General features: G+C 69.8%; 97 protein-coding genes, 1 tRNA gene and 2 pseudogenes (1 of these 100 running past the window's edge). 55 read left to right on the top strand and 45 right to left on the bottom strand.

What is annotated here, in order from left to right; all coding sequences use genetic code 11:
* Positions 1–800 (top strand): annotated as a pseudogene (locus RIC11_RS05785) (tyrosine-type recombinase/integrase) (its annotated part extends 256 nt beyond the left edge of the window); the annotation flags it as partial.
* Between the two features lie 178 nt (positions 801–978).
* On the opposite strand, the gene RIC11_RS05780 reads toward RIC11_RS05785, so the two are convergent.
* The 9 genes from RIC11_RS05780 to pheA form a co-directional block, all read right to left on the bottom strand.
* Positions 979–1,051 (bottom strand) — tRNA-Asn (locus RIC11_RS05780).
* 113 nt (positions 1,052–1,164) lie between these two features.
* Positions 1,165–1,716 carry a flavoprotein gene (locus tag RIC11_RS05775; RefSeq protein ID WP_350209246.1) on the bottom strand — a complete coding sequence of 184 codons (552 nt, stop codon included), beginning with the start codon at positions 1,714–1,716 and terminating at the stop codon, positions 1,165–1,167.
* Positions 1,717–1,793: 77 nt separating this feature from the next.
* On the bottom strand, positions 1,794–2,051 hold the full coding sequence (locus RIC11_RS05770; RefSeq protein WP_350209243.1) for a DNA-directed RNA polymerase subunit omega: 258 nt from the start codon (positions 2,049–2,051) through the stop codon (positions 1,794–1,796).
* A gap of 148 nt (positions 2,052–2,199) precedes the next feature.
* Complete coding sequence (gmk, locus tag RIC11_RS05765) at positions 2,200–2,838, bottom strand: guanylate kinase (protein ID WP_350209242.1); 639 nt, start codon at positions 2,836–2,838, stop codon at positions 2,200–2,202.
* Between the two features lie 50 nt (positions 2,839–2,888).
* On the bottom strand, positions 2,889–3,782 hold the full coding sequence (locus RIC11_RS05760; protein ID WP_350209240.1) for a YicC/YloC family endoribonuclease: 894 nt from the start codon (positions 3,780–3,782) through the stop codon (positions 2,889–2,891).
* 67 nt (positions 3,783–3,849) lie between these two features.
* Positions 3,850–4,260, bottom strand: coding sequence for a preprotein translocase subunit SecG (gene secG, locus RIC11_RS05755; RefSeq protein WP_350209238.1), 411 nt, complete (start codon positions 4,258–4,260; stop codon positions 3,850–3,852).
* A gap of 51 nt (positions 4,261–4,311) precedes the next feature.
* Positions 4,312–5,064 (bottom strand): triose-phosphate isomerase, encoded by a 753-nt coding sequence (gene tpiA, locus RIC11_RS05750; RefSeq protein WP_350209236.1) that lies wholly within the window; start codon positions 5,062–5,064, stop codon positions 4,312–4,314.
* 106 nt (positions 5,065–5,170) lie between these two features.
* Entirely contained in the window at positions 5,171–6,196 is a 1,026-nt protein-coding gene (gene aroF, locus RIC11_RS05745) for a 3-deoxy-7-phosphoheptulonate synthase (protein ID WP_350209234.1), read from the bottom strand.
* A gap of 127 nt (positions 6,197–6,323) precedes the next feature.
* Positions 6,324–7,421, bottom strand: coding sequence for a prephenate dehydratase (gene pheA, locus RIC11_RS05740; RefSeq protein WP_350209232.1), 1,098 nt, complete (start codon positions 7,419–7,421; stop codon positions 6,324–6,326).
* 339 nt (positions 7,422–7,760) lie between these two features.
* Here pheA and dnaK point away from each other — a divergent pair.
* Both dnaK and tnpA read left to right on the top strand, forming a co-directional pair.
* Positions 7,761–9,677, top strand: a pseudogene (gene dnaK, locus RIC11_RS05735) (molecular chaperone DnaK).
* Between the two features lie 352 nt (positions 9,678–10,029).
* Positions 10,030–10,494 carry an IS200/IS605 family transposase gene (gene tnpA / locus RIC11_RS05730; RefSeq protein WP_350209230.1) on the top strand — a complete coding sequence of 155 codons (465 nt, stop codon included), beginning with the start codon at positions 10,030–10,032 and terminating at the stop codon, positions 10,492–10,494.
* A 267-nt stretch (positions 10,495–10,761) separates the two neighbouring features.
* Here tnpA and trpA read toward each other — a convergent pair whose 3' ends face one another.
* Complete coding sequence (trpA, locus tag RIC11_RS05725; protein WP_350209228.1) at positions 10,762–11,571, bottom strand: tryptophan synthase subunit alpha; 810 nt, start codon at positions 11,569–11,571, stop codon at positions 10,762–10,764.
* A gap of 193 nt (positions 11,572–11,764) precedes the next feature.
* Positions 11,765–13,585, bottom strand: coding sequence for a PEP-CTERM sorting domain-containing protein (locus RIC11_RS05720; RefSeq protein WP_350209227.1), 1,821 nt, complete (start codon positions 13,583–13,585; stop codon positions 11,765–11,767).
* A gap of 865 nt (positions 13,586–14,450) precedes the next feature.
* Between RIC11_RS05720 and RIC11_RS05715 the strand changes: the two genes are divergently transcribed.
* The 4 genes from RIC11_RS05715 (at position 14,451) to RIC11_RS05700 (ending at position 19,318) form a co-directional block, all read left to right on the top strand.
* Positions 14,451–15,626: a DUF1559 family PulG-like putative transporter gene (locus RIC11_RS05715; RefSeq protein WP_350209225.1), complete on the top strand. Its 1,176-nt coding sequence runs from the start codon at positions 14,451–14,453 to the stop codon at positions 15,624–15,626.
* Positions 15,627–15,727: 101 nt separating this feature from the next.
* On the top strand, positions 15,728–17,386 hold the full coding sequence (locus tag RIC11_RS05710; RefSeq protein WP_350209223.1) for a hypothetical protein: 1,659 nt from the start codon (positions 15,728–15,730) through the stop codon (positions 17,384–17,386).
* Positions 17,387–17,685: 299 nt separating this feature from the next.
* Entirely contained in the window at positions 17,686–18,222 is a 537-nt protein-coding gene (infC, locus tag RIC11_RS05705) for a translation initiation factor IF-3 (protein ID WP_350209221.1), read from the top strand.
* 55 nt (positions 18,223–18,277) lie between these two features.
* Positions 18,278–19,318 (top strand): site-2 protease family protein, encoded by a 1,041-nt coding sequence (locus RIC11_RS05700; RefSeq protein WP_350209219.1) that lies wholly within the window; start codon positions 18,278–18,280, stop codon positions 19,316–19,318.
* Between the two features lie 46 nt (positions 19,319–19,364).
* Here RIC11_RS05700 and RIC11_RS05695 read toward each other — a convergent pair whose 3' ends face one another.
* Genes RIC11_RS05695 through RIC11_RS05685 form a run of 3 tightly spaced genes read right to left on the bottom strand, consistent with a single transcriptional unit; the run spans position 19,365 to position 22,065 of the window.
* Positions 19,365–21,044 (bottom strand): FAD-dependent oxidoreductase, encoded by a 1,680-nt coding sequence (locus RIC11_RS05695; protein ID WP_350209217.1) that lies wholly within the window; start codon positions 21,042–21,044, stop codon positions 19,365–19,367.
* Positions 21,045–21,096: 52 nt separating this feature from the next.
* Entirely contained in the window at positions 21,097–21,684 is a 588-nt protein-coding gene (locus tag RIC11_RS05690; RefSeq protein ID WP_350209215.1) for a rhodanese-like domain-containing protein, read from the bottom strand.
* 27 nt (positions 21,685–21,711) lie between these two features.
* Complete coding sequence (locus tag RIC11_RS05685; RefSeq protein ID WP_350209213.1) at positions 21,712–22,065, bottom strand: ArsR/SmtB family transcription factor; 354 nt, start codon at positions 22,063–22,065, stop codon at positions 21,712–21,714.
* 187 nt (positions 22,066–22,252) lie between these two features.
* On the opposite strand from RIC11_RS05685, the gene RIC11_RS05680 reads away from it, so the two are divergent.
* Together RIC11_RS05680 and RIC11_RS05675 are read left to right on the top strand one after the other, a co-directional pair.
* Positions 22,253–23,248 (top strand): ROK family protein, encoded by a 996-nt coding sequence (locus RIC11_RS05680; RefSeq protein ID WP_350209211.1) that lies wholly within the window; start codon positions 22,253–22,255, stop codon positions 23,246–23,248.
* Between the two features lie 98 nt (positions 23,249–23,346).
* Positions 23,347–24,402, top strand: a complete 1,056-nt coding sequence (locus RIC11_RS05675; RefSeq protein ID WP_350209209.1) for a transaldolase family protein — start codon at positions 23,347–23,349, stop codon at positions 24,400–24,402.
* Positions 24,403–24,417: 15 nt separating this feature from the next.
* On the opposite strand, the gene RIC11_RS05670 is transcribed toward RIC11_RS05675, so the two are convergent.
* Positions 24,418–25,101 carry a Uma2 family endonuclease gene (locus tag RIC11_RS05670; protein WP_350209207.1) on the bottom strand — a complete coding sequence of 228 codons (684 nt, stop codon included), beginning with the start codon at positions 25,099–25,101 and terminating at the stop codon, positions 24,418–24,420.
* A 37-nt stretch (positions 25,102–25,138) separates the two neighbouring features.
* The gene (metG, locus tag RIC11_RS05665; protein WP_350209206.1) at positions 25,139–27,238 is read right to left on the bottom strand and encodes a methionine--tRNA ligase; all 2,100 of its coding nucleotides are present in this window, start codon (positions 27,236–27,238) and stop codon (positions 25,139–25,141) included.
* Positions 27,239–27,698: 460 nt separating this feature from the next.
* Here metG and RIC11_RS05660 point away from each other — a divergent pair, with 460 nt between their 5' ends.
* Both RIC11_RS05660 and RIC11_RS05655 read left to right on the top strand, forming a co-directional pair.
* Entirely contained in the window at positions 27,699–29,066 is a 1,368-nt protein-coding gene (locus tag RIC11_RS05660) for a trypsin-like peptidase domain-containing protein (RefSeq protein ID WP_350209204.1), read from the top strand.
* 144 nt (positions 29,067–29,210) lie between these two features.
* On the top strand, positions 29,211–30,416 hold the full coding sequence (locus RIC11_RS05655; protein WP_350209202.1) for a hypothetical protein: 1,206 nt from the start codon (positions 29,211–29,213) through the stop codon (positions 30,414–30,416).
* 11 nt (positions 30,417–30,427) lie between these two features.
* On the opposite strand, the gene RIC11_RS05650 is transcribed toward RIC11_RS05655, so the two are convergent.
* On the bottom strand, positions 30,428–30,892 hold the full coding sequence (locus RIC11_RS05650) for a RidA family protein (protein ID WP_350209200.1): 465 nt from the start codon (positions 30,890–30,892) through the stop codon (positions 30,428–30,430).
* 69 nt (positions 30,893–30,961) lie between these two features.
* Positions 30,962–31,360 (bottom strand): phosphoribosyl-AMP cyclohydrolase, encoded by a 399-nt coding sequence (gene hisI, locus RIC11_RS05645; protein WP_350209198.1) that lies wholly within the window; start codon positions 31,358–31,360, stop codon positions 30,962–30,964.
* A gap of 224 nt (positions 31,361–31,584) precedes the next feature.
* Here hisI and RIC11_RS05640 point away from each other — a divergent pair, with 224 nt between their 5' ends.
* From RIC11_RS05640 to RIC11_RS05605, 8 genes are all read left to right on the top strand, one after another.
* Positions 31,585–32,232 carry a glycosyltransferase family 2 protein gene (locus RIC11_RS05640; RefSeq protein ID WP_350209196.1) on the top strand — a complete coding sequence of 216 codons (648 nt, stop codon included), beginning with the start codon at positions 31,585–31,587 and terminating at the stop codon, positions 32,230–32,232.
* Positions 32,233–32,630: 398 nt separating this feature from the next.
* On the top strand, positions 32,631–33,926 hold the full coding sequence (locus RIC11_RS05635) for a sulfatase-like hydrolase/transferase (RefSeq protein WP_350209194.1): 1,296 nt from the start codon (positions 32,631–32,633) through the stop codon (positions 33,924–33,926).
* Between the two features lie 173 nt (positions 33,927–34,099).
* Positions 34,100–36,199: a glycoside hydrolase family 172 protein gene (locus tag RIC11_RS05630; RefSeq protein ID WP_350209192.1), complete on the top strand. Its 2,100-nt coding sequence runs from the start codon at positions 34,100–34,102 to the stop codon at positions 36,197–36,199.
* Positions 36,200–36,512: 313 nt separating this feature from the next.
* A complete protein-coding gene (locus RIC11_RS05625; RefSeq protein WP_350209190.1) occupies positions 36,513–37,685 on the top strand; it encodes a helix-turn-helix domain-containing protein in 1,173 nt (390 codons plus the stop codon).
* 306 nt (positions 37,686–37,991) lie between these two features.
* Complete coding sequence (gene dnaN, locus RIC11_RS05620) at positions 37,992–39,116, top strand: DNA polymerase III subunit beta (protein ID WP_350209188.1); 1,125 nt, start codon at positions 37,992–37,994, stop codon at positions 39,114–39,116.
* An 11-nt stretch (positions 39,117–39,127) separates the two neighbouring features.
* Entirely contained in the window at positions 39,128–39,514 is a 387-nt protein-coding gene (locus tag RIC11_RS05615) for a DciA family protein (protein ID WP_350209186.1), read from the top strand.
* 48 nt (positions 39,515–39,562) lie between these two features.
* Complete coding sequence (locus RIC11_RS05610) at positions 39,563–42,049, top strand: DNA gyrase subunit B (RefSeq protein ID WP_350209184.1); 2,487 nt, start codon at positions 39,563–39,565, stop codon at positions 42,047–42,049.
* Positions 42,050–42,425: 376 nt separating this feature from the next.
* A complete protein-coding gene (locus RIC11_RS05605; RefSeq protein WP_350209182.1) occupies positions 42,426–43,280 on the top strand; it encodes a PAS domain-containing protein in 855 nt (284 codons plus the stop codon).
* A gap of 4 nt (positions 43,281–43,284) precedes the next feature.
* Here RIC11_RS05605 and RIC11_RS05600 read toward each other — a convergent pair whose 3' ends face one another.
* From RIC11_RS05600 to RIC11_RS05590, 3 genes are all read right to left on the bottom strand, one after another.
* Positions 43,285–43,428, bottom strand: coding sequence for a hypothetical protein (locus RIC11_RS05600; RefSeq protein WP_350209180.1), 144 nt, complete (start codon positions 43,426–43,428; stop codon positions 43,285–43,287).
* 232 nt (positions 43,429–43,660) lie between these two features.
* Complete coding sequence (locus RIC11_RS05595) at positions 43,661–45,295, bottom strand: phytoene desaturase family protein (protein ID WP_350209178.1); 1,635 nt, start codon at positions 45,293–45,295, stop codon at positions 43,661–43,663.
* Between the two features lie 168 nt (positions 45,296–45,463).
* On the bottom strand, positions 45,464–45,679 hold the full coding sequence (locus RIC11_RS05590; RefSeq protein WP_350209176.1) for a hypothetical protein: 216 nt from the start codon (positions 45,677–45,679) through the stop codon (positions 45,464–45,466).
* A 169-nt stretch (positions 45,680–45,848) separates the two neighbouring features.
* Here RIC11_RS05590 and RIC11_RS05585 point away from each other — a divergent pair, with 169 nt between their 5' ends.
* Positions 45,849–48,032: a prolyl oligopeptidase family serine peptidase gene (locus RIC11_RS05585; protein WP_350209174.1), complete on the top strand. Its 2,184-nt coding sequence runs from the start codon at positions 45,849–45,851 to the stop codon at positions 48,030–48,032.
* 67 nt (positions 48,033–48,099) lie between these two features.
* Here the strand turns inward: RIC11_RS05585 and RIC11_RS05580 are convergent, their stop codons facing one another.
* From RIC11_RS05580 to RIC11_RS05565, 4 genes are all read right to left on the bottom strand, one after another.
* On the bottom strand, positions 48,100–48,432 hold the full coding sequence (locus RIC11_RS05580) for a DUF5615 family PIN-like protein (protein ID WP_350209172.1): 333 nt from the start codon (positions 48,430–48,432) through the stop codon (positions 48,100–48,102).
* Positions 48,404–48,745: a DUF433 domain-containing protein gene (locus tag RIC11_RS05575; RefSeq protein ID WP_350209170.1), complete on the bottom strand. Its 342-nt coding sequence runs from the start codon at positions 48,743–48,745 to the stop codon at positions 48,404–48,406. Before RIC11_RS05575 ends, RIC11_RS05580 begins: the two co-directional genes overlap by 29 nt.
* Positions 48,746–48,865: 120 nt before the next feature.
* Positions 48,866–49,954: a lactonase family protein gene (locus RIC11_RS05570; protein WP_350209168.1), complete on the bottom strand. Its 1,089-nt coding sequence runs from the start codon at positions 49,952–49,954 to the stop codon at positions 48,866–48,868.
* Positions 49,955–50,170: 216 nt separating this feature from the next.
* On the bottom strand, positions 50,171–51,643 hold the full coding sequence (locus RIC11_RS05565) for an aldehyde dehydrogenase family protein (protein ID WP_350209166.1): 1,473 nt from the start codon (positions 51,641–51,643) through the stop codon (positions 50,171–50,173).
* A 293-nt stretch (positions 51,644–51,936) separates the two neighbouring features.
* On the opposite strand from RIC11_RS05565, the gene RIC11_RS05560 reads away from it, so the two are divergent.
* From RIC11_RS05560 to RIC11_RS05550, 3 genes are all read left to right on the top strand, one after another.
* Positions 51,937–53,037, top strand: coding sequence for a KpsF/GutQ family sugar-phosphate isomerase (locus RIC11_RS05560; RefSeq protein WP_350209164.1), 1,101 nt, complete (start codon positions 51,937–51,939; stop codon positions 53,035–53,037).
* Positions 53,038–53,083: 46 nt separating this feature from the next.
* On the top strand, positions 53,084–53,581 hold the full coding sequence (locus tag RIC11_RS05555; protein ID WP_350209163.1) for a KdsC family phosphatase: 498 nt from the start codon (positions 53,084–53,086) through the stop codon (positions 53,579–53,581).
* Between the two features lie 468 nt (positions 53,582–54,049).
* Complete coding sequence (locus tag RIC11_RS05550; RefSeq protein WP_350209161.1) at positions 54,050–57,160, top strand: hypothetical protein; 3,111 nt, start codon at positions 54,050–54,052, stop codon at positions 57,158–57,160.
* Positions 57,161–57,163: 3 nt separating this feature from the next.
* Here the strand turns inward: RIC11_RS05550 and RIC11_RS05545 are convergent, their stop codons facing one another.
* Positions 57,164–57,973 carry a heavy-metal-associated domain-containing protein gene (locus RIC11_RS05545; RefSeq protein ID WP_350209159.1) on the bottom strand — a complete coding sequence of 270 codons (810 nt, stop codon included), beginning with the start codon at positions 57,971–57,973 and terminating at the stop codon, positions 57,164–57,166.
* A gap of 139 nt (positions 57,974–58,112) precedes the next feature.
* Positions 58,113–58,487, bottom strand: a complete 375-nt coding sequence (locus RIC11_RS05540) for an Hcp family type VI secretion system effector (protein ID WP_350209157.1) — start codon at positions 58,485–58,487, stop codon at positions 58,113–58,115.
* A gap of 193 nt (positions 58,488–58,680) precedes the next feature.
* Here RIC11_RS05540 and RIC11_RS05535 point away from each other — a divergent pair, with 193 nt between their 5' ends.
* From RIC11_RS05535 to RIC11_RS05525, 3 genes are read left to right on the top strand one after another with little or no spacing between them, the layout of a single operon-like run.
* Positions 58,681–59,604, top strand: coding sequence for a histone deacetylase family protein (locus RIC11_RS05535; RefSeq protein ID WP_350209155.1), 924 nt, complete (start codon positions 58,681–58,683; stop codon positions 59,602–59,604).
* A 35-nt stretch (positions 59,605–59,639) separates the two neighbouring features.
* Positions 59,640–59,861, top strand: a complete 222-nt coding sequence (locus RIC11_RS05530) for a type II toxin-antitoxin system HicA family toxin (protein WP_350209721.1) — start codon at positions 59,640–59,642, stop codon at positions 59,859–59,861.
* Positions 59,858–60,079: a hypothetical protein gene (locus tag RIC11_RS05525; protein ID WP_350209153.1), complete on the top strand. Its 222-nt coding sequence runs from the start codon at positions 59,858–59,860 to the stop codon at positions 60,077–60,079. The genes RIC11_RS05530 and RIC11_RS05525 overlap by 4 nt, the downstream gene beginning before the upstream one ends.
* 126 nt (positions 60,080–60,205) lie before the next feature.
* Here RIC11_RS05525 and RIC11_RS05520 read toward each other — a convergent pair whose 3' ends face one another.
* The 6 genes from RIC11_RS05520 to RIC11_RS05495 form a co-directional block, all read right to left on the bottom strand.
* Positions 60,206–61,492: a cytochrome-c peroxidase gene (locus tag RIC11_RS05520; protein WP_350209152.1), complete on the bottom strand. Its 1,287-nt coding sequence runs from the start codon at positions 61,490–61,492 to the stop codon at positions 60,206–60,208.
* 16 nt (positions 61,493–61,508) lie between these two features.
* Positions 61,509–62,030 (bottom strand): thiol peroxidase, encoded by a 522-nt coding sequence (tpx, locus tag RIC11_RS05515; protein ID WP_350209150.1) that lies wholly within the window; start codon positions 62,028–62,030, stop codon positions 61,509–61,511.
* Positions 62,031–62,130: 100 nt separating this feature from the next.
* Positions 62,131–62,700: a hypothetical protein gene (locus RIC11_RS05510; RefSeq protein ID WP_350209148.1), complete on the bottom strand. Its 570-nt coding sequence runs from the start codon at positions 62,698–62,700 to the stop codon at positions 62,131–62,133.
* A gap of 61 nt (positions 62,701–62,761) precedes the next feature.
* Positions 62,762–65,080 (bottom strand): tetratricopeptide repeat protein, encoded by a 2,319-nt coding sequence (locus tag RIC11_RS05505; protein WP_350209146.1) that lies wholly within the window; start codon positions 65,078–65,080, stop codon positions 62,762–62,764.
* A 281-nt stretch (positions 65,081–65,361) separates the two neighbouring features.
* Entirely contained in the window at positions 65,362–68,511 is a 3,150-nt protein-coding gene (locus RIC11_RS05500; protein WP_350209144.1) for a hypothetical protein, read from the bottom strand.
* Positions 68,512–69,159: 648 nt separating this feature from the next.
* Positions 69,160–69,753, bottom strand: a complete 594-nt coding sequence (locus tag RIC11_RS05495) for an anthranilate synthase component II (protein ID WP_350209143.1) — start codon at positions 69,751–69,753, stop codon at positions 69,160–69,162.
* A 236-nt stretch (positions 69,754–69,989) separates the two neighbouring features.
* On the opposite strand from RIC11_RS05495, the gene RIC11_RS05490 reads away from it, so the two are divergent.
* The 10 genes from RIC11_RS05490 to RIC11_RS05445 all read left to right on the top strand — a co-directional run bounded on the left by RIC11_RS05490 (position 69,990) and on the right by RIC11_RS05445 (position 80,058).
* Positions 69,990–70,928, top strand: coding sequence for an SPFH domain-containing protein (locus RIC11_RS05490; RefSeq protein WP_350209141.1), 939 nt, complete (start codon positions 69,990–69,992; stop codon positions 70,926–70,928).
* Between the two features lie 25 nt (positions 70,929–70,953).
* Entirely contained in the window at positions 70,954–71,136 is a 183-nt protein-coding gene (locus RIC11_RS05485; RefSeq protein WP_350209139.1) for a type II toxin-antitoxin system antitoxin, read from the top strand.
* Positions 71,133–72,305 (top strand): M20/M25/M40 family metallo-hydrolase, encoded by a 1,173-nt coding sequence (locus RIC11_RS05480; RefSeq protein ID WP_350209138.1) that lies wholly within the window; start codon positions 71,133–71,135, stop codon positions 72,303–72,305. Before RIC11_RS05485 ends, RIC11_RS05480 begins: the two co-directional genes overlap by 4 nt.
* Positions 72,306–72,364: 59 nt before the next feature.
* On the top strand, positions 72,365–72,643 hold the full coding sequence (locus tag RIC11_RS05475; RefSeq protein WP_350209136.1) for a (2Fe-2S)-binding protein: 279 nt from the start codon (positions 72,365–72,367) through the stop codon (positions 72,641–72,643).
* 164 nt (positions 72,644–72,807) lie between these two features.
* Positions 72,808–73,425, top strand: a complete 618-nt coding sequence (locus RIC11_RS05470) for a DUF4254 domain-containing protein (RefSeq protein ID WP_350209134.1) — start codon at positions 72,808–72,810, stop codon at positions 73,423–73,425.
* A 146-nt stretch (positions 73,426–73,571) separates the two neighbouring features.
* Positions 73,572–74,774 carry a glycosyltransferase family 4 protein gene (locus RIC11_RS05465; RefSeq protein ID WP_350209132.1) on the top strand — a complete coding sequence of 401 codons (1,203 nt, stop codon included), beginning with the start codon at positions 73,572–73,574 and terminating at the stop codon, positions 74,772–74,774.
* A gap of 77 nt (positions 74,775–74,851) precedes the next feature.
* On the top strand, positions 74,852–75,994 hold the full coding sequence (wecB, locus tag RIC11_RS05460) for a non-hydrolyzing UDP-N-acetylglucosamine 2-epimerase (RefSeq protein WP_350209130.1): 1,143 nt from the start codon (positions 74,852–74,854) through the stop codon (positions 75,992–75,994).
* A gap of 109 nt (positions 75,995–76,103) precedes the next feature.
* On the top strand, positions 76,104–77,033 hold the full coding sequence (locus RIC11_RS05455; RefSeq protein ID WP_502879373.1) for a DUF1559 family PulG-like putative transporter: 930 nt from the start codon (positions 76,104–76,106) through the stop codon (positions 77,031–77,033).
* A 209-nt stretch (positions 77,034–77,242) separates the two neighbouring features.
* Positions 77,243–78,094 (top strand): patatin-like phospholipase family protein, encoded by an 852-nt coding sequence (locus tag RIC11_RS05450; RefSeq protein WP_350209128.1) that lies wholly within the window; start codon positions 77,243–77,245, stop codon positions 78,092–78,094.
* Positions 78,095–78,129: 35 nt separating this feature from the next.
* The gene (locus RIC11_RS05445) at positions 78,130–80,058 is read left to right on the top strand and encodes a pyrroloquinoline quinone-dependent dehydrogenase (protein WP_350209126.1); all 1,929 of its coding nucleotides are present in this window, start codon (positions 78,130–78,132) and stop codon (positions 80,056–80,058) included.
* Positions 80,059–80,175: 117 nt separating this feature from the next.
* On the opposite strand, the gene RIC11_RS05440 is transcribed toward RIC11_RS05445, so the two are convergent.
* Together RIC11_RS05440 and bamJ are read right to left on the bottom strand one after the other, a co-directional pair.
* Positions 80,176–81,798 carry a hypothetical protein gene (locus RIC11_RS05440; RefSeq protein ID WP_350209125.1) on the bottom strand — a complete coding sequence of 541 codons (1,623 nt, stop codon included), beginning with the start codon at positions 81,796–81,798 and terminating at the stop codon, positions 80,176–80,178.
* A 425-nt stretch (positions 81,799–82,223) separates the two neighbouring features.
* Complete coding sequence (bamJ, locus tag RIC11_RS05435) at positions 82,224–82,925, bottom strand: BamJ family beta-barrel-assembly machinery protein (protein WP_350209123.1); 702 nt, start codon at positions 82,923–82,925, stop codon at positions 82,224–82,226.
* A 265-nt stretch (positions 82,926–83,190) separates the two neighbouring features.
* Here bamJ and RIC11_RS05430 point away from each other — a divergent pair, with 265 nt between their 5' ends.
* From RIC11_RS05430 to cysN, 5 genes are all read left to right on the top strand, one after another.
* Positions 83,191–84,327, top strand: coding sequence for a DUF1559 family PulG-like putative transporter (locus RIC11_RS05430; RefSeq protein WP_350209121.1), 1,137 nt, complete (start codon positions 83,191–83,193; stop codon positions 84,325–84,327).
* On the top strand, positions 84,324–84,704 hold the full coding sequence (locus tag RIC11_RS05425; RefSeq protein WP_350209119.1) for a hypothetical protein: 381 nt from the start codon (positions 84,324–84,326) through the stop codon (positions 84,702–84,704). The genes RIC11_RS05430 and RIC11_RS05425 overlap by 4 nt, the downstream gene beginning before the upstream one ends.
* 269 nt (positions 84,705–84,973) lie before the next feature.
* Positions 84,974–85,882 (top strand): sulfate adenylyltransferase subunit CysD, encoded by a 909-nt coding sequence (cysD, locus tag RIC11_RS05420; RefSeq protein WP_350209118.1) that lies wholly within the window; start codon positions 84,974–84,976, stop codon positions 85,880–85,882.
* A 43-nt stretch (positions 85,883–85,925) separates the two neighbouring features.
* Complete coding sequence (locus tag RIC11_RS05415) at positions 85,926–86,255, top strand: four helix bundle protein (RefSeq protein ID WP_350209116.1); 330 nt, start codon at positions 85,926–85,928, stop codon at positions 86,253–86,255.
* 71 nt (positions 86,256–86,326) lie between these two features.
* Positions 86,327–88,261, top strand: coding sequence for a sulfate adenylyltransferase subunit CysN (gene cysN, locus RIC11_RS05410; RefSeq protein ID WP_350209115.1), 1,935 nt, complete (start codon positions 86,327–86,329; stop codon positions 88,259–88,261).
* A gap of 52 nt (positions 88,262–88,313) precedes the next feature.
* Here cysN and RIC11_RS05405 read toward each other — a convergent pair whose 3' ends face one another.
* Both RIC11_RS05405 and RIC11_RS05400 read right to left on the bottom strand, forming a co-directional pair.
* Positions 88,314–88,532: a hypothetical protein gene (locus RIC11_RS05405; RefSeq protein ID WP_350209113.1), complete on the bottom strand. Its 219-nt coding sequence runs from the start codon at positions 88,530–88,532 to the stop codon at positions 88,314–88,316.
* Positions 88,533–88,548: 16 nt separating this feature from the next.
* Positions 88,549–89,391, bottom strand: coding sequence for a hypothetical protein (locus tag RIC11_RS05400; protein ID WP_350209111.1), 843 nt, complete (start codon positions 89,389–89,391; stop codon positions 88,549–88,551).
* 166 nt (positions 89,392–89,557) lie between these two features.
* Between RIC11_RS05400 and RIC11_RS05395 the strand changes: the two genes are divergently transcribed.
* Positions 89,558–89,833, top strand: a complete 276-nt coding sequence (locus RIC11_RS05395; protein ID WP_350209109.1) for a DUF202 domain-containing protein — start codon at positions 89,558–89,560, stop codon at positions 89,831–89,833.
* Between the two features lie 45 nt (positions 89,834–89,878).
* Here the strand turns inward: RIC11_RS05395 and egtD are convergent, their stop codons facing one another.
* The 5 genes from egtD to ilvN form a co-directional block, all read right to left on the bottom strand.
* Positions 89,879–90,844, bottom strand: a complete 966-nt coding sequence (gene egtD / locus RIC11_RS05390) for an L-histidine N(alpha)-methyltransferase (RefSeq protein WP_350209107.1) — start codon at positions 90,842–90,844, stop codon at positions 89,879–89,881.
* Between the two features lie 187 nt (positions 90,845–91,031).
* Positions 91,032–92,540 (bottom strand): 3-keto-alpha-glucoside-1,2-lyase-like domain-containing protein, encoded by a 1,509-nt coding sequence (locus tag RIC11_RS05385; RefSeq protein ID WP_350209105.1) that lies wholly within the window; start codon positions 92,538–92,540, stop codon positions 91,032–91,034.
* Complete coding sequence (locus RIC11_RS05380; protein ID WP_350209103.1) at positions 92,537–93,145, bottom strand: Uma2 family endonuclease; 609 nt, start codon at positions 93,143–93,145, stop codon at positions 92,537–92,539. Before RIC11_RS05380 ends, RIC11_RS05385 begins: the two co-directional genes overlap by 4 nt.
* A 43-nt stretch (positions 93,146–93,188) precedes the next feature.
* Positions 93,189–94,220 (bottom strand): ketol-acid reductoisomerase, encoded by a 1,032-nt coding sequence (gene ilvC, locus RIC11_RS05375; protein ID WP_350209101.1) that lies wholly within the window; start codon positions 94,218–94,220, stop codon positions 93,189–93,191.
* 99 nt (positions 94,221–94,319) lie between these two features.
* A complete protein-coding gene (gene ilvN, locus RIC11_RS05370) occupies positions 94,320–94,844 on the bottom strand; it encodes an acetolactate synthase small subunit (RefSeq protein ID WP_350209099.1) in 525 nt (174 codons plus the stop codon).
* 379 nt (positions 94,845–95,223) lie between these two features.
* Between ilvN and rpsB the strand changes: the two genes are divergently transcribed.
* From rpsB to RIC11_RS05320, 10 genes are all read left to right on the top strand, one after another.
* On the top strand, positions 95,224–96,030 hold the full coding sequence (rpsB, locus tag RIC11_RS05365; RefSeq protein ID WP_350209097.1) for a 30S ribosomal protein S2: 807 nt from the start codon (positions 95,224–95,226) through the stop codon (positions 96,028–96,030).
* Between the two features lie 140 nt (positions 96,031–96,170).
* Positions 96,171–97,019 carry a translation elongation factor Ts gene (gene tsf, locus RIC11_RS05360; RefSeq protein WP_350209095.1) on the top strand — a complete coding sequence of 283 codons (849 nt, stop codon included), beginning with the start codon at positions 96,171–96,173 and terminating at the stop codon, positions 97,017–97,019.
* Positions 97,020–97,522: 503 nt separating this feature from the next.
* Complete coding sequence (pyrH, locus tag RIC11_RS05355; protein WP_350209093.1) at positions 97,523–98,266, top strand: UMP kinase; 744 nt, start codon at positions 97,523–97,525, stop codon at positions 98,264–98,266.
* Between the two features lie 91 nt (positions 98,267–98,357).
* A complete protein-coding gene (gene frr, locus RIC11_RS05350) occupies positions 98,358–98,918 on the top strand; it encodes a ribosome recycling factor (RefSeq protein WP_350209091.1) in 561 nt (186 codons plus the stop codon).
* Between the two features lie 272 nt (positions 98,919–99,190).
* Positions 99,191–101,098, top strand: a complete 1,908-nt coding sequence (locus RIC11_RS05345; protein ID WP_350209089.1) for a peptidylprolyl isomerase — start codon at positions 99,191–99,193, stop codon at positions 101,096–101,098.
* Between the two features lie 437 nt (positions 101,099–101,535).
* Complete coding sequence (locus RIC11_RS05340; RefSeq protein ID WP_350209087.1) at positions 101,536–102,795, top strand: aminotransferase class I/II-fold pyridoxal phosphate-dependent enzyme; 1,260 nt, start codon at positions 101,536–101,538, stop codon at positions 102,793–102,795.
* A gap of 28 nt (positions 102,796–102,823) precedes the next feature.
* Complete coding sequence (locus RIC11_RS05335) at positions 102,824–103,114, top strand: DUF2442 domain-containing protein (protein ID WP_350209085.1); 291 nt, start codon at positions 102,824–102,826, stop codon at positions 103,112–103,114.
* Between the two features lie 983 nt (positions 103,115–104,097).
* The gene (locus RIC11_RS05330; protein ID WP_350209083.1) at positions 104,098–104,562 is read left to right on the top strand and encodes a GntR family transcriptional regulator; all 465 of its coding nucleotides are present in this window, start codon (positions 104,098–104,100) and stop codon (positions 104,560–104,562) included.
* Complete coding sequence (locus RIC11_RS05325; RefSeq protein ID WP_350209081.1) at positions 104,559–105,482, top strand: ABC transporter ATP-binding protein; 924 nt, start codon at positions 104,559–104,561, stop codon at positions 105,480–105,482. The genes RIC11_RS05330 and RIC11_RS05325 overlap by 4 nt, the downstream gene beginning before the upstream one ends.
* A 63-nt stretch (positions 105,483–105,545) precedes the next feature.
* The gene (locus tag RIC11_RS05320) at positions 105,546–107,114 is read left to right on the top strand and encodes a hypothetical protein (RefSeq protein ID WP_350209080.1); all 1,569 of its coding nucleotides are present in this window, start codon (positions 105,546–105,548) and stop codon (positions 107,112–107,114) included.
* A gap of 6 nt (positions 107,115–107,120) precedes the next feature.
* Here RIC11_RS05320 and RIC11_RS05315 read toward each other — a convergent pair whose 3' ends face one another.
* Positions 107,121–107,906, bottom strand: coding sequence for a hypothetical protein (locus RIC11_RS05315; protein WP_350209078.1), 786 nt, complete (start codon positions 107,904–107,906; stop codon positions 107,121–107,123).
* Positions 107,907–108,089: 183 nt separating this feature from the next.
* Here RIC11_RS05315 and RIC11_RS05310 point away from each other — a divergent pair, with 183 nt between their 5' ends.
* Both RIC11_RS05310 and bioD read left to right on the top strand, forming a co-directional pair.
* Positions 108,090–108,959: a shikimate dehydrogenase family protein gene (locus RIC11_RS05310; RefSeq protein WP_350209076.1), complete on the top strand. Its 870-nt coding sequence runs from the start codon at positions 108,090–108,092 to the stop codon at positions 108,957–108,959.
* Between the two features lie 160 nt (positions 108,960–109,119).
* Entirely contained in the window at positions 109,120–109,893 is a 774-nt protein-coding gene (gene bioD / locus RIC11_RS05305; RefSeq protein WP_350209074.1) for a dethiobiotin synthase, read from the top strand.
* Positions 109,894–109,931: 38 nt separating this feature from the next.
* On the opposite strand, the gene RIC11_RS05300 is transcribed toward bioD, so the two are convergent.
* Positions 109,932–111,698 carry a serine/threonine-protein kinase gene (locus RIC11_RS05300; protein WP_350209072.1) on the bottom strand — a complete coding sequence of 589 codons (1,767 nt, stop codon included), beginning with the start codon at positions 111,696–111,698 and terminating at the stop codon, positions 109,932–109,934.
* Positions 111,646–112,296 carry an ECF-type sigma factor gene (locus tag RIC11_RS05295; RefSeq protein ID WP_350209070.1) on the bottom strand — a complete coding sequence of 217 codons (651 nt, stop codon included), beginning with the start codon at positions 112,294–112,296 and terminating at the stop codon, positions 111,646–111,648. The genes RIC11_RS05300 and RIC11_RS05295 overlap by 53 nt, the downstream gene beginning before the upstream one ends.
* A gap of 390 nt (positions 112,297–112,686) precedes the next feature.
* Between RIC11_RS05295 and RIC11_RS05290 the strand changes: the two genes are divergently transcribed.
* Positions 112,687–113,409: a PEP-CTERM sorting domain-containing protein gene (locus RIC11_RS05290; protein WP_350209068.1), complete on the top strand. Its 723-nt coding sequence runs from the start codon at positions 112,687–112,689 to the stop codon at positions 113,407–113,409.
* Positions 113,410–113,982 lie beyond the last annotated feature (573 nt).

Here is a 113,982-nt window from a genome sequence, read left to right as displayed (position 1 = left end):
ACGAACGCAAAGCGGCGACGCTGAGCGGATGGGTCGGCGGGTTCATTGTGTCGCGAGAGTCGAAAGTCACCGAGAGCACCGCTATCAACTGGCGGACCACGCGGGACCGGCTGTGCGAGCAACTAGGCGAGCACCGCGACCTGCGGACGATTACCCCCGCCGAAGCTGCGGCGTGGCAAGAGAAGCTGCTAGAGAGCTACGCTCCGGCGACGGTCGCCGGGATGACAAAGAAGGCGAAGCAGTTCTTCGCGGCGGCTGTCGAGGCCGGCGTGCTCGATGCGTCACCGTTCGCGAAGCTGACCGCCGGCTCGATGGCGAACGAAGACCGCAACCAGTACGTGCCAGCCGCCGACGTTCTGCGGGTTATCGACTACGCACCGAACGCCGAATGGCGGCTGCTTATCGCTCTGGCTCGGTTCGGCGGTCTGCGGACCCCTAGCGAAGCTCTGCTGCTGCGATGGGCCGACGTAGACTTCGAGCGAAACACGCTGCGGGTGACGAGTCCGAAAACGAAGCGATACGGCAAAGGCTCGCGAGCGGTCCCGCTCTTTACCGAGCTGCGGCCGTACCTGGAGGACGCCTTCGACCCGACCGAAGAGCGTTGCATACCGAGCTACAGTGGCCGAGGCTGCAACCTACGCACCTCGCTCGTGAAGCTGATTCGCAAAGCCGGACTAGAGCCGTGGCCGCGACCCTGGCACAACCTGCGGGCCAGCCGCGAGAGCGACCTCACCGCACGCTACCCGCTGCACACCGTCACCGCCTGGCTAGGGAACACGCCGAGCGTGGCGGCTGAACACTATCTGTCGGTCCTGCCGGAGCACGTGGCGTCGGCGGTCACGGGACCGGCTGAGGGTGGCACAGGGGGTGGCACAGTACCCCCCGGAAACGGGCGGAAAGCTGTGCCACATGCTGTGCCACCCGGACGAAAAAACCCCGGGAAACTCGCCGTTTCCCGGGGTCCAGACGTGCGTTTAGCTCCCCCGGCTGGACTCGAACCAGCGACAAAGCGGTTAACAGCCGCTCGCTCTACCAACTGAGCTACAGGGGATCACTGAGAGACCGATTATTGCCTCGGCGCCGGGACGCGTCCAGGGTTTAAGGAATCGCCGGGCGCGGCTAGGTTCGCGGAGCCGATCGAATCGCGCGGATTGGTGGGGTTGCTCAGCCGGGCGCCCCTGGCGAGGCGAGTACCTCGTGGATAACCCGCGCGATCTCCTCCGGCTCGGCCATCCGCCCTGGGCCCGATTCGCGGCAGCTCAGCCACCCCTCGCCCGGCGCGGCGATCACGGCGCCGTCTTCTCGCAGCTGGGCCAGGTTCCGCTGGGTAGCCGGCTTCGCCCACATTTGCGAGTTCATCGCCGGCGCGTAGACGACCGGCCCCTCAAACGCCAGCAGCAGCGTGCTCAGCAGGTCGTCCGCCAGGCCGTTGGCCGCCTTGGCCATCGCATCGGCCGTCGCGGGGACGACCGCCAGCAGGTCGGCCCGCCGCGCGAGCTCGATGTGCGGTCCCAGCGGGTGCGACGACAGGTCGAACGAATCGGCGTGCACCGGGCGGCCGGTCAACGCAGAGAACGTCGCCGCGCCGATGAACTTCTCGGCCGCCGGCGTCATGACGACGCTCACCCCGTGCCCCGCCTGCGCAAGCCGGCTCGCCAGGTAGGCCGACTTGTAAGCGGCCACGCCGCCACAGACGCCGAGGAGGATTTCGGGCATGGGAGGGGGTGAGGCTTGAGGTTTGAGGCTTGAGTGGGTCGCTGGAACCCACGCCTCACGGCTCACGCCTCACTCCGTCAGAGGCTGTCGAAGTCGAAATCGGGCGGGGAATCGTCCGAGCCGGGGGCGGTGCGGACTTCGCTGGCCGCGTCGAGGTAGATCTTGTCCTGCAGGATCTCCTGCACAACGATCTCCATCTTGTCCTTCGTATCCAGGTCCACCAGCGGCCGCGCGCCGCCGTTGAGGGCTACCAGGCGCTTCTGGATCAGGGTGGACAGCTTGAAGCGGCCACCCACCTTGTTGACGATCTCTTCTTCTTTGAGCGCTTCGATCATGGGAGGCTGTAGGCTGTAGGCCGGAGACTGGAGGGTACGCAGGGGATGCCGCTGCGGTACGGCGGACCGTTTCCGTTGGTGGGAGCTTGGCCGAGGGCGGAAGGCCTCGGGCCAACTGCCGATCGGGGACTCGCGAGCACGCGGTGCATCAAATCCGACCCGTCGGCAGGCCGGCGTCGGTCAAGATGCGGTAAACCTCGTCGACCGCGTCGTCGAGCCCCTCGTTGACAACGATGTGTTGGTACTGGTCGGCCCGGTCGAGTTCGTGTTTGGCTACCTCGAGCCGCCGGGCGATGGAGGCGGCGTCCTCGGTGCCGCGGGCCTGGAGCCGCTGGCGGAGCACGCCGAGGGCCTGGTCTGGCGCCGCCGCCGCAGTGATGAACACGCTGATCGCTGCGGGGTAGGCCGCGAGGGCGCGGGCCGCTCCGTCGACATCAATCTCTAAGAGTACCCACTGCCCGGCCGCCAGGCGAGGGGTTACTTCTGCTAGCAGCGTGCCGTACCAGTGGCCGCGGCCGAACACCTCGACGCACTCCAGGAACTCCCCGGCCGCCCGCCGCAGGGCGAATTCGTCGTGCGTCAGGAAGTGGTACTCGCGTCCGTCGGCCTCGCCGGGGCGGGGCGGGCGCGTGGTCGCCGACACGCTCAGTCGCACGCGGTCGCCCGTCCGCTGCAGCAGCTTGCGGACGATCGTGCTCTTGCCGACGCCCGACGGGCCCGACAACACCACCAGGCGGCCTTCGGCCGGGGCTGTCGGCTGTCGGCTGTCGGCTGTCGGCTTTTCCATGGGGGTGCTCCCGCCGACGGCCGGTAGCCGACAGCCGGCAGCCTTTCGCCTCACTCCACGTTTTGGACCTGCTCGCGAATCCGCTCGAGGGCCGTTTTCATCTCGACCACGCGGACCGAGATCTCCGAGTCGTTCGCCTTGGAGCCGATGGTGTTGACCTCACGCCCCATCTCTTGGGCGATGAACTCCAGCTTGCGGCCGACCCCTTCTTGCCGCTCGGGGCCGCTCATCGCCGTGATGGTCGCGTCGAACTGCTCAAGGTGGCTGCGGAGCCGAACGGTCTCTTCGGAGATGTCGCTGCGGTCGACAAACAGGGCCACCTCGCGCGCCAGGTCGGACGGCTCGAGCGACACGCCGAGCTTGTCCAGCGCCGAACCCACCCGCTCCGCCAAACGCTCGCGGTACGCCTCGGCGACCGCCGGGGCCCGTTGTTCGACGCCCGCCAGCTCGGCCGTGACCACGCCCGCCTGGGCGCGGAGGTCCTTGGCGAGGGCCTCGCCCTCGCGGACCCGCATCGCGTTGAGCGCTTCGACAGCGCCGGCGAGCGCCGCTTCGATCGCCGGCCAATCCCCCTCGGGGTCGGCGGCCGACGCGTCGGGCGTGGTGATCACGCCGGGCAGGGTGAGCAGCTTGTCGATCGTCGGCTGGGAGTGGACTCCGCCGAGCTGGGTGAGCTGCTCCTGGTAGCCGAGCAGCACGTCGTGGTCGATCCGGTAGTCGCTCGCCCGGTTGCGGCGCTCCACGCGGACGTTCACCTGCACGGTGCCACGGCGAACCGTTTGCCGCACGAGCGCTTCGACTCGCGGCTCGAGGCCGTGGTAGCCGTCGCTGGAGCGGTAGCTGATCTTCAGGTGCCGGTTGTTGATGCTCCGGACCTCGGCGACGACCGACACGGCGTCGGTCTGCGAGCGCCCCTCGCCGAAACCGGTCATGCTCAGCAGCATGGGGCCGCGCCTCCCGGGAGGGTCGTCGAAACGGAGACTGTCGACACGGAGACTAAGGGGCGGCGGGTCACTCGGTCGGTTCCGAGGGCTCGCTGTCGGCCGGGGCGCTCTCGGCCGGGGCGCCGTCGCCGGTGGCCGGCTCGCCAGCGGGGGTTTCGTCCGTCGCGGGGGCTTCGTCGGCCGGGGCGGTCACGACGCCGGCGCCTTCGCCCAGCAGCGGGGCGTCGCCGCTGCCGAACGCGTCGCCGCGGTTGGCGGCCCACAGCGACGCGGCCAGGCAGAACGCGATCCAGACGGTCGCCGCGATGATCGTGATCCGCGTGAAGGTGTCGCCCGCTTTGGCGCCGAAGGCGCTCGAGCCCCCCGGCCCGCCGAGCGCGCCGGCCAGGCCGCCGCCGCGCCCGCGCTGCACGAGCACCAGCAGGATGATGAACACGGCCATCACGGCCATCACGAGTTGGATCAGCGTTTGGATCATGGCGTTGGGGTGGGGGTGTGGCCCGGCGGTGCGCGATGGCGACCGGGGGGGTCAGCCCGCTTTGGCGATAGCCAGGAAGTCGTCGGCCTTCAAGCTGGCGCCGCCGATGAGGCCGCCGTCGACGTTCGGTTGCGACAGCAGCTCCGCCGCGTTGCCCGGCTTCATGCTCCCCCCGTAGAGGATCCGCACCGCGCCGGCGATCTCGCCAGTGTAGCGTTCGGCCAGCAAGCGGCGAAGATCGGCATGGACCTCCTCGGCTTGCTCGGGCGTGGCGACCTTGCCGGTGCCGATCGCCCAGACCGGCTCGTAGGCGATGACCACGCTGGGGATGTCGGCCTCGGTGACGCCGTCCAGCGAGCCCACGAACTGGCTCTTGATGACCTCGCCGGTTCGGCCCGCTTCCCGCTCCTCGAGCAGCTCGCCCACGCAGACGATCGGCGCGATGCCGAGCTCCAGCGCCTTGCGGGCCTTCTTCGACACGTCCGAATCGGTCTCGCCGAGGACGTGCCGCCGCTCGCTGTGGCCGAGGATCACGTACTCCGCGCCGATGTCGGCGAGCATCGCCATCGAGGTCTCGCCGGTGTAGGCGCCGTTGTCCTCGAAGTAGGCGTTCTGGGCGCCGAGCGCCACCGCGCTGCCGGCCAGGGCCTCGCCGACCACCGACAGGTAGACCGCCGGCGGGCAGACTAACAGGTCCACGCCGTCCAGCTCGCCCGCCCCCGCCGCGACGCCCTTGGCGAGGGCGACCGCGTCGGCGCGGTTGGTGTTCATCTTCCAGTTGCCGGCGATGAGTGGCTTACGCATGGTTTGTTCTTCGTCGGTTGTCCGTGGTCAGTTGTTTGGCGTCAGCGACCCGAGTCGGTTCGCAGAAATCAATCCCCACGACTGACAACGGACCACCGACGACTGACTAAGCCGTCTTGCCGAGCGCCGCGGCGACCTTCTTGATCTGGGACGCGAGCTCCGCGTACTGGTCGGGCAGCAGCGCCTGGGCGCCGTCGGACATCGCGTCCTCGGGCTTGTTGTGGACCTCGATGTGCACGCCGTCCGCGCCGGCGGCCACGCCGGCCAGCGCGCAGGCGGGGATCAGCTCGGGGCGGCCGGTCGCGTGGCTGGGGTCGACGATGATCGGCAGGTGCGAGCACTCGTGCACCTGCGGCACCGCGGCCACGTCGAACATGTTGCGCGTGGCGTTGTCGAAGCCCTTCACGCCGCGCTCGCACAGCACCACGTTCGGGTTGCCCTGCGAGAGCACGTACTCGGCCGACATCATCATGTCCTTCACCGTGGCTGCCATCCCGCGCTTCAGCAGGACCGGCTTGTCGGTCTTGCCGACCTCGGTCAGCAGCACGAAGTTCTGCATGTTCCGCGCGCCGAGCTGGATCATGTCGGCCCACTCGGCGACCAACTCCACGTGCCGCGGGTCGATCGCTTCGGTGACGACCGGGAGGCCGTGCTTGTCGCCCACCTCGCGGAGGATCCTCAGACCCTCCTCGCCGAGGCCCTGGAACGAGTACGGCGAGGTCCTCGGCTTGTAGGCGCCGCCGCGGAGCACCGTGGCGCCGGCCTGCTTGATCGCGCCGGCGATCTCGTCGAGCCGCTCGGCCGACTCGACCGCGCAGGGACCGGCGATCATGCCCACGTGGCCGCCGCCGAACTTGGCGGCGTTCTCTCCCTTGCCCACCGACACGATCGACGCCTCGGGGTGCGCCGCGCGGCTCGCCAGCTTGAACGCGGGCTGCACCTCGACCACCTCGGCCACCCCGGGGATCGCCGCGAGCGGCGCGGTGCGGATCTTCTCCTCGTCGCCGATGACGCCGATCACGGTGCGGTACGTCCCCTTGCTCAAGTGGGCCTTCAGCTCGAGCGACTCGACCCGCTCCACCACGTGAGCGATCTGCGCGTCGGTCGCCGATTCACGCAGGATGATGAGCATGGGGGGAGGCTGTAGGCTACAGGCTGGAGGCCGTAGGACGCGCCAGCGCGGCGCTTGCCGGCGCCTCAACGGCGCCGGGCCCGGAGCGGCTTGCCGTTTCGCGTCCCGTTTTGGCAAGCCCGGCAGTTTAGCCGAGCACTTTGGCCCGTGCATAGGAGCCCAGCACCCGCAATCTCACGCACTTTTTCTCGAGCGACTCGATCGCCCGGCGGACCCGGAGGTCGCTCGCGTGGCCGATCAGCTCGACAAAGAACAGGTACCGCCCGCCCGACAGGTCCTCGGTGCGGCTGCCGGGGATCGGGAACGACTCGATCCAGGTTAGATTCAGCTTCTGCCGCTTGAAAATAGCCATCCCGTCGGCCAGCGAGCCCGGCTCGTGGGCCAGCTCGAACATCAGGGCCGTCTTGTCGTCGCCGGTCTTGGCGCCCGGCTCGGGGCCGATCACGGCGAACCGCGTGACGTTGTCCTTCTGGTCCTCGATCCGCCGCGCCAGCACCTCCAAGCCGTGGCGGCGGGCGGCTTGCTCGCTGGCGATCGCCGCCGTGCTGGGGTCGTCAGCCGCCAGGCGGGCCGCGTCGCTGGTGCTGGCGGCCGGCACGGCCTCAACGCCCGGCAGGTGCTCGGCGAGCCAGTGGCTGCACTGCGAGAGCGCCTGCGGCTTGCTGGCCACGCGCCGCACCGCCGAGCGGGGGCCACGCCCGAGCAGGTTGTGATGGATCCGCATCGGGGCTTCGCCACAGATAGCGACGCTCGTCGCGGCGAACGCTTCGAGCGTGTCGGTCACGCGGCCGTGGGTCGAGTTCTCAAGCGGGACGACGCCCAGCTGGCTCGCCCCGGTGGCGACCTCTTCGAAGACCGCGTGGATCGTGCCAACGGGAACCAGGTCGGACGCGTCGCCGAACCGCTCGATCGCGGCCAGGTGGCTGTAAGAGTCGGCTGGGCCCAGGTACGCGACGCGGCGTCGGTCGACCGCCGCGCAGCTAGCAGCGACCAGCTCCCGGAACACCGCCTGCACCGCCGCGGCCGGCGCGGCGCCGACGGGCCCTTCGACGGCGGTCGCCCAGGCGTCGGGCGAGTTTGCCGAGCGGACCTCCGCCAGCTGCCCGACGAGCTCCGCCCGCCGGCCGATTGCTTCGGCGACCTGCCGATCTAGCGCGGCGATCTCGGCCCGCAGGCTCCGAGCCTTAGTAGCGGGTGTCGGATTCGCCGGCTTCTTCTTGGCCATGGATCGGATTGTAAGGCTTTGAGCGGCAAGCACTTCGGCCAGCCGGTGCGATCGCCGTCTGCCAAGTTGGCGCCGGCAACCGAAGTGGCCAACCGTCGCGGCAGGGCGGCCGTGACAAACTGGCAGCCGGCTCGTTCCGACGGCCCCCTTCGCTCGCGACGCAACTCTTGCTCTCGCAGCACGTTAAGTCAAGCCGGCCGCGCAGACTCTTGCTGGCATGGCCTTTGCCACATGAGCGATCACCGCAACCAATCCATCGCGCCCCTCGCAGTCGCCCAGAGCGGCCCAGGGGGCATAAATCGACCAAGAGCGTATTCCCCCACCAGGAGCTGTAGAACCATGGCTGCCGGAGAAAAAATCATCGGCATCGACCTCGGCACCACCAACAGCGTGGTCGCCGTCATGGAAGGTGGCGAGGCCAAAGTCATCCCGAACACCGAGGGCAACCGGACCACGCCGTCGGTGGTCGCGTTCACCGACAAGGGCGAGACCCTGGTTGGCGAGCCCGCGCGCCGCCAAGCCGTGACCAACCCAAAGAAGACGATCTACTCGATCAAGCGCTTCATGGGCCGGCGGCACAACGAGGTCGCGAGCGAAGAAAAGATGGTGCCCTACGAGATCGTCGGCGGCGCCGAGGACTACGTGAAGGTCAAGGCGGGCGACCAAGAGATGACCCCGCCGGAGGTCTCCGCCAAGACGCTCCGCAAGCTCAAGGAGTCGGCCGAGGCCTAGCTGGGCCAAAAGGTCAACAAGGCCGTCGGGACCGTGCCGGCCTACTTCAACGACGCGCAGCGCCAGGCCACCAAGGACGCCGGCGAGATCGCCGGGCTTGAGGTCGCGCGGATCATCAACGAGCCGACCGCCGCGAGCCTCGCCTACGGCCTCGACAAGAAGGGCCAAGAGACGATCTGCGTGTTCGACCTCGGCGGCGGCACGTTCGACGTGTCGATCCTCGAGGTGGCCGACGGCGTGTTCCGCGTCATCAGCACCAACGGCGACACCCACCTGGGCGGCGACGACTTCGACGAGGAGCTGATCAACCACGTCGCCGACCAGTTCAAGAAAGAACAGGGCATCGACCTCCGCAACGACACGATGGCGCTGCAGCGCCTGCAAGAGGCCTGCGAGAAGGCCAAGAAGGAGCTGTCGAGCGCCCAGAGCACCGACATCAACCTGCCGTTCATCACGGCCGACGCGTCGGGCCCGAAGCACCTGCAGATGTCGATCTCGCGGGTCGACTTCGAGAAGCTCGTCGACGGCCTCGTGGAGCGCTGCCGCGGGCCCGTCATGAAGGCCATGGACGACGCGAAGATGAAGCCGTCGGACATCGACGAGGTCGTCCTGGTCGGCGGCTCGACCCGCATCCCCAAGGTCCGCGAGCTGGTCAAGGGCATCTTCGGCAAGGACCCGCACCAGGGCGTGAACCCGGACGAGGTCGTCGCGATCGGCGCGGCGATCCAGGGGGGCGTGCTCGCCGGCGACGTGCAAGACATCCTGCTGCTGGACGTCACCCCGCTGTCGTTGGGCATCGAGACCCTCGGCGGCGTGATGACCAAGCTCGTCGAGCGCAACACCACCGTGCCGGCCGAGCGGAAGCAGGTCTTCAGCACGGCCGACGACAACCAGACGGCGGTCACCGTGCGCGTCTTCCAGGGCGAGCGCGAGATGTGCGCCGACAACCGCTTGCTCGGCCAGTTCAACCTGGAGGGCATCCCCCCCGCGCCGCGGGGCGTGCCGCAGATCGAGGTCAAGTTCGACATCGACGCCAACGGCATCCTGTCGGTCGCGGCCAAGGACCTCGGCACGGGCAAGGAGCAAACCGTCACGATCGAGCAGTCGAGCGGCCTGTCCGACGACGAGATCGAGCGCATGAAGAAGGACGGCGAGGCCCACGCGGCGGAGGACAAGAAGAAGCGCGAGCTGGTCGAGGCCCGCAACGCGGCCGAGGCGCTCGCCTACTCCACCGAGAAGACGCTCAAGGAGCAGGGCGACAAGATGTCCGAAGCGGACAAGAAGCCGATCGAGGACGCGATCGCCAAGGTCCGCGAGGCCGCCAAGGGGGACGACGCCGGACGCATCAAGAGCGCGACCGAAGCCCTCCAGCAAGCCACCCACGCGATGAGCGAGGCCATGTACAAGTCGGCCGCCGCCGGCGCCGCCGGAGCGTCCGGCGCCGCCCCCGGCGGCGACACGTCCGCCAGCGAGTCGACCGAAGACGACGCGATCGACGCGGAGTTCGAGGTCAAGGAGGGCTGAGGCCCTCGCCGCGATGACATAGCCCCGCGAGGGGCGCAACCGAAGAGCCAGGGGCGAGAGCCCCTGGCTCTTTGTGTTTGGCGCTGACTTAAGAGATATGCCGCACCAACCCAGAAGCCCCGCCAGGGGCGGCAGCGCGTAGCCAGGGGCGCGAGCCCCTGGTCATCGGTGCGACAAGAACGAATAGCCCCGCCAGGGGCGACAGTGGTTCCGCGAAACAGAGCGCTGTCGCCCCTCCGGGGCTTTCTGTGATTAGGCTGGCTCGCCGACCGGGGGCTTGCGCCCCCGGCTACGCGCTGTCGCCCCTGGCGGGGCTGCTCTCGGTTTGCGGCTTATGACCGTGGCGGTTTCGATGCCCTCGACGTACTCCTGCTTGTCGTACCACATCGTGTTTACGACCAAGCGCCGCGCGCGTTACTTGTCGCCGGAGATCCGGCCGCGCGTGTATGAGTACCTGGGCGGCGTGGTGCGCGCCGAAGGCGGCTCGCTCACCGAGATCGGCGGCGTTGAGGACCATGTTCATTTGCTGGTGAAGCTCAAGCCAACCCAGTCGCTCGCCGACTTCGTCCGCACGCTCAAGGCGAACAGCTCGAAGTGGATCAACGAGAACCGTTTGGTCTCGTCGCGGTTCGAGTGGCAAGAAGGCTACGGGGCGTTCACGGTCAGCGAGTCGCAAACCAGCGCGGTAAGCCGCTACCTGCAGCGCCAGGCGGAGCACCACGCGCGGACCACGTTCGCCGAGGAAGTGAGTCGGTTGTGCGAGCGTCACGGCGTTACGCCGCCGACAGAAAGCCCCGGCAGGGGCGGCAGCGCGTAGCCGGGGGCGTGAGCCCCTGGACGGCCGTCGGCCTCGAACGCCGAGCCCCGGAGGGGCGACAGCGCGTCTCGCTACCCAGCCTCGCTGCCGCCCCTCCGGGGCTCTGTGGATGCCGCGACCGGGAGCTAGGGATTGCGGCCCCGGCTACGCGCTGTAGCCCCTCCGGGGCTCCTCAATTGCGGAGCCCCATCCGTGTGCATCCGCGTCCATCCGCGGGCATCCGCGGTTCCCCCCGGCGCGACGCAAGCGTTCGCCAGCAACCGGCGGTCACCCGGCCGCGGGCATCGCCGCGAGCAGCTCGGCCACGTAGTCGCCGACCTCGCGGAGCACCTCGTCGCGCGGGCGGTCGGCCGCTTGGGCCACGCGCTTCACGATCGCCGAGCCGACAATCAAGCCATCGGCGACCGGCGCGAGGAGCCGCACGTGCTCGGGCTTGTTCACGCCGAAGCCGATGCAGATCGGCAGGTCGGTCTTCGTGCGGAGCCAGCCCACGTTGTCGACCAGGTCGCTGGGGAGCTCGGTCCGCTCGCCGGTGATCCCCGCTACCGACACGTAGTACACGAACCCGCTGGAGGTCTCGCAGATCCGCAGCGCGCGGTCGCGCGGTGTGGTCGGCGTGACGAGCTGGATCAGCGACAGGCCCTGCTCGCCCGCCAGCTTCGCCAGCGCGGGCGACTCGTCGACCGGCAGGTCCGGCACGATCAGCCCGGCGACGCCCCGCGCGGCGACCTCCTCGCAGTAGCGCTCCGGCCCGTGGCGGTAGATGATCGCGTAGCTGACCATCGTCACGACCGGCGCGCCGAGGCCCGGGCACACGCCGCCGAGCGTTTCGAGGATCTCGGCCAGCTTGATCTTCTTGCCCAGCGCGCGGGTGTACGAGGCTTGGATCACCGGGCCATCGGCGATCGGGTCGGAGTAGGGCACGCCGACCTCGCACAACGCGGCGCCGCGGCCGACGACCTCGCGCAGCACCTGGGCGGTGAACGCCAGGTCCGGGTCGCCCGCCGTGACGAACGGCATCAGGGCCTTGCGCTTCTCGGCGCGGAGCTTTTCGAAGAGCTGCGGGATCGCGGTCATCGGGCGCTGCGGGTGGGGTGTCGGGCCAGCGGGCGAGTGTAACCGCGCGCGGCGCCCGCGAGCAGCGGGCCCGCGCGGATGGCTCTTGGGAGGCAGCTTTGCCGGCGGGCGGCCGAGGTAGCACGCGGAAAAGAAAACGGGGCGGCGCCCTTGGACGCCGCCCCGTTTCGACGATCGATCTACGACGGGGCGCCTAGCCCCGCACGCGCTGCGAGCGGCGCCGGAGCAGCGCCGCCGCGCCGAGCAGAGCCAGGCCCGCCGTGGCCGGCTCGGGCACGCCCGCGGCCGTGGCGGCGGTGGCGCCGTAGTTCTCGGCCCAGAGGTCGTAGCCGGCTTGGCTGCTGTCGGGCGAGTCGCCGTCGCGCCACACGGTGTAGTCGGCCGCGTCGACGACGCCGTCGCTGTTGTAGTCGCCGGCGAGCGGGGTGTCGTCGCCGAGGAAGAAGTAGTCGGCCACGTCGCCGAAGCTGTCGCCGAAGAACAGCGAGATGCTCTCGTCGACGTTCAGCAGATTGGTGGTCAAGCCCGTCGCGACGTCGAGCACCATGATGTCGGCCTGGAAGGGGGCGGTCCCGCTGCCGCCGCTCGGGTTGAGGAAGTAGACCTTGTCTTCCTCGCTGTTGTAGGCGGCCCAGTGGCCCCGCTCGAGGAACTGGCCGCCGCCGCTCATGTTGTCGCTCGGCTCCTTGACCGGGGTGGTGATCTTCTTCTCGCTCCAAGCGCCGAACTGGATGCGGCCCTCGCCGTTGTCGTAGGTGAGCACCTCGCGGCGGATCACGGCCGGCTCGTGGTCGGCGTCGGAGATGCCGTCGGCCGCGTCGCCGAAGCCCGATTCAACGATGATCAGGTCGCCGGTGTCGGCGTCGACGAAGATGTGCTCGGCCTTGCCGTCGTTGCTGGTGGGGTCGGACAGCGGGTCGTTGTCTAGCGCGAACGAGGTCGGGTAGTCGGGCCCGCCGCCGACCTGCTGCTGGCGGTACGCGCCGGCGAGGATGTCGTAGAACGCGACGTCGTCGCCGCCGCCGTCGGACTCGGTGACCCAGAAGCCGGACGTGCCGGTCACGGGGTCGGAGTAGTAGGCGATCGACTCCGGCTCGCTGTGCCCGGTGGGGACGCCGCCCGCGAAGTCCTGGTTCACCAGGCCGATGACCCGCGAGTTCCACGACTCGGTCGTGCCGTTGTTGAAGCCGCCGTCGAGGTAGTCGGCGCTGGAGTCGTTGGCCAGGCCGGGCGTGGTGGCGACCCGCTCGATCAAGCGGAACGCGTGGTCGTTCGAGGCCATCTCCTCGGCGCCGGCGGCGGAGTCGTTGTCGAGCAGCAGCAGCGTGCTGTCGTTGATGAACTCCAGGGCGAACGGGAAGAAGCCGGCGCCGTTGTTCCGCTTCACCTCGGCGATCTTCTCGATCGAGCCGGGCAGCGAGAACGTGTTGCTGTGCGCGCGGTTCAGGTCGTCGAAGTTCAGGCCGGCGCCGACCTGCGGCAGCGAGCTGTAGGTGATGTAATCATCGAAGCCGCCCGCCGGCGCGCCCGCCGGGATGAACGGCGCCGCGCCGCCGACGCCGGGCGTGGAGCCGGCGGTGACCGTCGTGCCCTGGAAGTTGCTGGCCCAGTGGTCGTAGACCGTGGCGAAGTCGATGCGGTAGATGTCGAGGTCGCCGTCGGAGTCGGCCGGCGAGAACTCGCCGCCCGTCTCGACGGAGCCGACGTCGCCGCTGTCGAACGCCGCGACGTAGACGTCGCCCGTGAACGGGTCGGCCGCGATGGCGCTGACCTCTTCGAAGTTGTACGACCCGGGGCCGATGATCTCGCCGGGCACGTGCACCGAGAACAACGGGCTGGCTGCGCCGGAGTTCAGGTCGTCGGCGCTGTAGAACGTGACCGACCTGCGCGAGTCGCTGTTGTTCTGCTGTTGGTTCAGGTGAACGAAGAAACCACCGGTCGGCTGCGCCGAAGCGGCGGCCGACACGGCCCACGCGGCCAACAGGCCAAGGCGTGTGATTCGCTGCGTCTTCATCGAGGGGAACTCCGAGGTGTTGGAAGTCGACGGTGGTCGGGCCGCGCCGGCGGCCGCGCTCGCTCGAGCCGTGGTGGCCAAGCGGACCGGGTCGGGGTGGGGGGTCAGGAGAGAATCACAGGAAGCGGCAGCGCCGGACCGATCTCTGGATAGCGGGCCACGCTGGGGGGCAGGGCGCCGCGGGGCCGATCGGCTCGGATTCAGCATGTCCGCCGTCCGCAGCCGGGCGCTCCTCTCAGAGCAGAGGAACGAATCTAAGCTGCTCGGGCCGCGGCGCTTCGGATGGGGCGGGTCGGTGGGGGTCGACGAAGGAGCTGTCTCTGGCGGTCGGCGCCACGCTCCGACGACTCGGTGAGCTTGTGGAGCCTGTTCGCGAGCGATCCATCACGCCTCGACGCTCGCCGGACAACGGCAGGCAGCTCCACACGAAGCCGTAAAGGTACTTGTCTATCCGCCGCGCTGGGAACCGCTTTTCATCGAAACTTAACAAAACGCCCCCCGCGCTTTTTCTGCCGTAGCGTGCGATCGCGCACGGCGGCTGCGGTGGGGCGCACGGAACAATCGACCAATTGTCCTGCAGCGAAACCGCGACTAAGTTCTTCGCAGCGCGAACGACTTTAGCTGCCACGCGTAATTGCGGCCGAGCGTAGATTGCTGTCTTCCTGCCACCAAGGGCCGGCCCGCTGCGAGCGCTTCTCGCGAGCCGGTTCCCGAAGCAACTCGCCGCCGCGATCACCGGCCGGCCCCCACCCTCTCCGCGCCCGCCGGTCGGCACGACCCCGCTCCGAAGGGCCCAACTCCCCGCCCAAGCCCTTGGCCGCCGCCGGCGCCAAGCCTCTCACCCTTCCCTAGGCGCCGTAAGCAAATGCCTACCCCGCCCCGCTCGAAAGCCGCCTTTACCCTCGTCGAGCTGCTGGTGGTGATCGCCATCATCGGGATCCTCGTGGCGCTGCTGCTGCCCGCCGTGCAAGCCGCCCGCGAAGCGGCCCGGCGCACCCAGTGCGTCAACCAGGTGAAGCAGATGGGCCTCGCGACGCTCAACTACGAGAGCGCAAACAAGCGGCTCCCCGCCGGCCGCCCCTTCCCGGACCGCTTCCGCCCCGAGGACGGGCTCATCCTGTCTAGCTACACGAACTACCAGTCGAGCCCGCCCGGCGCGGTGACCAACAACTCGTCGGTCCACGTGCGGGTGCTGCAGTACCTCGAAGAGGGGACGATCTACGACCTGATCGACTTCGAGGCGGGCGTCAGCGGCCCGATGGTCAACGGCGCCGGCGACCCGGTCAACCCGAGCTACGCCGCCTTCGCCAAGGCGGGCAACCTGTTCCTCTGCCCGTCCGAGCCGAACCAAGACCGTGTCGTTTCGGCGAACAACTACTTCGTCAACTTCGGCGGCTCGACCCCCTACGCGGGCACGCTCTCGTCGGGCGACATGGGGCGCCGCCAAGACAGGAACAAGCAAGACGCCAACGGCCTCGACTCCAACGGCAACGGCGCCTTCAACATGGGCGACGGCCTGCCGGTCGGTAAGTTCACCGACGGGACCTCGAACACCGCGATGTGGGCGGAACGGCTGCGGGGCTCGCAGCCCAACGGCCAAGACCGCACCAGCGACGGCCAAGCGACGCCGAGCGACTTCCTCTTCATGAGCGGCATCAGCGAGCCGACGGTCGACGCGTATGTCGACAAGTGCATCAACGAGACCAACGCGCAGTACTCGCCGGGCAGGACCGACTACTTCGCGTCGGCCGGCTCGTGGGCGACCGGGAGCCTGTGGTCCAACGGGTGGCCTTTCGCCGGCTACGCCTGCACGCAGTACAACCACACCGTGCCGCCGAACTGGAAGTACATCAGCTGCGGGATCCAAACGCCGATCGCCGACACGCCCGCCGAGGGGGCGGTGATGTCGGCCCTCAGCGCCCACCCGGGCGGGGTCAACGTCTGCTTCGTCGACGGCCACGTCGATTTCGTGGCGGACGACATCGACCTGGCGACTTGGCGGGCGATGGGCTCGCGCAACGGCGAAGAGAGCGTGCAGTAGGGCGAGTCGTAGGTCGCGAGCGGGCGCTGGTGTACAAACAAACCGGCAATCCGCTACAACAGCTGGCGTAGGACACGCTCCGCCTCCGACCGCCGCCCCGCATGCCGCACGAAGCCCAGCACGCCTTCCCGTTCGCACCGCGCCCGCCGCGCGAAGCCGACCCCGACGCGGCCAACGCCGACGACACCGCCCTGGACGACGGCTCGTACGGCTGGAGCCCGGGCGAGGCGCCCCCCTTCGTGCGGCTGGAGCTCGACGTCCGCGACCCGGCCGTCGTAGCGGCCCTCTCGGCCCTGCCCGCCGGGCGAGAACGCGACGCGTTCGCTGTCGACGCGCTGCGGATCGGCGTGGCCGCCCTGAGGCACGCCGCGAGCCAGGCGGGCGCCGAGCATGTGAAGGCCGCCGGCGACCAGCTCGTGGGCCGCCTCGCCGCGGCCCTCGACGCGCACGCCCGCAGCTCGCAGGAACGCACCGCCGCGGTGCTGAAGGAATACTTCGACCCGCAGAGCGGCCGGCTGGCCGAGCGGGTGCAGCGCCTGGTGAGCGACGACGGCGAGCTCGCCACGCTGCTGCGGAACCAGCTGCACGGCGACGGCTCGCCGCTAGCGCAGCTGCTCTCGACGCAGCTCGGGCGCGACAGCCCGCTGATGCGTCAGCTCGACCCCGAGCAGTCGAGCGGCCTGTTCGCGCGGCTGCAGCGGACCGTCGACGAGCAGCTCGCCCGCCAGCGGGAGCACGTGCTGCGCGAGTTCTCCCTGGATGTGCCCGACAGCGCGCTGCGGCGGCTGGTCGACGAGCTCTCCGGCAAGCACGGCGACTTGCAAAAGGGGCTCGGCCAGAAGATCGACGAGGTCGTTAAGGAGTTCTCGCTCGACGAAGAGAACTCCGCCCTCAGCCGGCTGGTGCGCAACGTGGACCGCGCGCAGCGGACGATCACCAGCGAGTTCTCGCTCGACAACGACCACTCCGGCCTGTCGCGGCTGAAGCGCGAGCTGATGACCATCCTCGAAGCGCAGGTCAAGGCCACGGCCGAGTTCCAGAACGAGGTCAACGAGAAGCTGGCGACCCTGGTGCAGAAACGCGCGTCGGCGGCCGCCAGCCCCGAGCACGGCGCCGATTTCGAGGACGCGGTCTGTGCGTTCCTGACCGACCAGGCGCAGCAACGGGGCGACCTCTGCGAGGCGAGCGGCGCCACGACCGGCCTGGTCCGCAACTGCAAGGTCGGCGACGCCGTGCTGCGCCTCGGCCCGGAGACCCCCGCGCCGGGGGCGACCATCGTGTTCGAGGCCAAGGAAGCCCGCGGCTACAGCCTGACCCGCGCGATCGACGAGCTCGAGACCGCCCGCAAGAACCGCTCGGCGGAGTTCGGCGTGTTCGTGTGGTCGCGGTCCTTCGCCCCGCCGGGGGTCAAGCCTCTGGCGCGCTACGGGCAGGACCTGATCGTCGTGTGGGACGCCGAGGACCCGGCGACCGACCCCTACCTCTTGGCGGCTATCGAGATCGCCCGCGCGTGTGTGGTCGAGCGCCACCGGGGCGACTCCGCCGAAGAAGTCGACCTCGAGTCGATCGACCGGGCGATCAACGAGATCGAAAAGCGGGCCGCCGGGCTGGAGCGGATCCGAACGCCGGCCGAAACCATCAAGAGTTCTTCCGAAAGAATCCTCGAACGGGTCCGGATCGACCAGCAGGCGCTGGAGCGGCAGGTGGTGATCCTGCGGAGCAAGCTAGCGGCTCTGCACGAGGGCGCGAAAGAAGGCTAGACGGACGGGTTGAGCCCTTTTAGCCCCGGCAGCGCGAGGGGATCGCCCGGCCGGCTCGCGCGGCGCGCGTTTTGCACACCATGGCGAGCGGCCGCGCCTGCCCTGTCAAGCGGGCGGGGCGGGCCGCGGGGGACGCGGCCGCAGAACCTGCCGATCTGGCCGAGCCGGCACGGCCGGTTCTGTTGACGCAGCCCCTCTGCGTGACCAATACTTTCGAGGCTGGTTTCACTAGGGGGACTGGCCGCCGCTTCGCGCGGCCGGCCCGTCGCCACTTCCCTTTCCTTGTTGCAGGCACCGATTTGTCCCGTTTCCGCGTCGTCGATCGCAACGCCGATCGCAAAGACACCCAACGTATCAACGAGTCGATCCGCATCACGCCGGTTCGTGTGGTCTCGGCCGAGGGCGAACAGCTCGGCGTGATCCCAACCGAAGAGGCCCTGCAGAAGGCGCGCGACGCCGGCCTCGACCTGGTCGAGGTGGCGCCCAACGAGCGCCCGCCGGTCTGCCGGATCATGGACTACGGAAAGTTCAAGTACCAGCAGAAGAAGCGGCACAACAAGGGGCACGTCCACCAGAGCCAGAACAAAGAGATCCGGCTCCGCCCGAAGATTGGCGACCACGACCTGATGACCAAGGTCCAACGGGCCAGGGGCTTCTTGGAGAAGAAGGACAAGGTCGTCTTCTCGGTGATCTTCCGCGGGCGGGAGAACGCGCACACCGATGAGGGGTTCAAGCTCGTGCAGCGGGTCGTCACGGAGCTGGCGGAGATCTCGAAGGTCGAGCAGGGCCCCTCGATGCAAGGGCGCCGTGTGATCGTCACGCTCGCCCCCAAGTGACGCCGCCCGGGCGGCCGGGTTCCGCCGCCGCCGGGCCGGCCCTACGATCGGGCGCATGAGCGAACCTATCCCGCCGCATCCCCCGATGCGCTCCGCCGCGGCTAGGGCTGCGTCGAGCGAGTCGCCGGGGGCTTTCCACGCCGAGATTGGGGCGGGGCGCGAACTCCGCGCGAGCGACCTGCGCTCGAACTCCGCCGCGGGCCACGTGCCGCGCCGCCGCGTGCGGCTGCCGGTATTGCTCTTCCTGGCCACCTGCGCGAGCACGCTGTGGGTCGGCGCGGCGGACTGGCGGCCGCTGGAGCGGATGGAGAGCTGGCCGGAGATGTTCGCCACGCTGCGGGCCGGTTGGGGCCAGGGCGTGGAGTACATGCTCGCGGTGCTGGCGATCCTCCTGTCGCACGAGATGGGGCACTTCGTGCTCACGCTGCGCCACCGCATCCCGGCCAGCTACCCGCTCTGTATCCCCGTGCCCTTCAACCCGATCGGCACGATGGGCGCGGTGATCGGCATGGACGGGCTGCGGGCGAACCGGCGCGAGATCTTTGACATCGGCATCGCCGGGCCGCTCGCCGGCTTGGTCGTGGCCCTGCCGATCCTGTGGATCGGCGTCGGCCGGCTCGACCTGACCGCTCCCGCTGAGGTCAGCGCCGTCGAGGTGCAGCTCAACAGCCCCCTGATCGTCAAGTGGATGATCCAGGCGCAGCACGGGGCGGGCGTGCAGGGCGGGGGGGAGTGGATCGGCGTGTCGCAGGTGAACGCGCTGTTCATGGCGGGCTGGGTCGGCATGCTGATCACCGGCCTCAACATGCTGCCGATCAGCCAGCTCGACGGCGGCCACACGATCTACGGCATCTTCGGCAAAGAAGCCCACACCCTCGCGCGGGCGTTCATCGTGGTCGCGATCACCTACGTGGTTATCAACCTCGACCAAGCGGCCGTTTGGACGCCGATGCTGATCCTGGTGATCCTGATGGGCGTCGACCACCCGCCCACGTCGGACGACTCGGTCGAGCTCGACACCTGGCGGTGGCTGCTGGGCGTGGCGTCGCTGGCGATCCCGGTGCTGTGCTTCCCGCTGCTGGGGCTGCGGCAGTGACCGAGCGCACTCCCACGACGCCTTCCCAGACAACCCAACGCTTCCCTCAAGAAGCTGTTGCTGCAATGGCCCTGGCCAACCCGCGCGCCTGGGTGAATTGGCGGTACGTCGTGTAGCCCCCCGACAGGTTCCGCGCGTCGCGTCCCGCTTGGCGGAGCACGCGGGTCGCCAGGTAGCCGCGCATGCCGACCTTGCAGTAGGCGACGATCGGCTGGTCGCTCGCGACCTCGGCCAGGCGCTCGCGTAGCTCGTCGATCGGCACGTTGACCGCGCCGGGGATCGCGCCGTCGGCGAACTCACCCGGCGTGCGCACGTCGAGCACGAAGGGCCGCTCGGCCGGATCGGAATCGATCAGCTCGTGCGCGTGGGCGACCGGTTGATCGCCGCGCAACACGCCCGCGGCGACCATGCCGGCCATGTTCACCGGGTCCTTGGCCGACCCGTACTGCGGCGCGTAGCACAGCTCGGCCTCCTCCAGGTCGTAGACGGTCATGCCGGCTTGGATCGCCATCGCGACGACATCGATCCGCTTGTCGACCCCCGCTCCGCCGACGCCCTGCGCACCGAGCACCCGGCCGTCGTCGGGGTCGAACAGCAGCTTGAGCGTCATTCCCTCCGCGCCCGGGTAGTAGCCCGCATGGTTCGCGGGGTGCACGTAGACCTTTTGGTAAGCGAGGCCCGCCGCTTCGGCTGCTTTCTCGCTGAGGCCGGTCATTGCGGCGGTCAGGTCGAAAAGGCCGACGACCGCCGTGCCCTGCACGCCGCGGAAGCTCGTGTCGCGGCCGACGCACGCGTCGGCGGCGAGGCGGCCTTGCCGGTTCGCCGGGCCGGCGAGCGGGATCTGTGTCGGCTGGCCGGTCACCGCGTGGGTGACCTGCACGGCGTCGCCGATGGCGAAGATGTCGGGGTCGCTGGTGCGCATCTGCATGTCGGTGACGATCCCGCCCCGCTGGGAGACCTCGAGCCCCGCGTCGACGGCCAAGCGGCTCTCGGGGCGCACGCCGATCGCCATCGCGACAAAGCCGACGCGTATCGAGTCCCCCGCAGCGGTGGTCACGACCAAACCGTCCGGCGCGGCCTCGATCCGCGTGGCCTCGTCGCCCAATCGCAGGTCGACGCCGTGAGCACGCAGCGTCGCGGCGACCGGCGCCGCCATCTCCGCGTCCCACGGCGTGAGGACCTGCTGGTTCCGCTCGACGAGCGTCGTCTGCAGGTCGCGGCGGACCAGGTTCTCCGCTAGCTCGAGGCCGATGAAGCCGCCCCCCACGATCAGCGCGCTCTTCGCGTTGCGCGTGGCGGCGTGCAGCCGGTCGGCGTCGTCGAGGTTACGCAGCGTGTAGACGCCCGGCAGGTCGGCGCCGTCGATCGGCGGCACGATCGGCGCCGCGCCGGGCGAGAGGATCAGCTTGTCGTAAGACTCCTCGTACTCGCGCCCGGCCTGGAGGTCGCGCACGCGGACGCGCTTCGCGCGGCGGTCGATAGCGAGGGCCTCTTGCCGCACCCGCACGTCGAGCCGGTGGCGGTCGCGTAGCATCGCGATCGGCGCGACGAGCAGCTTGTCGCGCGAGGCGATCTCGCCGCCGATGTAGTAGGGCATGCCGCAGTTGGCGAACGACGGGTGGCCGCCCCGCTCGATCACGACGATCTCGGCCGACTCGTCGAGCCGCCGCAGCCGCGCCGCGGCGCTCGCCCCGCCGGCCACGCCGCCGATGATGACCACCTTCATGGCTCCGGGTCCTCAACAGAGTGAATTATCAGAAGAGCCCTCGCCGGCCCGCTCAGGCGGCCGTCTTGTTGGCGCCATCGCGCGAGGGCCCGTCGCAAGCGGGCCCGTCGCAAGAGGGCCCGTCGCAGCCGCTCGCTTGGTTCCAAGGGCAGCGGGCCAGCAGCATGCCCATGCCGCACGTGTCGGTCACGCCAGCAAACACCAGCCCCGCACCGACGAACGCCGAGAGGCCGTAGAAGCCCGGGTGCACCAGCCAGCCGAGCAGCACGCCGAGCACCACGAGCGACCCGGCCGCGATCCGGACCTGGCGCTCGAGCGACATGGTCTTCTGGCCGCGGACGACTTCCACGCCCGCCCTCACGCAGGCCTCCGTGCCGCCATCGACCGTGCGGACCTGCTCGACGCCCGCCGACTGGAGTTGTTCGCCCGCCTTTGCGCTGCGCGAGCCGCTCTTGCAGACCACGTACAGGGGCCCGCGGTGATCGCGGAACCGCTCGGGCTTGAGCCGATCGAGCGGCACGTTCTGCGCGCCGCGCACGTGGACCTCACGGAATTCGGCCGGGGTCCGCACGTCGATGAGCGTAGGGTCGCCGTTGTTGAGCGCTTCACGCAATTCGTCGGGTGTGACCGAAGGGCACATGGCGGAGCGAGGGGTTTGAGGGGATGGTCAGGGTTTAGGAATCGGTGCTTGGTTGTCGAAGCGGGCTTCGACGCAGGCGAGGATCGCTGCGAGGTGTGGCTCGGCCACACGGTAGTAGCGACGGCGGCCGTCTTTCTCGCTCGACAGGAACCCGCACCGCTGCATCAGCCGGAGGTGCTCCGAGGCCACGTGGCTCGCCACGCCGCACGCGTCGGCGAGCTCGCCGACAGTCCAGTCGCCTTGCAGGAGCATCTGCACCATCCGCAAGCGGTGCGGGTGCGCCAGCACCTTGAGGCACTCGGCCGCTTGGGCGAGGGCCTCGAGGTCGGTTAGGCGGGGCGCGGCGCGCTGGGCGTCGGCGGTGGTGGGGGAGTCGCTCACTACTGGTAAATATATCGTAATATCCCGACATGTCAATCCAATGAAACTCGGCGGCTCGTGTCGCTGCTCCGCCGGCCGCTCAGCACCTGGCCGCGACGCTGGCACGCGGGCCGGCAGACGCCTAGGATCCCTATCTCGTGACCGCTCCCCGACGTTCTCCGCCCTCGCCGTCCGAGGACCCGCCGCCATGCCCGATCTTCCTCTCTACGCCGGCGTCGACATCGGCGGGACGAACATCAAGATTGGACTGGTCGACGACACCGCCCAGACGGTCGCCTACGAGTCGATCCCGACCGAGCAAGAGAACGGCCCCGAGACCGCGGCGCGGCGGGTCGCGGAGGCCCTCGGGCGGCTCGCCGAGAAGGCCGGGCGGACGGTCGAGGAGCTCCGCGCGGTGGGCCTCGCTTCGCCGGGTCCGATGGACCTGAAGACCGGCGTGCTGCTGTGTCCGGGCAACCTGCCGGAGTGGCACAACACGCCGCTCCGCGACTTGTTCGCCGAGGCCACCGGCCTGCCGGTCAACTACGAGAACGACGCCAACGCGGCCGCCTACGGCGAGTTCTGGACCGGGGCGGGGGACCGCTTCGACAGCCTGGTGATGGTCACCCTGGGGACCGGCGTGGGGGGCGGCATCATCATCGACGACCGGGTTATCGACGGGGCCCACAGCTGCGGCGGCGAGATCGGCCACATCATCATCGACGCGTCGGACGCCGCGCCGCTCAACTCGCTGGGCATCCGCGGCACGCTCGAGGGGTACTGCGGCAGCTACGGCGTGGTGGGCCGCGCCAACGCGGCGATCTCCGACCGCTTCGTCGAAACGGCGCTGAGGGACACCGTCGAGGGGGGCGAGGAGCTCACTCCGCTGCTGATCGCCAACGCGGCCGAGGCCGGCGACGAGGTGGCCCTCTGCCTGGTGATGGAAACGGCCAAGTACCTGGCGATCGGCCTCGTGACGATCGTCCACACCGTCGACCCCGAGGCGGTGGTCATCGGCGGCTCGATGACGTTCGGCGGCGCCGGCCACTCTTTGGGTGAGCGGTTCCTGGCCGAGGTCCGCGATCAGGCCAAGGCCCGGCTGATCCCCAGCCTGCGCGACCAGCTCGTCATCGAGTTCGCGAAGCTCGGCGGAAGAGCCGGCTACATCGGCGCGGCCGGCTTGGCCCGGCGGAAATTCGTCTGACCCGCTGCGCCCCCGCGCCGCGGGTTGCCGGCTCGGCGGAACGCGCCGATACTTCGCGCAGACCCACCGCCGCCCGCCAGCCCAGGGGACGCCCCGCCATGCCCACGCCGCTCGAATCGCTCGTCAACTCCGGCACCAAGCTGTGGGTCGACTCGGTCGACCCGGCCGAGGTCGAGAAGAACCTCGCGTGGGGCGCGACCGGCGCGACCTCCAACCCGGTGATCATCTCCGACCTGATCAAGAAGGGCGGCTACGACCACACCATCCGCGAGCTGATCTCCGAAGGCTTCGACGACGCCGACGTCGCTTGGGCGCTGGTCGACCACGCCGTCGCCGAGGCCCAAGAGGCCTTCCACTGGGCGTGGGAAGACTCCGGCTGCGACGACGGCTGGGTCAGCTTCGAGCTCGACCCCCTGCTGGAAGACCCCGACGGCCACGTGCCGCACGACGAGCGGGTCCGGCAGTACATCGAGCTCGGCAAGGAGTGGAGCTCCGGGCAAGAGAACCGGATGATCAAGGTCCCCGCCACCCCGGCCGGGATCGACGCCCTCGAGGAGCTCTGCGCCGCCGGCGTGACGCTCAACGTCACGCTGATCTTCACCGAGCGGCAGTACCAGGCCGCCCGCGACGCGGTCTGGCGCGGGGCCCAGCGGCGCGACTCGCTCGACGCGTTCAAGAGCGTCTACAGCATCTTCATCTCGAGGATCGACGTCTACACCGACAAGCACTGCCCCGACCTGGACCCCACCGCCCAGGGCGAGGTCGGCATCGTCAACGCCAAACGCCTCTGGCGAGCCAACCAAGAGTTCTGGGCCGACAAGAAGCTCGACCTCAAGCAAGAGATCATCTTCGCCAGCACCGGCGTCAAGAAACAAGGCGACCCGCCCTGGAAGTACGTCGAGGCCCTCGCCGGCAGCGACATCCAGACCAACCCGCCCGAGACCAACGAGGCGGCCCAGAACAGCGGCCTGGTGTTCCCGAGCCGCGTCGAACAGATGCCCTCGCCGGCGGTCCTCACGGCGATCGACGCGGGCGTCGACTTCGACAAGATGGAAGAGGTCCTCCTGCGCGAGGGCGTGAAGAAGTTCACCGACCCGCAGCACGCGCTGCTGAAGCTGGTCGCGGAGAAACGCGCCGAGCTGTCGCCGGCGTGAGGGCCGCGCGGCAGGTCACTTCTTCGCGGCGTCGAAGCAGGCCTTCACGTCGACGGCGAACCCGCCCAGCAGCACGGACGTGGCCGTCTGCCCCGGGCGGAACACGCCGTGCTCGGCGTACTTGTCGGCGCCCTCGGGGAGCGTGAGGACGGTGATCTTCTGCTCTTGGGGGTCGACGATCCAGTACTCCGGAACCCGTCCTGCGCCGTAGACCCTTACCTTGTCCTCGTAGTCACGTGAGAGGCTCTTTGGGTCGTCACTAACGACCTCGATCGCCAAGTCAACGCCCCGCCAATACCGCTCGCCGCCCCATTCCGCCTCCGATCCTTTGGATAGGAAGAGCACGTCGGGGATCCTGAACTTCTCCTCGTCGGCGTCGTCGAAGTAGACTCGGATGCCGCCGGGCAGCACCTCGCCCAATCCGGCCTTAGCTACGTAGCCGTTCAACAAGAGGAACAGCCACGACACGAGCCGCTGATGAGTGACCGTCGGCATCGCCAAAAACTCCAGCCGTCCGTTCGTGTACTCGATCTTGCGGTTAGTGGCGTCGGTCAACTCCAAGTAGTCCCGCACCGACCACGCGCCCTGGGCGGGGAACATGGTCGCCAGCTCCCACACCAACTCCGGCTGCTCCCCTCTTGGCCGGGGTGCGGCGGATGGGTCGAAGTCGTAGGCGTAATCGAATGTCGTGGTGAGCATGGCGCGCCTCACGGCGGAAACAGGGCTGCTTCTTCCCCTAGTGTACTCGCTGGCCCGGCTTCGCGCCCTCGTCGGGCGACAGCAGGTACACCTCCTCGCCGCCCGGGCCGCTCGCGGCGACCATGCCGTGGCTCACGCCGAACTTCATCTTCCGCGGCGCGAGGTTCGCCACGTACATCACCAAGCGGCCGACCAGTTTCTCCGGCTCGTAGGCGTTCTTGATGCCGGCGAACACGTTCCGCGTGGCGCCGCCGCCGAGCGACAGGGTGAGCTGCAGCAGCTTGTCGGCGCCTTCGACGTGGCTCGCCTCGACGACGCGCGCGATCCGCAGGTCGACCTTGAGGAAGTCCTCGAACACGCACTCCCCGGTCAGCGGCTCTTTCTCGAGCGGCTCGGGGCCGTCGTCGTACTTGGCGAGCGCCGCGGCGAGCGCTTCGCTCACCTCGGGCTTGTCGTCGCCGTTCGACGTGGCTTCTTTAGACTCATCCATCATGGCTTGCACCTTGCTTGGGTCGAGACGTTGCATCAGGTGGGTGAACTTGGCGACCGGCGTGCCGACGAGCGGCCTCTGCGCCTGGTCCCAAAAGTTAATCGGATCGTTCAGCAAGTCGCCCGTTTGCTCGGCGAGCTTCGGCAGCACCGGCGCGAGGTAGATGGCGATCTGGCGGTAGAGGTTCAGCGCGATCGAACAAACATCTTGCAACCGCTGCGCCTGACCGGCCTCCTTGCGCAGCTCCCAGGGCTTGTTCTCCTCGACGAACGGGTTGGCGCGGTCGGCCAAGGCGAGGATCAGCCGCATCGCTTGCGAGTAGTCGCACCGCTCGTAGGCGGCGGCGATCTCTTCGCCCGCGGCGGCCCCCTTTTGGAACAAGCCGCCGTCCTCGGGATACTGTGCCGAGAGCCCGGTCTTCTCGACGAACTTCGCCGTGCGGCTGGCGAGGTTCACGACCTTGCCGACCAGGTCGGTGTTCACCTTCGTGACGAAGTCGTCGAGCGTCAGGTCGAAGTCGTCGACCCGCGCCGAGAGCTTCGACGCGTAGTAGTACCGCAGCGATTGCGGGTCGAGGTGGTTCAGGTAGGTCCGCGCGGCGACCAGCGTGCCCTTGCTCTTGGACATCTTCTCGCCGTCGACGGTCAGGAAGCCGTGGACGTGGACCTTCGCCGGCAGCGACAGGCCGGCCGTGCGGAGCATGCCGGGCCAGAACAGCGTGTGGAAGTAGGTGATGTCCTTGCCGATGAAGTGGTGGATCTCGCAGGCGTCGCTTGGTTTTTCAGAGAACGGGGGCCACCAATCGTCGAGCTGCTCGCCGTGGCGGTCGCACCACTGCTGGGTGCTGGCGATGTAGCCGATCGGCGCGTCGAACCACACGTACCAGTAGTTGCCCGGCGAGTCGGGGATCTCGAAGCCGAAGTACGGCGCCGGGCGGCTGACGTCCCAGTCGCGCAGCTCCTGCGGCTTATCTTTCGGGCCGAGGAAGTGACCCTTCAGGTAGTTGGCGATCTCCGGCTGGAGTGCCTCGGCGGTGTCGACCCACTCGCGCAAGAAGCCGTGTAGCTGCTCCAGCTCGATGAACAAGTGCGGCGCCGAGCGGACCTCCGGCGTGGCGCCGCTCAGCGCGCTCACGGGGTCGACCAGCTCGGCCGGGCTGTACGTGTGGCCGTTGTCGCAGCTGTCGCCGTGCTGGTTGGTGAGGCCGCAGTGCGGGCACGTGCCGCGGACGAAGCGGTCGGCGAGGAAGGTCTTGGCCTCCGGGTCGTACAGCTGCTCAACGTCCTTCTCTTTGACCAGCCCCGCCTGGCGGATGCGGCTCCACAGCTCGCCGCACAGCTGGTGGTTCTCGTCGCTGTTGGTGCTGCCGTAGTTGTCGAACTCGATGAGGAAGTCGGCGAAGTCCGCTTGGTGCTCCTCGCTCATCCGCGCGATGAACTCCTCCTCGCTCACGCCCGCCTTCCTGGCGGACATCATGATCGCCGTGCCGTGCGTGTCGTCCGCGCAGACGTACACGCACCGATTGCCGCGGAGCTTCTGGAAGCGGACCCAGATGTCGGTCTGTAAGTACTCCACCAAGTGGCCGATGTGGATCGGCCCATTGGCGTAGGGCAACGCCGAGGTCACGAGCATGCGGCGATCGGGCATACGGCGGGTGGCTTTGCTAGCGGCTAGGGAAGATGGGCGAAGCGGCATTCTATCGGCGGGACTTGAGGCAAACGACCCGAGGCGGCACGGCAGCTGCTCTCTCGGGGCGGTCGTAATCCGCAAGCCCACCCACCGCCCGAGCCGAGGGCATGAGCCCTCGGAGCGAAACACCGAGAAACGCAGGCCCTCCGAGGGCTTTCGCCCTCGGCTCTGGTGAGCAGTGGCTCGCCGAGAGCCGTGGCCTGCTGGCGCCGGCCGGAGTTGTTGGGGTTGTAACGATTACAGGACTGGAGCAAATTCACGGAGCCACGTCGCTCGCTGGGCTGGAGCGTGTCGAAGGATTCGACGCCCTCATCCCCGCGACCCTCGGGTCCGCCAGGCAAGACGCCTCGCCGACCGCCGGTCGCGCCACGCGGCGGCTCTACCGCCGACAGACCACGCCGTCCAAGGAGGGACTCAAATGGTCAACCGCACGTTCGTGTTCGCGCTGGCCTCAGCGCTCTGGCCGTTAGCCGCAGCGGCCCAGCAAGTCGAGCTGCTCGACTTCTACCTGCCCACCTGCGGCCCGTGCCAAGCGATGGCGCCGATCGTCGCGCGCCTGGAGGGCGAAGGGGTCCGGGTCCGCAAGGTCAACGGGCAAGCCGAGCCGCAGCTAGCGGCCCGGCTGCAAGTGATGAGCTACCCGACGTTCGTCGCGATGGCGAACGGCGTCGAGGTGGGCCGGCTGGTCGGCGCCACCAACTACGGCGAGCTCCGCAAGCTGATCACCGCCGCCAAACCGGCCGGCGGCCAGCCCGGCGCGACGCCGCCGACGTTCGCCGCCGAGTCGCGGCCCCCGCGCCGAGAGCGGGTCGCTACGGCCGCGCGCGGCCTGCCCGCCGGCGGCCGGCAAGCCGCGCCGGCGGCGGCCAACCCGCAGCACGCCGAGCTGCTCGACGCGTCGGTCCGGCTGACCGTCGACGACCCGGCCGGCCGCGCGTTCGGGACCGGCACGATCGTCGACGCGCGGCAGGGCGAGGCCCTGGTCGTCACGTGTGCTCACCTGTTCCGCGATGCTTCGGGCCAAGCGATCGACACCGAGGGCCGGTTAGCGGTCGAGCTGTTCCGCGGTGGTCGTGTCGTGGGCCAGGTGGCCGGCACGCTGGTGAGCCACGACTTCGAGGCCGACGTCGCGCTGGTGGCTATCCGCCCCGAGGCCGAAGTGGCCGCCGCTCCGGTGGCGGCGTCGGTGGGCGAGCTCCGCATCGGCGATCCGGTCCGCAGCGTCGGTTGCGACCTGGGCGCCGACCCCACGGTGCGCGAGAGCCGTGTGGTCGACCTCGACCGGTACAACGGGCCCCCCAACATCGAAGCGGCCGGCGCCCCCGTGCAAGGCCGCAGCGGCGGCGGGTTGTTCGACGCGGCCGGTCGGCTGGTCGGCGTGTGCAACTTCGCCGACGAGCAAGACGACCAAGGCATCTACGCGGGCCTGGCGTCGATCCACGCGCAGCTCGACCGCGTCGGCCTGACCGACCTGTACCGCCAGCCCACCGCCGCGCCGGCGGCGGTCGCGTCGTTCGCGTCGGCCGCGGCGCCGGCCTCGCCCCAGCCGCGTGGCCTCACGCCGATCCTCCGCGGCCAGAGCCCCGCCGCGCCGGCCCCGCCGGCCGGCATGGCCAAGGCCGAGCGGGCCGCGCTGGGGCAGATCGCCAAGCGCGGCGGCGAGGTGGTCGTGCTCATCCGGCCCGACGCCCCCGGCGCCGGGACCGAGGTGCTCACGCTCGACGCCGCGTCGCCGGCGTTCCTTCAGGCGCTGCGTTCGCTCGGCGTGGCGACCCCCGCGCGCTAGCCCTACGACCGCGCCAAGCGGACCCGATGGAACTGGCGCCCGGATCGGGAGGGGCCGGCGTGGGCGATTCGCAGCTGGCAGCGACGTACGGTTTCCCCGCTCCGGGTCCGCCCTCACCGACCTTCGACCTCCCGCCCGCCCGAGATGCTGATTTTTGTGTTTATCGTCGCGGTAGCGAACCTTGCGGTGGGCTATGCGCTCGGCGCCAAGCTGACGGTCACGGACCTGCTCGAGTGGCTCCCGGCGTACGCGTCGCGGCCCGCCGCGCCGGAAGTCGCCGACGGCGAGCAGCTGACCCGGCCGCCGTCGAGAGTCGTGCTCACTCGGCCTGTGGAGTCGCAACCGCCGGCGAGCCCCGAAGCGGCGAGAGATCCGGCGCCGTCGAAGCCTCCCAGCCACGAGATCTTGGCCGGGCTCGCGAAGTTCCGTGAGAAGCTGTCGGCCACGAGCCTCGAGCTGAAGCTCAACAAGGAGGACCCGGAGCGGTTCGGCGAGAGCGCCTCGCGGTTCCAGGAAGCCAGCCACGCTTACCTGGAAGGAGCGAGCTGCGCGATCGAGAGCCTCGACCGGCTCGGCGCAGAGGGGGACTCCGCGGCGGCCGCGTCGGCCAAGGCGGTCGCCGATGGCCGGCAGGCGGTCGCTCAGATCAGCGACCAGATCGACGGCCTCATCCAGAAGGGGCTCGACGACGACGAGAGCCGAAAGTCGCTGATCTCGATGTCCGAGGAGGCCCGCAAGACCGCCGAGGAAGCCGAGACCGAAGGCCAGAGCGCCTTGGCGGGACCCGAGCCGCCTGCCCAACCGGCCGCCGACGCGACGCCGTCGTACGCCTCGATCGACGCGATGTTCGACCGGCTCGACGCGGCCCTCGAGGCGGCCGCCAGCGACGCGGTCAGCCAGGTCGCGGCCGTGCAGATCGACCCGATCCCCGGCCGGGAAAACGACGCCGAGCTGCTGCAGCAGGTCGAGCGGGCCGTCAACGACCTCATCGCCGACGCGATCGACCCGACCCAAGCCTTCACGCCCGGCCGGCCCGCGATGCTCCTGCTCGATGGCGACGACCTCGACCGTGCCGGCGAGCGGATCGAAAAGCTCCGCAAACGGATCGCCGCCGCCCCGATCGATGGCGTCGCGGCGACGGTCACTTGCGTGCTGATCGACGCGCGGCCGGGCGACTCGCGGCAGTCGCTGGTCGACCGCCTGAACGAGACCCTCGACGAGGCCACCCGCATGGGCCCCAACCGGTCCTACCACCACGACGGCGCGTTCCCCACGCCGATCGGCAGCGACCCGGCCGACGACCGAACCGACGCCGAAGCCGAAGCCGCAGAGCCCGCCGAGGTCGGCTGACCGCCGGGCCGTTATTCCTCGACCCGGAACACGGCCTCGACCTCGACCGCCATCCCGGCCGGCAGCGCGGCGGCGCCGACCGCGCTGCGAGCCGCCACGCCGGCTTCGGGGCCGAAGACCTCTTTCATCAGCTCGCTGAAGCCGTTGATCACGGCCGGCTGGTCGGTGAAACCGGGCGCCGACTGCACCAGGCCCAGCGTGCGGACCAACCGGTCAACCCGGTCGAGCGAACCCAGCTCGGCCCGCAACGAGGCCAGCATCGCCAGGCCCACCAAGCGGGCCGCCTCGCGGCCGCGGTCGGCGTCGAGGTCCTCGCCGAGCCGGCCACAGACCAGCTTGCCGTCCGGCCCGATCGGCCCGTGGCCCGACGTGTACGCCAGGCCATCGACGACGATGACCGGCCGGTAGAGCCCCATGACCGACGGCGGCTCGGGGATCGCCAGGCCTAGCTCCTGGACTCGCTTCTCGTACGACATCGACGGCCTTTCTCCGGTTGACTCGGGCTTGGGTAGACTCGGGGGCTCTCTCGGCGGGGGGGGACGGGCTCAGTCGCCGTAGGTCGCCTTGGGGTCGAACGTGGGGGACTCGATCTCTGCCAAACCGTCGGCGGCTTGCTCTCGGTAGAAGCAGCTCTCGTAGCCCTTGTGGCAAGCGCCGGGGCCCAGCTGCTCGACCTCCAGCAGGATCGTGTCGCGGTCGCAATCGACCAGCACGCGGCGGACCCGCTGGTGGTGGCCGCTGGTGTCGCCCTTGCGCCAGAGCTCGCCGCGGCTGCGGCTGAAGTAAACCGCGCGGCCGGTTCGGAGGGTCTCCTCGTACGCCTCGCGGTTCATCCAAGCGAGCATCAGCACGCGGCCGGTGCCCGCCTGCTGTGCGATAGCCGGCAGCAGGGTCTGCTCGTCGGCAAACGCGGGGCCATCGGCGGTGGGTTTGGGGTCGTCCATCGGCTAGGGCAGCCTACCGCCGAAAGCAGCCGATCGGCTAGCGGCCCGGCCTGCGCGACCCGCGGAGGCTCGCCGACCGGCACGACCGCTCCGCCCCGCAGCAAGAGCCTATCCCGAATCCACGGCCGCGTGTTTGTCTGGCGGCGGCGAGGTGGCCGAAGGAAGGATTGCTAGCAACCCGTCCCTCCCCCCTCTCGCTTGAGTGCCTCGTCTGGAGCCGTGCCGTGGAGCCATCGCTGACCGTAGTGCTGCCTGTCCAAAACGCCGAGCGGACCCTCCGCCGCGACGTCGGCGACGTGCTCGAGGCGGCCGCCGAGCTGACTCCCCGCGTCGAGGTGCTCGTCGTCGACGACGCGTCGACCGACGACTCGTTCGAGACCGCCAGCGAGCTCGCCAACGAGTTCCGCCAGGTGCGGGTCGTGCGCCGGGCTCGCAGCTCCAGCCTGAACCAGACCCTCCGAGAGATCCGTTCGAGCATCCGCTCCGACGTGGTGATCGTGCACGACGGGTCGTCGCGGGTGAACCCGGACCAGCTCCGCTTGATCTGGCGGCAGCAGCAGGTGCTCCGCGCGGTGCGCGACTCCCAGCCCGCCGCCGGCGGCGTGTCGTTCGCTGACCTGCGGCGGCCGTCGATCACGCAGCCCGCGATGGAAGCCGCCCACCGCCGGCTGTGGGGCTTCCAGCGGATGGCCGACACGGCCCCCGCCGCGGACTCCGCCGCCGCCGCCGCCGCCGCGCTGGCCGACGACAACCGCCGCCGCGACGAAGCCGAGTCCCCCGCGCCGGCCGCCCGCCGTGGGGTGGGCGTGGTGCCGCCGTTGCCGCGGCCGAACGTGCTAGGCTCGATCGCCGATTTCGCGCTCGGCGAGTGACGGCCCGCGGGGAATTGGCCGCCGATTGCGGCGCCCCGCTCGGTTGGATTCGTGACAAACGCGACACTCCGAAAAACAGCGCGCCACGCTAAAAGCGCCGTTTTTCCCCCTAAGCCGTTGCCGCGCCGGGGGTTGTGATTCGTTACAGAGCCCCAAGGTGTAACGAAACCCGCGCGGCCCCTCTGGCGCCGCGCGGCTTTGTCGATTGTCGCCGAGCCACACGCCGGCCGCCGGTGAAAAAGCCGCTCGTGGGGGCCGCTGCGGGCGACTTGCCGCTCGCCGCCGCCCGTCGGTAAGCTGCCGTGGGCGCCGCTCGGCGCCTGCGGCTTCTCTCTTCTGCCCCGGCGTCGACCATGCTTTTCTGCTGCCGCGTTGCGGCGATCGGATCGGCTCTCGCTTTGCTCGGCTCCGCCCCTTGCGCGGCGGGCGAACCGCGGCCGAACTTCCTCGTCGTGTTCACCGACGACCAGGGCTACGCCGACCTGGGGTGCTTCGGCTCGCCGACCAACCGCACGCCGCGGCTCGACCGTCTGGCGAGCGAGGGCACACGGTTCACGAGCTTCTACGCGCAGCACGTGTGCGGGCCCTCCCGGTCCGCGTTGCTCACCGGACGCTACCCGCTGCGCAGCAAGGGCTGGGCGATGCCGGCCGAGGAAATCACGATCGCCGAGGTGCTGCGGGGCGGCGGCTACCAGACGGCGTGCGTCGGCAAGTGGGACGTGTCGAGCCGCAAGGCGATCACCGACCGGATGCCCAACGCGCAAGGCTTCGAGTACTACTTCGGCCCGCTCGGGGCGAACGACAACGGCCGGGTCGCTTTCCACCACAACAACGAGCCCGCCGGCGAGACCGGCGACATGGGCTCGCTCACTCGGCTCTACACCGACAAGGCGATCGACTGGCTCCGCAACGAGCGCGACCCCGAGCGGCCGTTCTTCTTGTACGTCGCGCACACGATGATGCACACCATCATCGACGCGTCGGACCGCTTCCGCGGAACGTCCGCCGGCGGCCTCTACGGCGACGTCGTCGAGGAGTTCGACCACGAGACCGGCCGCCTGCTCGACGCGGTCGACGAGCTGGGCCTCGCCGACAACACGCTGGTCCTGTACACGACCGACAACGGCCCCTGGAACCAGACGGCCTACACCTCGAAGAAAGAGGGCCACCCCGAGGGCGCCGTCTTCTGGGGCGACTCCGGCCCGCTCCGCAACGGCAAGGGGTCGTCGTACGAAGGGGGCGTGCGCGTGCCGTGCATCGTCCGCTGGCCCGGGCGCACGCCGGCCGGCGCGTCGTCCGACGCGATCTTCGCGACGATCGACCTCGCGCCGACCTTCGCGAAGCTGGCCGGCTGCCGGCTGCCGGAGGACCGCGTCATCGACGGCGTCGACCAAACGGCGCTCCTCACAGGCCGCAGCGAGTCCGGCGCACGCGACACGTTCTGCTACACAACGGGCTTCCGAAAGGGCAAGTGGAAGTACCTCATCGCAGACCACTGCTTGTTCGACTACGCGCGCGAGCCGGGGCGTGAGTTGGCCGAGGAGCTGTACGACCTCGAGGCCGACCTGGGCGAGACCACCAACGTGATCGACCAGCACCCAGAGGTCGCGGCCGAGCTGCGCGCCGAACTCGAAGCCTACGTCGGCGGCCGCTCGACGCGTTACGAGCTGGGGCACGCATGGCAAGAAGAATGAACCAGCCGCCCCCCCGGCCCAAGCCACCCCCGCTGTGGGAGGCGTCTCCCGACGCCGATACCGGCGCGCCAGCCTGCCGACACACTTTCAACCGACACCCCGGCTAGCGCCGCCACCCTCTTGCGCCCTTGCCGCATCGCTCCGATCGGCCCCTTTTCAATCGAGTTCTCAACATGAATTGGTCCACGCCGGCCGCCTTGGCGGCTTTGCTGCTGTGCCCGCTTGCTGCGCTCGCCGAGAGCCGAGTCACGCTCGAGTCGCTGCTGGAGGAGATGGTCGAGCGGGAGACCGTCGCGCGGCTGCCCGAGCCGCCGTACGAATGCCGGCAGGCGTCGAGCTACGACCGCGACTCGTCCGACCCCGGCAACGACGCCACCTGGTTCGCGAACATGGACCGCAGCCAGTTCGTGCGGATCGACCAGCGCGACGGCCGCAAAGAGTACGTGATGATGGACGAAACGGGCCCCGGCGCGATCGTCCGCATCTGGGCGACCTGGCACGGCCCCGGCGGCGGCGAGTTCTCCAACGGCACGATCCGCGTGTACTTCGACGGCGAGGCCGAGCCGACCATCGAGGGCCCGATCAGCGAGTTCATCTCCCGCGGCATGCTCACCGGGCCGCCGCTGTCGCAGGGCGTGTCGGAGAAGACCCCCTACCGCCAACGCGGGCACAACCTCTACCTGCCGATCCCCTACGCCCGCGGGTGCAAGATCACCTACTCGACCGACGTGTTGCTCGACCGCGGCGCGTACGAGGGGGAGGCCCTCTACTACCAAATCAACTTCCGCCGGTACGACGACGGCACGCCCGTCCAGACGTTCTCGCTCGACCGCCTCGCCGCCGCGCGGGACACGCTCCGGCGCGTCCAGCAGAAGCTCCAAGAGCGGTGGCGGGGCGACTCCGACGCCTGGCAGACACGCCAGTGGACCGCTCGCGTCGCGCCGGGCGGCGAGTCGGTCGTGGCCCGGCTCGAGGGGCCCGCCGCCGTGCGGCGCTTGCGCCTGAGGCTCTCCGCCGACGACCCGTCGCAGGCGCTGCGTTCGACGGTGTTGAAGATCGTTTTCGACGGCGAGCAGACGGTCTGGGCGCCCGTGGGGGACTTCTTCGGCACGGGCTACCAGGTGCGGCCGTACGCGTCGTGGTACTCGCGCGTCACGCCCGAAGGCGACCTCGCTTGCTGGTGGGTGATGCCGTTCGCCGAGTCGGCGGAGGTGTCGTTGGTCAACGTTGGGGACCAAACGGTCGAGGCGGTCGAGGGGGACCTCGCCGCCGGCCCGTGGGAGTGGGACGACCGCTCGCTCCACTTCTCGTCGGCGTGGCGGCAGTACAGCGAGCTACCGACCCGCACCAACGACGAGGCCGGCGGCACGGGCGCGTTCGACGTGAACTACGTGACCGTCGAAGGCCGCGGCGTTTACGTGGGCGACACGCTCACGGTGTTCAACGGCGCCGCGTCGTGGTGGGGCGAGGGGGACGAGAAGATCTACGTCGACGGCGAGCGGCGCCCGTCGCACTTCGGCACCGGCACCGAGGACTACTACGGCTACGCGTGGTGCCGCCCCGAGTTCTTCGAGGCGCCCTTCCACGCGCAGCCCGACGGGACCGGCAACCTCAACGGGGGCTACAGCGTGAACTCGCGCTGGCGCGCCCTGGACGCGATCCCCTTCGACGAGTCGATCCGCTTCGACATGGAGATGTGGCACTGGGCGAAAACCAAAGTGAACTACGCGCCGACCACGTTCTTCTACGCGCGGCCCGGCGCCCAGCGGAACGTCGCCGCGGACCCGGACTCGGCGGGCCAGGAGGTCGTGCTCCGGCGCGAGGAGATCGTCGACGTGTTCTACGTGGACGACGCGATCGAGGGAGAAGTCTTCACCGTCGTCCGCTCGACCGGCGGCGAGGTTAGCCGACAGACCAGCAGCCAATACGATTGGAGCGGCGAGGGGCAACTGTGGTGGATCGACGCCGCGCCCGGCGACAAATTGGAACTGAGCTTCCCGACCGAGCGGTCGGGCAGGCGCCGCGTGCTGGCCAACCTCACCAAGGCGAGGGACTACGCGGTTGTGCGGGTTTGGCTCAACGGCGAGGAGTCCGAGGTCGGCGAGATCGACCGCTACAACCGCTCGGTCGACACCGATCTGGTCGACCTGGGGGTGTTCGATCTGAAGGAGGGGGACAACCAGCTAACCTTCGAGATCGTCGGCGCCAACCCCGACGCGATCCAACGCCACATGGTGGGGCTGGACTACCTGAAGCTCGAGGACGCGCCGTGACGCCCGGAGCGGACGGCGCGTAGCCGATCGGCGGGCCGACCGACCGCGCGACAAGGCATCCACAGCCCGCCGACAGCTTACCGACAGCCCGCCGACGGGCCTCCGACGGGCCTCCGACACGGTTTCGACGGCTTTTCCACCCCGCTTGTCGGGCCCCGCTTTCGGCGCACGCGGGCCCCCTGGCGCCCTCCTGCGCAGGGGCAAAATCGGGTAGATTACGGGGCTGCGGCTGGGGCGTTTCGAGCGGGTAATGCTCGATCCGTCCGGCCGCCGCTGGTCGCCCGCCTGCCGCCGTGAGCGTGTCGTGTCTGCTGTGCCTGTCCCATCATCGAGCGTGACGCCGCTCCCCCTGCCGGTGGCGAGCGGGCCGTCGCTCATCAAGGGGCCGGGCCCCTCCACCGCGCCCGCGTGGCGGCGCGAGTCGTTCTACTTCGCGGGCCCGGAAAACCGCCTGGTGGCCGCCGCGGTCGGCAAGCTGCTGGCGGGCGATTCGGCGGCGACCGGTCGGCGTGAGGACGGCCCGCTCGTGCTGGTGGGGCCGCTCGTGCTCGTTGGGCCGCCTGGCTGCGGCAAGAGCCTGCTCGTGTCGGGGCTGGCCGAGGGCTGGCGCGCGCGGGTCGGCGAGGAGGGGGTGCTGCTCGTGTCGGGCGTCGATCTGCGTCGGCGGTTAGAACGCGCGATCGGCGCCGAGCGGCACACGCCCGGCGCTGTCGAAGAGATCGAAACTCGTTTGGCCGGCCTGCGGCTGCTTGTGGTCGAGGACCTGGAGGGGCTGGCCGCGTCCGAAGCGACCGTGCGGCTGCTGTCGGCGACCATCGACCGGCTGGCCGAGCGGGGGGGCGTGTTGGCCGCGACCGCCGGCAAGCCGCTGGGCGAGATCGCCGGGCTCGACCGGCGGTTGGTCAGCCGCTTGGCGAGCGGGCTCGTGGTGGAGGTAGCCGCGCCGGCCGAGGCAGCGCGGCAAGAGCTGCTCGTGGCCGCCCTCGCCGCGCGGGGCTGCCGGATCGAGCCGCTCGCAGCGGCCGACCTGGCCGCCTGGGCGACGGCCGACCCGCGGCGCGTGCTGGCGATCGCCGGGGGGCTGCACGAGCGGTACGGGGTCCGCGCGCCGATCTCGCGGCGGCAGGCGCAGGCCTTCATGGCCGACGCGGCCGGCGACGACACGACGCCGCTCGCGGAGCTGGTGTCGACCGTGGCGAAGTACTACCGGCTGCCCGTGCGGCAGCTGCGGAGCAGCTCGCGCAAAGCGCCGATCGTGCTCGCCCGTGCGGTCGCGATCTACCTGGCGCGGCGGCTCACCCCGCTCAGCTACGACGAGATCGGCCGCTACTTGGGGGGGCGCGACCACACGACCGTGATGCACAACTTCCGGCGGATCGACCGCTCGATCGCCACGGACCGCGCGTTGCGTTCGGCGATCGACGACCTGCTCCGGCGCCTGGGGCGGACCGACGCGTCGCCCGCAGACCCCGACCGGAGCGGCTGACCCGATGGGGAAAACCCGTCGCGCCGGCGGCGCAGCGGTGGCGCACCGCGGCGCTGCCAAGCGTCGGCCCCGACCAACCCGAGGCGCCCATCGACACGCACCCACGCGGCCCCACACACGCCCGACGCCGGCGCGCCGCGTTTTGCACCGCGCGGCGGCCGCCGCAAACCCCGGCCCCGCCCCGCTTTGCAACCGACGCGCCCGCCGCGATCGACCCTTCGCCCGGGCGACTTAACACCACCACCGTACTTAAGAAATCTAATTAGTAACTCTGGACCAGCCGTTCCCGGAGCGGCGTGACCCGTCATGAAGATCTCCTGCGACCGAGAGAAGCTCCTCTGGGCGTTCCAAGCCGTGGCCGCGGTGGCCCCGCCGCGGAGCCCCAAGCCGATCTTGCAGAACGTGAAGCTCGACGTGGCCGACGGCGGCGCAGCCACCCTGTCGGCGACCGACCTGGAGGTGTCGATCCGCCGCGAGGTCGAGGGCGTCGAGGCCGAGGCGCCCGGCTCGGTCTTGCTGCCGGTCGTGCGGTTCGGGGCGATCCTCCGCGAGTCGTCCGACACAACGTTCCGCATCGAGACCGACGGCTCGAAGACCCTCGTGCGCGGCGAGCGGAGCCGCTTCAACCTGCCGAGCGAGAACCCGGGTGAGTTCCCCTCGGTCGCCGCGTTCGACGCCGACGCGTACTACCAGGCGCCCACGCGGCTGCTGAAGGAGATGATCCGGCGGACGATCTTCGCGACGGACAACGAGTCGAGCCGCTACGCGCTGGGCGGGGTGAAGCTCGAGGTCACCGACGAGGGCCGCCTGATCGCCGTGGGGACCGACGGGCGCCGGCTGGCGAAGATGGAGGGCGCCATCGAGCGTGTGGGCGACGCCCCCCCCGTGGGCGACGCCACGATCGTGCCGACGCGGTCGCTGCAGCTGATCGACCGCACGCTGGTCGACGAGGAGGCGCCCACCCGCCTGGCCGTGCGTGCGAACGACGCCGTGTTCGCGACGCCGACCGCCACGCTCAGCACGCGGCTGCTGGAGGGCCGCTACCCGCGTTGGCGCGACGTGGTCCCCACGCGGAGCGAGTCGGCCAAGGTCGAGCTGACCGTGGGCCCGTTCTTCGCCGCGGTGCGGCAGGCGCAGATCGTCACGTCGGACGAGTCGCGGGGCGTGGACTTCCAGTTCGGCGAGGGGACGCTCGTCCTCGAGGGGCAGACGGCCGAGGTGGGCGAGTCGCACATCGAGCTGCCGATCGGGTACGACGGCAATCGGATCGAGATCATGCTCGACCCGCGCTTCATGGTCGACTTCCTCAAGACGCTCGACGCGGAGCAGTCGTTCACGCTCGACCTGGTCGACAGCGACTCGGCCGCCGTGGCCTCGACCGACGACGGCTACACCTACGTGCTGATGCCCTTGGCCCGCGACCGCGGGTGAGCCGACCGCCCATGGACACCGACGCCCAGCAGAAGCTCGCCGACCTGGCCGCGCGTTCCGAGAAGGAGCGCAAGCGGTTCTACGCGCGGCGGCCGAAGCGTGCGGCGGACGTGGTGGCGGCCGTCGTGGCGAAGCGCGGGTACGCGGCGAGCCGCGCGGCGGGCGAGCTGGACCGCGTCTGGCGTGCGGCGGCCGGCAAGGTGCTCGGCGGCGACGCGCTCGCCGCCCAGACGCGCGTGGAGGGCCTCTCGCGCGGGCGGCTCGACGTGGTCGTGGCCAACCACGTGGTGATGCAAGAGATCAACTTCCACCGCCCGCGGCTGCTGGCCGAGGCCCAAGCGGCCGTTCCGTCGGCGCGGATCGCGTCGATCCGCTTCAAGGTCGGCAGGACCCACTAACCGCGCCCTTATTCATCAGCGCGGCCTTAAGCTCTAGCGACACACAACATGGCTAGCGAAGGCGAGAAACGAAACTACAGCGAGACGGACCTCGAGCACCTGTCCGACCTGGAGCACGTGCGCGAGCGGCCGAGCATGTACATCGGCGACACCACCGCGCGCGGCCTCCACCACCTGGTCTACGAGGTCGTCGACAACTCGATCGACGAGGCCATGGCGGGCTACGCGTCGGGCGTGGAGGTGGTGATCAACCCGGACGACTCGGTCACCGTCGAGGACAACGGCCGCGGCATCCCCGTCGAGCGGCACACGCAGCTCTCCGAGCAGATGGACCGCGACGTCAGCACGCTCGAGGGCGTGATGACCGTGCTCAAGTTCGGCGGCAAGTTCACCAAGGGCGCCTACCAGACCTCCGGCGGCCTGCACGGCGTCGGCGTGACCGTCGTCAACTTCCTGTCGGAGTGGGCCGAGGTCGAGGTCTGCCGCGACGGCGGCGTGTACCACCAAGAGTACGAGCGCGGCGTGCCCAAGGGCCCCGTGCGCCGCGTGGGCAAGACCGACAAGGTCGGCACCAAGACCACCTTCAAGGCCGACCCGCAGATCTTCCAGGTCACCAAGTACAGCTACTCCACCCTGCAGAAGCGCCTGCAAGAGCTGGCCTTCCTCAACCGCGGCGTGCGGATCACGATCACCGACGGCCGCACCGGCGAGAGCGAGTCGTTCCAGTACGAGGACGGCATCCGCGAGTTCGTCACGCACCTGAACCGCGCGAGCGAGACCGTCCACCCCGACGTGCTGTCGACCGCCGGCGAGATGGAGGGCGTCGAGCTCGAGGTCGCGCTGCAGTACTCCGGCGAGTACACCGAGAACGTCCACACCTACGTGAACAACATCAGCACCCACGAGGGGGGCACGCACCTGAGCGGCTTCCGCGCGGCGCTGACGCGCACGCTGAACAACTACGGCAAGAAGGAGAACCTCTTCAAGGACATCACCCCCTCGGGCGAGGACTTCCGCGAGGGGCTCACCGCGGTGATCTCCTGCCGCGTGCCGCACCCGCAGTTCGAGGGCCAGACCAAGACCAAGCTCGGCAACAGCGAGGTCGAGGGGATCGTCAACACGCTGTTCGGCGAGTACCTGCAGAAGCACCTGGAAGAGAACCCGCGCACCGCCAAGGCGATCATCAAGAAGGGCCTCTTGGCCGCCGAGGCGCGCGAGTCCGCCCGCAAGGCGCGGCAGTTGATCCGCGAGCGGAAGGGCGCGTTGGGCGGCGGTTCGCTGCCGGGCAAGCTCCGCGACTGCTCGAGCAAAGAGGTCGACAAGTGCGAGCTCTACCTGGTCGAGGGCGACTCGGCCGGCGGGCCCGCCGAGGGGGGCCGGCGGCGCGAGTTCCAGGCGATCCTGCCGCTGCGGGGCAAGATCATCAACGCGTACAAGAGCCGCGACGACAAGGTCCTCGCCAACGAAGAGATCCGCAGCATGATCGCCGCGATCGGCGCGGGGATCGGCGCCGAGCAAGACGTGTCCAAACGCCGCTACGGCCGCATCATCATCATGACCGACGCCGACGTCGACGGCTCGCACATCCGCACGCTGCTGCTCACGTTCTTCTACCGCCAGATGTACGACCTCGTGGCCCGCGGCCACGTGTACGTGGCCCAGCCGCCGCTGTTCCGCGTGCAACGCGGCAAGCAAGCCGCCCGCTACGTGCAGACCGAAGAGGAGATGCGCGGCGAGCTCTTGGACCTGGGCCTCGGCGAGAGCGTGCTGGAGTTCGAAGACGGCCCGACGGTCGAGCACTCGGCGATGGGCGAGCTGGTGCGCACGCTGGCCGCCATGGAGGAGCCGCTGCTCACGCTCGAGCGCCGCGGCATCGCCCTGAAGATCCACGCCGACCGACAAGACCCCGACACCGGCAAGCTGCCGGTCTACCACGTGTTCTTCGGCATGGACGAGCGCTGGTTCACCACCCGCGCGGAGGTCGAGGAGTTCATCGCACAGCAGCAAGCCGAGGCCGACGACGAGATCGAGGTCCACTTCGGCGCAGCGGTCGGGCCGCGAGAGACCGAGGCCTCCGCCAACGGCTCGGCCGAGGGCGTGCGGCGCCGGATGCGGGTTGTCGAGCTGCACGAGGTCCGCACGATCAACACGCTGCTGGGCGACCTGTCGCGGCAGGGCTTCGAGATCGACGCGCTGATCCCGCAAGAACGCACCGGGACCGAGACCAGCCGTTTCACCCTCCGCCAAGGCGACTCGGAGACCGGCCTGGAGGACCTCCGCGGCCTGCCCGCCGCGATCCGCGCCGCCGGCGGCAAGAGCCTCAAGATCACGCGCTTCAAGGGCCTGGGCGAGATGAACGCCGAGGAGCTGCGCGACACCACGCTCGACCCGGCCGCACGCACGCTGATGCGGGTCACCATGGAGGACGCGGCCGCGGCCGACGAGCTGTTCCGCGTGCTGATGGGAGACCAGGTCGAGCCCCGCCGCGACTTCATCCAGAAGCACGCGCTGGACGTGAAGAACCTCGACGTGTGACCCGGCTCGGTAGCGACCCCCGGCGGGACGCGCCGCCCGCCGCTGCGAGACCGGCGGCCGGGCTGCCGAGTGGCCGGGCGGCGGTGTAGCAGAGTGGTCGAGTGGCAGAGTGGCCGAGTGGCGGGATCCGCTACCCCAGCCGGGTGGAAAGCTGGGCGGTTGCCGGTGGGTCCGGGGGCGCAACGCCCTGCCCGCCCCCCGGAATTACACGAAGAGTTTAGGTTGAGTGACCCAATTTTCGTTCTTTCTGTTGTTTTGTTCCCGCTGACGTATAAGCTGCCGACTGCCGACTGCCGGCGATCGGCGCCGCGGCTCATCTATCCGGCGCCGTGTCGCTCCGATTCTTTGAACTCCTCACCCCAGCGACCGATCCGCCGTGAGTGTGCCAGAGTCCGGACACACGATCAGCCGTGGCAGGGCGCAGGAGGAGCCGTCGTTCGACGGGCAGGGGCCCGCGGGTCCAAGCCACCCGGCTGGGCTCGCGACAGGACCCCCGCTCGGGCAGCGCTTCGCGCCGGGCGGGCCGCCGCGCGACATCCCGGCCGGGCGCCCGGCGAGCGTCCCGCTCGAGAAGCTCGCCCGGGAAGCGTACCAGCACGTGTGCGATTCGGTCGCCGCCGGGCAGAGCGAGTTCCCGCGGCTCAACGGCTTCGAGGACTGTGTCCACATCAAGAACGCCGAAGGGATCCTGGTCTACGTCAACGACGCGCACCGCGACTGGTTTACGCCCGGCGCGTCGCCGCTGGGGAGGCACTGCGAGGCCTTCCTGGACCCGGTGATCGCCGGCACGGCGGTCAAGCTGGACGAGATGGTGATGGCCGGCTGCCCGTACATCGAGTGCGAGCACTACGGGCCGGGGCCAAGCGGCGAGTCGTACCACATGCTCACGCACAAGCGGTCCCTGCGCTCGCTCGGCACGCCGGGCCTCGCGGTGCTCGGCCTCACGCGGCTGCTCGCCCACGACGGCGACGGCCCCACGCAGCAGCACGTCGACCTCGCGTGCGCGGCGGCCAAGTTCCGCGCGCTCGCCGAGAGCGACCGCGAGATCTGCCGCCTGACGGTGACCGGCGTGAGCAGCCGCGAGGTGGCCGAGCGGTTCGACATGACGACCCGCGCGATCGAGCTACGCAAGCAAAAGGCCTTCGCCGCGCTGGGCGTGGGCAAGGCGGTCGACCTCACCCGCTTGCTGGTCCGGCTGCAGGACCGGGGCTACCTCGACCTGGGCCTCTGAGGCTTTATCGGCTGGCGAAGAGCGCAAAGTAGGCTGCTGCAAGTCCGGCGAACACGCCGGCAAGAGTCGCGATCGAGTTATATCGGCTCTCCAGTTTGTCGACCCGACTCTTCAATGCGGACAACTCGCGTTCGAGGTCGTCCGACATGGCGCGCTCCGGCGATTATTAGTGTTCGGAAAGCCCTTCGGCTTGAGCTCTAGCTCGCGGGCCGACTCGATCTGCGTTCTGCGCCATCCGACCACAGCCGGCCAGCCTTAGCAAATCTTAGCTGCTGGGTCCTTCCGAATCGAGTTCGAGAGGCATCGCCCGCAGCGGACACGATCCCCCGATCTCCGACCCTCCCCCTTCTCTCCCTTCCTCGCGCCGGCCAGCCGAGCCCTCAGCGGCGGTCGCGGAGGATCTCGGCGGCCGCGTTCTTGCCGCACGCGCCCATCACGCCGCCGCCGGGGTGGCTGGCGGCGCCGCACAGGTAGAGGCCGCCGACGGGCGTGCGGTGGTCGGCCCAGCCGGCCACGGGGCGGAACGAGTAGAGCTGATTGGCGTTCATCGCGCCTTGCATGATGTTGCCCCCGGTCAGGCCGTACACCCGCTCGATGTCGAGCGGCGAGAGGACCTGCCGGTGCTCGATCGCCGCGGGCACGTTCGGCGCGTACTCGGCCAGCTTCGCGACGCAGCGGTCGGCAAACGCGTCCTTGATGTCGTCCCAGTGCGCGCCCTTCAGCCGGTACGGCGCGTACTGCACGAAGACCGAGAGGAGGTGCTTGCCCGGCGGGGCGATCGTGTCGTCGACGCTCGTGGCCATCGTGGCCTCGAGGATCGGCTCGTCCGACGGGCGGCCCAGGCGCGCGTCGTGGTACGCCTGCTCGAGGTAGTCGAGCGAGGGGGCCACGTGCATGGTGCCGTGGTGGTGCGGCGCGACCTCGCCGGGCGCGGTGGGCCGCGCGGTGAAGTTGGGGGGCTCGGCGAGCGCGAGGTTGATCTTCATCGACGCCGACGCGTAGTCGATGTTCGCGACCGCTTCGCGGAAGTCGTCGGGGAGCGAGCCGGGGTCGAGGAACTTCTCGAACGTCAGGTGCGCGTCGACTCCCGAGGCGACGACCGGCGCGTCGACGGTCGAGCCGTCTTCGAGCGTGACCCCCTTCACCCTCCCGCCGGCCGTGTTGATAGCGGCGACCGGCGCGTCGCGCGTGATCTCGACGCCCAGCTGCTCGGCCACGCGGGCGAGCGACTCGGCCAGGCCGCCCATGCCGCCGCGCACGTAGCCCCACACGCCGCGTGCGCCGCCGGCCTCGCCCATCACGTGGTGCAGCAGCACGTACGCGCTGCCGGGCGAGCTGATCGACGTGAACGCGCCGATGATGGCGTCGGTCGCGAGGGTGGCCTGGAGGGCCTCCGACTCGAACCACCGCTCGAGGATCGGCCGGGCCGCGCCGGTCAGCAGCTCGACGGCGGCCGGCTGGTCCTTGCCGAGCGAGCGGAGCGTGCGGTGGATCCGCCACAGCTTGGCGCCGTCGCGCATCCGCTTCGCCCAGCCGATGCGGCGCCAGCTGGCGGGCAGCGGCAGCGGGTCGGGGGCCGATTGGCTGAGGGTCGGCTCGAGCACCGCGGCGACGCGCTCCAGGAGCGCCTCGTAGCGGGGGAACGCGTCGGCGTCTTTGGCGCTGAACTTGCCGATCTCGCGGCGGCAGAGCTCCGCGTCGGGCCCCATCAGCAGGCTCCTCCCGTCGGGCAGCGGGGTGAAGCTGCTGGGCGTGCGGGGGAGGACCTCCAGGCCGTTCTCTTTGAGCCGCAGGTCGCCGATGATCTCGGGCAAGAAGAGGCTGATCACGTAGGCCGCGGTGCTGACCCGGTAGCCGGGCCAGACCTCCTCGGTCGTGGCCGCGCCGCCGAGCACGCCGCGCCGCTCGAGCACGCGCACGCGCTTGCCGGCCTTGGCCAGGTAGCACGCGCAGACGAGGCCGTTGTGGCCCGCGCCGATGACGACCGCGTCGTAGGGGCCGGAGGAGTTGGGCATCGCGATCGGTTCTCGGGCGTTGGCAGCCAGCGGCGAAACGCGGGGGCGCGCAGAACCCGCCGCCACACGCTGGGGATCATCGGCCGCCGGGGCGAGGGGACCTGATCAGCTGCGGAGAATATTCGGCTTGCGCGGGTTGAGCCTAAGCTAGCAGCAGCGGCGGCGCCGTCACTCGGCGTTGGCGCCGATCGGCTCGGCGCTGGCGATGTTGAGCAACCCGAGCGTGACATTCCGCATCGCGCCCCGGCGGGGAACCATCACGGTGACCTCGTAGTCCGAGACCATCATGAACTCCGGCCGCATGACGTCGAAGACCTCGCCGTTGTTCATCGTCAGGCGGAGCGGGCAGTGCTGTTCGAGGCCGCGGAGCGTTTCGGCTTCCATGGGCGTGGCTGGCTCTGGGGGGCGTGGGCGTGTGATGCCGCGGTGGGGTTCGGGTAGGATTGCAGCTCGCCATCTTAACCAGCAGCACCATCGTATTCTCACCATGCGTATGAACGGACACCCGATCGCGACCGCACTCGCCTTTCTGACCACGCTCCTTTGCTGCCCCATGACCCTAGCCGCCGAAATCGACTACCCCGAAACGCCCCGCGAAGAGGCTGTCGACACGTACAAGGGCCCCGACGGCGAGGCGATCGAGGTCCGCGACCCGTACCGCTGGCTCGAGGCCGACGTGCGCGAGTCGGACCGCGTCGCCGAGTGGGTCAAGCAGCAGCAAGCGGTGACCGACGCGTACCTCGACAGCCTGCCGGAGCACGAGGCCTTCGTGCGGCGGCTCACCGAGCTGTGGAACTACGAGCGCCGCGGCGCGCCGCGGCGCGTGGGCAAGCCGGGCGTGGCCGCTCGGCGCTACACGTACTCGCAGAACGACGGCCTGCAAGACCAGGCGGTCGTCTACCTGACCGACGCGCCGGGAGTCGACGGGCGCGTGCTGCTCGACCCCAACCAGTGGAGCGACGACGGCACGGTCGCGCTCGCCGGCTACTCGCCGAACTACCAGGGCACGCTGATCGCCTACCAGCGTAGCGAGGCCGGCAGCGACTGGCGCACGATCCGCGTGATGGTGATCGACTCCGGCGAGCAGCTCGAGGAGGAGCTGAAGTGGGTCAAGTTCGGCGGCGTGCGATGGACGCCCGACGGGATGGGCTTCTACTACAGCCGCTACCCCGAGCCGGAGGAGGGCGCCGCGTACCAGGCCGCCGCGCTCAACCGGAAGCTCTGCTACCACAAGCTGGGCCAGCCGCAAGCGAAGGACAAGGTCGTCTACGAGAACGCCGAGCACCCCGACTACTCCAGCGGCTTGTGGCTCACCGAGGACGGCCGCTGGGCCGTGGTGGTAGAGAGCCAAGGGACCGACAACCAGAACCGCCTGCTCGTCCGCCGCGCGGACCGCCCCCTGGGCGACGACCCGGCCGGCGGCTGGACCGTGCTGGTCGACGACTTCGAGAACGAGTTCTCGCCGTTCGCGACCGTTGGCGACCGGCTCTACCTCCTCACGGACCACCTCGCGCCGCGTCGGCGGGTCGTGGCGTTCGACCTGGCGAAGGCCGGCGAGGGGGCGTTCCGCGACTCCCTGGTAGAGATCATTCCCGAGAGCGAAGCGACGCTCGAGTCGGCGTCGTTCGTGGGCGGGGTGCTGTTCGCGGAGCGGCTCGAGGACGTGGCCGCCGCGGTCGGGCGCTACACGCCCGAGGGCGAGCCGCTCGGCCCGGTGGAGCTGCCGGGGGTAGGGAGCGTGAGCGGCTTCGGCGGCTGGCAAGACGCCATGGAGACCTTCTACCGCTACACGAGCTACGACACGCCGCCGACGATCTACCAGTACGACATCGCCAGCGGCGAGTCGACCGAGCTCTTCCAGCCCAACGTGGGCGTGGACCTGTCGCAGTTCACGGTGCGGCGAGAGTTCTACGAGTCGAAGGACGGCACGCGCGTGCCGATCTTCCTCACGCACCGCAAGGACCTGGAGCTCGACGGGGAGAACCCGACGATCTTGTACGGCTACGGGGGCTTCACCATCTCGCTCACTCCGGGCTACTCCTCCAGCCGCGTCGCGTGGCTCGAGCGGGGCGGGGTGTACGCGGTGGCGAACCTGCGCGGCGGCGGCGAGTACGGCGAGCCCTGGCACGAGGCCGGCAAGCTGCAGAACAAGCAGAACGTGTTCGACGACTTCATCGCGGCCGCCGAGTGGCTGGTCGACCAGAAGATCACCAGCCCGGAGCACCTGGCGATCCAGGGGGGCAGCAACGGCGGGCTGTTGGTCGGCGCGGCGATCACGCAGCGGCCCGAGCTGTTCGGCGCGGCCGTGCCCGCGGTCGGCGTGATGGACATGCTCCGCTTCCACACGTTCACCGCCGGGCAGTTCTGGCGCGACGAGTACGGGTCGGCCGACGACCCGCAGATGGTCCGCTACCTGATGGGCTACAGCCCGTACCACAACGTGCGGCCGGGGGTCGCGTACCCGGCCACGCTGGTGACCACGGCCGACACCGACGACCGCGTGGTGCCGATGCACAGCTTCAAGTTCGCCGCCGCGTTGCAGCACGCGCAGCAGAACAGCGAGGCCACGCCAGAGAACGGCGCTCGGGACGACGGGGCCGCCAACCCGCTGCTGATCCGCATCGAGTCCCGCGCGGGCCACGGCGCCGGCACGCCGACCTCGAAGCTGATCGAACGCACGGCCGACGTGTGGGCGTTCTTGTGGGAGCACGTGGGGCCCGGCGGCGGCGGCGAGTAGCCTTGCCGGCCTCGCTCAGACCCGCCGCGCCGGAGCCGATGGCGTCAGCCATCGGAGACCGCCGCACTCAGAGATAGATGACGCGCGAACGAAAGTCGTCGGCGGTCATCGACACGCACATTTCGTCGATCGCAACGACCACTCTGCCAAAGTGGGTCGTGGATCGACAGAAGATGATCCCGGGGTGGTCGGCGTCGGCTGCCGCTATCGCCAGGAAGTCGTCGTCGGCCGTGATCAGCACGCGGCCTTCGGACTTCGCAAACGCCACTTGCTCGAGGTCAGACGCCGCGATCAGCCCTTGCTCGGGCGTCGTCGAGCAATCGCGGTTGCGCGCGCGGAGGCCCTTCGCGATCTTCGCCGTGACGCTCTCGTCAAGGTGAAACTTCGGCTTGTCCGGCATCGGCCTCTGCCCGATCGTCGGCTGCCTGCTCGACGGTCAACTGCTCGCGTAGCGACTCGGCGTAAGAAGCGTCCTCGTGGATCTGCTTCCAGACCGCTTCGCGGTGCTCGTGAAAGAACGCCAGCGCGGCGTAGACCTGGGCGAGGGTCAGGTGCGGAAAATGCTCGCCGGCGATGTCCTCGGCCGTTGCCCCGAACCGCTCGTGAAGGATCACGATGTCCTGCACGCGCACACGGGTCCCCACCACGAACGGCCGCTCTTCACCCCGTCGGGTCGGCCGGAGCTCCACGTATTGTGGCAGGGTGCTGTGCATAGAGGCATTCTACGTTGACGCACGAACCGATACGAGTTTTTCACGGAGAGCCGCGACTGTCCGGCGGACGCAATGGCGGTCGGCCTCGCGATACCAATGCTGCCGTCGTTACGCCCTCCGTCACTCAAACTCCACACAGATCGGCGACGGCACGTACGCCGATTGGCGGATGAACTGCAGCGCCCCGCTCTGGGGGTTGATCTCGAACGCCGCCACGGTGTGGCTGTCGGCGCCGGCGGCTAGCAGCCATTTGCCGCTGGGGCTCAAACCAAAATTGCGGGGCCAGCTGCCGCGGATCGGTTCGACCTGAACCTGCTTGAGCTTGCCGGTGGCGTCGTCGATGGCGAACACCGTCACCGAGTCGTGCCCGCGGTTGCTCGCGTAAAGAAAGCGCCCGGTCGGGTGCACGCGGATCTCGCCCGCGGTGTTGCTGCGTTCGTGGTCGATCTGTGCTTGGCTGAGCGTGGGCACGGTCTCGATCATGGTGAGCTCGCCGGCGTCGGCGTTGTACGCCAGCGCGGTCACGCTCATCGCCAGCTCGTTGACCACGTAGCCCCACTTGCCGCTCGGGTGGAACTTCAGGTGCCTCGGGCCGCTACCCGCCGGGGTCGCGACCGAGCCGTGCGGCATCAGCCGCGCGGAGCCCGGGTCGAGCTTGTGCACGAACACCCGGTCCGCGCCAAGGTCGGGCACGACCGCGTAGCGGTTGTCGGGCGTGGTGAACACGGAGTGGGGGTGGCACGCGTCCTGCCGGTCGGCGACCACGCCGGAGGGCTGGTCGTGCTTGAGCAGCGACGTGCGCATGCCGATCGAGCCGTCCTCCTTCAGCGGGTAGGAAGCGACCGACCCGCCGCCGTATTGGGCCGACAGCAGCACGCCGCCGGTGGGGTCGACCGACACGTGCGTGGAGGAGCCGTCGCCGGACTCGCGCTCGTTGAGCTTCTCGAGCTTCGGCGGGCCGCCGCCGGAGCGGACGATCCGCCACGCGACGACTCCCTGTGGGCTGGTCGAGTAGAGCACGTCGAGTTTCGGGTGCCTAGCGAGGAAGCCGGGCTTCTCGGCCTCGGCGGCCAGGCTGGACTCGGATAGCACGCCGCTGGAGTCGTCGAGCGTCAGGTGGTACACGCCCCGGCTCGGGCTGCCGCCGGTCGTGTCGGTGCCGATCCAGACGTCCACTTGTTGGCCGGTTGCCGTCATCACAGCGCTCATGGATAGCAGGTAAGTGAGGGCTATTCGCATTACCATCGCCCCAAGGTCTGACAGTTAGTAGGAACCACGACGGGCGCGACGGCCCCGCGCCTGGAGAGCGCCGGTTTAGCAATGTCCGCCAACTTCTCTTCTGTCAAATCCCCGGGGCGCGGTTGAGCGCCTCGAGAGGATTCGTCGTGCCCTTCGTGCCGGTCGTGGTCATCTCCACTTTCCGAATCAACCGAGTCCGACGGTGACGGTCTTCGTTTCGAGGTAAGCGTCGAGGCCCGCGGCGCCCTTCTCGCGGCCCACGCCGGACTGCTTGTAGCCGCCGAACGGCGCGGCCGCGTCGAAGTTGTCGTAGCAGTTGACCCACACGGTCCCCGCGCGGAGCTGCGCGGCCAGGCGGTGGGCTTTGGACACGTCGCGTGTCCACACGGCCGCCGCGAGGCCGTACGGCGTGTCGTTCGCGCGCGCGGCGACCTCGTCGACGTCCGAGAATTTTAGCACGCTCATCACCGGGCCGAAGATCTCCTCGCGGGCGATCCGCATGTCGTCCCGCACGCCGGTGAAGAGCGTGGGCTCCACGAAGTAGCCCTTCTCGCCGAAGCGGCCGCCGCCGGTCACGCACTCGGCGCCCTCTTCCTTGCCGTAGCCCACGTACCGCATCACCTTGTCGAACTGGGCCGCGTCGACCTGCGGGCCTTGCTCGGTCGCGGGGTCGAACGGGTCGCCCAGCCGGCGCTCGGCGTTCTTGGCGGCCAGGCGGTCGACGAACTCGTCGTGGATCGCGTCGGCCAGGTAGAGCCGGCTGCCGGCCACGCAGCACTGCCCCTGGTTGAAGTAAAGCGCGAAGTGCGCGCCGTCGACGGCCGCGTCGAGGTCGGCGTCGGCGAGTACGATGTTGGGGCTCTTGCCGCCGAGCTCGAACGTGACGCGTTTGAAGGTCTCGACCGCTTCGCGCTGGATCGTCTTGGCCGTCTGCCCTTCGCCGGTGAACGCGATCTTGTCCACGCCCGGGTGCCGCACCAGCGCGGCGCCGGCGGTGGGCCCGTAGCCGGGGACCACGTTGATCACGCCGGGCGGGAAGCCAACCTCGGCCGCGAGCTGGGCCATCCGCAAACAGGTGAGCGGCGTCTGCTCGGCCGGCTTCATCACGATCGTGCAGCCGGCCGCGAGCGCGGGCCCCCACTTCCACGCGGCCATCAACGCGGGGAAGTTCCACGGGATGATCTGCCCGACCACGCCGACCGGCTCGCGGAGCGTGTAGCAGAAGTAGTCGCCGCGGATCGGGATCGTGTCGCCCTGGATCTTGTCACACCAACCGGCGTAGTAGCGGAGGCAGTCGACCACGAGCGGCAGGTCGGCGCCGCGCGAGTCGCTGATCGGTTTGCCGTTGTCGAGGGTCTCCAGCGCGGCCAGGTAGTCGATCTCTTCCTCGATCAGGTCCGCCAAACGGTGCACCAGCTTGCCGCGGTCGCGCGCGTCCATCGTGCGCCACGGCCCGGAGTCGAACGCGCGCCGGGCGGCCTTCACGGCGCGGTCGATGTCCTCGGCGTCCCCCTCGGCGACCTCGGCGATCACTTCCTCGGTGGCCGGGTGGATTGTGGCGAAGGTCTTGCCGCTCGCGGCGTCGACCCACTGGCCATCGATGAAGCACTGCGTCTGCTTCACAGCAGGGCGCGGGACGGGCTGGGCGACGGTCGCCATAGCGGTGGCCTCCTGGGCGGTGAGAGAAGAGAGCGTCGGCTCCCCGCCGAGTCTATCGCGACCGAGCCGATGCTGTCACGCGGGGCGGCTGGGGACCCCCCGACACGCGCACGGGTCGCGCCAGCCATGGCGGCCTCGACGGCGGTCTCGACGGCGGGGTCGGCCGCGGCGCCAGCGGCGCCAGCGGGGTGTTCGGCGTTGTGGGCGACACGCGGCGCCACTAAGCTCCGCGGCCTTACCCGCTGCTGCCCCGCCCCCTGTCCCCCACCGAGGAGCGTCAAGGACGACGCCCCATGAGCGCCCAACCAACACCCGTCACCCGAACCGCCAACCAACAGCTAGGCACGCCGCAGCGGATCGCCGCGGCGCGCGAGGTCATGCGGCTCGAGGCGATCGCGTTGTGGAAGCTGTCGCAGCAGCTCGGCGAGGAGCTCGGCGACGCGATCGCGCTGATGGAGCACTGCGCCGGCTCGGTGATCGTGACCGGCATGGGCAAGGCCGGGCTGGTGGGTCGCAAGATCGCCGCCACGCTCGCGTCGACCGGCCAGCCGAGCCACTTCCTCCACCCGGCCGAGGCCTTCCACGGCGACCTGGGCCGCGTCCGCGACGGCGACCTCGTGCTCGCGCTCTCCCAGAGCGGCGAGACCGCCGAGGTCACCCAGCTGCTGCCGAGCCTGCGCGAGATGGGCGCGCCGATCATCGCGATCACCGCTAGCCGGCAGAGCACGCTCGGCTTGGCCGCGCGGGTCGTGTTGCCGCTAGGCCAGCTCGACGAGGCCTGCTCCCTCGGCCTCGCCCCCAGCACCAGCACCACGGCGATGCTCGCCATCGGCGACGCGGTCGCGCTGGTGCTCAGCGCGGCCCGCGGCTTCGCCGCCGAGGACTTCGCCCGGTTCCACCCGGGCGGGGCGCTCGGGCGGAAGCTCGCGCGGGTCGCCGACGAGATGCGCCCCCTAGCCGAGTGCCGCGTGGCCCGCGTCGGGCAGACGGTCCGCGAAGCGATCGTCGCCACGAGCCGCCCGGGGCGGCGGACCGGCGCGGTGATGGTGCTCGACGCCGAGGGGCGCTTGGCCGGTTTGTTCACCGACAGCGACCTGGCGCGCCTGCTCGAGACTCGCGACCTGGCCACGCTCGACACGCCGATCGACCAGTTCATGGTGCGCGACCCGACGACGATCTCGCCGCGCGAGCGGATGACCGACGCGGTGCGGGTGCTGGCCGATCGCAAGTTCAGCGAGCTGCCGGTCGTCGACACGGAGGGCCGAGCGGTCGGCCTTGTCGACGTGACCGACGTGCTCTCGCGCGACACGGTGACCGACGCCGCGCCGCCGACCGCCAAACCGCCCGCGGCGATCCGGCTCTTCGCCGCCGAAGACGTCTTCGCCGCTGGCTGACGAACCCTAGCCTCCGGCCTCCCGCCTCCAGCCTCTGGCCTGTCCCTTGTTCCGCCTGCTGCTGACCGACGTCGACGGCGTGCTGACCGACGGCTCGCTGTCGTTCAGCGCCGAGGGCGTCGAGACGAAGACCTTCCACGTTCGCGACGGCCTCGGCGTGCGGCTGTGGCAACGCGCGGGCGGAAGAGTCGGGATCGTGACGGGCCGCGCGTCGGCGGTGGTCGAGCGCCGCGCGGAGGAGCTCGACATCGCGATCGTCAAGCAGGCGGTCAAGGAGAAGCTGGCGATCGTCGAGGACATCGCGGCGGCCGAGGGGCTCTCGCTCGCGGAAATCGCGTACGTGGGGGACGACCTGCCCGACCTGCCGGTGATCCGCGCGGTCGGCTTCGGCGCGGCGGTCGCCGACGCGGCGCCCGAACTCTGCGAGGCGGCCGACTACGTGACCACGCTCCCCGGCGGCCGCGGCGCGTTCCGCGAGGTGGTCGAGAAGCTGCTGAAGGACGCCGGGCAGTGGGAAACGGCTACGGGGCCGCTGCACGGTTAGGTTCACCACGGAGAGCGCGGAGCACGCACAGGAAAAAGAGGATGATTGGCAGGTATCTCGTACCGTTTGGCCTCATCGGGTGCTGCGTCGCCGGGGCCGACGCCCCCTGGGCCAGTGCTCCATTGCCAAGCGGCGAACTAGCCCAATCATCTGACGCAACTTTTCGCTTTGGCGACTCGCCAGTTGGCAGCGCGGCGCCGGCGGCGAGGCGGGATGATTCCGCAACCGCTCCGTCCGACAGCAAGCCGGAAGCGACAAAGTCCCTCCGAGCGAGCTTCTCGTCGGCCTATCCGATTCTCGATCAGCAGCTACCCAGCCCTAGCGACCCGCTCGCCACGCGCCGCCCTACGGCCGCCTTGTATCAAGCGAGGGCAATTGGCGAACCGGCTGAACCGAAAGCGATTTTTATTAGTTCCTTCGCGTTGCAGCGTTAACCGCACCGTCTCCGCGTCCTCCGCGCTCTCCGCGGTGAATCCCCTGACCCGCCTGAAGCACGCCGCCGTGACGCTCGTCGCCACCCTCGTGGCGTACCAGCTCTATTTGTTGGTGGTCGTGCCGCTGGTCGAGCCCACCCTGCCGGTGCGGCCGTTCGACCCGGCGACCGAGGCCGAGTGGCAGGGGGGGAAGGCGGCCGTCGGGCGGTACCAGCGGATGCTCGCCCACTATTTGCCGGAGGGCCACTGGGCGCTGGCAGGCTCGCCGCAGGTGTATGAGTACGGGCCGGTCGTGTTCGTTCTGGAGGACTTCAAGCCGCTGGCGGACAGCCGCGTCGAGCTGACCAAGTCGCTCCTCGTGGCGTTCCCCACGCCACGCGAGCCCGGCCAACCGCCGCCGCGCGACGCGATCGTCGTGGAGCCGCCGCCACGGGCGGTCATCAAGTTCGACAAGTTCGACCCGAGCCTCGCCTTCTCAGGCGGCGACATCGGCCGGCCCGTCGAGGGCTACTTCCCGGGCCCACTGGTCGTCCGCAGCGACATGGCCGAGGAGGGCCCGGCCGACGACCTGCGGCTGGTGACACGCGACCTGCGGTTCAACCCGACGATGGTCTGGACCACGGCCGAAGTGTCGGTGCGGATCGGGAGCCACTCGCTCGCCGGCCGCCACCTCGAGTGCCGGTTCGTACGCGAGGCGCACGCCGGCGCGTCGGACCTGCCGGTGGCCGGCGTCGACACGCTCGAGCTACGCGAGGACGTCCGCCTGCTGATCGACTCGGCCGAGCTCGGCCTCGACCCGGCGCCGCAGCCGCTGCCGCGGCGGAGCGTCGCGCGGGGGTCGGTCTACGAGCCACGCGGCGGGGTCCGGCTGGCCGCCGCACAGGCGCCCGCCGGGGGGCGGTACGCGGAGGTCACTTGCGACGGGCCGCTGACGTTCGATTTCACTCGGTTCGTCGCCTCGCTGACGGAGAACGTCGTCGCGACGTTGCCGCAACCCGAGGCCGGTAGCGACCAGCTCACTTGCGCCGCGTTGCGGCTGTACCTTGGCGACGGCAGCGGCGCGCCGGCCGAGATCAACCCGCGCGACGAGCCCGACCTGGCCCGCCGCCAGAGCCGCACGCTGGCCGGCCTGCGCCCCGAGCGGGTCGAGGCGCTCGGCAAGCCGGTGCGGATCGACTCCCCGTCGCGCCAGGCCGCGCTGCGCGGCGAGCGCGTCGTGGCGTGGCTCGGCCGCCGCAAGGTCCGCGTCGAAGGCGCGCCGGCCTCGCTCGCCCAGGGGCTCAGCGAGGCCCGCGCTGCGCTGCTCGAGTACGAGGCCCCCGAGCCGGGCTCCGGCCGCGCGATCGGCGACCTGACCGCGGGCGGGCCGGGTTGGCTGCGGGTGGTCCCGTCGGCCGACGATCCCGAGCGCGTGTACCAAGCCCGCTGGCACGCCGCGCCGGGCCGCTCGCCGAGCGTCACCGTGCGGCGCGACGCGCGGGGCGAGCCGCTGCTTAAGATGGTTGGCAGGCCCGAGATCGCCGCCGCGGGGCTCGGCCGCGTGCAGGCCGACCAGATCACCGCGCGGCTCGCCGAAGTCCCCGCCGACGGCGACGACGGCCCCGCCCTGGAGATCGGCGGCGACCAGGCCGCGCTGCTCTTGCGGCGGATCGACGCGATCGGCGCGGTCGACTTCTCCGGCGAGCAACTCACCGGCCACGCGGACAGCCTCACCACGCTGGTGCGGCACACGCCGCTGGAGGGCGCCGGCGACGGGCCGGGGCTGGTCGCGTCCGATGGGGGCGCCGCGCCGAACGACCCTACGCGGGACGGCGCCCGCTACGAGCTACGCACGCGATCGATCCAGATCGACTTGGGCATGGCCGGCCAGCGTGTCGCGCCGATCGGCGTGGTGTGCGACGGCGGCGTGCGGCTGGAGCAGCAGCCGACCGACCCGTCGGCCACGCCGCTGCGGATCGTCGGCCAGCAGCTGCGTGTCGATCGGCTCGACCGCCGCGGGGCCGCGCGGCTGACGCTCGCTGGGCCCAGCAGCGACCAACAAGACGCGCTCGCCGAGATCCAATCGGACGGCCTCCGCGTGTGGGTCCGCGACGTGCACATCGACCAGGCGGCGGGCCGCGCGTGGACCGAGGGGGAGGGCCGCGCGCTCGTGCGGCTGCCGTCGGACGACCCGCAGCGCCGCCTCGGCGGCGAGGCCACCCTCCGCTGGCGTGGCGGCATGGACTTCGACGGCCGCCGGCTGGCCGTCAAAGACGACGTGTTCGCCGAGTCGGCCGACGGCTGGCTCCGCTGCCGCACGATGTCGGCCGTGCTCGCTTCGCCGATCGACCTGGCCAACCCCGGGGGGAGCGGCCCAGAGGGTCCCGCCGCTGTGGAGATCGGCCGCGTCGACTGCCAAGGGGGCGTGACCATCGATTACCGCACCGCCGACGAAGCGGGCCAACGCTCGCACGAGCGGGCCCGGCTCGAGAGCCTCTCCTACGACCGCCAAACCGGCGCGATCGCCGGTGAGGGGCCGGGCACGATCCGCTCGGTCCGGCTCGCCGAGGGGGGCCTGCCCACCCCCGGCGCCGGGGCGGGCGCGAGCCTCGGCTTCTTGCGGGTCGACTTCCGCGACGCGCTGGAGGGCAACGCCGAGGACCGCCGCGCGCGGTTCGTCGGCGCCGTGCAGGCGGTCTACGGGCCGGTCCTCGCGTGGGAGCAGCAGCTGCCGCTCCGCTCGCCCGACGGCGTGCCGCCCGACGCGGTCGAACTCACGTGCAGCGAGCTGCGCGTGCTGGAGAGCCCGGCCGCTTCGCTCGCGCGGGGCGCCAACGGCGGCGCGCCGCTGGGCCCCGTCGAGTTGCGGGCGCTGGGTGGTGTGCGGATCGACGCGGCGCCCGGGGCCGAGGGGGGCAAGCTGATCGCCGAGGCCGCGATGGCGACCTACTCGCAAGCGGCGGACCGCTTCGTGCTGGAGGGGGACGCCAACCAGCTCGCCCGCCTGTGGTTCCGCGCCGACGCCACGCAGCCGTTCACGCCCGCCGCCGCGCACAAGCTGACGCACTACGTGAAGGCCGAGCGGACGATCATCGACGACCTCCGCGGCGTGCGCTACCAAGCCGACGGCGCCCGAGCGACCGGCGCCGCCCCGTCCCCGCGGTGAGTTTTACGCGAGCAGCGCGACGAGCATGCCGGCGGCCATTAGGGCCATCGCGCTGTTTTCGACGATCGTCACGACAGACATCGGCAGGTTGAACACCGTGCCGAGGCACGCGCACTGGATCGTCTGGCCGCTGCGGACCGTGCGGACCACGCCGACCAGGCCGACGAGCATGACGACGATCGTCAGCGTGTTGGCCACGACCGGCGCCGCGAGGCTCACGTACAGCAGCCCGAGGCCCAGCTCGATCCACGGGTACCAGAGCGCGTACGCCCGCGACCGCTTCGCGACGATGTCGTAGCGGCCGAACGCGTCGGCGAACGCGGGGATGTCGAGCAGCTTGAAGAACGCGAAGCCGATGAAGAAGTAGCCCATGAAGTAGCTCATCGCCCGCATCGGGTCGAAGCCGGGGTGGGCCGCTTCGGTGAGGCCGGCCGCGCCGAGCACGTACGCGAGCACGAGCGCCAGCGGCTTGTAGTTCGCCAGGCGGAGCGCAGAGGGGGACTCTTCGCCGGCCCCCGCGTGGTGGTGCGACTCCTGGCGCGTGGGACCGCCGTCGGCCTCGGTCGTTTGGGCGGTGGTCGATGGGTCGGCCGGCTGCGCCCCATCGATACGCTGGGCCGAGAAGCCGGCCTCGTCGAGCAGGCCGACGACCACGTCGGGGTCGGCGCCGTTCGCCGTCGACACCCGCAGCAGCTTGCGTTGGTCGTCCAGGTCGGCGGACCAACGCTCGACGGTCGGCTCGGCGTCGAGCTTCGGGCCGACCTTCGTCAGACAGCTCTGGCACTTCATGCTGGTCGAATAGGTGGCGTCCATCGTGCGGCCTCCCGAGCTGTCGAAACGGCGCTAGATCAGCGCGACAGGGCTTGGAGGTGCAAGATTGGCGCCAAGGCGGACCGGCGAGGCCCCGCGGCTTGTGAGGGCCTCAGCCTGCGTTTCAGACGGCCTTGTCGCATTAGAACGCGAGTTCCTCGGTCGGGCGGTCGTCGGCGTCGCCGCTGGTGGACCAACTCTTCACGAAGCAGCGGTCGAGCTTGTACTGCAGATAGCACTTCGGCGTACCGCTATCGGCCTCGGATCGCTCGGCGAAGGCCAAGTCCGTGGCGGCCGCCTGCAACTCGCCGACGCCGATGTTGATGTCGGCCGTGCCGCCCTTCTCGCCGCTTTCTTTCATCTCGCGCTCCACGCCGAACGAGAACGAGTCGGCGACGAACCAGTCGTTGGCGCCGTCGTCCGCGGGAGCGGTTGCGAGGACCACGCCGGCGTCGGCGGCCATCATGGATCGCGACTCGAGCGGCTGGAATACGCGGGGCTTACGGTGAGCATTCATCGTGAGATTCCGGTGAGGGGATAGCCGAGGGGCGACGCGTCACCCACGCGCCGCCCCGTGAGGGGAATCACCCCCAGCCGCCGGCGCCCGACAGGCTCGCCGGATAAATTCGCCTGCTGCGGGGGCTTCCCTGCGGGAGCACCGCCACCCGCCCCACTTGGCGCCTGCCACGCTCTACCCACTTCCGATCGCGATGCTCTACGTGTACTACAGCGACCACGTGTCGCTGCCGCTGCCGGACAAGCACCCTTTTCCGCGAAACAAGTACCGCCTGGCGCGGGAGCGTGTCGAGCGGCTCGCCGAGGGGCTGCCGATCGAGCTACGCGCGGCGCCGCTGGCGACCGACGAGGAGCTGCTGCGGGTCCACACGGCCGACTACGTGCGCCGCGTCCGCGACGGCGAACTGTCGACGCTGGAGCAGCGGCGGATCGGCTTCCCCTGGTCGCCCGGCTTCGTCGAGCGGCAGCTCGCTTCGACCGGCGCCACGCTCGCGGCGGGCCGCGCGGTGTTCGCCGCACGCGAAGGGGGCCGCTCCGCGTGGGGCGCGCACCTGGCGGGGGGCACGCACCACGCGTTCCCCGATTGGGGGCAGGGCTTCTGCGTGTTCAACGACATGGCGGTCGCCGTCCGCACGCTCCGCGCGGAGGGCCGCTTCGGGCGCGCGATGATTGTCGACCTCGACGTGCACCAAGGCAACGGCACCGCGCAGATCTTTACGGGCGACGCCGACACGTTCACCGTGAGCGTGCACGGCGAGAAGAACTTCCCGCGCGACAAGGTCCCCAGCGACCTCGACACGCCGCTCCCCGACGGCTGCGCCGACGCGGAGTACCTCGCCGCCGTCGAGGCGACGCTCGCCGAGGCCTTCGCCCGCTTCGCGCCCGAGGCCCTCTTTTACACGGCCGGCGCCGACCCGTACGAGCACGACCGGTACGGACGCATGAAGGTCACCAAAGAGGGCCTCCGTAGCCGCGACGAGCTGGTCGCAGCCGCGGCGCGCGAGCGCGATTTGCCCTTGGTCGCCGCGATGGGCGGAGGCTACGCGCGCGACGTGGAGGCGGTGGCGGACATCTACGCGGCGACGATCGAAGTGCTGGCTGCCGCGGGGAACAGCTGATCGCTGAGGTATACTAAGGCGGCGCCGGAGACCCGATCCCTGAGCGAGCCCTCACTTCGCCGAGGAAGATAAGGGAACTCGTAGCGGAACTAGAGAGGGCAGGTTTCGGGCTTGTCGCCGGCGGCAAGGGATCTCACAGGAAGTTAACCCATCCGAAGTTTGTAGGCGCCGTAACGCTTAGCGGAAAAGACGGCGACGACGCGAAGCGGTACCAAGAGAAGCAGGTTAGGCGAGCGATCGAGGAGATCCTGAAGTGAAAGCAAGCGACCGCTACCACAAATGGGTTGAATGGAGCGACGAGGACCAGGTCTACATCGGACGCTGCCCCGATTTGATCACGGGGATCCACGGCGACGACCCGGTGCGGGTCTATCAGGAGCTCGAGGAAGTCACCGAACAAGTCGTGCAGCACCTTCTCGACACGGGCCGCGAGCTGCCGACGGCTGTCACGCGGCCGATGCGTGAGGTGGTCTAACCCCACGCTGTGTCTGCGGCGTGCGGCGATCGTGGCGGAAGCGGCGTGCGACCATCGCCCGGATGGGTCGACGCCCAGCTTAGCGTTCCCGAATGATGCTCGTGAGCAGCGGCCCCGGTTGCGTCTTCACTCCGGCAGCCGCCCTGTCTCGACCGCTGGCCACTCGCCGGTCAGCGACTCGAGGAACGCGACCAGGTCCGCTTGCTCCGCGTCGGTCAGGTCGAGCGGGGTTAGCAGGGGGCTCAGGTAGCGGTGCTCCAGGCCGCCCGCGACGTACCACGCGACGACCTCCTCGAGCGTGTCGACCGAGCCGTCGTGCATGTAGGGGGCGGTCTGGGCGATGTTGCGGAGGGTGGGGGTCTTGAACGCGCCGCGGTCGGCCTCGTCGCCGGTGACCTGGTACCGTCCCCAGTCGATGGCGCGCTCGAGTTCGCGCGGCAGGGGCTCGCCGTCGGCCAATCGGGCGAGCGGCGCCATGCCGACGCCCAGGTTGTGGTAACGCTCGTCGGTGAAGTTCGCGCCGGCGTGGCACAGCGTGCAGCCGGTGCGGTCGCTGTAGAAGAGCTCCGCGCCGCGTCGGGCCGCGTCGGGCAGCGGGTCGGCCTCGGCGGCCGCGCGGAGCCTGCTTAGCCGCGCGATGAGGTCGGCGTCGTACTCCGGGTCGAGCGGCTCGCCCGCGACGGCCGCTTCGAGGGTCTCGAGCCGCTGGCGGTGGTCCCACGCGTTGGGGCCGCTGACGATCGCCCGCTCGAAGGCGGCCAACGCGCGGCCGGCGTTCTCGATCGTCACGCCTGTTGCATCAACCCCCTCGCCGAACACGCTCTCGAACTGCAAGCGGTAGCCCTCGACCTCGCGCAGCAGGTCGACGACCACTCCGTGCGAGAGGCCCATCTCGGCCGGGTTCGCCATCGGGCCGATCGCCTGGGCTTCGAGCGAGTCGGCGCGGCCGTCCCAGAACTGCTCGGTCGAGAACAGCCGGTTCGCGGCGGTGGGCGCGTTGCGGGCGCCGAGCTGGCCCCGCACGCCCGCCGACACCCGCTCGGGCCGCGCCCAGCCGTGCTCCGGCGCGTGGCACGAGGCGCAGGAGATCGTCCCGTCGCTCGACAGCCGCGTGTCGAAGTAGAGCTGGCGGCCGAGCTCGATCTTCGCGCGTGTGAGCGGGTTCGCGGCGAGCCCCTCCAGGTTCGGCGCGCCGGCGTCGAGGCCGACGGGCAGCTCCGGGGTGAGCACGCGGTGGTTCTCGGGCGCCGCGAGCCAGGCCTTGATCTGGCCGACGGTGAGCGGCCCTTCGCCCCGCACGCCGGTCAGCAGCTCGCCCTCGCCGAGGCGGACGCTTTCGGGCAGCGGGGCGTCGGCGCGCGCAGCGGCTGGCGCCGCGCAAAGGACGACGGCGGCCAGCAGGACGGCTCGCATAGCGAAGGGGGTTGCCTCAGCCGGCGAGCTTCTTCAGCTCGGCGATCGCGGTCTCGTAGTCTGGCTCGTCGGTCACCTCGTCGACGTACTGCGCGTAGGTGACCTTGCCATCGGCGGCCAGCACGAAGACCGCGCGGCACTCGATCTTCAGCTCCTCGATCAGCGTGCCGTAGGCCTTGCCGAAGCTGCGGTCTTGGTAGTCGCTGGCCACACGCAGGTTCTTGATCGACTCGGCGCCGCAGAAGCGGTTCATCGCGAAGGGCAGGTCGGCGCTGATCGTCACGGCGTGGACCTTGTCGCCCAACTCGCCGAGCTGGTCGTTGAACTTCTTTGTCTGGGTCGCGCACACGCCGGTGTCCAGCGACGGCACCACGCTGATCAGCGTGGGCTTGCCTTTCAGGTCGGCGAGGGTCAGCGTCTGCATGCCCCCTTCGAAGTAGTGCGTGGTGAAGTCGGGCGCGGGCTGGCCCGCGTCGACCGCTTGGCCGGCGAGGGTCATCGGCGCGCCCTTGAACGTGACGGCTCCGGAGCGGGACATGCGTTTCTCTCCTCGGTGGAGGGGCGGTTGGAAGTGCGCGGTGTGGGCGGTTGCAGTATCTAGCCCCACGCGCGGCGGGCAAAGGCCCCGGCGGCGGGTCTCAGCGGCCGACGGCCCGGCGGTAGCACCAGTCGAACAGCGCTCGCCACTCGGCGCGCTGCACGGCTTGGCAAGCGTCGGCCTCGGGCCCGCCGGCAGCGGCGACCGCGTGGACCTTTTCTACGAAGGCCAGCGGGTCCCACTTGCCGCCCAGCGCGCACTCCACCGTTTCGGGATGCTCGGCGGCCGCCGATGCGACGATCGAACCGACCGGGTGGTCCCCCACGCGGCGGAACCAGTACTTGGCGTTGCCGTAGTCGCCCTCGCGGCGGTGGACCACGCCGTGCCAGTAGCTGCCCTCGGGGGTGAGGGCCTCTTGGCTGAGGGCATGGGCCTCGTCGAGGAAATTGTGCAACAGCCACACGGCCGCCACACAGCAGTTGAACGCCGACCGGTCGCCGACGCCAGGCTCCTCGGAAAGCTCCTCGCGCCAGCGCCCGGCGAGCGAGGAGAGCTCGGCCCGTCGCGAAGCGTCGGGCGAGGCGGCCCCGAGCGGCATCAGCGGCTCGTCGCCGATGGCCTCGGCGAGCGAGCGGCCGTAGATCTCCGGGTCGAAGGCGTCGCGGTCCATTCCGCGAGCGTAGCAGATCAAAGCGGCGCCGTTTAGCGGGTAGCCGAAACGGCCCGCCGGCTCACCTCATGAACGTCTGGCGCGGCGTGGGGCGGCGCAGGCGGCCCGACACACGCGGCGCGTCGCTCGCCGGCGCCGGCTGAGCCGACGCGGGCGCGGGGCGGCTCGTCTGTTGGGCCGCGACGACGCGCGCCTTGGGCTTGTCGGTCTTGGCGACCGCCGCCGGCTTCGAGCCGGCCGCGGCGGTCGCGGGCGGGTCTTCGGGACGCACGCCGCGGGCCAGCCGGTTGTACTCGGAGGCCTTGGTGGCGTTCTGCTGCAGCTTGTACATCGTGGCGAGGTTGCCGTAGGGCACCGCGAGCGTCGACTCGCCGAGCACGCCCGCCGACACGCCCCGCTCCATCAGGCGGGCGCCGGTTTCGGTCAGGTCGACGGCCATTTCCTTCTGACCCTGCTCCCAGTAGCTGACGCCCATGCTGACCAGTTCCTCGCCATCGCGGCGGGGGATGACGAACTCCGACCCCGAGGGCCCCTCGGCGAGGATGCCGCGGCCTTTGTCGTACCAGCCGATGGCCTCGTCGTGGTCCGTGCGGTGCACGGCGTTGACCGCGCCCAGGTAGAAGTACAGCCGGCCGACGAGCTTCTCGGCGGCGGGCGAGGTGGTGCGGGGCTCGGCGCCGGCGGACAGCTCGGTGATCGCCCGCGAGCCGTACTCGAGGGCTTTGGCGGCGTCGCCGCGCACGTGCTCGATCCGCACCGCGTGCTGGTAGGCCTCGCCGAGCTCCCAGTGCACACGGGCGCGGAACAGCGGGTCGGTCGCGTCGGCGAGCAGCGAGTCGGCGGTTTCTTGGGCCTCGTCGAGCCAGGGCGAGGGGTCCTTCGTGGGCCGGAGCTCGGCCAGAGCGGCGAGCGCGCCGCGGGCCACTTCCAGGCGTAGCTCGAGCCCTCCCTGGTCCGACGCGATGCGTTGTTCGGCGAGTTCCGACGCGCGGCCCACCCACTCGGCCACGGTGCTCCCCTTGTCGGCGTAGTCGCCCTTGGCGATCTCTTCGGCGACGGCCAGGTGGGCGGCGACGAGCAGGTCCTTCGCGAGGCGGCGTTGGCGGTCGTCGGCGTCGGTCGCGAGCGTGTCGGCGATGGCGATCGACGCGTTGTGGAAGTCGACCGCTTTGCGGGCGATGCGGCGCTCGCCGAGCGACGCCAAGCGGCCCATCAGGTAGAGCGCCTCGGCGCGGACGACCTCCGGCGCGGCGGGGTCGTCTAGCACGCGGCGGGTCTCGAGCACGGCCTCGTCGAACTCGCCGGTCGCCGCGAGGGCCTTGGCGAGCCCGCAGCGGTAGGCGGCCGAGATGGGCTCGAGGCGGACCGCCTCGGCGGCCGCTGCTTGGGCGGCCTCGGCCTGTCCGACCGACACGTGCAGCACCGACGCGAGCCAGTGCGTGTGCGGGTCGACCGGCTGCAGCGACGCGGCCGTCGCCAGGTCGGCCAGCCGGGCCTTGGGCTGGTCGGCGGGGCGCTGTTCGGCGCGGAGCACGAAGGCCCGCGCGTCGATCGGCTCCAGCACCAGGTGCGACACGCCGGCCGCGGACGACAGGCCGTCGGCCGGCAGGCCGGTGGCCTTCGTGAGCAGCGTGAGCCCCTTCTCGGGGTAGGTCACCGCCAGCAGCTCGCCGGTGGCCGGGTCGATCACGTCGACCGGCTCGATCTCGGTCAGCTTCAACCGGCGGCAGAGCTCGCCGACGGTCGCTTGCTCGGCGAGCTCCACACGCACCACCGAGACCAGCTCCGACTCCACGAGCGCTTGCACGCCGTTGAACGGCTCGAGGTCGTACTGGAGGACCTCCCCGCCGGCGGTCTCGCCGTCGGCGCGGCCCAGGCGGTTCGGGTCGCCCCAGGCGGCGACGAGCTCCTCTCGGGTGGTCTGGCCGGGGACCACGCCGTGGAACTTGGCGGGCCGCGGCTGGTTGCGTTGCTTGTAAGCGGCGGCAACGTCGGCCGCGACGCGGTCCCCGTCGCGCGAGGCGACCCGGGGCGGCGCCGTGTCGGTGTCGGCCTCTTCGAGGGCCTCGGCCGGCTGCACCTCGCCCTCTTCGGACGGGAAGCCCTGCGACTCGGGGTCGGCCAGCTCCGGCTCGAAGTCGCTGACTTCGGAGATCGGCTCAAGATCGGGCGTGTCTTCCTCGTCGAGCGGCGCGCCTTGGCGGGTCTCGATGAGCACGGAGTCCATGCCCGGCGCGTCGGTCGCGACCGCCACGGCCTCCGGGTCGACGAGCTGCACTCCCCAAGCGGCGGCTGGCCAAACGGCGGCTGGCGCCAGCACCGCCGCGAGGGCGGCGCAGCAAGCGGGCGGCAAGAACACGCTGATCGTGCGACGCGACATCTCTGGGTTCCCTCCCTTAGCGACGGCGCCCCGCCGCGGGTTCGGCGCGCCACGGCGGCTTCCGTGCCGGAGTGGACGTGCTAGCGGGGCGCGCCGGGGACTTTCCGCGCGAGTAGCGCGGCAGCGCTCCCGGCGCCTGTCGGCCAGTTATCGGCTTGGGAGAATCTCAGGGGCCACGCAGAATCGTCAGAAACGGCAAGCGGCCCCTCCGCCGAGTTGGCGTCGGGGCCGCTTGCCCATCGGGGTGGGAGAAGGCGGGTCGGGCCGCGGGCCGCGGTCGCTCAACCGCGGCGGCGGGCGGCGCCGGCCAGCGCGATCGCGGCGAGCAGCGCGGCGGCCGGCTCGGGGACGGCCACCGCCGGGATCACGACCGGCACGCCGGTCACGATTTGGTCGGCGATGAACTCGTAGTCGGTCAGGTCGACGTCGCCGTCGCGGTCGGCGTCGCCCTGCAGGAACGACGCGCCCATCGTGACGCCCACGTTCATCAGCCAGATGTCGACGTCCTCTTGGTCGACGACGCCGTCGTCGTTGAAGTCGGCGCCGATGGCGCTGGAGCTGACGACCTCGAGCCGCACCTCGTCGTCGGCGAGGTCGTAGACGACGTTCCAGAAGTCGCCGGTCGCCAGCAGCGGCAGGTCGAACGCGGTGAAGCGGCTGCCGGCCGCGAGCTCGAGGCTCGAGATGATCGTCTGGCTGAAGCCGTCGGTCAGGGTGGCGGCCGCCAGCGCGCTGCTGGTCGCGTCGGCCGCGGCGAACGACAGCGAACCGCCGTTGATGTCGACCGTGCCCGCCACCGTGATGTAGGAGCTCTCCGACAGGCCGAACGTGCTGATGTTCTCGGCGATCTGCACCTCGCCGTTCGGGCCGATCGTCAGGTCCTTCAGGAAGTTCACCACGTTGTTGTTCGGGCCGATCGACAGGACGCCGTCGTTGTACACGTTGTCCTCGAACGTGACGGTCGTCTGGCCGCCCGACACCAGGATCACGCCCGACAGCGGGCTGGCCGCGGGGATGTACTCGGCCGGCCCCGCGTTGATCACCTGCCCGGCGACCGTGCTGTCGCCGGCCGTGAACGCCATCACGCCCGTGTTGTAAACGCCGTTGCGGAAGCGGACGGCGCCGTCTTCGACCTGGATCGTGCCGGTGACCAGGCCCTCGGTCGAGTTGAAGTAGCGGGCGTTGCGGAATAGCTGCTCGTGGTTAACGAGGGTGGAGATCGTCGGCGGCGTGAAGTCGGCCACGCGGCCCAGCTCCAGGTCGCCGCCGTCGACGCGGATCGACCCCAGGTTGGCCTGGTAGAACGTCGCGTTCGGGTCCACCGTGCCGTCGGCCTGCCCCTGGTTGGCGCCGTCCTGCACGACGCGCGCGTCGATGATCGACTGGGTGGCGGTCGCCAGGATCGACAGCGACTGCCCGGCGCCCACGTAGATGTCGCCCGAGCGGTGGTTCAGCAGCGTGCCGCTCTGGATCACGCCGCTGGCGCGGATCGAGCCGCCGTTGCCGGGGGGGTCCATCGCGTCGACCGGCGAGCCGTTGATCACGCCGCCGGTGGCCACCAGGTCGATCTCGCCGGCGATCGTGCCGTTGTTCTCTAGCGCGGCGGGCGCCGTGCTGCCCATGCCGGGGAGGTTGTTCGCCTGGGTCGCGCTCGACAGGCGGACCCGCAGCGGGCCCGGGGTCGCCGCGTTGCTCCGCAGCAGCGACCCGTTCATCGTGCTCAGCGAGCGGGCGACGAGCTCGCCGCTCATGTCGATCACGCCGTCGTTCGTGACGTCGCCCGTGACCTGCATGTCGACCCGCCCCTCGATCACGCCGCGGTGCGTGAACGCGGCCGGGCTGGTCGGGCCGGGCACGGAGCCGTCGCCCAGCAGCACGATCCGCAGCGGGTCGCTCGGCACGCCGTACTCGGCGGTCGGGTCGCCGCCGGAGATCACCGACGAGATCGAGGTCTCGATCGCGCGGGCGCGGATGAGGCCGTACCCGTTGATGTCGCCGTCGTGGATCAGCCGGTTGGCCACGTAGAGGCTGCCGTCGCGGAGGATCACTTGGCCGTTGGGGCCGACCGCGGCGTTGGCGTCCTGGAGGTTGGTCATGTAGCTCTCGTCCCAGAGGACGTTGACCGTGGCCTCGTCGGCGATGACGAGCGTGCCGGGCTGTAGGTTTTGGTTGTCCGGATCGGCCGTGTTGAGCGGCTGGGCGATCGATCCATCGCGGAGCGAGCCGACCGCCAGCGCCAAGTCGTGCGAGACCAGCGGCGTCGCGCCGCCCACTTCTGGGAGGCCCCCCGAGTCGACCACTTCGAAGCCGGCGACCGCCTCGGCGGCGTAGACGTCCATCCGCGAGCCGAAGCCGGTGACCCGGACCACGCCGGAGCCTTGGCCGGCGCCCTGGGCGATCGAGTCGGTCGCCGTAGCGGCTTCGCCGGTCGGCGCGCCGATCGACAAGCCGTTGCGGAACTCGGCGCGGCCGAAGTTCTGAACGGTGAGCGAGCCCGATCCGCGGCCGCCGACGAACGAGGTGGTTTCGTTCTCCACAATCAGGCCGTTTTCGTCGAGCTGACTGCGGCCGAACGCGGCGAGCGTCGAGCCGAAGCCATCGACGATCACCGCGCCGACGGTCTCGTCGCCGACGGCGACCATCAGGTCGTCTTGGATCTCGATCCGGCCGCCGTTGTCGATCTGCAGGATGCCGCTGCCGGTCAGGCCGACGAACACGTCGAAGCCGACAGTTTCATCGCGGATGGTCGGTTCGACTCCCGGCGCCAATTCCGAATCCACCAACACGTTGTCCGTGAGGTCGTAGATTGGTGTGTCGAACCGTCGGTCGAGAGCGATGTTCAGGTCGGTTTGGAACTCGCGTGGAATCAGGTTCGGGTCGTTGTTGTAGACGCTTCCGGGGCCGGTGATGATCACCGTACCGGAACCACCCGCGCCGGTCTCAACGGTCAATAGGTCAGCCGTGAAGTCGAACTGCTCCGGATTTGTGGTCGGATCGAACGAGAGGGTGGTGTTGAAAGGACTCAGTTCGCTCGCGTGGCCGATCACCAAGTGCTGGTACCGGAGCGCCGTTCCGCCGTTGATCGTGAGCGTGCCGGTGCTGAACGCGTCGCCGACGATGATGTTCTGCGTGGTGTCGTAGTCGACCCACAGGGCCTCGTCGTTCCACGCGATTACGCCAGGCAACAGACCCTGTGGGTCGTCAAAGCGTGTGCCGTCGCTGAAGATGCGGTTGCCGCCGATGTTGATGAAGTCGTTCAGCCCGTCGCCGTCGTCGTCGTACGTGCCCTCCGGCGGGTTGCCGAACACGCCCGACGGGCCGGCCGGTTGGACGCTGCCGTCGATCACGACGATCGCCAGGGCCGGCCGCACAGCCAGAGCAAGGGCCGCGAGGGCGATCCAGAGCGTGGCGGTAGGGGGCAGGGCGGGCATCAACTTGCGGGGACGCGGCATCGCGGTTTCGACGCTCCAGTTGGGGCGGTTTCTTGCGGCAGATTCGTGCGGCGGATTCTTGCGGCGGGCTCTCGCGGCGAGCGGAGCCCCTCGGTGGGTCTTGCGTACGCCGCGGGGCGGCGGCGGCGCGTCGCCGCGCGGTTCCGGGACCGCGGCAACGCTCGATTTCGATCAGGGGGCAGGGGGCTCGGCGGGCCCGCGTGCGGCGCGAGCCGGCCCGCGGCTGGGCCGCTAACAAACGTGGCAGCCTCGCCGGTCGGTGTGTCACGCGGTCACAAGCAAGCGGCTCAACGCGGGTAGGGCGCGGTTTGGCAAGTCGAGCCCCCACACGCGTGAGGCCCTCGGGGCGGCTCGATCCGTCGCGCTACACGGGGAGCCGTTGCCCTCGGCGCCCCGGGAATTCGTCCAGCTGTATGTTCGCCAGGGCTCGGCGCGGCGTCAACGATTTCGCACGGCTCGGGCCGGTTTGGGCCGATTGCGCGGGCGCTGCGGGTTGGCGGCCCTCCCCGGGCTGACGCCCGAGGCTCCGGAATTTCGAGCAAGTGCGATCCCGGAAACGAGGGCATCCGCCCTCGGAGGATTCGCCGAGCGACCTCCCATCCCGACCCGCTCAACAGGCCCGGCGGATCAGCTAATCGCAAGAAACCGCCGCAGCAGGTCGGTCCCCTCGGTGGTCAGGAAGCTCTCCGGGTGGAACTGCACGCCAAACAGCGGCCACTCCCGGTGCTCCACGGCCATGATGACCCGCTCGGCGCCCGTGGGCGTAGGGTCTTCGCACCAAGCGGTCACCCGCAGCTCTTCGGGGAGCGTGTCGGGCCGGATGACCAGGCTGTGGTAGCGGGTCGCTTGAAAGGGGTTTTCCAGCCCCTCGAGCAGTCGGCCCCCCTCGTGGCGGATCTGGTCGGTCTTGCCGTGCATCAAGCGGCCGGCGCGTACGATCGTCGCGCCCAGGGCCTGGCCGATCGACTGGTGCCCCAAGCAGACCCCCAGCAGCGGCGCCCGCCCGGCGAACCGCCGGACCGCGGCGACCGAAACGCCCGCCTCGCTGGGGGTGCAGGGGCCGGGGGACACGACGACCCGGTCGGGGGCCATCTCGACCAGCTCGTCGACGGTGTGCTCGTCGTTCCGGACGACGCGCACGTCGATCTCCGGATCGATCTCGCCGAACCGCTGCACGAGGTTGAACGTGAACGAGTCGTAGTTGTCGATGACCAGCAGCATGCTTCGTCCGGAGCGAGTGTTCTGCGCTACTGGCAGCTTACCAACGACGACGGCAGAGCCGACGAGGGGAGCCGATGGATTGAACCCCATCGGCGGCCCGTCGGCAAATCGAGACCCCACTTCGCTTCTGGCGGTTCGCGAGTTTGCTTTTCTCGACAGCGGGCGGCAAGATTGTGGAGGCGATAGCGAAGTGATATCATGTCGCTATCCTGCCCCTCGTCTCCGGAGACGCCGTCATGGTGACCGAGAAACCGATCACGCCGATGTCCGGCTGGTCCCCGCTGCTGGTCTGCTTGCTGATGGCTGTCGGCGCGGCCGTCGTTTTCGTGGCGATTGCCAACGGCCTGACGCCGTGGTTCGTCATGGTGGGGATCGGCTTGATCCTCGCGACGTTGGTCACCGCCATCGGGTTCAAGGCGGTCGCGCCGAACGACTCGCGCACGTTTCTGCTCTTCGGCGACTACAAGGGCTCGGTCAAGGCGCCCGGCTTTTACTGGGTGAACCCGTTCTACACGAGCAAGAAGGTCTCGCTCCGCGTGCGGAACTTCGAGACCGGCTCCTCGAGCCAGCCGGAAAAGAAGGACGCCGCGGGCAACATCACCCAGCACAGGTCGCACACCGGCGGCAAGCCGTCGAAGGTGAACGACCGAGACGGCAACCCGATCGAGATCTCTGCGGTGGTTGTGTGGAAGGTCGTCGACACGGCCGAGGCGCTGTTCGAGGTCGACGACTACGAGCACTACGTGTCGGTGCAGAGCGAGGCCGCGCTCCGCAACCTGGCCAGCCGCCACCCGTACGACGGCCACGACGACGAGGTGTCGCTCCGCGGCAACACGCCCGCCATCGGCGATCAGCTGCAGAGCGACATCCAAGAGCGGCTCGGCAAGGCGGGCGTCAACGTGATCGAGGCCCGCATCAGCCACCTCGCGTACGCGCCGGAGATCGCCGCGGCGATGCTCCAGCGGCAGCAGGCGTCGGCCGTCGTGGCCGCGCGGACGAAAATCGTCGAGGGCGCGGTCGGCATGGTGCAGATGGCCCTCGATCAGCTTTCGGCCCAAGGCGTGGTCGACCTCGACGAAGAACGCCGCGCGGCGATGGTCTCGAACTTGCTCGTGGTCCTATGCAGCGACCGGCACACCCAGCCCGTGGTCAACACGGGCACGCTGCACAACTGACCTCCCCAAACCACCGGGCTAGCCTGTGGCGCGCGAGTCGTTTCTCCTACGCACGGACCCGAAAGTCCTGGCGGCGCTGCGCCGGTGGGCCGACGACGAGCTGCGGAGTGTCAACGGCCAGCTCGACTACCTGCTGCGTGAAGCGCTCCGCGACGCGGGCCGCCTGCCCGACAAACCGCCGCCCGACGACAAGCCGAAGCGTTCATGAGCCCCACTGACCTGCCCGTTTCGGACGAAGAAGCGCTCGACCTGGTCTGCCGGCTGATGGCGATCCCCGGCCGCGGCGGCGAAGAGCTCGGCGTGATGGAGCTGATCGACGAGCACCTCCGCGCCGAGGGGGGGCCGCCGCTGCGGTTCGACGACGCCCACCTGCGCAGCCCGCTCGGCGGCGGCGTGGGCAACGGCCTGCTCGACCTGCCGGGCGATGGCCCCCGGCGGCTGTTCGCCGCCCACACCGACACGGTGCCCGTGTGCCTGGGCAGCCAGCCGCGGGTCGAGGGCGCCGTGGTCCGCTCGGCCGACCCGGCGACCGGCCTAGGGGCCGACGACCGTTCGGGCACGGCCGTGCTGCTGACAACGGCCATGGCGCTGCTGCGGTCGGGCGTGCCGCACCCGCCGCTCACGCTGTTGTGGCTCGTCCAGGAAGAGGGGGGCATCAACGGCGCGCGGCACGTCGACGTGGCGAGGCTCGGCGCGCCGGCGCTGGCGTTCAACTTCGACGGCGGTTCTCCCGCGAAGCTGACGATCGGCGCGACCGGCGGCTACCGACTGTGGATCGACATCCACGGCTACCCCAGCCACGCGGGCATCGCGCCGGAGAAGGGCGTCAGCGCCGCGGCGATCGCGGGGCTGGCGATCGCCGACCTGGTGGAGAACGGGTGGCACGGACTGGTCCAGAAGGGGGACAAGACCGGGACCTCGAACATCGGCACGATCGAGGCCGGCGTGGCGACGAACGTGGTCGCCGAGCGGGCCCGGCTGCACGTGGAGGCCCGCAGCCACGAGCCCGCGTTCCGCCAGCAGATCGTGGCGTCGATCGAGGGGGCGTTCCTCCGCGCGGCCGAGCGGGTCCAGAGCAGCGAGGGCCGACGCGGCGAGGTCCACTTCGACGGCGCTCTCAGCTACGAGGCGTTCCGCCTCGCGCCGGACGACCCGTCGCTCGCGGCCGCGAGGGCGGCGGTCGAGGCCCTCGGGCTGGAGCCCGAGATCGCGATCGCCAACGGCGGGCTCGACGCCAACTGGCTCACCGCCCACGGCGTGCCCACCGTGTCGCTCGGCACGGGGCAGCGTAACATCCACACGGTCGACGAGGAGCTCGACATCGCCCAGTTCCAGACCGCGCGCCGCATCGCGTGGCGCCTGGCGACCGGCGCGTGAGCCGGCGTGCCGGAGAACCCTCAAACCTCCCGCCTCCCGCCTGCGGCCTGCGGCCTGTCATGAAGCCCGACGACGAGCTCTGCCTGTGCTTCCACGTGACGCGGCGGAAGGTCGAGAACTTCCTGCGGGTCGAGCGGCCGGCGGCGCCGTCGCAGCTAGCAGAGTGCTACGGCGCGGGGACGGGCTGCGGCTGGTGCCGGCCGCTGCTGCGTAAGCTATTCGAGGCCAGCCGACAGCAACACGAGGCCGACCTGCCCGACGCGGCGGCCCACGCGGCCGGCCGGGGCGCGCACATCGCGTCGGGCGCGGGCGCGCCGCCGGCGGGGAATGACCAATGACCAAGTCCCAATGACCAATTGGAGATTGCCTCGCCCCATTGGTCATTGGGGCGTTCGTCATTTGGACTTAGACGTCGCTCTTGGCGTCGAGGCGGTTTCTTTCTAGCGTCTGCGCTCGTTCCTGAATCAGGGACCGTCGTCCCCCGGACAAGGAAGTCCTCGCCATGCCGCTCGAAGCCGCCACGCTCGTACGCCAGATCGGCCAGCTGCACGCCGACACCGTCAGCCGCTGGCACGCCCAGCCGCTAGACAACCCGTACACCGGCCTGCTGACGGTCGTGTGCACGCAGCACCAGTTCAACTTCCGGCTGTGGCACGAGGAGGACACCGCGCGGCGCCGCGACGTGTCCGACGCCCAGATCGCCCAGGTCAAGCGGAACATCGACGGCTACAACCAGCAGCGCAACGACTGGATCGAGCGCACCGACGAGACGCTCCTCGAGGTGTTCGGCTCGCTCGGCGTGGAGGCGCCGGCCGACGCGCCGCTCAACACCGAGACCCCCGGCTCGGCGATCGACCGGCTGTCGATCATGGCCCTGCGGGTGTATCACCTGCGGGAGGAGCTGGGGCGCTCCGACGCCGACGACGAGCACCTGGCGAAGGTGAACGAGAAGCTCGCGCGGTGCGCGGTCCAACAGGCGGACCTCACGCAGTCGCTCCAGGAGCTGCTCGCCGACTTGTTCGCCGGCCGCAAGCGGCTGCGGGTCTACCGCCAGATGAAGCTGTACAACGACCCCGCGTTCAACCCCGAGCTGTACCGCTCGAGCCGTCGGGCGGGCTGAGGGGCGGGCCCTCCGAGCTCGGCCCGTCGGCTCCCGCCGACGGCTGGGGGATAGGCTAGACTAAGGGGTCCGCGCCGCCAGCCGCTGCGCAGCAGCCGTCGGCGGAAGCCGACGGACCTCGGCCAAAGAGCCCGTGCCCCCAGCCGATGCCGGACGACCCGACCCCAACCCCCGACCCGCGCCCCGTGCTGTCGATCTACGGCACCGCGGTCGCCCCCTACGAGCTGCACCTGTACCGGCGCATCGCCGACGAGTTGCCGCTGCGGGTGCAGACCTTCGCGGCGAGCGAGGACAGCACACGCCAGTGGCGGCTCGACGAGGTCGAGTCGATCGGCTTGGTCGACCTCTCCGAAGGGCGCAAGGTGCCGCGGATGGCGAGCCTCGCCGACCAGCGCCACGCGTGGCGGGTCGGCGGCCGGGTGATCGAGCACATGAAGCGGGCCGGCTCGCGTGCGATCATCGTCAACGGCTACTACGACCTCGGCCGGCTCCGCACGATCTTTTGGTGCTGGCGGACCGGGCGCGTTTGCTTGCTGCGGGGCGACAGCAACATCGCCGACGACTTGCAGAACGGCCCGGCCAAGCGCGCCGTGAAGCGGTTGCTGGTCGGCGCGGTCGGCAAGCTGACCGACGGCGCGCTGGTGGTCGGGCCGCTGGGCTTCGACTATTGGCGCCAGTATGGGTTCTCCGACGAGCGGATGCACTGCGTCTCGTACGAGCCGGACTACGCGTTGATCGAGTCGATCACCGACGCGGAGGTCGCCGACGCGGCGCGCCGCTTCGGCCTCGACCCCGCGCGGCGGCGGCTGGTCTTCAGCGGCAGGCTGATCCCCGTGAAGCGCGTCGACCTGCTGATCGACGCGTTCGCCCGCCTCGCCCCGGACCGCCCCGAGTGGGACCTGCTCGTCCTCGGCGACGGCGAGCTCCGCGACGAGCTCCAAGCGCGGGTCCCCGAGGGGCTCCGCGACCGGGTGATCTGGACCGGCTTCCTCGCCGATCAACGCGACGTGAGCCGGCTGTACCGCGCGGGTGACCTCTTGGTGCTGCCCAGCGACCGCGAGCCTTGGGCGCTGGTCGTCAACGAGGCGGCCGCCGCCGGGCTGGCGATCGTCGCGACGGACGTGGTCGGCGCGGCCGCCGCGCTGGTCCGGCCGGGGAAAAACGGCGACACGTTCCCACGCGGCGACCTCGACGCTCTCACCGCCGCCCTTCAAAAAACCACCGCCCCGGACGCGATCGACCGCCTCAAGGCCGGCTCCGCCGAGGTCCTCGCCGCTTGGCGGCGCGACTTCGACCCGGTGCGGGTTCTCCGCAACGCGTTGGTGCAAAACGGCGTGCTGGCGGGCTAGACCGCGCTCCGGATTCTCGGGCGCCCGACTAAGGTGGGTGACGCCGCCCCGCAGGATCCACACGAGCCCGAATGGCCATGAAGCAACGCGTCGCAGTGCTGATGGGCACCCGCCCCGAAGCGATCAAACTGGCCCCGGTCATCGCCGCCCTCGAGGCGGACGACCGGTTCGAGCCGCTCGTGGTGAACACGGGCCAGCACCGCGAGCTGATCGACCAGGTGATCTCGCTGTTCGGCGTGCGGGTCGACCGCGACCTGGCGGTGATGCAGCCGAACCAGTCGCTTGCTTCGCTCACCGCGCGGCTGCTCACCGCGCTCGACGAGGCGCTGCTCGCGCTGGAGCCCCGGCTCGTGCTCGTGCAGGGCGACACGTCGACGGTGCTCTGTGGTGCGCTGGCGGCCTTCTACCGGCGGATCGCCTTGGGCCACGTCGAGGCCGGGCTGCGGACCGGCGACCTGGCCTCGCCGTTCCCGGAAGAGGGCAACCGCCGGCTCACCACGCCGCTCGCCACGCTGCACTTCGCCCCCACCGACGCGGCCCGCGACAACCTGCTCCGCGAGCACGTCGACCCGGCGACCGTGCACGTGACCGGCAACACCGTCATCGACGCGCTGCAGATGGAGCTGCGGCGGCAAGAAGACCCGGCCGTCGGCGAGCGCCTGAGGGCGAAGCTCTGTGACTCCGGCGGGGCCGACCTGTTCGACAAACCGATGGTCCTGGTGACCGGGCACCGACGCGAGAACTTCGGCGCGGGATTCCTGAGTATCTGCGAAGCGATCGCCACGCTGGCCGGGCGCTTCGCCGAGACCAACTTCGTTTACCCCGTGCACCTGAACCCGAACGTTCAGTCGGTCGTGCACGAGCGGCTCGGCAAGCTCACGAACGTCCGGTTGATGCCGCCGCAGCCGTATAGCGAGTTCGTGGCGTTGTTGGGCGCGTGCCGCGTGGTGCTGACCGACTCCGGCGGCGTCCAGGAGGAGGCCCCCAGCCTCGGCAAGCCGGTCCTGGTGATGCGCGACACGACCGAGCGCCCCGAGGGGGTCGCGGCCGGCGTGGTGCGGCTGGTGGGGCCCGTGGCCGAGCGGATCACCGCGGGCGTGACCGAGCTGCTGACCGACCCGTCGGCCTACCGCTCGATGGCCGAAGCGGTCAACCCTTACGGCGACGGCCGGGCCGCTGCGCGCATCGTGGCGGCCTGCGCCGAGCGGCTGCGCGTGTGACCCGCCGGGCGCGGGCCGCATCGCCCGCGGGGGTCGATCGTCTTATACTTGGGGCTCGCCCGCCGCGCCCCCAGTCCGCAGTCTGCTTGTGTCTCGTCGAGCGTTCACCTTGGTTGAACTGCTGGTGGTGATCGCCATCATCGGCATCCTGGTCGCCCTGTTGTTGCCCGCCGTGCAGGCCGCACGCGAGGCCGCACGACGCGGCGCCTGCCAGAGCAACCTGCGCCAGCTCGGCCTGGCGATGCAGACGCACCACGACGCCTTCGGTCGGTTCCCGACGGGCGGCTGGAGCCACGTGTGGACCGGCGACCCCGACCGTGGCAGCGGCCGCGACCAGCCCGGCGGCTGGCTCTACAACCTGCTGCCGTACGTCGAAGAACAAGCCCTGCACGACCTGGGCCAGGGGCTGCCCCCCACGGTCAAGCAGGTGGCCGCGGCCGAACTGGCGCAGACCCCGATCGCCATCAGCACCTGCCCCAGCCGGCGGGCCGTCGCGCTCTATCCCTACACCGGCACGCAACCGGTGCGCAACGCGGAGCCCGCCGACCCGGTGATGAAGGTCGACTACGCGGCTAGCGCGGGCGACCGGGTGGTCGCGGCGCCGGATCAGGGGCCCCGAACGCTCGACGAAGCGGACGCGTTCGATTGGGGCGAAGCGCTCACCGCGACCGGTGTGCTCTACACCCGCAGCGAGGTCCGGCTGGCCCAGGTGACCGACGGGTCGAGCCACACCTACGCGATCGGCGAGAAGCGCTGCATCACCGACGGCTACGACTGGGGCGACGACCAGCACGGTCTCGTGGGCCACGGGAACGACGTGTCGCGCTACACCCACCCCGACCTGCCGCCGGAAGCCGACAGCCCCGAGCCCAAGCCGAAGAGCTTTGGCTCCGCGCACCCGGGCGGGTGCTACTTCGCTTGGGCCGACGGCTCGGTCCGCTTGATCGCGTACGACATCGACCCCGACACGCACCGCCGAAACGGCCACCGCGCCGACGCGGGCGACGAGCTCCCACCCGCCGACGAGACGCCCCTGTAAGGAGCTATCCCGAGCTAGTGGGAGCTGTCCTGAATCGGTGGGAGGCGCCTCCAGACGCGCTGTATCGCGCCTAGCTCGTAGGTTGATCGAGTCGTTGCTCGTTGGAGCAGCGGCGCCCCACAGCCCCCGGTTGGTTCGTTAAACTCACCCCGCCGCCGAGCGGCGGCAGTGCCCCTCACGCGCCCACTCCCCGAACCGCTGACGCAGGCTTGAGCAAGGACGTCTACCCCGGCGCGTTCCAGCAGCTCGTGTTCTCGGGGGGCGGAGCGCGGTGCTTCTGGCACGGCGGGTTCCTCGAAGCGGTCGCCGGCCCGCTCGACCTCGCGCCGCAGCGGGTGACCGGCGTGTCGGGTGGCGCGCTGGCCGCCGCTTGCTACCTGGGAGGCCGCGAACGCGAGCTGCTCGAGATCATGGGCGCGAAGTTCCAGCGCAACGACAGCAACACGTCACTGGTCGACGACGAGCACGGCGACGGGCTCACGCCGCACCAACGGATCTACCGCGAGGTGGTCCGCGAGACCCTCGACCCCGACGCCGAAGCGCGGGTCGCCGACGGGCCCGGCTTCCAGGTGTTGGTCGCGTTTCCCCCGTGGCGGCGCCACCCGCGGGCTTCGACCGTCCCGCTGACGCTCGCGTACGGGCTCGACCTGTGGCTGCGTTCGAGCCCCTACATGCGATTCACCAAGCTGGCGGGCGTGCGATCGGAATTGATCGACGCCCGCGAAGCGGCGCGCCGCGGCAAGCTGGTCGACCTTATCTGCAACGCGGCGGTGATCCCCCCGGTGTTCAACCTCGAAGGGTGGGAGGGGACCAAGGTCGTCGACGGCGGCCTCGCGTGCAAAGCGCCGCAGCCAGAGCCCGACCGCGGGCGCACGCTGGTGTTGCTCACCAGGCGGTTCCGGAACCTGCCATCGCACCCCGATCGTGTTTACGCTGAGGTCTCCGACGAAACGCACGCCGACAAGCTCGACTTCACCGACCGCTCCAAGATCGAAGCCACTTGGCGCCAAGGAACGGAGGACGGGCGGCGGTTCCTGGAGCGCCACGGCATCGGCGCCTGACTTCTTCTCTCACCCAGCTTATCCCCGAGCAGCCGATGAAGACCCCTCTTCTCTGGCGCCGAGCGACGGCGCTGGCCGCACTTGTCTTGACTGCTTCGGTTTCGGCCGGCGAGGAGACCGCCTACGCCGGCGCCGACTGGCCCCGCGTAGGGGGCGACCCCCTCGGGCGGCGCCACTCGACGCTCGACCAGATCAACACCGACAACGCCCGGCGCCTGCGCCCCGCGTGGACGTACCGCACCGGCGAAGCGGCCGACGGCAAGGGGCCGACGATCGAGTGCACCCCGGTTGTGGTCGACGGCGTGATGTACGTGACGACCGGCGAGCGGGTCGTCGTCGCGCTCGACGCGGCCACCGGCGAGCCGCTCTGGCGCTTCGACCCCGCGAGCCTCGGCCCTGCGCCGGGCCGGCTGGTCTCCGGCGGCGTCAACCGCGGCTGCGCCTACTGGGCCGACGGGGGGCAGAGCCGCGTGCTGCACGCCACGGCCGACGGCTGGCTGATCTCGCTCGACGCGGCGACCGGCGAGCCGGACCCGGGGTTCGGCCACCGCGGCGCGGTCGACCTCCGCGCCGACATGGGAGAGCAGCTCGGCGACCTCGGCTACGGCGTCACGTCGGCGCCGGCCGTCTGGCGCGACACGGTCGTGCTCGGCTTCTCCTGCGGCGAGGGACCCGACCACGCCGCGCCGGGCGACGTCCGCGCGTTCGACGTGCGGACCGGGCAGCAACTCTGGCGGTTCCGCACCGTGCCCCGGCCGGGCGAGCACGGCGCCGACACCTGGGCCGAAGGCTCTTGGCGGAACCGCGGCGGCGCCAACGCGTGGAGCGGCTTGAACGTCGACCCCGGGCGCGGCTGGGTGTTCGCGGGCCTCGGCTCCGCGTCGTTCGATTTCTACGGCGGCGACCGCCTGGGCGAGAACCTCTTCGCCAACTGCACCATCGCGCTCGACGCGCGGACCGGCGAGCGGCAATGGCACTTCCAGACGGTCCACCACGACCTGTGCGACCACGACCTGCCGTGCCCCCCGCTGCTGGCGACCATCCGCCACGAGGGGCGGCTCCGTGAGGTCGCCGTGCAGCCGACCAAGACCGGCTATGTGTACGTGTTCGACCGCCAGACCGGCGCGCCGGTCTTCCCGGTTGTCGAAACTCCGGCTGCCCCGTCGGACGTGCCGGGCGAGCGCGCATGGCCCACGCAGCCGATCCCCGTTAAGCCGCCGCCGCTGGTGCTGACGCGGTTCGACGAGTCGGCCGTGACCGACATCGGCCGAGCGAACACCGAGGGGGTGCTCGAGCAACTCGCCGGGCTCCGCACGGGCGGGCCGTTCACGCCGCCGAGCGTGCAGGGGTCGGTCATCATGCCGGGGTTCCACGGCGGGGCGAACTGGTCCGGCGCGGCGCTGGAGCCCGTCAGCGGCCTGCTGATCGTGAACGTGACGAACTGCCCGAACGTGATGACGCTGCGCCGCGAGGATCAGACGCCCGCCCGCTACGGCGACTTCGGCCACCTCGGCTACCGCCAATTCCGAGACCACGAAGGCTACCCGGCCTGCCGCCCGCCCTGGGGAGAACTGGTCGCGGTCGACCTGGGCCGCGGCGAGATCGCTTGGCGGACGGTCCTCGGCGAGTACCCCGAGCTGACCGCCCGCGGCGTGCCGCCGACCGGCACCGAGAGCTTCGGGGGCCCGATCACCACCGCCGGCGGGCTGGTCTTCATCGGCGGCACGAAGGACGAGCGCTTCCGCGCGTTCGACGCGGCCAGCGGCGAGGGGCTCTGGTCTCACCCGCTGCCCGCAGGCGGCTACGCCACGCCGGCTACGTACTCGGTCGGTGGCCGGCAGCACGTGGTGATCGCGGCCGGCGGAGCCGGCAAGCAGCGCACCCGGGCGGGCGACGCGTTCGTGGCTTTCGCGTTGCCCGACGCCGCTTCGGGGTTGGGCCCGGCGGGCCGCGATCAGAGGTAGCCCCCAGGGGTCGCCGTGTCTCCGGCGGCGCATGAAAAACGGGCCGGGTTCCTTAGGAACCCGGCCCGAGTCGATTGATCCTCTAGCAGCTCGATCGGGCGCGGGGCCCGAGCGGATTCAGTAGCAGCCGCAGCCCGAGCTGGCCGGGGCGCCACAGCCGCAGGCCGAGCCGCCGGTGCTGCAGGGCACGGTCACCTCTTGGGCGACCATCTTGCAGACGGTGACCGGCACTTCCTTCTGCACCTGCACCGGGACGCAGACCTCGTAGGTCTCGGTCTTTTCCTCGGGCACACAATCGTAGCTCGTGACCGTGTAGGTCTCGGTCTTCTCTTGCGGCACGCACTCGGTGTAGGCGACCTCCTTGGTCATCGTCTCGGGGACGCACTTCATCACCGTGTACTCGCGGGTGCGGGTCTCGGTGCGGCACTTGGTGACGTTCACCGTGCGGGTGCGCTGCTCGGGGACGCACTTCATGACCGTGTAGGTCTTGGTGCGCTCCTCGGGGACCATCTGGCAGACCTTGACCGTCTTGGTGCGGGTCTCGGGCACGCACTTGGTGACCGTGTAGGTCCGGGTGCGCTCCTCGGGGCGGTACTTGCACACGTTGACGGTGCGGGTCTTCTGCTCGGGGACGCACTTCATGACCGTGTAGGTCTTGGTGCGCTCTTCCGTGCGGTACTTGCAGACGTTGACCGTGCGGGTCCGCTCCTCGGTGCGGCACTTGGTCACGTTGTACGTGCAGGGCACCTCTTCGGTGACGCACTCGTACGTGGTGCACGGCACCTCGCGGGTCTCGCAAGTCGGGACCCAGACCTTCTGGCAGACGGTCTTGGTCGCACACCCGCAGCCGCCGCACTCCCCACAGCCGCCGCAGTCTCCGCAGCCGCCGCACGACGAGCCGCCGCAGGGGACCTCGACCATCTGGGTCTCGTAGTGCCCGCCAGAGACCTGCACGGTCTTCATCGTGGTGACCGGCACTCGCTTGGTCACCGTGCGGGTGGCCTCAACGGTCTCGGTGTAGGGCACCTGGACCGTGTAGGTCTGCTCAACCTGCTCGGTGTACGGAACCTGAACGGTGTACGTGCTGGTCTTCTCTTCGGGGACCTGGGTCATCACCGTGTAGGTCTGCTCGACCTGCTCGGTGTACGGGACCTGCACGGTGTAGGTGCTGGTCTTCTCTTCCTGAACCGGGACCATGACGGTGTACTCGACCGTCTTGTCCGAGTAGGAGGGGACCATCACGGTGCAGGTGGTGGTCTTCTCTTCGGGGACCTGGGTCATCACCGTGTAGGTCTGCTCGACCTGCTCGGTGTACGGGACCTGCACGGTGTACTCTTGGGTGCGGGTCTCGGGAACCTGCTTCATGACGGTGTACTCGACCGTCTTGGTCCGCTGCTCGGGGACCATCACCGTGTAGGTGCGGGTCTTCTCTTCGGTCTTCGGGACGCGGCGCATGACGGTGTAGGTGCGCTCGCGGGTTTCACGCTGGTACTCGGTCGAGGTCACCGTCCGCATCTCGGTGACCTGCTGCGGCACGTAGACCGTCTTGGTGACCATCTGCGGGCCACAGTCGGCGACCGGAGCGGCGCCGCAGTCAGAACAGGCCGAGCCACAGCCGCAATCCGCCACGGCCGACCCACCACAGGCCGAGCCGCAGCCACAATCAGCACAGGCCTTCGCCTGCGTGCCCGCGACCAGCAAAGCGAACGCTGGCAGCAGGGCGATCAAGGTACGCCGCATCGAAGATGTCCTCCAAAAACCGAATAAAAGTCAGCGTTTTCCAGTATGGCATCCCGGAATTCCTCGCCTCGAACGCCGTAAGTCGAAGCCGGAAGGGATTTTGCGTCTCGCTGCGGGTTTAGGATTCTACCTTGCCTAAAGTGGCCGTCAATCAACACCGCCCTAATCCGCCTAAGTTGCCGGAGGCGAATAGCTGCCGCAGATTAGAGACCATTGAGCGCCCCGCGGCCAGCAGCAAAGGGGGCGCCTTGGGGGCAGAAACGCCAACTTTTCCTTTGACAAAATCACAAAAACAAAACGCCCCCCCTTCGAACACAAAGCCGGCCCCCATTCGGGGGCCGGCTTTGTGTTGAAGTACGAGTCCGCAACGCGGGCCGCTGGCCAGCCATGCCGGCAGCAGGGCGGCTAATCGGGTCGGGCTTCGGTCAGTCGAGCACGTCGAGCAGCTCGATCTTGAAGACCAGCGTCTCGTTCGGGCCGATCGCCCCGCCGGCGCCGCGGGCGCCGTACGCGATGTCCGGCGGCAGCACGACCTCCCATTTCGCGCCCGACTTCATCATCTGCAGGGCCTCGGTCCAACCCGAGATCACCGCGCCGACGGGGAACTCGGTCGGCTCGCCGCGGCGGTAGGAGCTGTCGAAGACCTCGCCCGTGGTGAGCGTCCCCTCGTAGTGGACCCGCACGGTGTCCTCGGGGCCGGGGCTGGCGCCGTCGCCCTCCTCGATCACCCGGTAAAGCAGGCCCGAATCGGTCTTCTGGACGCCCTCCTTCTTGGCGTACTGGTCGGCGAACTCGGCGCCGCGGGCGAGGTTTTGCTGGGCGGCTTGGGCCATCTGGTTCTCCGCTTTTTGTTGCATTTGCTGTTGGAACTGCTTCATCACTTGGGTGATCTGCTCGTCGGTCAGCATCGGCTCGGCGTCGGTCAGGCCGTCGCGGAGGCCCGCGACGATCGCCCCGAAGTCGACCTGCACGCCGTCCTGCTTGAGCCGGCGGCCCAGGTCAAGGCCGAGGCTGTAGGAGACCTGCTCGCCGAGCGTCGACAGCTCGGGCTGGCCGGGCTGCGGCAAGTTGTCCTGTGCTTGGGCAGCCGGCGCGAGGAGCAAGAGTAATCCGAGGTAGATACGCATAGGTCGAGGGGATCGAGTTGCTAGGGGTGAGGGAAGAACGGGGGGCGGCCCGCCACGCCGGGCTCCCCCGATAGAATCGAAAACGTTCGGCGCCGCCCGCAAAGGGGGGGAGGGGAGCACTCTACCGCGCGCGGCCTTGGCCGGTGAACCGCCGGATCGTCGCCGAGGGCGCCGCGCCGCGATATAGTGCTGGGTAGTCCGTTCGCTCCGCCGCGGCTGGCGGGCCTTCCTGTTCTGCTCCTACCGCATGCCGACAGCAACCCCGATGCCGTTGGTCTGGCCAAAGCCCGGATTCTCGCCCCGCTGCGACCAGCCGCGGCCCGTCCGTGCCGGCTTCACGCTGGTCGAATTGCTGGTGGTGATCGCCATCATCGGGGTGCTGGTCGCCCTGCTGCTGCCCGCCGTACAGTCCGCGCGCGAGGCGGCGCGGCGTACGGAATGCGTCAACAAGCTGAAGCAGATCACGCTCGCCGCTATCAACTACGAGGCGACCGAAGGCCGCTTGCCCCCGGCCGGGCTGCTCGACCCCGAGCCCCGCGTGTACGCGCGGCAGCAGTACGAGGTCGTCAACCAGTTCACCGGCAAGATGCACAGTTGGGCGGTCCTCCTGTTGCCCTACCTTGAGGAAGGGCCGCTATACGACCGCTTCGACCTGTCGCGGAGTCTGCTCGACCAGGCAGGCGACCCGCAGTCCGCGTGGGTCGATTCGCTGCTCTGCCCGTCGGACGACGCGCGCGGCCGGTTTTTTCAAGACAATCAATTCGTCCAAGGGCGAACGTTCGCCAAGGGCAACTACGGCGGTTACACCTCGCCGTTCCACAACGACTTGCAGCTGCTCTACCCGGGCGCACTGGTGGTCCGTGGGTTGGAGGCCCGCAAGGTGATCGACGGGCTGAGCAAGACGCTCGCCTTCGCCGAGCTGCGGACGCGTGCCGACCCGCTCGACGAGCGTGGCGCCTGGTCGCTTGCCTGGAACGGCGCGTCGCTGCTAGCGTTCGATATGCACCACGACCGCACCGCGAGCGGCGGGTTCTTCTCCCGGTTCTTCGCCAACGGGCTCTACGAGCGGCAGGCACAAACGCCCAACACCACCGCGGTCGTCGAAGACACGCTGGTCCACTGCGAAGACGACGAGACCGTCCTCGCGACGCGGCTCGACGGCATGCCCTGCAGCCAGTGGATCGGCATCGACCCGCCGTACGCCAACGCCATCGGCTTGTCGGGCTACCAGTCGGCCGCGCCGCGCAGCCTCCACCCGGGGGGCGTGAACGGGGGCTACCTCGACGGCCATGTGAAGTTCATCCCCGACGACGTCGACGCGGTCCTCATGGCGCTGGACATCGGCATCCACGACGAGTACGTGGGCAGGGCGCACGTCGACGCAACGATGACCAGCGAGTGACCGACGCCCCCCGCAACCGACGCCTGCCGCTCGAAGCGATCGGCGCCGCGACGCTGGCCGTGGGCCTGGTGGTGCTGGCGGCTGCGGTTTTCACGCCCGACTCTTGGCTCCGCGGCGGGGATTATTCGGCCGCCGACGCACGCGAGCACCAAGCCGCGTCGGCCGAGCTGCACCGCCTGGCGCTCTCGCCCGATCGGACCGAGGCCCACCTGCAGCAGCTCCGCGAGGCGCGCGAGAAGATGGGCGACCTGGAGGTGGACCGCCGGCGGGCCGCCGAGGCGCCCGACCGCTGGCGGGAGGCCTTCCGCTGGCTGGGCGGCGGGCTCTGCCTAGCCGGCGGCGCGACCGTCGCGGCGTCGCGGGCGCTGAACGGGTAGCCGCGGCCCCCAGGGCCGTTTCACGGTGCGAGCTGGAGTGGGCAGGCGAGGTCCGCCTCGTTCCGCGTGCCCGCCCCTCCGCCTGCGATGGATCGCTGAGCTTGCCCCCTGTCCGGGCTTGTGGCGCCCGGCGGCCCTTCGGTGGGCTCGAAGCCGCCTAGACGCCCGGCGGCAGGCCGGCAAGGATGGCCCACTTGCCCCGGCCCACCGGACCCCGCCCCTGGGCCCCGGCCCCCCGATCCCGCGCCCCTTGCCCCACCGCTGCTGACGTGTCGTACAGCCTGACGCACCTCAAGGCGCTCGAAGCCGAGAGCATCCACATCATCCGCGAGGTCGCAGCCGAGTTCAGCAACCCGGTGATGCTGTTCTCGATGGGCAAGGACTCGTGCACGATGCTGCACCTGGCGCGGAAGGCTTTCTTCCCCGCCAAGCCGCCGTTCCCGCTGCTGCTGGTCGACACGACCTGGAACTTCCGGTCGATGTACGAGTTCCGCGACCGGCACATCGTCGGCGAACTAGGGATGGAGTGCCTGGTCCACCGAAACGAGGAGGGGCTCAAGCAAGGCCTCAGCCCGTTCACCCACGGCAGCAAGACCTTCACCGAGGTGATGAACCTCGGCGCGCTGCGTCAGGCGTTGGACAAGTACAAGTTCGACGCGGCCTTCGGCGGCGGCCGCCGCGACGAGGAGAAGGCCCGCGCGAAGGAGCGCGTCTACTCGTTCCGCGACTCCAACCACGCGTGGGACCCAAAGAACCAGCGCCCCGAGCTGTGGAACCTGTACAACGGCATGGTCCACAAGGGGGAGCAGATCCGCGCGTTCCCGCTGTCCAACTGGACCGAGCTGGACATCTGGCAGTACATCCACCTGGAGGGGATCGAGATCGTGCCCGCGTACTACGCGGAGGAGCGCGACGTGGTCGAGTTCGACGGCAGCCTGATCGCCGTGGACGACGACCGCACCCCCGAGGAGCTCCGCAAGAAGTCCCGCAAGGAGTGGGTCCGCTTCCGCACGCTGGGCGACTACCCGCTCAGCGGCGCGACCGTCAGCAAGGCGCAGACCCTGCCCGAGATCATCCAAGAGATGCTGCTCGCCACTCGCAGCGAACGCGAAGGGCGAACGATCGACAAGGACCCCGGCGCGTCGATGGAAGAGAAGAAGCGCAAGGGCTACTACTGAATGCGGGATCCGGATTTCGGATTGCGGAATCTGAGGGAGTCCGATGTCGGATTTTGCCGAGGAGATGAAGCGGCGAACGAAGCAATTTGGTTTGCGGGTTTATCGACTTGTCGAGAGCCTCGACGCTCGTGGGTCCTCGCACGTGCTCGGCAAGCAGTTGCTTCGGTGCGGAACGTCCGTCGGCGCCAACTACCACGCCGCCTGCCGCACCCGCTCGCCGGCCGAATTCCGTGCGAAGCTTGGGATCGTGGAGGAAGAGTGCGACGAGGCCATCTACTGGATCGAATTGCTTACAGAAACGGGACTCGTCCCCAGAGAGAGAGAGTCGGCGACTTGCTGGCCGAAGCTAACGAGATCTTGGCCATCATCGTGACGTCCCTGAACACCTCAAAACGCAGCGGCTGAAGAGACTCCGCATTCCGCAATCCGACTTCCGCATTCGCCATGAGTCATAAATCCGAGCTGATCGCCACCGACATCGACGCGTACCTCAAGGAGCACGAGCAGAAAGAGTTGCTCCGCTTCCTCACGTGCGGCTCTGTCGACGACGGCAAGAGCACCCTCATCGGGCGCCTGCTGTACGACTCGAAGATGGTCTACGAGGACCAGCTGGCCGCGCTGGAGGTCGACTCGAAGCGGTTCGGCACGACCGGCGGCAAGTTCGACCCCGCGCTGCTGACCGACGGCCTGAAGGCCGAACGGGAGCAGGGGATCACGATCGACGTCGCCTACCGCTACTTCAGCACCGCCAAGCGGAAGTTCATCATCGCCGACTGCCCGGGCCACGAGCAGTACACCCGCAACATGGCGACCGGCGCGAGCACGTGCGACCTGGCGATCATCCTCGTCGACGCGCGGCCCGACCACGGCGTGATGACCCAAACCAAGCGGCACTCGTTCATCGTGTCACTGCTCGGGATCAAGCACGTGCTGATCGCCGTGAACAAGATGGACCTGGTCGACTGGTCCGAGGACCGCTTCGAAGAGATCAAGCGCGACTACCGCGACTTCGCCACGCGGCTGGACATGCCGGACCAGCACTTCATCCCGATCAGCGCGTTGGGGGGCGACAACCTGCTCGTGCACTCGGAGAACACGCCGTGGTACGAGGGGTCGACCCTCATGCACCACCTGGAGAACGTGCACATCGCGAGCGACCGCAACCTGATCGACTTCCGCCTGCCGGTGCAGTTCGTGAACCGGCCGAACCTCGACTTCCGCGGCTTCTGCGGCACGATCGCGTCGGGCCGCGTGCAGGTCGGCGACGAGGTGCTCGCCTTGCCGAGCAAGCGCCGCAGCAAGGTGTCGCGGATCGTCACGTTCGACGGCGACCTCCAAGAGGCTTTCGCGCCGCAGGCGGTCACGGTCACGCTCGACGACGAGATCGACGTGTCGCGGGGCGACATGCTCGTGCGCCCCGACAACCAGCCGGCCACGGCCAGCGCGTTCGACGCGACCGTCGTGTGGATGGCCGACGAGCCGCTCCTGCCCGGCAAAGAGTACCTGATCAAGCAGACCACGCAGGTCGCGTCGGGGCGGGTGTCGACGCTCCGCTACCGGATCGACGTGAACACGCTGCACCGCCAGCCCGCGCCGTCGCTGGAGCTGAACGAGATCGGCCGCTGCCGCTTCGAGCTGTCGCAGCCGATCGCGATGGACGGCTACCGCCGCAACCGCTCGACCGGCGCGTTCATCATCATCGACCGCCTTTCGAACGTGACCGTCGGCGCCGGGATGATCCTCGACGGCTCCACCGCCGAGGAGCGCGACGCGTGGGACAAGCCGGCCGCCGAGGGGCTGGTCGAAGCGGTCAGCGCGGTCACCCCCGACGAACGGGCCGCCCGCTACGGGCAGCAGCCCCTCACCGTGCTGCTGACCGGCCCGCCCGCGTCCGGCAAGACGCCCATCGCCGCGGCGGTCGAGCGGATGCTGTTCGACGCGGGACGCGCGGTGGTCGTGGTCGACGGGCAGTCGCTCCGCCGCGGCCTGTCGCGCGACCTGGGGTTCACGGCCGACGACCGCAGCGAGAACCTCCGCCGCGCGGCCGAGGTCGCCAAGATGATCAACTCGGCCGGCCTGCTCTGCGTGGCCGCTTTCGTCGCGCCGCAAGAAGAGGTGCGCCGCAAAGCGGCCGAGGTCGTCGGGACCGACAGGCTGCTGGTCGTCCACTGCGACGCGCCCGAGGGCTGGCGCCGCGAGCACGACGAGCAGGGCGTGTACGCCAAAGCCGACGCCGGCGAGATCAAGAACCTGACCGGCGTGTCGATCGAGTACGAGGCGCCCACCACGCCCGACTTGGTCGTCAAGCCGGCCGAGCAATCGATCGACCAGTGCGCGGCGGCGATCGTGAAGCTGCTGGAAGAGAGCGGGGCGATCTAAGCCGACGCGCTCGGCAGCGCGACTCAGGCCGCCGTGTCGGCGAAGACCAAGCTCATTCGCCCGAGGCTCCGTAGAGGTAGTCGTCGATCCGAGACGCCGCGTCGGGCGGCATGCCTTCCGCCTTGCCGATCACGTTCTTAAGGCGCTCGGCGATCGTGGGTCGCGTCGGCTCCTCGACGAGCTCGACGCGCACCGCCGCCCCCTCGGGCGGGGCGAGTCCCTTGTCGTCGAGCACGACCACGCCGTTCTGCACGCGTCCCGTGTAGGTCATCGTGGGCTCCTTCGGTTCAACCGGTCGGCGCGGGCTGGGGCGCCTCGCCGGTTGATTCTACCTCGGACGGCGGGGTGGCGTCGTCTGGCTCGGCGGGAGGTTGGTCGCCGCTCGCCGGGTCGTCGGCCGGTTCGGCGGCGTCCTCCTCGGCGGTGTCACCGGCGGCGTCGCCGGCGTCGGGGAGGTCCTCGGCCGGGCGGGCCTTGAGGATCACCTTGTCGCCCTCGATCGTGAGCGACTCGAACTGCCGCAGCGCCTTGGCGTTGTCGGCGTTGTCGTACAAGTCTTTGGCCAGGTTCTGGTCCTTGAGCCCGGCGAGGAACTCCTCGGGGACCGGCTTGCCATTGACCGTCGCGTCGGCGAGCGTCACGACGAGCACGCCGTTTTCCATCGAGGCTTCGAACTGGCCGCTGGCGTTGAAGTAACGACCGGCGCCGACCATCGGCAAGAAGTCGGTGGGGATGCTCACGTCGCCGCCGAGCTGGCCGTCGGCGATCCGCACGAAGACCCGCCCCGCGAGGTCCGCGTTCTGGCCGATCAGCGCGTTGAGCTCTTCGGCTGTCAGCTCGAGGTCGCCGGGGTTCTCGCCTGCTTTGACCGCTTGCGCGAAAGCCTCGTAGCGCTCGTTGAGGGCCTTCATCTGCTCTTCGGGAAGCTCGACAACCTCGATCGCCATCGGCTCGGTCGCGGTGTACTGCTGGACCAAGCCCGAATAGAGCGAGTAGGCCGACCACACGGCGCCGACCACCAGCAGCAACAACACGACGGCCACGATCAGGCAGCCCCAGAACAAGCAGCCCTTTCCCTGGCGTTCTTCTCGGTGCTGGGGCGGGAGTTCGTCGTTGAATCGGTCGGTCATCGGTTCTTCGATCGGGTTGGGTGATGGCCGCCAGGCCGTGCGGTTCTCCGACTCGCGAGGAGAGTACCACAAAATCACGGAGGCGCAGCGGCGGGGCTCTTGTAGAGTCTGTTCGTCGACGCACGGCCGATCTTGGCGCCGCCCCCCAGCCGGAGTCACAGCACGCATGCCCGAGCCCGAAGCCGCCACACGCGACCGGCTGGCCCTCCGCCGCACGACGCTCGCCAACGAGCGCACCCTGCTGGCCTACTTGCGCACCGCTTTGATGCTGGTCGCGTCGGGCGTGACCCTGTGGCGGCTCCAGCCGCTCGGCGCGACCGACCGCTGGCTCGGCGCCGCGGCGATCGCGGCCGGCGTCGCGGTGGTCGCATGGGGCGCGTGGCGATTCGCACAGCAGCGCGCGGAACTGGCCCAAGAGGACGCCCCCGACCCGAGGGCGTAAGCCCTCTCAGAGTGGCGCCCGCCATCTGTTCGATGGCCGGGCCCCTTAGTCGACCACCAGGTGCATCACGGCGAACCACTCGCTCGGGTCGGTCCAGACACGCCGCAGCGCGAACCCGGCGCCCGCGGCCAATCGGGCGAACCCCTGCGTGGTGTACTTGTGAGAATACTCGGTGTGGATCGACTCGCCGGCCGCGAACTCGATCGGTTCTTCCTCGATCGTGGCGGTGTGGTCCGCCTCGGCGACCAGAGAGATCGACACGCGCCCGGGTCCCGGCTCGTACACGGCGCGGTGGCGGAACACGGAGGGGTTGAGGTCCGAGTCGAGCTCCCGGTTGATCCGCTCCAGGAGGTTGAGGTTGAACGCCGCGGTGACGCCCGCCGAATCGTTGTAGGCCGCCTCGATGATGGCCGGCTCCTTCTGCAGGTCGACCCCGATCACCAGGCCCCCGCCGCGGCCGACGAGCCGCGCGATCAGGCCCAGCAGCCGCTGGGCCTCGGCGGGAAGGAGGTTGCCGATCGTCGAGCCCGGAAAGAACACCGCCGCGTGCGACGCGGGCCGCGGCAGCTTGGGCAGCTCGAACGGCTGGGTGAAGTCGGCCGCTGCCGGGACCACGTCGAGCCCGGGGTAGGCGAGCGACAACCGCGCGGCGGCCGCGTGCAGGTGCTCCGCCGAGATGTCGACCGGCACGTAGGCGACCGGATCGGGCAACGCGTCGAGCAACAGCCGCGTCTTGGTGCTGCTGCCGCTGCCGTACTCGACCACCGCGGCCCGGGGGCCGATCGCGGCGGCGATGTCGCTCGCGTGCGTACGGAGGATCGCCAGCTCGGTCCGCGTCGGGTAGTACTCCGGCAGCTCGCAGATCTTGTCGAACAACTGCGACCCGCGCCGGTCGTACAAATGCTTGCACGGCAGCGATTTAGGCCGACGGGTGAGGCCGTTGAGCACGTCGGAGCGGAAGTCCGCGTCGCGCGTCGCGGCACGACGCGCCTGAAGCGTGGAGGGAGGCATCTTGGTAGGGCTCGGTCGGAAGAGGGGGCTACCGGTTGCGACGCCGAGAGCCCTCCACCCGATCGCTGGGGCGGCCTGCGCTCGACCTACTCGCAAAAGGTAGGACTGCGCCCGCCAAGCGGGAACCTTCCGCTCAAGAATCGACCCGAGTGGCCGCGCCGCAAGCGACTGGCTGGCCTCGGGGCGATCAGCCCCCGGCCGCCGCCGCGGCCCCGGCGGCTTGCTCGGCCGCACGCTGCTCTTCGGCGGACAGTTCCGGATTCGGCGTGGCGTCGCCGGGGCGGAGGCCCAGCAGCCACTCGATCCCACCGATCAGCGACTCTTGATAGCGGGGGTTGGTCCACACGTCCTCGCGGTGCCCGAGGCTCATGTGCATGACCCGCCCGCGGCCATAGTCCTTGACCCACAGCACGGGGATGTGCCGCGGCCGTTTCAGGTCGGTCTCGCCCATGTCGAGCGACATCAGCACGCGCACCTTCTCCGGCTGCCAGTGCTTGAACTGATAGATCTCTTCCTTCATCCGCACGAGCGCGCCGGGCGCGCCCCACGGGGCGGAGGCCGGGTGGTCGCCGCTGTGCACGCGGAGCACCACGTCGGTGTCGGCGGTCCAGGGGTGCCCGTCGAACGTGCCGCCGAGCATGTCCCAGTACGGCTCGTAGTCGTGGTAGGTGTCCGCGGCCGCGTGGATGCCGAGGAAGCCGTTCCCCTGCTCGGCGAGCCAATCCTCGAGGAACCACTCGCGCGTCGCTTCGGGGATAGGCAGGTCGCCCGTCGTGTAGAACGCGACGACGTCGTAGTTGGCGAGCAACTCGGGGGTGAAGTCGGTTTCGACGTCTTGCGTGCAGTCGACACGAAACTCGCCACTCCGCAGGCCGAGCTGCTTCATGACCTGCTCGCTGACGGAGAGATCGCTCGCCTTGCGCGTGACGCTCGAGTGCTTGTACCCCGCGCTCTGCGTGACGAACAGCACGCGGTGCGGGCCACTACCGGCGGGTTTCTTCGCGGCGGACTGCTTGGCTGCGTCTTGCGAATCGCCGAGGCGTTTCACTCGCAGGTTGCGGTACCAGACCTTCGAGCCGTGGTCCTGCAACGCCAGCCGCCCCGCGTCGGCCTTGGCGAACCGATCCCACGCGGCGAACTTGCTGCCCGACACGCGGTCGTTCCACTCCTTCGAGCCGATCTCCGTCGAGACCACCTTCTGGCCGTTGACCCAGTGCTCGACCCGGCCGTCGCTCACCGTGATCCGCCCCGTGTTCCACTGGCCGGCCGGCTTCGAGGCCGACGGCGGCGCGGGGTACAAGCCGTACAGCGCGGCCGGGCCGGTCAGGTCGTCGCTCGACTCCGACGGGTCGAAGACCTGGTACTCGGGCCCCGTGTGGTAGGCCGGCTCGTCGGTCTCAACCACCCGGTACATGACGCCGCTGTTGCCGCCCGGGGCGATCTTCCACTCGAAGCGGAAGTCGAAGTCGCCATAAGTCTCCTGGGTGACCAAGTCCCCGCCGGAGCCTTCGAGCCTGAGCACCCCCTCTTCAAGCCGCCAGGAGTCGGGCGACGCGTCCTCGTTGTAGCCCCGCCAGGTGTCGGAGAGAGCATCGCCGGCGAGCAGGTCGGTGAAGCCTTCCTCGGCAACACAGCGAGTCGCGACGATAGCCAAGCAGACGGCCAGTGGTGTGAGCAAGCGGGATGAGTGTTTCACGGCTCTTGTGGGTCGGATCGAGGAGGGGGGTCGGGCGTGGGGAAATCAACGCCGGAGTACAAGTCGGCCATCGCGAACGCAGAAGCGAGCACCGGCAGCTCGACCTGGTCCGAGAGGTCCTGATACGAGGTCAGCACCCAGCGATCGTCGTCACGCCGCGCGAAGTGATCCACGTGCGCCCGGTCCTGCGCGACGAGAACGTATTCCCTCAGCGAGGGCATCGTTCGGTAGTTGTCGAACTTGCGGCCGCGGTCGTAGGCTTCGGTCGACTCGGACAAGACCTCGACGATCACCTGCGGGTTGAGCAGCACGCGTTCTCGATCGCCTTCGAAGCGTGGTCGCTCACAGGTGATGCTTGCGTCCGGATAGGTGCGCAGGCCGGTCGGCGTGAACACCATCAGGTCGGCCGAGTAGACACGGCAGTTCTTGCCCTTCAACGCGTTCACGAGGGCGGCTGTCGCGTTGGCTGCGACGAGGCTGTGCGCAGCCGTTCCCCCGGCCATGGCGAAGATCTCGCCATCAAAGTACTCGTGCCGGGTGTCGCTCGCTTCTTCGAAAACGAGGAACTCGTCGACGGTCAGGCGTTTTGCGGCGCCGGTGGACATGGCGTTAGCTTACCACAGCGGCACGGCTCGCGGGTCCGGCGCTTCAGCCGACCTCTTTCTCGTCGATCCAGGCCATCATCTTCCGCAGCTCCTTGCCGACCTGCTCGATCTGGTGGCCCTGCTCGCGGCGGCGGGTCGCCTTGAAGCTGGGGGCGCCGGCCTTGTTCTCGAGCATCCAGTCCCGGGCGAAGCGGCCGGACTGGATGTCGTCGAGGATCCGCTTCATCTCGGCCTTGGTCTCGTCGGTCACGACACGCGGCCCCGACTTGTAGTCGCCGTACTCGGCCGTGTTGCTCACGCTGTAACGCATGTAGCTGAGGCCGCCTTGGTAGAAGAGGTCGACGATCAGCTTCACCTCGTGCAGGCACTCGAAGTACGCCATCTCCGGCTGGTAGCCGGCCTCGACGAGCGTCTCGAAGCCGGCCTTGACCAGCTCGCTGAGGCCGCCGCAGAGCACCGCCTGCTCGCCGAACAGGTCGGTCTCGGTCTCCTCGGCGAAGGTCGTGCGGATCACGCCGCCGCGCGTGCCGCCGATCCCCTTGGCGTAGGCCATGCCGGTCTTGAACACGTTGGACGACTCGTCGGACATCTCGTCATCCGACGCGGTAGCGGCGGCAGACCGAGTGGCGATCAGGCAGGGCACGCCGCCGCCGGCCTCGAACTCGCTGCGGACCAGGTGGCCCGGGCCCTTGGGCGCCACCAGCAGCAGGTCGACCCCCTTGGGGGGCTCGATCAGCCCGAAGTGGATGTTGAAGCCGTGCGAGCACATCAGGATCGCGCCCGGCTTGAGGTTGTCGCGGATCTCCGCCTTGTAGACGTCGGCCTGGACCTCGTCCGGCAGCAGGATGTTGACCACGTCGCCCTGCTTGGCGGCGTCGGCGGCCGACACCGGCTCGAAGCCGTGCGACTTGGCCAGGTCGTAGTTCGCCCCGCCCGGCCGCTGCCCCACGACGACCTTCACGCCCGAATCGCGGAGGTTCTGCGCGTGGGCGTGGCCTTGGGAGCCGTAGCCGATGATCGCAACGGTCTTGCCCTTCAGGGCGGCGAGGTCGGCGTCGTAGTAGATCTGGGCCATAGGACGGTTGCGGAGTGCGGATTGCGGAATGCGGATTGGGCGCTGGCGAGGTCGGACACAGCGGAATCCGCATTCCGCAATCCGAAACCCGCAATGGAATCAGTTGTTCTCGTCGCCCTCGGCGTCGGCTTGGCCCGCGACGGGCCGGTTCACGCTGCGGACCATCGCGATCCGCCCCGTGCGGCACAGCTCGAGGATGCCGAAGGGGCGCATCATGTCGATGAAGGCCTCGATCTTTCGCTCCTGGCCAGAGAGCTCGACCATCATCTCGCTCGGCGACACGTCGACGATCCGGCCGCGGAAGATTCGCGTCAGCTCGCGGATCTCCGGGCGATCGCCCTTGTCGGCCTTGACCTTGATGAGCATCAAGTCCCGCTCGACGTAGTCCTGGCCGCTGATGTCGTCGACCCGCACCACGGTGACGATCTTCTCGAGCTGCTTGCGGACCTGCTCGACGGTGCGGTCGTCGCCCACGACGACGAACGTCATCCGCGACAGCTCCGGCGACTCGGTCTCGCCTACCGCCAGGCTGTGGATGTTGTACGCCCGCGAAGCCAGCATCCCCGCCACGTGCGCCAGCACGCCCGGTACATTCTGCACGACGGCGGAGAGGACGTGTCGCATAGCGGGCCGGGAGCGAAGCGGGGGTGGGCGGGGTCGGGGCAGCGAGCCGGGGCCCGTGGGGCGTTTCCGAAGCGGCCGGGGTGGGCCGAGCCACGGATCGTAATCCGCTGGCCAGACCCCCGCAACCAGCGAGGGCGCGAGGGGGGCGGCGCACCGGGGGCGCTGACCGCGTTGACCCCCCGCGCCGCGGCCGGTACGCTAGCCAGACTCGCGACCCCCGATCGGCCCGGCAAGTTCGCGGCGCCCCCTTTAACCCAGGCCGAAACGACCCCAACGCTGGCCCGCGGCCGCCCCCCGAAGCAGGGGCGCCCGCCGGCTCCCCCGGGAGAACCCTTCCCCCGGGAGAGGCTCCGCCGGTGTGCCCCCTATCGGAGACCCGATGTCCCTAGTCAACGAGCTCGTCGAAGCAGGCGTCCACTTCGGTCACCGCGCCAGCCGCTGGAACCCGAAGATGCGGCCGTACATCTACGCCCGCCGGAACCTGATCCACATCATCGATGTCCGCGAGACGATCCGCGGCATGCTGCGGGCGAAGAAGTACCTGGCCGACGTGGCCGGCCGCGGCAGCCTGATCCTGTTCGTCGGCACCAAGCGCCAGGCGGCCGAGTCGATCGAGCGGGAGGCCCAGCGGTGCGGCATGCCGTTCGTCGCCGAGCGCTGGCTCGGCGGCACGCTGACCAACTTCCGCACGATCCGCGACCGGCTGGGACGCCTGGAAGAGCTGGAGCAGATCCGCGGCTCCGAGGCGATCAACTCGTACTCGAAGAAGATGCAGTCGACGCTCAACCGCGAGTACCGGAAGATCTACCGCAACCTCAACGGCATGCGGACGATGACCCGCTTGCCCGAGTGCTTGGTGGTGGTCGACCCCAAGAAAGAGAAGAACGCCGTCAAGGAGGCCCGCGCGCTGGGGATCGCCGTGGTGTCGCTGATCGACACGGACTGCGACCCGGACACGGTCGACCTGCCGATCCCCGGCAACGACGACAGCATGCGTTCGATCGAGGTGATCACCCGCCTGCTCGCCGACGCGGTCGCCGCCGGCAAGGCCCAGGCCGCGATGCAACAGCAGGCGGCCAACGAGGGCGCCGCGCGTGAAGCAGCCAAGAAGGCCGAGGCCACGGCGGCCGCCGAAAAGGCCGCTGCCGAAAAGGCCGCCGCCGACGAGCCGGCCCCGGCGAGCTGACGTCCGCTGGGTTGCGGATTGGGGAATTCGGATTGCGGATTCCATCGAGCCACTCCGCCATCCGAAATCCCCAATCCGCAATCCAGCCGCCCCACCGAGCAAGCCGTGGCGGCGCCGACCACGCACAAGGACCCCTTCCGATGGCGACGATCACTGCCGCGATGGTGAAGGAGCTGCGCGACGAGACACAGCTCCCCATGATGGACTGCAAGAAGGCGCTCGCCGAGGCCGGCGGCGACAAGGAGAAGGCCAAGCAGGCGCTCCGCGAGAAGGGCCTGAAGCTCATGGCCGCGCGGTCCGACCGCGCGACCGAGGAAGGCCGCATCGCGATCTACTCGGGCGTCGACAAGCCGGCCGGCGCGATCATCGAGCTGCAGGTTGAGTCCGCCCCGGTCGCCGGCCACGAGGACACCGTCGCGCTGGCCAACGCCCTGGCGAAGCAACTCGCCGAGGGCCCCGGCGCGAAGACGCCCGACGAGCTCTGGCAGCAGCCCTCGCCCGACCACAAGGGCAAGACGCTCCGCGAGGTCAAGGACGAGATCGAGAACCGCATCCGCGAGGTCTTCAAGCTGGCCCGCATCGAGCGGGTCGAAGGCCCGACCGGAGGCTACGTGCACTTCGACGGCAAGTCCGGCGTGCTGCTCTCGGTCCAGGGGGGCGACGACGCGCTCGCCAAGGACATCAGCATGCACGTGGCGGCGATGAAGCCCTCGGCCACGACCAAGGACGACCTCGACCCGGCCGAGGTCGAGAAGGAACGCGGCATCCTCATCGAGGCGGCCAAGCAGGAGGGCAAGCCGGAGAACATCATCGAGAAGATGGTCGACGGCCGGATGAAGAACTTCTACGCCGAGAAGGTCCTCGCCGAGCAGCCCTTCGTCAAAGACGACAAGCAGACCGTTGGCAAGCTCGCCAAGTCCGGCGGCATGGAGCTGCGCAGCTTCACCCTCTGGAAGCTCGGCGAGACCAGCCAGGCCACCAGCGCCTGATCCGGCCTGCGACAACCCGATCGACCGAACGCCCCGGGTCTCTGCCCGGGGCGTTCTCTTTCTTAGAACCGCCAAGACGCCAAGAGCGCCAAGGCCGCCAAGACGGTGCGGCTTTGGGATTGGCCGCAGGTTACAATCGGTCGATACGAAGTCGCACCTCCGAGACCGAATCACCCGTCATGTGGTGGCGATCAGTTTGGCGTTCTTGGCGGCGGCTTTCGTGATCCTTTTCGTCCACACCATTCCGCACGAATACGGGAAGGCGTCTCCGCACTCCCTCACGTTCTTCGTCGCACCCGGCCTTCGTCGCACCCGGCACGGCCGCATTTACCGCTGTCTCGGTGCTGAGGGCGACGCGGCATCGGGCGCGTCGATCCGGGGGGCCGACGACTGACTCCCCGAGGGGCTCTTGGCGGCCTTGGCGCTCTTGGCGGCTTGGCGGTCCACGAAGCCGGCAGCTAGACTCAGCTAGCCCGCCACCCCGCCAGCCCGCGCCCGACGCCATGCCCGAATCGCCCTACCAACGCGTCATCCTCAAGCTCTCCGGCGAGAGCTTCGCCCCGCCCGGGCAGCGGGGGATCAGCATGGAAGAGGTGGTCCACATCTCGCAGCAGACGATCCGCGCCGCGGCGCTGGGCGTGGAGATCGGGATCGTCATCGGCGGGGGCAACATCCTCCGCGGCGCGCAGTTCACCGCGGGCAAGACCGGCATCCAAGAGGCCACCGGCCACTACATGGGGATGCTCGCCACGGTGATCAACGGCCTCGCGCTGCAGGACGCGCTGGAGTCGCTCGGCGCGCAGACCCGGCTGATGACCGCCATCAAGATGGACGGCGTCGCGGAGCCCTACATCCGCCGCCGCGCGAAGCGCCACCTCGAGAAGGGGCGGATCGTCATCTTCGCCGCCGGGACCGGCGCGCCGTTCGTCACGACCGACACGGCCGCCGCGCAGAAGGCCCTCGAGCTCGACTGCGACATCCTGATGAAGGCCACCCGCGTCGACGGCGTCTACAACGACGACCCCGAGAAGAACCCCCACGCGGTGCTCTACGAGCGGCTCACCTACCAGCAGGTCCGCGAGAAGGAGCTGCGGGTGATGGACTCCACCGCGATCGCCCATTGCATGGAGCACGACCTGCCGATCCTGGTCTTCAACTACCGCCAAGACGGCAACATCGAGCGCGCCGTCCGCGGCGAGACCCTCGGCACGCAAGTCTCGAGCGCCGCGGCCGCGGCGACGAGCTGACCGGCGGTTCCCCCCACGACCCGCGTCGTGGGCCGGCCAGCCGCTCGGTTCCTCCCATCTCTCACCGGACCCCACACACCCCTCATTCGCCATGACTCTCGACGAGATCCTCCTCGACGCCGAGGAGCGGATGGACAAAGCGGTCGACAAGCTCAAGGGCGACCTGACCGGCATCCGCACCGGCCGCGCGAACCCCGGCATGGTCGACTCGCTCCGCGTCGAGGCCTACGGCTCCCCCACGCCGCTGAAGCAACTCGCCAGCGTCAGCGCGCCCGAGCCGCAGCAGCTCGTGATCCGGCCGTTCGACCCGTCGACGATCAAGGACATCGAGAAGGCGATCGTCGCGTCGGACCTGGGCCTCGCGCCGCAGTCGGACGGCAAGGTCGTGCGGCTCAACATCCCGGCCCTCTCCGGCGACGTGCGCAAGAAGATGGTCGCGCGCACCAAGGACCTCACCGAAGAGGCCAAGATCGCCATCCGCAACGTGCGCCGCGACGCGAACAAGCACCTGGAGCAGCTCGAGAAGGACAAGGAGCTCAGCGAGGACGAGCTGAAGACCTACAAAGACGACGTGCAAGAGCTGCTCAACAAGCGCGAGGCCACGTGCGACGAGCTCGCCAAGGCCAAGACGGCCGAGGTGATGGACGAGTAAGCGGTCGGCCTGTTGCCCGCGAATCACGCGAATCGACGCGGATCGACGGTCACGAGTCGGGATCGCTTTCCCGTGCCGCGTCTCCTTGCGGTCTCCGACACGCGTGTAGGCGTCATCCGCGCTGTTCGCGGGCAGACCCCTCCCCCTGCTAGCACCCGCCGCTTCGCTCTTCTCGCGCGGCGGCCGCGCGTGTTAGTCTCCCCGCCCGCTTGGCGCACGAGGCGCCGCGCGCCGAGGGAAGACACGCTAGCCCGCCAGCAGAGGCCCGACCGATGGATCGCTCGCACCCCCGTTCCTTCCTTTGCGTTGTCGCCAGCCGTTGGCCCCTGGTCGTGACGGCCGGCGTGGTGCTCGGCGCGGCGCTCGTCGCCCGCGGGGTCGTCACCGGCGAGGCCGAGGCCCAGGCGCCCCGCGCCGCCCAGCCCGCCACAAGCAACCCCGCCCCGGCCCCCCTGGCCGACCTGCCCGAGGGCGGCCCGCCGCACGACGTGATGGCGATCGTCAACGGCAAGGACATCAGCCGCCAGACGCTCGTGCAGGCGTGCGTCGAGCGGCACGGCGAGGAGGTCCTCGAGAGCCTCGTCAACAAGCGGCTCATCCAGCACCACTGCCGCAAGCGCGGCGTCGAGGTCACCCCGCAAGAGATCGACGCCGAGGTCACCCGGATGGCCAAGCGGTTCAACCTCGGCCGCGAGCAGTGGCTCGAGCTGCTGGCCAACCAACGCGGCGTCGACGAGACCCAGTACAAGCGCGACATCCTCTGGCCCACGATCGCGCTGCGGAAGCTGGCCGCCGATCGGGTGCAGCCGACCGAGGACGAGATCCGCGAGGCCCACGAGTCGCGCTTCGGGCCCGCCGTGCGCGCCCGGCTGATCGTCGTCACCGACGCGGCCAAGGCGCAGCAGGTCCGCCGCGAGGCGGTCGCGCGTCCCGAAGACTTCCCGCGCCTGGCGATGCAGCACTCGCAGGACGTGAACTCCGCGAGCATCGGCGGCCTGATCCAGCCGATCCGCCGGCACATGGGCGACCCGCTGATCGAGCAAGCCGCGTTCGCGCTCCGGCCGGGCGAGATCTCGCCGGTCGTCGAGGCCGCGGGCCAGCACGCGATCCTCATGTGCGAGGGCCTCATCCCCGCGCGGAACACGCCGCTCGAGGAGGTCCGCGGCGAGCTGACCGAGGCCCTCGTCGAGCAGAAGCTGCGCGGCGTCGCCAACGACCTGTTCGGGCAGCTGCAGCGGTCCGCCACGATCGTGAACATCTACAACGACCCGGGCCTCCGCGACACGATGCCCGGCGTGGTGGCCACCGTCAACGGCGAGGCGATCACCATGCGGCAGCTCGGCAAAGAGTGCCTCGACCGCCACGGCGAGGAGGTCCTCGAGGTCGAGATCTCCCACCTGCTGCTGCGGCAAGAGCTGAAGCAAGCGGGCGTGACGGTCTCGCAGTCGGACCTGCTAGAGGAGATGGAGCACGCGGCCGAACTCGCCGGCGTGGTCGGCCCCACCGGCGACGCGGACCTCGCGCGCTGGAAGGAGATGGCCACCACCGAGCAAGGCCTGTCGTACGACCAGTACGTGCGCGACAGCGTTTGGCCCTCGGCCGCGCTGAAGAAGCTCACCAGCAGCAAGGTGAAGATCGACGCCGACGACCTGCAGAAGGGCTTCGAGGCCAACTACGGCGAGCGTGTCCGCTGCCGCGCGATCGTGCTGGGCAACCTGCGCCGCGCCCAAGAGGTCTGGGACAAGGCCCGTCAGAACCCGTCGATCGAGTACTTCGGCGACCTGGCCGAGGAGTACTCGATCGAGCCCTCCAGCCGCAGCCTCCGCGGCGAGGCCCCCCCGATCCGCAAGCACGGCGGCCAGCCCCAGCTCGAGGAGGTCGCGTTCGAGCTGGCCGACGGCGAGCTCTCGGGCATCATCCAGGTGGCCGACAAGTTCATCATCCTCAAGTCCGAAGGACGCACCGAGCCGATCGGCGTGACGATCGACGAGGTCCGTGGCGAGCTGCAGCGCGACATCTTCGAGAAGAAGCTGCGCCTGGCGATGAGCCAAGAGTTCCAGCGGGTACGCTCGGCCGCCCGGATCGACAACTACCTGGCCGGCACCAGCCAAGCGCCGCCCGCGAAGCAAGCCGCGCGGCGCCGCGACGGCGCGGTCACGCCGACGTCGGCGGTGCGTTGAGGCCCCCGGCCGGCGACGGCCGCAGCGGCTACCAACTTCCTCACAACGCCCGGTCCGGCAGGCCTCGCCGGATCGGGCGTTGTTCGCTTGGGCGGGGGCGGCTCGACCCATTCGTGGCTCCCGGGCCGGACGCAGCCGCCCGCTAGTCTCCCCGGCCGGACGCGGTCTCCGTGGCGCCGTCGGCGAGTATAGTTGACATGGCTCGCCAGCCGATCGGCCCAAGCCTCCCCGCCGACACACGCGCGCCCGGTGGCGGAGAGGGGAGCGATTCTGGCGTCAAGCTAGAACCCCAGTCGCCGGTAGGCTGTCAGAGGCTCCAGGGCCTATCCAGGCGGGGTCGGGCCGCCGCCCGGCCCCGCTAAGCCCGCCTTCCACCTTGTGCGTTCCGTCCTCAAAATCGGGGTCCGATCCGTCCGACCCCTCCGCCCCGGTGCGTCATGCCCCCCAGCGACTCCACAGCCGCTCCGCCGTTCCAGGTCCGCGTCGCCGACCGCGTGACCCGGCTGCCGCCGTATCTGTTCGGGCGGATCAACAAGATGATCTACGACAAGCGCGTCGGCGGCGACGACGTCATCGAGCTGGGCATGGGCAACCCGAGCGACCCGCCCGAGGGCGCGGTCATCGAGAAGCTCGTGGAGGCCGCGCGCAACCCGGGCAACCACCGCTACAGCAAGAGCAACGGCATCGCCAACCTGCGGCGCGAGGTGGCGAGCAAGTACCTCAAGCGGTTCGGCGTGCGCCTCGACCCGGACGCGGAGGTGATCACCTGCCTGGGCTCCAAGGAGGGCTTCAGCCACATGTGCCTAGCGCTGATGGGCCCGGGCGACACGGCGATCGTCCCCACGCCGTACTTCCCGGTGCACGTGTACGCGGTCGCGCTCGCGTCGGGCAACGTGATCCAGTTGCCGGTGGCCGACTCGGACAAGTTCCTCTCGGCGATCGCCCACACGTGCGAGACCCTCTACCCCAAACCGAAGCTCCTGCTGCTCTGCTACCCGCACAACCCGTCGAGCGTGACGGTCGAGCAGCCGTTCTTCGACGAGGTCGTGAAGCTCGCGAAGAAGTACAACCTGATGGTCATCAGCGACTTCGCCTACGCCGACGTCGCCTACGACGGTTACAAGCCGCCCAGCTTCCTGGCCTCGCCCGGCGCGATCGACGTGGGCGTCGAGTTCACGACCATGTCCAAGGGGTACAACATGGCCGGCTGGCGCGTGGGCTTCTGCGCGGGCAACCGCGAGATGATCGGCGCGCTCGCCACGATCAAGGGCTACTACGACTACGGCATGTTCCAAGCGATCCAGATCGCCTCGATCGTCGCGCTACGCGACACGCAAGCGGCCGTCGAGAAGCAGTCGGAGATCTACCAAGGCCGCCGCGACGCGCTGTGCGACGGCCTCGTGCGCCTGGGCTGGCAGGACGCGCGCCCCAAGGCGGGCATGTTCGTCTGGCAGCCGATCCCCGAGCCCTGGCGCAGCCGCATGAGCACGATGGACTTCGCGATGCTGCTGCTCGAAAAGGGCAACGTCGCGGTGAGCCCCGGCAGCGGCTTCGGCCCCGACGGCGAGGGCTACCTGCGGATGAGCCTCGTCGAAAACGAGGAGCGCCTGAAACAAGCCGTCCGCCAGATCAAGACGTGCCTCCGCGACGCGGAGGCCCAGTACAGCGGGGGCCAAGCGACCCCCGCGCTCACCTAATCGCTCCGAGCTCCTTGCAGGGAACACCATGCCACGGTTGATCGAGGTCTCTGCGAGCGGGCCCCACAGCTTGTCTCTACGCTACGACGACGGCGTAAGCTGCGTCGTCGATCTGGGCGACCTCGTCGGCAAAGGCGTGTTCCGCCCGCTCGCTGATCCAAACCGCTTCGCCGAAGTCCGGCTCGGCGAGCACGGAGACGTCGTGTGGGACGACGCGCTCGATCTTTGCCCCGACGCGCTCTACTTGCAGGTCACGGGCAAGTCGATACGCGAGGCCTTCGACGCCGAGCCGAACGAGCCGTCGCACGCCGGCCGTTAGTCGGTTTTATGGCGTCGTGGTCAAGATGGGGGCTGGCTCCGGTGTGGCTCGAGATCCACCGGCAAGAGTTGCGGGCGAACTGGGATCGCGCCCGCAATGCCGACGCTATCGCGTCAATCGAACCCCTCCCCTGAAGCGCCGCTCTCCCGATGCGCCGCTCCTCCGGAGAACCGGGCGCGGCGCCGGCGGGCGGTAGCCGGGTGGTTTGGCACGGCGGTTGCTTTTTCTGTCACTGTCGCCCCGACGCGGCGCCATGGAACGGCGGCCCGGACGGAGCGAACCTGATGAACACCCGCGAGTTGCTCCACCACCCGCCTAACCCACTGAAACAAGGATTGTTCCGATGATCGAGCCCGCCATCCTCGTTGTCTTCGTGTCGCTCACCGCCTACGTGCTGCTCGGTAATTTCGTCACCGGGCGCTTGTAAGCCCCACGCCCCGCGAAGCCGCGTCAAGCCATACCGCCTGCTCCTTACCCGTCCCCTTACTTCGAGGTCGCCTGATCCGCCACCGCCCGCAGCTCCTCCCCCCGCTGCACCCCACCGCTTCCCGCTTGTCGCTTCGCTTCCCCGCAGCGAGGCGTCCCTCAGCGGCCCAGCTCTTTCCGAGCTGGGCCGCTTTTTTTGTTTAAAGCCGCTCCGGACAGCCCTCGTTTCAGCCGTAGAGAAACGCCTTCCTCGCGTTCTTCAACCTCGCCGATGCCGGAGCAAGCTCCTCGCGGCTCGCAACACGGCGGCTCTCGGGCGAGGTTTCGACGTCGCCCTCCTGGGGGGCGACGCAGGCCGCGGTCGCTGCTCGGTGCGGCAGCGATCGGCCGCACGGCTCTCACCGCAGCCCCGCCCGGCCGCGTTGTCGTTTGTTCCAGCCGGTTTGCAAATTTTGGATCCTCCATGCGTCCTGGCGGCCGGGGGAGGGGGCCGGCGGAAGAAAAAAGTTGACGGCTAGGTGACTACTGTTATACTGATGTAATCACTAGGGGCCGCCATGCTTCTCCGCATCGAAAAAGGGTCGAGCGTGCCGATCTCTCGGCAGATCGCCGAGCAGGTCGCTTCGCTCTGCGCCGCCGGCAAGCTCAAGCCCGGAGACCGGTTGCCGTCGGTCCGCGAGCTGGCCCGCGAGCTGGCGGTCAACCAGAACACGATCCTCCGCGTGTACGAGCGGCTCACCGGCGAGGGGCTGCTCGAGCGCCGCCACGGCCAGGGCACGTTCGTCGCCCCCCACTCGGGCCGCCGCGCGACGGCCGCGCACCGGCGCAGGCTGCTGGAGGAACTCCGCCAGATCGGCCGGCAGGGACTCGGCCTCGGGCTCTCGCCCGACGAGCTGCACACGCTGCTCGGCGAGGCGCTCGACCAACTCGGCGCCGAGTCCGACGCCCACGCCGCCTCGACCCAACGGGCCGCATCCACCCAACAGCCAGCATCCACCCACCAACAGGGAGCCAAAGCATGACCGCGCCCGCGATCCAAGTCGACGGCTTGGCCAAGAGCTTCGGCAAGAAGCTCGTGCTGCGCGAAGTGTCGTTCCGCGTCGACCCGGGGCAGACCTTCGCGTTGCTCGGACGCAACGGGGAGGGCAAAACCACCACAATCCAGACGCTCCTCGGCCTGCTGCCGCCCGACGCGGGCGAGGTTTGCGTGGCGGGGCTCGACCCGCAGGCCGAGCCGCTGGCGGTCCGCGACCGGGTCGGCTACCTGGCCGAAGACCAGGCCATGTACGGCTGGATGCGGGTCGACGAGATCGTCCGCTTCGTGGCGCCGTTTTACAGCCACTGGGACCACGAGCTGGCCCGTCGGTACCTGGGGGAGTTCGAGCTGCCGCTGCGGACTAGGGTCAAGCACTTGTCGAAAGGCCAGACGGTGCGCCTCGGCCTGGTGCTGGCCCTCGCGCACCGCCCCGAAGTGGTCATCCTCGACGACCCCGCGCTGGGCCTCGACCCGATCATGCGCAAGCAGTTCAACCGCGACCTGATCGCCCACCTGCAAGGCGAGGGGCGCGCGGTGCTGTACAGCTCGCACTTGCTGCACGAGGTCGAGCCGGTGGCCGACACGGTCGCGATCCTCGACGGCGGCCGCATCGTGCGCGCGGGCGGGGTCGAGGAGCTCACGTCCGACGTGCGGCGGTTCTTCGTGCGCCACGAGCTGCTGCCGGTCGTGCGCCGCGCGGGCGAGGTGCTCGACGTCCGCCCCGACGGCGACGAGCTGGCCGTCACCGCGGCGAAGGCCGACGCGGTGCACGACGCGCTCGCCCGCGAAGGCGCCACGCCCAACGCGACCGACCTGAGCCTCGACGAGGTGTTCGAAGCGTACGTCGTCGGCCGCCGCGAGCCGCCCGACAGGGCGCCCCAGCCGGTGCTGGCCGACGCCGGCTGAGCGATCGGAACTCACCGCGGAGAGCGCGGAGCACGCGGAGACCGACCAACAAGAGGAGCCGCCATGGGCCCTGTTTGGACGAACCTGTTCTGGAAAGAGTGGCGCGAGCAACGCGGCAAGCTGGCGGCCTTAACGGCGATCGCTTGCGGCACGATGTTGGTGATCCTGGCCGGCGCAGGTTGGTCGGACGAAGGGCGTCCCGATCTGCCCTTCATCTTGACTTTCACGCTATTGCTCTATGTGCCCATCGCCAGCCTGTTTGTCGGCATGGGGCTCGCCGCCAGCGAGCAAGCCAGCGGCACGATCCGGATGCTCGCCGGCCTGCCGTCGCCGATGCACAGGGTGGCCGTCGCGAAGCTTGTGGTGGGCTTCGTCACAACCGTGCTTCCGGCCCTAGCGACCATCGCGGCCGCGTGGCTTGCGGCGACGATCTCTCCCGAGCTCTCGCGCCAAGCGTTCGGCGAGGCCTTCTCGGCAGGCGGCGCCTTCTTTCCCCGGCCCCTCGCCACGGGCTTGTGGCAGATCGACGTGGCGTTGTTGGTCGCCGCTACTTCCGCGAGCTTGCTCGTGTGGGTCGTCGCGGTGAGTGCCAACCGGGACGACGAGGTCCGAGCCGCTGCGATCGCCCTCGGCGTGATCGCATTCGTTTGGGGAACCGCATCGGCACTGCTTTACTGGTGGGCCGCCGATACCGACTCGAGTATCTGGATGGGTGCGCTTGGCCAGTCGCTACTCGCGGCGTTGCCGGGAGGGTTCGTAGCGATCGCGCCGCTGAATGCTCCCGCGTTCTTCCCCGCCGACCGCTTGCCAGGCCCCACGCCCTCCCCGCTAACCGCGCTGGAAGTTGTCTCGGTCTTCGTAGCCGTGCACGGCGTGCTGGTTTGTCGGTGGCTCTCCGCCTACGGCGCGGCCCAAGCTTGGCGATCGGACGTCCTTCAACGGCTGAACGAGCGGCGCCGGGGCGCGTGGCTCGATGCGCCGATGGCCTCGCCGCGAGCGGCGATCGTGTGGCAGACGGTCCGCACGTGTGCGCCGGTGGTCGTGGGCTCGCTTGTGCTCGCCGCGGTTTACACGGCCTTGATCTACTCGATCGAATCGGGCATGGGCTCCAAGCCATTGAGCTTTAGGGACGGCGTGATGATGACTTCGCTGCTGACCATCGCTTGCGGCTTCCTCGCTGCGCTGGTCGTCGGCGTGGGCGTGCTGCTAGAGGACCTGCGGCCCGGCGTGAACCGCTTCTGGCGCTCGCGGCCGATCTCGCCCGACGCTTGGTTCTGGACAAAGTCCGCGGGCGGCTTGGCTGCGCTCGCGATCCCGTTTGGCGCGGCCTACCTGATCTACGGCGCCACGCAGCACGGGACCTTCGCCGACTTCCTCCGCGCCGACCATCGCGGAGCGTTGGTCTTCGCGCTGCTGTACACGTCGACAGTCGCCGCGGTCGTCGTCGTCCGCCAGCCGGTCTACGGCGCGATCCTCGGCGTTTGCCTGATGGGCATGTTCGCCGCGCCCAATCTCTTCGAAGGGTGGTTTTCGGCGGAGCTGGCGACCTCGGTGGTGGTGCTCGGCGTCGTGCTGACGACCCTCGCCGGCTGGCAAGCCTTCCGCCGCGACTGGTCGCTCGCCGGCAAGTAGCGCGCGTCAAGCACGGAGGTCGATCGCCGCCGCCGGCGCACGTCGGTCGGCGCCGCGGCCGCGGACCTTCAGGCCCGTCAGCCACGCGCCGATGACCGTCGCGTGGCCCAGGTAGTACGCGCCGTCGAAAAGAACGAGCTCGCCGCCGGTCGCAAACGCGGCCAGCGGGAGCTGCGACGCGATGCAGCCCAAGCCGTACAGCGCCGGTTCGCGCACGACTCTTGCGCCGGCGTAGAACGCTGCGAGGAGCCCGGTCTCGATCGCGATCGGACCCAGCACCTCCCACGTGATCAAGTACTTCCACGCGTCGAGGCTCGGCACGAGCACCAGCGGCGGCGCGACCAGCATCGCGCCGACCAGCACCGCCATCGAGAAGCCCTTGCGGCGCACGCGTCGGAGGCCCCGCGGTTTCCACGCGGCGTGGGCCGCTTCGATCAGCCCGCAAGCAGCGGCCGCCGCGGCTAGCACGATCCCCGCGAACGGCAGCAGTTCGTCTGCTTGGCCCAGGTCGCTGGGCAAGAGCATCAGCACGATCGCGATCACCCCCAGGGGTACCGACACAGCGATCCGGATCAGCACCCCCACCCGCCGCGACGGGATCCACGCGCCGAGCAAGCCCACCTGCCCGATCGACACGCCGATCAAGAACGACCGCCACGAAGATTCCGGATCCCCCAGCGGCGTCACGGCGATCACCGCGTTCACCGCCACCGTCGCCGCGATCAGCAGCGGCACGAGCGGCCGCCGACGCACGCGGCGGCGCCACAGTCGGCGGTAACGCTCGGGTAGCATCCCGCCATCCTAACCCGCTCTGAGTTGGTGCGTTGCGATCCGCCCGCCGCGCGGCGAGAATCAGCCCGGCCGCGTCGGACGGTACCGTCACGGCTTACCGAGCCGCCCGGTCGCTCCCTCACGGTCGCGGCTCGGCCAAAACTGCCCGCTGCCCTCTGCCTGCTGCCCTCTGCCTACTCCGCCGTGTCCAACCTCCTCACCAAGTGCTGCCTCGTCGGCGAGTCGGTCGCCGGCGACCCCACGCACTTCATGATCGAGCGGGCGCTGGAGCAGATGGGGCTCGACTGGCGGTTCCTCTCTTTCCAGCCGCTGCCCGAGCGGCTCGGCGAAGCGCTCACGGGGCTCGACGCGGTCGGCGTGCAGGGCGTGCGGTTGCTGGGCGCGTACGCGGACAAGCCGGCCGGCGTGGCGGCCCGCACCGCGCGGTCGACCCGCACCGGCCGCGTCACGCACCTGACACGCCACGAGGGCCGCCTCCAGGGGGACGACGCCACCGGCCCCGCCCTGGTCGAGGCGCTCGCCCCCCGCGGCGAGCCGGCGGGCAAGCGGGTCGTGGTGCTCGGCGCCGGCGGCGCGGCGCCGTCGGTCGTCGACGTGCTCGTCGAGCACGGCGCGGCGATGGTCGGCGTGGCCGACCCGTCGAGCGACCGGGCCGCCGCCGTGGTGCTCAGCGCCCACAGCAACCGCCCCGAGACCGCCCCGACCGACGCCGCCGCGTGCGACGTGCGCACCCTCGCCTGGGAAGACGAGTGGGTCGAGCTCCCCGACGCGGTCGACTGGCTGGTGTCGACGGCCGCGTGGCCCAAGGCCGACAACCCGCGCGTCGCGCAGCTCGTCGCGCCGGAGCTGGGCGACACGCAGCTCGTGCTCGACCTGGGAATCGGTTCGAGCCGCTCGCCGCTGCTGCTCGCGGCCGAGAGCCGCGGCCGGGTCGCCGTCGACGGCCTGCCGATCCTGGTCGCCGAAACGGCCCTCGCCGTCGAAGCCTGGACCGGCCTGGAGGCCGACCGCACCGTGCTACGCGACGCCGCCGAGGAGTTTCTAGGGCTTTGAGGGGGGGCGAGGGACGAGGGACGGGGGACGAGGGACGGGGGAAGCGGGGAGGCCGGAGCCGAGGGCATAAGCCCTCGGAGCGAACCACCAAACCCCCGCACCCAGCCCCCGCCGCACCAACCACGAACCACTAGCCACTGCCCACCAACCACCAACCAAATTGACCAGCAGCACCCAGCAGCCGCAGCCCAAGTCGCACGTGCGTTTGTCGCCCGGCGCTCCGTTGCCGCTGGGGCTGTTCATCACCGGCACGGGGACCGAGGTCGGCAAGACCCATGTGGCCGCGCTGATCGCGAAGCGCCTCGTGAGCGACGGCGTGCGCGTCGGCGTGTACAAGCCGGCCGCGAGCGGCTGCCGGCGCGAGGGGGGCGTGCTCTTGTCGGACGACGCGCTGGAGCTGTGGCAGGCCGCCGGACGGCCCGAGTCGCTCGAGCTGGTCTGCCCGCAGCGCTTCGAAGCGCCGCTCGCGCCGCCCGTCGCCGCCCACCTGGAGAACCGCCGCGTCGACCCCGAGCTGCTCCGCGCCGGCGCGGCCGCTTGGCGGGGCCGGTGCGACGTGCTGCTGGTCGAGGGCGCCGGGGGGCTGATGTCGCCGCTGTCGGACGACGACTACAACGCCGACCTGGCGATCGACCTGGGCTACCCGCTGGTGGTCGTGGCGGCGAACCGCCTGGGCGTGATCAACGACACGCTGCAGACGGTCATCACCGCCAGCGTGATCGACTCGCTGCGGCCGGGGCGCGAGCTGCGGGTGGCCGGCGTGGTGCTGAACGACGCCACGCCGGCGGCCGACCAGAGCCGCTCCACCAACGCCGAAGAGCTCCGCCGCCGCCTCGGCCCGCCGCTGCTGGCGTGCGTCGCCTGGCAAGGCGGCCTCGACCGCGAAGTCGACTGGGGCCGCCTGGCGCGGGACAGGCCCCCCGCAGCCGGCTAGCTATTCGGCCAGGCGGAGGACACCGCGGGCCCGGGGGGTCAGCGGATCCCAGCGTCCTCGATCTCGTCGAGCGCCACGTAAGCCGCGGCGATGCCCTTCCCGGCCAGCCTCCTCCGCCACGACTCCGCGTCTGGCTTGCCGGGCTTGAGGGCGTGCAGGTACAGCCAGAGGGAGACAACGAACCCGACAACTCCCACCACCAGCGAGAGATACAGAGCGTTCGGGTGCAGCACCATGTCGAAACCGAGCGCCACCGCGACCGGGATCCACATCAGCCACCAGACGAACCCGATCAGCACGCCCGCCCGCAAGTAGCCCGACCGCAGGCTGTCGAGTTTGCTGCGGACGTCGGCCACGGGTTGCGAGTAGTCGATCCTCCGGATCCGCGTGCAGACGAGCAGCGACTGAGCGATCACGAGCACGCCGTACACGTGCAAGATCGCCCCGTTCGCGACCCGGTGGGCGACCCCCGTGTTCCGCGCCCAACACTGCGCGCCCAGCACGACCAGCGCGACGCCGACCAGCACCTGCAGCAGCTGGCCACGGAAGAGCGGCCGTAGCGACCGCTCGACACGCTCCATCAGCTGGCGGCGGGTAAGCAGCATCCTGCCGGCCAGTTCTTGCTGCGCCAGGCCCGCCGGCGCGGCGCCGTGGTCGGCCGGGGCGGGCGTCTGGTAGTCGACGGTGCGGTCCAGCGAGGGGTCGCCGGTCGATGTGATCGACTGCACGTCGGTCTTCACCTGGCTGACGCGCTGGTAGCGGCGCTCGGGCTCTTTCTCGAGCGTCCGCAGCACGACCTCGTCGAGCCGCACGTCGATCCGTGCTTTAGCCGAAGGGGCCGCGAAACGCCCGATCGGCAGCTCCCCGGTCAGCATCTCGTAAAAGACCACGCCGAGCGAATAGATGTCCGCGCGGTGATCGACGCCGCGGGCGCCCTCGAGTTGTTCGGGCGCCATGTAGCGGGGCGTGCCCATGACCTGGTGCGTCGCGGTGAGCGTGTCGCCCGGGCCCTCGCTCCCGAGCAACCGCGACAGGCCGAAGTCGGCGATCTTCACCGTCCCGTCGACAGAGATCAGGATGTTCTCGGGCTTGATGTCGCGGTGGATGACCCCCTTGTCGTGCGCGTACTGCAGCGCGTCGCAGAGGTGCGGCACGATCGCCAGCGCCTGCTCGGGCGACAGCCTGCCCGCCCGCACGACGTCGCGCAGCGTCGAGCCGTCGACGAACTCCATCAGGAAGTAGTAGTTGTCGTCGGCGTTGCCGAACTCGTAGACAGAAACGATGTTCGGGTGGCTCAGCCGGGCCAGCGTGCGGGCTTCCCGCGCGAAGCGCAGAGCGAACTTCACGTCGTGGTCGAACTCCGAGGGGAGGACCTTCAGCGCGACCAAGCGGTCGAGCCCCGGTTGCCGCGCCTTGTAGACGGCCCCCATCCCCCCCGCGCCGACCAGCTCGATGATCTCTAGCGAAGGGAAGAGCTCCGCCAGCCGCCCCACGGTCGGCGGCTCGAAGCCCCGCGCCGGCTCGGGCGCGGCGCCGAGGGCGTCGTCGATTGCTTCGGTGGCGTGCGGGAACCGATCGAGGTACTCCCGCTTGGCGGGCGCCTCGCCGCGGCGCCGGCGGTAGTCGACCTCCAGCACCACCAGCTCCGCCAGCAGCACGTTTCGCTCCGGCGGGGAGAGGTCTCCCGGGAGTACCGCTTCGATCGTCGGCGGCTGGTCGGACTGCCACCTCCGCTCGAAGTCGGCGCACACGTCATCGATGCGCTCCAGGACCTCGATCGGCAGTCGTTTCTGGCGGATGCTCATCGGGCTGGACCAACTCCTGCTGGTATTTCTCTCGGATCAGGTGCAGACGACGCTCGATCGTCCGCTCGGAGCAACCCGAGCGCCGGGCGATCTCGGCGTTCGTGTACCCCTCTAACTTGGCTCCCGCTAAATCCGCGAGTGGCCCGACACCCAAATGAGAAAAAAGCTGCTCCACGGACTCCTGCATCATCAGGACCATCTCCGGCGAGGGCTCGTCGCCGATCGCTTCGAGGACGGGCCCGTCGCCGTCGGAGTGGTCGAGCGAGCGGGGCGCGACGCCGCCGCCGCGCCGTTGCCGCAGGTCACGCCGACGCTTGTCGATCACCTTCCGGCCGGCCATCCGCAGGAGCAGCCGCCACAGATCGTCGCGATCGGACAGGTCCGGAAACCTCCCCTTCTCGGCCGCGTCGTAGAAGCTGTCGAACACGCTCAGGACGATGTCCTCCTCGTCCGAAACGGCCCGGTTCTGCCCCCGCAAACGGGCCCGAACGGACCCCACCAAGCGGGCGAAGTAGAGCTCCCAGATCCGATCCGCGGCGGCCGAATCCCCCGCCTTCACGAGGTCGATCCAGTGGCTGATTCGGGCGCTATCGGGCATGGCGTACGGCCGCACGTTCCGCAGAGGGGGGGTGCGGGACAGCATGCGCCGGCGGCGAAGGAACCACAACCGCGGCCACCGCAGCACGAGGCCACCGGGGCGAGCGGCGCCGACGCGGGTTAGCGAGCGCCGAAATCTGCCGAGGTGGGTCGCACCGCGGCGGCTTTAGTCGGTCAGGACCGCGCCGAGGGGATGTCCTCCGACGCGACTTCGGCAGCCACCGTATCCTCAACGGGCGACGCTTCGCAGGCCTCACGGCGGTTTCAGCCCTTGGCTGCCGCGTTTCCGGCAGCGAGACATCCGCCACCTGGGCCGCGCTGGTTTCTCTAACTTTCCGGGCAGTCCGTTATCGAACGGCGCGCTCGGCGTGGTAGAACCCTCACTGCCACGATGCCTTTTCTCCTTGTCAAGCCGCAGTCTGAGGCCCTGTGGGGTTCGAAGAAGCTCGCTGCTATCCCCGTCTCTTCTTCACTGATAAAGGTTCGACTCATGACGACACACCGCTGCGCGGCTTCTCTGGCTGCATTCACCCTGATGTTGGCGGCGACGACCGCCTACAGCCAGATCGACCTCACCACGAACGGCGGCTTCGAAACGGGCGATACGAGCGGATGGGAGTCGTTCCCGACCGCGACCTCGACGTTCAATATCACCTCGGACGCTAGCGAGGGCGTATGGGCCGCCGAGCTGTTTAACAACGATCCCGCCTCGGCGGCGGTTATCAAGCAGGCCAACGTTGGCATCGGCGTTGTCAGCCCGGGGCAAGAGGTATCGATCTCGTTTGACGCGAAAGGCTCGTTTGCCGAAGGCGGCGTCTCGTTCGCTGAGTTCTTCTCCGAAATCGACGGCGGCGGCACCTCGGCGGCCGAGATCCTGTCGGGCGCTCCGCTGGCGTTGACGGACACTTACCAGAGCTTCAGCTTCTCGGCGCTTGCGGGGCCCGACGTGTCGGGCGGCGTGACGCTACAGCTCACTGCGACCACCGGCGCCGCGACGGGCAGCACCGCGGTGCTGTTCATCGACAACGTCTCGGTATCGGTGATCCCCGAACCGACGACGCTCGGGCTGATTGGCGTGGCTGGCCTGATCGTGGCCGCGCGCCGTCGCCGCTGAGCGGTCGTTTGCCCTCTGCGGCGTTTCCGCTTTGGCCTCCCGCACTGGCGTGCTCCGGTCTCCGGGGCGCGCCAGCTTGGGCCCCAAGCCGCGTCTAGCGTCTTGGCCCAGCGGGGCGGGGACACCACCATGCGCGTAAGCGAGTAGCCCCGACAGCCGCGGGCGGCAGAGTCAGCCAGCCGTTTCATTCACCCGAGCGATTGTCGGGGCCGCTCAGCGGCACGGGGCCACCCGGGCGAGCGGCGCCGACGCGGGTTAGCGAGCGCCGAAATCTGCCGAGGTGGGTCGCACCGCGGCGGCTTTAGCTGGTCAGGACCGCGCCGAGGTGATGTCCACCGACGGCAGATTCGGAACGGCCGACTGGACTCAGATGCCGCCCCGCGCCAGTGCGGCGGCGCCCCCGCCGAGGGAAGACCTCAGCGACTCACCTGAGGGCGTAAGTCCGAGCGGCTGGTCCAGCCGGTGTCGCTAGGGAGTTGCCCGAACTGCACGAGGTGTCCCTGCCGGAGAGAGACCGCTACTGCGAACGGCGGCGGTAACCGGGCCGCCGCCAAGCAACTATGAACTCAATTC

The sequence above is a fragment of the Botrimarina sp. genome, assembly GCF_040219535.1.
Lineage (GTDB): Bacteria > Planctomycetota > Planctomycetia > Pirellulales > Lacipirellulaceae > Botrimarina.
The sequence above is the reverse complement of the archived record's forward strand: the minus strand, read 5'-3'. Positions and strand labels throughout refer to the sequence as shown.

Bases quoted from the DNA above. Each gene is read 5' to 3' on its own strand.
- dnaN (WP_350209188.1), top strand. From the start codon at position 37,992: ATGAAGATCTCCTGCGACCGAGAGAAGCTCCTCTGGGCGTTCCAAGCC.
- RIC11_RS05510 (WP_350209148.1), bottom strand. From the start codon at position 62,700: ATGGACCGCGACGCCTTCGACCCGGAGATCTACGGCCGCTCGCTCGCC.
- RIC11_RS05495 (WP_350209143.1), bottom strand. From the start codon at position 69,753: ATGCTGCTGGTCATCGACAACTACGACTCGTTCACGTTCAACCTCGTG.
- RIC11_RS05380 (WP_350209103.1), bottom strand. From the start codon at position 93,145: ATGTCCACCGGCGCCGCAAAACGCCTGACCGTCGACGAGTTCCTCGTT.
- RIC11_RS05695 (WP_350209217.1), bottom strand. From the start codon at position 21,044: ATGAAGGTGGTCATCATCGGCGGCGTGGCCGGCGGGGCGAGCGCCGCG.
- RIC11_RS05720 (WP_350209227.1), bottom strand. From the start codon at position 13,585: ATGAAGACGCAGCGAATCACACGCCTTGGCCTGTTGGCCGCGTGGGCC.
- RIC11_RS05445 (WP_350209126.1), top strand. From the start codon at position 78,130: ATGAAGACCCCTCTTCTCTGGCGCCGAGCGACGGCGCTGGCCGCACTT.
- RIC11_RS05300 (WP_350209072.1), bottom strand. From the start codon at position 111,698: ATGAGCATCCGCCAGAAACGACTGCCGATCGAGGTCCTGGAGCGCATC.
- trpA (WP_350209228.1), bottom strand. From the start codon at position 11,571: ATGACCGCGATCCCGCAGCTCTTCGAAAAGCTCCGCGCCGAGAAGCGC.
- egtD (WP_350209107.1), bottom strand. From the start codon at position 90,844: ATGCCTCCCTCCACGCTTCAGGCGCGTCGTGCCGCGACGCGCGACGCG.
- bamJ (WP_350209123.1), bottom strand. From the start codon at position 82,925: ATGCGTATCTACCTCGGATTACTCTTGCTCCTCGCGCCGGCTGCCCAA.
- cysN (WP_350209115.1), top strand. From the start codon at position 86,327: ATGAGTCATAAATCCGAGCTGATCGCCACCGACATCGACGCGTACCTC.
- pheA (WP_350209232.1), bottom strand. From the start codon at position 7,421: ATGGCCAAGAAGAAGCCGGCGAATCCGACACCCGCTACTAAGGCTCGG.
- RIC11_RS05595 (WP_350209178.1), bottom strand. From the start codon at position 45,295: ATGCCCAACTCCTCCGGCCCCTACGACGCGGTCGTCATCGGCGCGGGC.
- RIC11_RS05330 (WP_350209083.1), top strand. From the start codon at position 104,098: ATGCTTCTCCGCATCGAAAAAGGGTCGAGCGTGCCGATCTCTCGGCAG.
- RIC11_RS05710 (WP_350209223.1), top strand. From the start codon at position 15,728: ATGCCGCACGAAGCCCAGCACGCCTTCCCGTTCGCACCGCGCCCGCCG.
- RIC11_RS05400 (WP_350209111.1), bottom strand. From the start codon at position 89,391: ATGACCGACCGATTCAACGACGAACTCCCGCCCCAGCACCGAGAAGAA.
- RIC11_RS05570 (WP_350209168.1), bottom strand. From the start codon at position 49,954: ATGAGCGCTGTGATGACGGCAACCGGCCAACAAGTGGACGTCTGGATC.
- RIC11_RS05500 (WP_350209144.1), bottom strand. From the start codon at position 68,511: ATGCCCGCCCTGCCCCCTACCGCCACGCTCTGGATCGCCCTCGCGGCC.
- RIC11_RS05470 (WP_350209134.1), top strand. From the start codon at position 72,808: ATGCCGCTCGAAGCCGCCACGCTCGTACGCCAGATCGGCCAGCTGCAC.
- RIC11_RS05490 (WP_350209141.1), top strand. From the start codon at position 69,990: ATGGTGACCGAGAAACCGATCACGCCGATGTCCGGCTGGTCCCCGCTG.
- RIC11_RS05290 (WP_350209068.1), top strand. From the start codon at position 112,687: ATGCCTTTTCTCCTTGTCAAGCCGCAGTCTGAGGCCCTGTGGGGTTCG.
- RIC11_RS05770 (WP_350209243.1), bottom strand. From the start codon at position 2,051: ATGATCGAAGCGCTCAAAGAAGAAGAGATCGTCAACAAGGTGGGTGGC.
- RIC11_RS05320 (WP_350209080.1), top strand. From the start codon at position 105,546: ATGGGCCCTGTTTGGACGAACCTGTTCTGGAAAGAGTGGCGCGAGCAA.
- RIC11_RS05760 (WP_350209240.1), bottom strand. From the start codon at position 3,782: ATGCTGCTGAGCATGACCGGTTTCGGCGAGGGGCGCTCGCAGACCGAC.
- RIC11_RS05440 (WP_350209125.1), bottom strand. From the start codon at position 81,798: ATGCGGCGTACCTTGATCGCCCTGCTGCCAGCGTTCGCTTTGCTGGTC.
- RIC11_RS05630 (WP_350209192.1), top strand. From the start codon at position 34,100: ATGAATTGGTCCACGCCGGCCGCCTTGGCGGCTTTGCTGCTGTGCCCG.
- RIC11_RS05615 (WP_350209186.1), top strand. From the start codon at position 39,128: ATGGACACCGACGCCCAGCAGAAGCTCGCCGACCTGGCCGCGCGTTCC.
- RIC11_RS05540 (WP_350209157.1), bottom strand. From the start codon at position 58,487: ATGAATGCTCACCGTAAGCCCCGCGTATTCCAGCCGCTCGAGTCGCGA.
- metG (WP_350209206.1), bottom strand. From the start codon at position 27,238: ATGCCCGATCGCCGCATGCTCGTGACCTCGGCGTTGCCCTACGCCAAT.
- RIC11_RS05345 (WP_350209089.1), top strand. From the start codon at position 99,191: ATGGATCGCTCGCACCCCCGTTCCTTCCTTTGCGTTGTCGCCAGCCGT.
- RIC11_RS05335 (WP_350209085.1), top strand. From the start codon at position 102,824: ATGCCACGGTTGATCGAGGTCTCTGCGAGCGGGCCCCACAGCTTGTCT.
- RIC11_RS05545 (WP_350209159.1), bottom strand. From the start codon at position 57,973: ATGGACGCCACCTATTCGACCAGCATGAAGTGCCAGAGCTGTCTGACG.
- RIC11_RS05590 (WP_350209176.1), bottom strand. From the start codon at position 45,679: ATGGAAGCCGAAACGCTCCGCGGCCTCGAACAGCACTGCCCGCTCCGC.
- RIC11_RS05325 (WP_350209081.1), top strand. From the start codon at position 104,559: ATGACCGCGCCCGCGATCCAAGTCGACGGCTTGGCCAAGAGCTTCGGC.
- RIC11_RS05775 (WP_350209246.1), bottom strand. From the start codon at position 1,716: ATGCCCGAAATCCTCCTCGGCGTCTGTGGCGGCGTGGCCGCTTACAAG.
- RIC11_RS05560 (WP_350209164.1), top strand. From the start codon at position 51,937: ATGAGCGCCCAACCAACACCCGTCACCCGAACCGCCAACCAACAGCTA.
- ilvC (WP_350209101.1), bottom strand. From the start codon at position 94,220: ATGGCCCAGATCTACTACGACGCCGACCTCGCCGCCCTGAAGGGCAAG.
- gmk (WP_350209242.1), bottom strand. From the start codon at position 2,838: ATGGAAAAGCCGACAGCCGACAGCCGACAGCCGACAGCCCCGGCCGAA.
- tpx (WP_350209150.1), bottom strand. From the start codon at position 62,030: ATGTCCCGCTCCGGAGCCGTCACGTTCAAGGGCGCGCCGATGACCCTC.
- RIC11_RS05480 (WP_350209138.1), top strand. From the start codon at position 71,133: ATGAGCCCCACTGACCTGCCCGTTTCGGACGAAGAAGCGCTCGACCTG.
- RIC11_RS05505 (WP_350209146.1), bottom strand. From the start codon at position 65,080: ATGTCGCGTCGCACGATCAGCGTGTTCTTGCCGCCCGCTTGCTGCGCC.
- ilvN (WP_350209099.1), bottom strand. From the start codon at position 94,844: ATGCGACACGTCCTCTCCGCCGTCGTGCAGAATGTACCGGGCGTGCTG.
- tnpA (WP_350209230.1), top strand. From the start codon at position 10,030: ATGCCCTCGACGTACTCCTGCTTGTCGTACCACATCGTGTTTACGACC.
- RIC11_RS05295 (WP_350209070.1), bottom strand. From the start codon at position 112,296: ATGCCCGATAGCGCCCGAATCAGCCACTGGATCGACCTCGTGAAGGCG.
- RIC11_RS05580 (WP_350209172.1), bottom strand. From the start codon at position 48,432: ATGCCGGACAAGCCGAAGTTTCACCTTGACGAGAGCGTCACGGCGAAG.
- RIC11_RS05600 (WP_350209180.1), bottom strand. From the start codon at position 43,428: ATGTCGGACGACCTCGAACGCGAGTTGTCCGCATTGAAGAGTCGGGTC.
- RIC11_RS05655 (WP_350209202.1), top strand. From the start codon at position 29,211: ATGCTGATTTTTGTGTTTATCGTCGCGGTAGCGAACCTTGCGGTGGGC.
- RIC11_RS05715 (WP_350209225.1), top strand. From the start codon at position 14,451: ATGCCTACCCCGCCCCGCTCGAAAGCCGCCTTTACCCTCGTCGAGCTG.
- RIC11_RS05535 (WP_350209155.1), top strand. From the start codon at position 58,681: ATGCTCTACGTGTACTACAGCGACCACGTGTCGCTGCCGCTGCCGGAC.
- RIC11_RS05650 (WP_350209200.1), bottom strand. From the start codon at position 30,892: ATGTCGTACGAGAAGCGAGTCCAGGAGCTAGGCCTGGCGATCCCCGAG.
- RIC11_RS05430 (WP_350209121.1), top strand. From the start codon at position 83,191: ATGCCGTTGGTCTGGCCAAAGCCCGGATTCTCGCCCCGCTGCGACCAG.
- RIC11_RS05565 (WP_350209166.1), bottom strand. From the start codon at position 51,643: ATGGCGACCGTCGCCCAGCCCGTCCCGCGCCCTGCTGTGAAGCAGACG.
- RIC11_RS05520 (WP_350209152.1), bottom strand. From the start codon at position 61,492: ATGCGAGCCGTCCTGCTGGCCGCCGTCGTCCTTTGCGCGGCGCCAGCC.
- tsf (WP_350209095.1), top strand. From the start codon at position 96,171: ATGGCGACGATCACTGCCGCGATGGTGAAGGAGCTGCGCGACGAGACA.
- RIC11_RS05475 (WP_350209136.1), top strand. From the start codon at position 72,365: ATGAAGCCCGACGACGAGCTCTGCCTGTGCTTCCACGTGACGCGGCGG.
- RIC11_RS05660 (WP_350209204.1), top strand. From the start codon at position 27,699: ATGGTCAACCGCACGTTCGTGTTCGCGCTGGCCTCAGCGCTCTGGCCG.
- pyrH (WP_350209093.1), top strand. From the start codon at position 97,523: ATGCCCGAATCGCCCTACCAACGCGTCATCCTCAAGCTCTCCGGCGAG.
- rpsB (WP_350209097.1), top strand. From the start codon at position 95,224: ATGTCCCTAGTCAACGAGCTCGTCGAAGCAGGCGTCCACTTCGGTCAC.
- aroF (WP_350209234.1), bottom strand. From the start codon at position 6,196: ATGCTCATCATCCTGCGTGAATCGGCGACCGACGCGCAGATCGCTCAC.
- hisI (WP_350209198.1), bottom strand. From the start codon at position 31,360: ATGGACGACCCCAAACCCACCGCCGATGGCCCCGCGTTTGCCGACGAG.
- RIC11_RS05700 (WP_350209219.1), top strand. From the start codon at position 18,278: ATGAGCGAACCTATCCCGCCGCATCCCCCGATGCGCTCCGCCGCGGCT.
- RIC11_RS05675 (WP_350209209.1), top strand. From the start codon at position 23,347: ATGCCCACGCCGCTCGAATCGCTCGTCAACTCCGGCACCAAGCTGTGG.
- RIC11_RS05340 (WP_350209087.1), top strand. From the start codon at position 101,536: ATGCCCCCCAGCGACTCCACAGCCGCTCCGCCGTTCCAGGTCCGCGTC.
- frr (WP_350209091.1), top strand. From the start codon at position 98,358: ATGACTCTCGACGAGATCCTCCTCGACGCCGAGGAGCGGATGGACAAA.
- RIC11_RS05680 (WP_350209211.1), top strand. From the start codon at position 22,253: ATGCCCGATCTTCCTCTCTACGCCGGCGTCGACATCGGCGGGACGAAC.
- RIC11_RS05415 (WP_350209116.1), top strand. From the start codon at position 85,926: ATGTCGGATTTTGCCGAGGAGATGAAGCGGCGAACGAAGCAATTTGGT.
- RIC11_RS05670 (WP_350209207.1), bottom strand. From the start codon at position 25,101: ATGCTCACCACGACATTCGATTACGCCTACGACTTCGACCCATCCGCC.
- RIC11_RS05610 (WP_350209184.1), top strand. From the start codon at position 39,563: ATGGCTAGCGAAGGCGAGAAACGAAACTACAGCGAGACGGACCTCGAG.
- RIC11_RS05585 (WP_350209174.1), top strand. From the start codon at position 45,849: ATGACCCTAGCCGCCGAAATCGACTACCCCGAAACGCCCCGCGAAGAG.
- secG (WP_350209238.1), bottom strand. From the start codon at position 4,260: ATGATCCAAACGCTGATCCAACTCGTGATGGCCGTGATGGCCGTGTTC.
- RIC11_RS05315 (WP_350209078.1), bottom strand. From the start codon at position 107,906: ATGCTACCCGAGCGTTACCGCCGACTGTGGCGCCGCCGCGTGCGTCGG.
- RIC11_RS05690 (WP_350209215.1), bottom strand. From the start codon at position 21,684: ATGTGCCCTTCGGTCACACCCGACGAATTGCGTGAAGCGCTCAACAAC.
- RIC11_RS05395 (WP_350209109.1), top strand. From the start codon at position 89,558: ATGCCCGAGCCCGAAGCCGCCACACGCGACCGGCTGGCCCTCCGCCGC.
- wecB (WP_350209130.1), top strand. From the start codon at position 74,852: ATGAAGCAACGCGTCGCAGTGCTGATGGGCACCCGCCCCGAAGCGATC.
- RIC11_RS05465 (WP_350209132.1), top strand. From the start codon at position 73,572: ATGCCGGACGACCCGACCCCAACCCCCGACCCGCGCCCCGTGCTGTCG.
- RIC11_RS05575 (WP_350209170.1), bottom strand. From the start codon at position 48,745: ATGCACAGCACCCTGCCACAATACGTGGAGCTCCGGCCGACCCGACGG.
- RIC11_RS05405 (WP_350209113.1), bottom strand. From the start codon at position 88,532: ATGACCTACACGGGACGCGTGCAGAACGGCGTGGTCGTGCTCGACGAC.
- tpiA (WP_350209236.1), bottom strand. From the start codon at position 5,064: ATGCGTAAGCCACTCATCGCCGGCAACTGGAAGATGAACACCAACCGC.